General features: G+C 70.2%; 106 protein-coding genes and 1 pseudogene (1 of these 107 cut by a window edge). 35 read left to right on the forward strand and 72 right to left on the reverse strand.

Going from position 1 to position 112,390, the window contains the following annotated elements; translation table 11 throughout:
- Window positions 1–131: 131 nt before the first annotated feature.
- Window positions 132–1,088, reverse strand: a complete 957-nt coding sequence (locus ABT304_RS04570; protein ID WP_350713537.1) for a thiamine-phosphate kinase — start codon at window positions 1,086–1,088, stop codon at window positions 132–134.
- 189 nt (window positions 1,089–1,277) lie between these two features.
- Between ABT304_RS04570 and ABT304_RS04575 the strand changes: the two genes are divergently transcribed.
- Complete coding sequence (locus tag ABT304_RS04575) at window positions 1,278–1,514, forward strand: Lrp/AsnC family transcriptional regulator (RefSeq protein ID WP_091049571.1); 237 nt, start codon at window positions 1,278–1,280, stop codon at window positions 1,512–1,514.
- A 51-nt stretch (window positions 1,515–1,565) separates the two neighbouring features.
- Entirely contained in the window at window positions 1,566–2,522 is a 957-nt protein-coding gene (locus ABT304_RS04580) for a D-alanine--D-alanine ligase family protein (protein WP_350713538.1), read from the forward strand.
- A gap of 98 nt (window positions 2,523–2,620) precedes the next feature.
- Here the strand turns inward: ABT304_RS04580 and ABT304_RS04585 are convergent, their stop codons facing one another.
- From ABT304_RS04585 to ABT304_RS04595, 3 genes are read right to left on the reverse strand one after another with little or no spacing between them, the layout of a single operon-like run.
- Complete coding sequence (locus tag ABT304_RS04585) at window positions 2,621–3,736, reverse strand: D-alanine--D-alanine ligase family protein (RefSeq protein ID WP_160024544.1); 1,116 nt, start codon at window positions 3,734–3,736, stop codon at window positions 2,621–2,623.
- 19 nt (window positions 3,737–3,755) lie between these two features.
- Entirely contained in the window at window positions 3,756–5,246 is a 1,491-nt protein-coding gene (locus ABT304_RS04590) for a Mur ligase family protein (RefSeq protein WP_350713539.1), read from the reverse strand.
- Window positions 5,247–5,269: 23 nt separating this feature from the next.
- The gene (locus ABT304_RS04595) at window positions 5,270–6,007 is read right to left on the reverse strand and encodes an alpha/beta fold hydrolase (RefSeq protein ID WP_350713540.1); all 738 of its coding nucleotides are present in this window, start codon (window positions 6,005–6,007) and stop codon (window positions 5,270–5,272) included.
- An 87-nt stretch (window positions 6,008–6,094) separates the two neighbouring features.
- Between ABT304_RS04595 and ABT304_RS04600 the strand changes: the two genes are divergently transcribed.
- Window positions 6,095–7,162, forward strand: a complete 1,068-nt coding sequence (locus ABT304_RS04600; protein ID WP_350713541.1) for a trans-sulfuration enzyme family protein — start codon at window positions 6,095–6,097, stop codon at window positions 7,160–7,162.
- Here ABT304_RS04600 and ggt read toward each other — a convergent pair.
- Window positions 7,159–8,976, reverse strand: coding sequence for a gamma-glutamyltransferase (gene ggt, locus ABT304_RS04605; RefSeq protein ID WP_350713542.1), 1,818 nt, complete (start codon window positions 8,974–8,976; stop codon window positions 7,159–7,161). The genes ABT304_RS04600 and ggt overlap by 4 nt on opposite strands.
- 175 nt (window positions 8,977–9,151) lie before the next feature.
- Between ggt and ABT304_RS04610 the strand changes: the two genes are divergently transcribed.
- Window positions 9,152–10,792, forward strand: coding sequence for a glycosyl hydrolase family 18 protein (locus tag ABT304_RS04610; RefSeq protein ID WP_350713543.1), 1,641 nt, complete (start codon window positions 9,152–9,154; stop codon window positions 10,790–10,792).
- Between the two features lie 100 nt (window positions 10,793–10,892).
- Here the strand turns inward: ABT304_RS04610 and ABT304_RS04615 are convergent, their stop codons facing one another.
- Window positions 10,893–11,903 (reverse strand): NAD(P)H-dependent glycerol-3-phosphate dehydrogenase, encoded by a 1,011-nt coding sequence (locus ABT304_RS04615; RefSeq protein WP_160024550.1) that lies wholly within the window; start codon window positions 11,901–11,903, stop codon window positions 10,893–10,895.
- Window positions 11,900–12,664 carry a lysophospholipid acyltransferase family protein gene (locus ABT304_RS04620; RefSeq protein ID WP_160024551.1) on the reverse strand — a complete coding sequence of 255 codons (765 nt, stop codon included), beginning with the start codon at window positions 12,662–12,664 and terminating at the stop codon, window positions 11,900–11,902. The genes ABT304_RS04615 and ABT304_RS04620 overlap by 4 nt, the downstream gene beginning before the upstream one ends.
- A 61-nt stretch (window positions 12,665–12,725) precedes the next feature.
- On the opposite strand from ABT304_RS04620, the gene cofC reads away from it, so the two are divergent.
- Window positions 12,726–13,367, forward strand: a complete 642-nt coding sequence (cofC, locus tag ABT304_RS04625) for a 2-phospho-L-lactate guanylyltransferase (protein WP_350713544.1) — start codon at window positions 12,726–12,728, stop codon at window positions 13,365–13,367.
- Here cofC and ABT304_RS04630 read toward each other — a convergent pair.
- The gene (locus ABT304_RS04630; protein WP_350713545.1) at window positions 13,364–14,095 is read right to left on the reverse strand and encodes a hypothetical protein; all 732 of its coding nucleotides are present in this window, start codon (window positions 14,093–14,095) and stop codon (window positions 13,364–13,366) included. The two genes, cofC and ABT304_RS04630, sit on opposite strands and share 4 nt — an antisense overlap.
- Before the next feature lie 163 nt (window positions 14,096–14,258).
- Between ABT304_RS04630 and ABT304_RS04635 the strand changes: the two genes are divergently transcribed.
- Window positions 14,259–15,539 (forward strand): hypothetical protein, encoded by a 1,281-nt coding sequence (locus ABT304_RS04635; RefSeq protein ID WP_350713546.1) that lies wholly within the window; start codon window positions 14,259–14,261, stop codon window positions 15,537–15,539.
- A gap of 86 nt (window positions 15,540–15,625) precedes the next feature.
- Here ABT304_RS04635 and leuD read toward each other — a convergent pair whose 3' ends face one another.
- Together leuD and leuC are read right to left on the reverse strand one after the other, a co-directional pair.
- Window positions 15,626–16,231: a 3-isopropylmalate dehydratase small subunit gene (gene leuD, locus ABT304_RS04640; protein WP_350713547.1), complete on the reverse strand. Its 606-nt coding sequence runs from the start codon at window positions 16,229–16,231 to the stop codon at window positions 15,626–15,628.
- 5 nt (window positions 16,232–16,236) lie between these two features.
- Window positions 16,237–17,649, reverse strand: coding sequence for a 3-isopropylmalate dehydratase large subunit (gene leuC, locus ABT304_RS04645; RefSeq protein WP_350713548.1), 1,413 nt, complete (start codon window positions 17,647–17,649; stop codon window positions 16,237–16,239).
- Window positions 17,650–17,792: 143 nt separating this feature from the next.
- Between leuC and ABT304_RS04650 the strand changes: the two genes are divergently transcribed.
- A complete protein-coding gene (locus ABT304_RS04650) occupies window positions 17,793–18,515 on the forward strand; it encodes an IclR family transcriptional regulator (protein WP_008358359.1) in 723 nt (240 codons plus the stop codon).
- A gap of 36 nt (window positions 18,516–18,551) precedes the next feature.
- Here the strand turns inward: ABT304_RS04650 and ABT304_RS04655 are convergent, their stop codons facing one another.
- From ABT304_RS04655 to ABT304_RS04665, 3 genes are read right to left on the reverse strand one after another with little or no spacing between them, the layout of a single operon-like run.
- A complete protein-coding gene (locus ABT304_RS04655; protein ID WP_350713549.1) occupies window positions 18,552–18,992 on the reverse strand; it encodes a hypothetical protein in 441 nt (146 codons plus the stop codon).
- Window positions 18,992–19,471, reverse strand: a complete 480-nt coding sequence (locus ABT304_RS04660; protein WP_350713550.1) for a methylated-DNA--[protein]-cysteine S-methyltransferase — start codon at window positions 19,469–19,471, stop codon at window positions 18,992–18,994. Before ABT304_RS04660 ends, ABT304_RS04655 begins: the two co-directional genes overlap by 1 nt.
- Complete coding sequence (locus ABT304_RS04665) at window positions 19,471–20,958, reverse strand: DNA-3-methyladenine glycosylase 2 family protein (protein ID WP_160024558.1); 1,488 nt, start codon at window positions 20,956–20,958, stop codon at window positions 19,471–19,473. The genes ABT304_RS04660 and ABT304_RS04665 overlap by 1 nt, the downstream gene beginning before the upstream one ends.
- Before the next feature lie 175 nt (window positions 20,959–21,133).
- Between ABT304_RS04665 and ABT304_RS04670 the strand changes: the two genes are divergently transcribed.
- Genes ABT304_RS04670 through hutU form a run of 3 tightly spaced genes read left to right on the forward strand, consistent with a single transcriptional unit; the run spans window position 21,134 to window position 25,517 of the window.
- Window positions 21,134–22,288 carry an LCP family protein gene (locus ABT304_RS04670; RefSeq protein ID WP_350713551.1) on the forward strand — a complete coding sequence of 385 codons (1,155 nt, stop codon included), beginning with the start codon at window positions 21,134–21,136 and terminating at the stop codon, window positions 22,286–22,288.
- A gap of 17 nt (window positions 22,289–22,305) precedes the next feature.
- Complete coding sequence (gene hutH / locus ABT304_RS04675) at window positions 22,306–23,853, forward strand: histidine ammonia-lyase (RefSeq protein ID WP_502890292.1); 1,548 nt, start codon at window positions 22,306–22,308, stop codon at window positions 23,851–23,853.
- An 8-nt stretch (window positions 23,854–23,861) separates the two neighbouring features.
- Window positions 23,862–25,517 carry a urocanate hydratase gene (gene hutU, locus ABT304_RS04680; RefSeq protein ID WP_350713553.1) on the forward strand — a complete coding sequence of 552 codons (1,656 nt, stop codon included), beginning with the start codon at window positions 23,862–23,864 and terminating at the stop codon, window positions 25,515–25,517.
- A 211-nt stretch (window positions 25,518–25,728) separates the two neighbouring features.
- On the opposite strand, the gene ABT304_RS04685 is transcribed toward hutU, so the two are convergent.
- From ABT304_RS04685 to ABT304_RS04750, 14 genes are all read right to left on the reverse strand, one after another.
- Window positions 25,729–26,262: a DoxX family protein gene (locus tag ABT304_RS04685; protein WP_350713554.1), complete on the reverse strand. Its 534-nt coding sequence runs from the start codon at window positions 26,260–26,262 to the stop codon at window positions 25,729–25,731.
- Window positions 26,263–26,348: 86 nt separating this feature from the next.
- Window positions 26,349–26,909, reverse strand: coding sequence for an RNA 2',3'-cyclic phosphodiesterase (thpR, locus tag ABT304_RS04690; protein ID WP_350713555.1), 561 nt, complete (start codon window positions 26,907–26,909; stop codon window positions 26,349–26,351).
- Window positions 26,910–26,942: 33 nt separating this feature from the next.
- Window positions 26,943–27,677, reverse strand: a complete 735-nt coding sequence (locus ABT304_RS04695; RefSeq protein WP_350713556.1) for a VIT1/CCC1 transporter family protein — start codon at window positions 27,675–27,677, stop codon at window positions 26,943–26,945.
- Window positions 27,661–28,128, reverse strand: a complete 468-nt coding sequence (locus ABT304_RS04700; RefSeq protein WP_350713557.1) for a DUF8738 domain-containing protein — start codon at window positions 28,126–28,128, stop codon at window positions 27,661–27,663. The genes ABT304_RS04695 and ABT304_RS04700 overlap by 17 nt, the downstream gene beginning before the upstream one ends.
- A 41-nt stretch (window positions 28,129–28,169) precedes the next feature.
- A complete protein-coding gene (locus ABT304_RS04705) occupies window positions 28,170–29,408 on the reverse strand; it encodes an amidohydrolase (RefSeq protein ID WP_350713558.1) in 1,239 nt (412 codons plus the stop codon).
- A gap of 8 nt (window positions 29,409–29,416) precedes the next feature.
- Entirely contained in the window at window positions 29,417–30,577 is a 1,161-nt protein-coding gene (locus ABT304_RS04710; protein WP_350713559.1) for a M20 family metallopeptidase, read from the reverse strand.
- Window positions 30,574–31,782, reverse strand: a complete 1,209-nt coding sequence (locus ABT304_RS04715) for an aminotransferase-like domain-containing protein (RefSeq protein WP_350713560.1) — start codon at window positions 31,780–31,782, stop codon at window positions 30,574–30,576. Before ABT304_RS04715 ends, ABT304_RS04710 begins: the two co-directional genes overlap by 4 nt.
- Before the next feature lie 22 nt (window positions 31,783–31,804).
- Window positions 31,805–32,986 (reverse strand): M24 family metallopeptidase, encoded by a 1,182-nt coding sequence (locus ABT304_RS04720; RefSeq protein WP_350713561.1) that lies wholly within the window; start codon window positions 32,984–32,986, stop codon window positions 31,805–31,807.
- A gap of 112 nt (window positions 32,987–33,098) precedes the next feature.
- Window positions 33,099–33,425 carry a hypothetical protein gene (locus ABT304_RS04725; RefSeq protein WP_350713562.1) on the reverse strand — a complete coding sequence of 109 codons (327 nt, stop codon included), beginning with the start codon at window positions 33,423–33,425 and terminating at the stop codon, window positions 33,099–33,101.
- 127 nt (window positions 33,426–33,552) lie between these two features.
- Window positions 33,553–34,893, reverse strand: coding sequence for an MBL fold metallo-hydrolase (locus tag ABT304_RS04730; RefSeq protein WP_350713563.1), 1,341 nt, complete (start codon window positions 34,891–34,893; stop codon window positions 33,553–33,555).
- Window positions 34,894–35,223: 330 nt separating this feature from the next.
- Window positions 35,224–36,372 (reverse strand): acyl-CoA dehydrogenase family protein, encoded by a 1,149-nt coding sequence (locus ABT304_RS04735; protein WP_008354678.1) that lies wholly within the window; start codon window positions 36,370–36,372, stop codon window positions 35,224–35,226.
- A 61-nt stretch (window positions 36,373–36,433) separates the two neighbouring features.
- Window positions 36,434–37,879 carry an MDR family MFS transporter gene (locus ABT304_RS04740; protein ID WP_350713564.1) on the reverse strand — a complete coding sequence of 482 codons (1,446 nt, stop codon included), beginning with the start codon at window positions 37,877–37,879 and terminating at the stop codon, window positions 36,434–36,436.
- Window positions 37,880–37,922: 43 nt separating this feature from the next.
- Window positions 37,923–38,639, reverse strand: a complete 717-nt coding sequence (locus ABT304_RS04745) for a hypothetical protein (protein ID WP_350713565.1) — start codon at window positions 38,637–38,639, stop codon at window positions 37,923–37,925.
- Window positions 38,640–38,670: 31 nt separating this feature from the next.
- On the reverse strand, window positions 38,671–39,366 hold the full coding sequence (locus ABT304_RS04750) for an NAD-dependent deacylase (RefSeq protein ID WP_350713566.1): 696 nt from the start codon (window positions 39,364–39,366) through the stop codon (window positions 38,671–38,673).
- Window positions 39,367–39,550: 184 nt separating this feature from the next.
- On the opposite strand from ABT304_RS04750, the gene ABT304_RS04755 reads away from it, so the two are divergent.
- From ABT304_RS04755 to ABT304_RS04765, 3 genes are all read left to right on the forward strand, one after another.
- On the forward strand, window positions 39,551–40,714 hold the full coding sequence (locus ABT304_RS04755; RefSeq protein WP_350713567.1) for a beta-1,3-glucanase family protein: 1,164 nt from the start codon (window positions 39,551–39,553) through the stop codon (window positions 40,712–40,714).
- A gap of 79 nt (window positions 40,715–40,793) precedes the next feature.
- Window positions 40,794–41,204 carry a hypothetical protein gene (locus tag ABT304_RS04760; protein WP_350713568.1) on the forward strand — a complete coding sequence of 137 codons (411 nt, stop codon included), beginning with the start codon at window positions 40,794–40,796 and terminating at the stop codon, window positions 41,202–41,204.
- Between the two features lie 45 nt (window positions 41,205–41,249).
- The gene (locus ABT304_RS04765; RefSeq protein WP_350713569.1) at window positions 41,250–41,807 is read left to right on the forward strand and encodes a cytochrome c oxidase subunit II; all 558 of its coding nucleotides are present in this window, start codon (window positions 41,250–41,252) and stop codon (window positions 41,805–41,807) included.
- Window positions 41,808–41,820: 13 nt separating this feature from the next.
- On the opposite strand, the gene ABT304_RS04770 is transcribed toward ABT304_RS04765, so the two are convergent.
- From ABT304_RS04770 to ABT304_RS04800, 7 genes are all read right to left on the reverse strand, one after another.
- Window positions 41,821–42,882: a fatty acid desaturase family protein gene (locus ABT304_RS04770; RefSeq protein WP_350713570.1), complete on the reverse strand. Its 1,062-nt coding sequence runs from the start codon at window positions 42,880–42,882 to the stop codon at window positions 41,821–41,823.
- Window positions 42,883–42,887: 5 nt separating this feature from the next.
- Window positions 42,888–43,706, reverse strand: a complete 819-nt coding sequence (locus tag ABT304_RS04775) for an ABC transporter permease (RefSeq protein WP_350713571.1) — start codon at window positions 43,704–43,706, stop codon at window positions 42,888–42,890.
- Window positions 43,707–43,731: 25 nt separating this feature from the next.
- The gene (locus ABT304_RS04780; RefSeq protein ID WP_350713572.1) at window positions 43,732–44,472 is read right to left on the reverse strand and encodes an ABC transporter ATP-binding protein; all 741 of its coding nucleotides are present in this window, start codon (window positions 44,470–44,472) and stop codon (window positions 43,732–43,734) included.
- Entirely contained in the window at window positions 44,469–45,296 is an 828-nt protein-coding gene (locus ABT304_RS04785) for an alpha/beta hydrolase (RefSeq protein ID WP_350713573.1), read from the reverse strand. The genes ABT304_RS04780 and ABT304_RS04785 overlap by 4 nt, the downstream gene beginning before the upstream one ends.
- A 102-nt stretch (window positions 45,297–45,398) precedes the next feature.
- On the reverse strand, window positions 45,399–46,061 hold the full coding sequence (locus tag ABT304_RS04790) for a response regulator (RefSeq protein ID WP_350713574.1): 663 nt from the start codon (window positions 46,059–46,061) through the stop codon (window positions 45,399–45,401).
- Entirely contained in the window at window positions 46,058–47,248 is a 1,191-nt protein-coding gene (locus ABT304_RS04795; RefSeq protein WP_350713575.1) for a sensor histidine kinase, read from the reverse strand. Before ABT304_RS04795 ends, ABT304_RS04790 begins: the two co-directional genes overlap by 4 nt.
- Window positions 47,249–47,376: 128 nt before the next feature.
- Entirely contained in the window at window positions 47,377–47,841 is a 465-nt protein-coding gene (locus tag ABT304_RS04800; protein ID WP_350713576.1) for an SRPBCC family protein, read from the reverse strand.
- A gap of 96 nt (window positions 47,842–47,937) precedes the next feature.
- Between ABT304_RS04800 and ABT304_RS04805 the strand changes: the two genes are divergently transcribed.
- Window positions 47,938–48,408: a winged helix-turn-helix transcriptional regulator gene (locus tag ABT304_RS04805; RefSeq protein WP_350713577.1), complete on the forward strand. Its 471-nt coding sequence runs from the start codon at window positions 47,938–47,940 to the stop codon at window positions 48,406–48,408.
- Window positions 48,409–48,469: 61 nt separating this feature from the next.
- Here the strand turns inward: ABT304_RS04805 and ABT304_RS04810 are convergent, their stop codons facing one another.
- From ABT304_RS04810 to ABT304_RS04850, 9 genes are all read right to left on the reverse strand, one after another.
- Window positions 48,470–49,771: an MFS transporter gene (locus ABT304_RS04810; protein ID WP_160026481.1), complete on the reverse strand. Its 1,302-nt coding sequence runs from the start codon at window positions 49,769–49,771 to the stop codon at window positions 48,470–48,472.
- Window positions 49,772–49,863: 92 nt separating this feature from the next.
- Window positions 49,864–50,970, reverse strand: coding sequence for an NAD(P)-dependent alcohol dehydrogenase (locus tag ABT304_RS04815; protein WP_350713578.1), 1,107 nt, complete (start codon window positions 50,968–50,970; stop codon window positions 49,864–49,866).
- The gene (locus ABT304_RS04820; protein ID WP_350713579.1) at window positions 50,967–52,457 is read right to left on the reverse strand and encodes an aldehyde dehydrogenase family protein; all 1,491 of its coding nucleotides are present in this window, start codon (window positions 52,455–52,457) and stop codon (window positions 50,967–50,969) included. The genes ABT304_RS04815 and ABT304_RS04820 overlap by 4 nt, the downstream gene beginning before the upstream one ends.
- Window position 52,458: 1 nt before the next feature.
- Entirely contained in the window at window positions 52,459–52,602 is a 144-nt protein-coding gene (locus ABT304_RS04825) for a hypothetical protein (protein ID WP_350713580.1), read from the reverse strand.
- 118 nt (window positions 52,603–52,720) lie between these two features.
- Window positions 52,721–53,608, reverse strand: coding sequence for a 4-hydroxyphenyl-beta-ketoacyl-CoA hydrolase (couO, locus tag ABT304_RS04830; protein ID WP_350713581.1), 888 nt, complete (start codon window positions 53,606–53,608; stop codon window positions 52,721–52,723).
- The gene (locus ABT304_RS04835) at window positions 53,605–55,086 is read right to left on the reverse strand and encodes an acyl-CoA synthetase (RefSeq protein WP_350713582.1); all 1,482 of its coding nucleotides are present in this window, start codon (window positions 55,084–55,086) and stop codon (window positions 53,605–53,607) included. The genes couO and ABT304_RS04835 overlap by 4 nt, the downstream gene beginning before the upstream one ends.
- Before the next feature lie 70 nt (window positions 55,087–55,156).
- Entirely contained in the window at window positions 55,157–56,056 is a 900-nt protein-coding gene (locus ABT304_RS04840) for a 3-hydroxyacyl-CoA dehydrogenase NAD-binding domain-containing protein (protein ID WP_350713583.1), read from the reverse strand.
- Window positions 56,053–58,047 carry an acetoacetate--CoA ligase gene (locus ABT304_RS04845; protein ID WP_350713584.1) on the reverse strand — a complete coding sequence of 665 codons (1,995 nt, stop codon included), beginning with the start codon at window positions 58,045–58,047 and terminating at the stop codon, window positions 56,053–56,055. The genes ABT304_RS04840 and ABT304_RS04845 overlap by 4 nt, the downstream gene beginning before the upstream one ends.
- On the reverse strand, window positions 58,044–58,829 hold the full coding sequence (locus ABT304_RS04850; protein ID WP_350713585.1) for a crotonase/enoyl-CoA hydratase family protein: 786 nt from the start codon (window positions 58,827–58,829) through the stop codon (window positions 58,044–58,046). The genes ABT304_RS04845 and ABT304_RS04850 overlap by 4 nt, the downstream gene beginning before the upstream one ends.
- A gap of 84 nt (window positions 58,830–58,913) precedes the next feature.
- Here ABT304_RS04850 and ABT304_RS04855 point away from each other — a divergent pair, with 84 nt between their 5' ends.
- The 5 genes from ABT304_RS04855 to ABT304_RS04875 are packed head-to-tail and all read left to right on the forward strand — an operon-like array spanning window position 58,914 to window position 63,295.
- The gene (locus tag ABT304_RS04855) at window positions 58,914–59,333 is read left to right on the forward strand and encodes a MarR family winged helix-turn-helix transcriptional regulator (RefSeq protein WP_160026473.1); all 420 of its coding nucleotides are present in this window, start codon (window positions 58,914–58,916) and stop codon (window positions 59,331–59,333) included.
- Window positions 59,334–59,381: 48 nt separating this feature from the next.
- Entirely contained in the window at window positions 59,382–60,401 is a 1,020-nt protein-coding gene (locus ABT304_RS04860) for an ABC transporter substrate-binding protein (RefSeq protein WP_350713586.1), read from the forward strand.
- A gap of 19 nt (window positions 60,402–60,420) precedes the next feature.
- Entirely contained in the window at window positions 60,421–61,464 is a 1,044-nt protein-coding gene (locus ABT304_RS04865; RefSeq protein ID WP_350713587.1) for a FecCD family ABC transporter permease, read from the forward strand.
- Complete coding sequence (locus ABT304_RS04870; RefSeq protein ID WP_350713588.1) at window positions 61,461–62,504, forward strand: FecCD family ABC transporter permease; 1,044 nt, start codon at window positions 61,461–61,463, stop codon at window positions 62,502–62,504. The genes ABT304_RS04865 and ABT304_RS04870 overlap by 4 nt, the downstream gene beginning before the upstream one ends.
- Window positions 62,501–63,295, forward strand: a complete 795-nt coding sequence (locus tag ABT304_RS04875) for an ABC transporter ATP-binding protein (protein WP_350713589.1) — start codon at window positions 62,501–62,503, stop codon at window positions 63,293–63,295. The genes ABT304_RS04870 and ABT304_RS04875 overlap by 4 nt, the downstream gene beginning before the upstream one ends.
- Before the next feature lie 42 nt (window positions 63,296–63,337).
- Here ABT304_RS04875 and ABT304_RS04880 read toward each other — a convergent pair.
- Window positions 63,338–64,195, reverse strand: a pseudogene (locus ABT304_RS04880) (EamA family transporter); the annotation flags it as partial.
- Window positions 64,196–64,258: 63 nt separating this feature from the next.
- Here ABT304_RS04880 and ABT304_RS04885 point away from each other — a divergent pair.
- Window positions 64,259–64,723, forward strand: a complete 465-nt coding sequence (locus ABT304_RS04885) for an Lrp/AsnC family transcriptional regulator (protein WP_350713590.1) — start codon at window positions 64,259–64,261, stop codon at window positions 64,721–64,723.
- Window positions 64,724–64,833: 110 nt separating this feature from the next.
- On the forward strand, window positions 64,834–65,991 hold the full coding sequence (locus ABT304_RS04890) for a Fic family protein (protein ID WP_350713591.1): 1,158 nt from the start codon (window positions 64,834–64,836) through the stop codon (window positions 65,989–65,991).
- A 17-nt stretch (window positions 65,992–66,008) separates the two neighbouring features.
- On the opposite strand, the gene ABT304_RS04895 is transcribed toward ABT304_RS04890, so the two are convergent.
- Together ABT304_RS04895 and ABT304_RS04900 are read right to left on the reverse strand one after the other, a co-directional pair.
- Window positions 66,009–66,776, reverse strand: a complete 768-nt coding sequence (locus tag ABT304_RS04895; protein ID WP_350713592.1) for a crotonase/enoyl-CoA hydratase family protein — start codon at window positions 66,774–66,776, stop codon at window positions 66,009–66,011.
- On the reverse strand, window positions 66,773–68,416 hold the full coding sequence (locus tag ABT304_RS04900; RefSeq protein WP_350713593.1) for an acyl-CoA dehydrogenase family protein: 1,644 nt from the start codon (window positions 68,414–68,416) through the stop codon (window positions 66,773–66,775). Before ABT304_RS04900 ends, ABT304_RS04895 begins: the two co-directional genes overlap by 4 nt.
- A 92-nt stretch (window positions 68,417–68,508) precedes the next feature.
- Here ABT304_RS04900 and ABT304_RS04905 point away from each other — a divergent pair, with 92 nt between their 5' ends.
- Together ABT304_RS04905 and ABT304_RS04910 are read left to right on the forward strand one after the other, a co-directional pair.
- Window positions 68,509–69,234 carry a PaaX domain-containing protein, C- domain protein gene (locus ABT304_RS04905; RefSeq protein WP_350713594.1) on the forward strand — a complete coding sequence of 242 codons (726 nt, stop codon included), beginning with the start codon at window positions 68,509–68,511 and terminating at the stop codon, window positions 69,232–69,234.
- Window positions 69,235–69,368: 134 nt separating this feature from the next.
- Window positions 69,369–69,587 carry an amphi-Trp domain-containing protein gene (locus ABT304_RS04910; protein WP_160029359.1) on the forward strand — a complete coding sequence of 73 codons (219 nt, stop codon included), beginning with the start codon at window positions 69,369–69,371 and terminating at the stop codon, window positions 69,585–69,587.
- Between the two features lie 48 nt (window positions 69,588–69,635).
- On the opposite strand, the gene ABT304_RS04915 is transcribed toward ABT304_RS04910, so the two are convergent.
- The 3 genes from ABT304_RS04915 to ABT304_RS04925 form a co-directional block, all read right to left on the reverse strand.
- Complete coding sequence (locus ABT304_RS04915; RefSeq protein ID WP_350713595.1) at window positions 69,636–70,034, reverse strand: hypothetical protein; 399 nt, start codon at window positions 70,032–70,034, stop codon at window positions 69,636–69,638.
- Window positions 70,035–70,162: 128 nt separating this feature from the next.
- The gene (locus tag ABT304_RS04920; RefSeq protein ID WP_350713596.1) at window positions 70,163–71,581 is read right to left on the reverse strand and encodes a DUF2252 domain-containing protein; all 1,419 of its coding nucleotides are present in this window, start codon (window positions 71,579–71,581) and stop codon (window positions 70,163–70,165) included.
- Between the two features lie 96 nt (window positions 71,582–71,677).
- A complete protein-coding gene (locus tag ABT304_RS04925; protein ID WP_160026462.1) occupies window positions 71,678–72,625 on the reverse strand; it encodes a 1,4-dihydroxy-2-naphthoyl-CoA synthase in 948 nt (315 codons plus the stop codon).
- A 73-nt stretch (window positions 72,626–72,698) separates the two neighbouring features.
- Between ABT304_RS04925 and ABT304_RS04930 the strand changes: the two genes are divergently transcribed.
- From ABT304_RS04930 to ABT304_RS04945, 4 genes are all read left to right on the forward strand, one after another.
- A complete protein-coding gene (locus tag ABT304_RS04930; protein ID WP_160026461.1) occupies window positions 72,699–73,094 on the forward strand; it encodes a MerR family transcriptional regulator in 396 nt (131 codons plus the stop codon).
- On the forward strand, window positions 73,091–73,426 hold the full coding sequence (trxA, locus tag ABT304_RS04935; RefSeq protein WP_350713597.1) for a thioredoxin: 336 nt from the start codon (window positions 73,091–73,093) through the stop codon (window positions 73,424–73,426). Before ABT304_RS04930 ends, trxA begins: the two co-directional genes overlap by 4 nt.
- Before the next feature lie 45 nt (window positions 73,427–73,471).
- Complete coding sequence (locus ABT304_RS04940; protein ID WP_160026459.1) at window positions 73,472–73,921, forward strand: nitroreductase family deazaflavin-dependent oxidoreductase; 450 nt, start codon at window positions 73,472–73,474, stop codon at window positions 73,919–73,921.
- A 65-nt stretch (window positions 73,922–73,986) separates the two neighbouring features.
- Window positions 73,987–74,604 carry an ACT domain-containing protein gene (locus tag ABT304_RS04945; RefSeq protein WP_350713598.1) on the forward strand — a complete coding sequence of 206 codons (618 nt, stop codon included), beginning with the start codon at window positions 73,987–73,989 and terminating at the stop codon, window positions 74,602–74,604.
- A gap of 6 nt (window positions 74,605–74,610) precedes the next feature.
- Here the strand turns inward: ABT304_RS04945 and recD are convergent, their stop codons facing one another.
- The 4 genes from recD to ABT304_RS04965 all read right to left on the reverse strand — a co-directional run bounded on the left by recD (window position 74,611) and on the right by ABT304_RS04965 (window position 83,781).
- On the reverse strand, window positions 74,611–76,365 hold the full coding sequence (gene recD / locus ABT304_RS04950) for an exodeoxyribonuclease V subunit alpha (protein WP_350713599.1): 1,755 nt from the start codon (window positions 76,363–76,365) through the stop codon (window positions 74,611–74,613).
- Window positions 76,362–79,634 (reverse strand): UvrD-helicase domain-containing protein, encoded by a 3,273-nt coding sequence (locus ABT304_RS04955; RefSeq protein WP_350713600.1) that lies wholly within the window; start codon window positions 79,632–79,634, stop codon window positions 76,362–76,364. Before ABT304_RS04955 ends, recD begins: the two co-directional genes overlap by 4 nt.
- Window positions 79,634–82,999: an exodeoxyribonuclease V subunit gamma gene (gene recC / locus ABT304_RS04960; RefSeq protein WP_350713601.1), complete on the reverse strand. Its 3,366-nt coding sequence runs from the start codon at window positions 82,997–82,999 to the stop codon at window positions 79,634–79,636. The genes ABT304_RS04955 and recC overlap by 1 nt, the downstream gene beginning before the upstream one ends.
- Before the next feature lie 209 nt (window positions 83,000–83,208).
- Window positions 83,209–83,781 (reverse strand): hypothetical protein, encoded by a 573-nt coding sequence (locus ABT304_RS04965; protein WP_350713602.1) that lies wholly within the window; start codon window positions 83,779–83,781, stop codon window positions 83,209–83,211.
- Between the two features lie 107 nt (window positions 83,782–83,888).
- On the opposite strand from ABT304_RS04965, the gene ABT304_RS04970 reads away from it, so the two are divergent.
- The 3 genes from ABT304_RS04970 (at window position 83,889) to ABT304_RS04980 (ending at window position 87,753) form a co-directional block, all read left to right on the forward strand.
- Window positions 83,889–84,359 (forward strand): hypothetical protein, encoded by a 471-nt coding sequence (locus ABT304_RS04970; protein WP_350713603.1) that lies wholly within the window; start codon window positions 83,889–83,891, stop codon window positions 84,357–84,359.
- Window positions 84,356–85,753, forward strand: coding sequence for a hypothetical protein (locus tag ABT304_RS04975; RefSeq protein ID WP_350713604.1), 1,398 nt, complete (start codon window positions 84,356–84,358; stop codon window positions 85,751–85,753). The genes ABT304_RS04970 and ABT304_RS04975 overlap by 4 nt, the downstream gene beginning before the upstream one ends.
- Window positions 85,754–85,863: 110 nt before the next feature.
- Entirely contained in the window at window positions 85,864–87,753 is a 1,890-nt protein-coding gene (locus ABT304_RS04980) for a DUF5107 domain-containing protein (RefSeq protein WP_350713605.1), read from the forward strand.
- A 7-nt stretch (window positions 87,754–87,760) separates the two neighbouring features.
- Here the strand turns inward: ABT304_RS04980 and ABT304_RS04985 are convergent, their stop codons facing one another.
- From ABT304_RS04985 to ABT304_RS04995, 3 genes are all read right to left on the reverse strand, one after another.
- Window positions 87,761–88,258: a PGPGW domain-containing protein gene (locus ABT304_RS04985; RefSeq protein WP_160026449.1), complete on the reverse strand. Its 498-nt coding sequence runs from the start codon at window positions 88,256–88,258 to the stop codon at window positions 87,761–87,763.
- Between the two features lie 59 nt (window positions 88,259–88,317).
- Complete coding sequence (locus tag ABT304_RS04990; protein ID WP_350713606.1) at window positions 88,318–88,692, reverse strand: DUF805 domain-containing protein; 375 nt, start codon at window positions 88,690–88,692, stop codon at window positions 88,318–88,320.
- Window positions 88,693–88,859: 167 nt separating this feature from the next.
- Window positions 88,860–90,701 carry a phosphoenolpyruvate carboxykinase (GTP) gene (locus ABT304_RS04995; protein ID WP_350713607.1) on the reverse strand — a complete coding sequence of 614 codons (1,842 nt, stop codon included), beginning with the start codon at window positions 90,699–90,701 and terminating at the stop codon, window positions 88,860–88,862.
- 332 nt (window positions 90,702–91,033) lie between these two features.
- Here ABT304_RS04995 and ABT304_RS05000 point away from each other — a divergent pair, with 332 nt between their 5' ends.
- Both ABT304_RS05000 and argJ read left to right on the forward strand, forming a co-directional pair.
- The gene (locus ABT304_RS05000) at window positions 91,034–91,495 is read left to right on the forward strand and encodes a hypothetical protein (RefSeq protein WP_160026446.1); all 462 of its coding nucleotides are present in this window, start codon (window positions 91,034–91,036) and stop codon (window positions 91,493–91,495) included.
- Window positions 91,496–91,545: 50 nt separating this feature from the next.
- The gene (gene argJ, locus ABT304_RS05005; protein ID WP_350713608.1) at window positions 91,546–92,694 is read left to right on the forward strand and encodes a bifunctional glutamate N-acetyltransferase/amino-acid acetyltransferase ArgJ; all 1,149 of its coding nucleotides are present in this window, start codon (window positions 91,546–91,548) and stop codon (window positions 92,692–92,694) included.
- 133 nt (window positions 92,695–92,827) lie between these two features.
- On the opposite strand, the gene ABT304_RS05010 is transcribed toward argJ, so the two are convergent.
- The 10 genes from ABT304_RS05010 to ABT304_RS05055 all read right to left on the reverse strand — a co-directional run bounded on the left by ABT304_RS05010 (window position 92,828) and on the right by ABT304_RS05055 (window position 104,717).
- The gene (locus tag ABT304_RS05010; RefSeq protein WP_350713609.1) at window positions 92,828–93,502 is read right to left on the reverse strand and encodes a sirohydrochlorin chelatase; all 675 of its coding nucleotides are present in this window, start codon (window positions 93,500–93,502) and stop codon (window positions 92,828–92,830) included.
- On the reverse strand, window positions 93,499–94,614 hold the full coding sequence (locus ABT304_RS05015) for a uroporphyrinogen-III synthase (RefSeq protein ID WP_350713610.1): 1,116 nt from the start codon (window positions 94,612–94,614) through the stop codon (window positions 93,499–93,501). Before ABT304_RS05015 ends, ABT304_RS05010 begins: the two co-directional genes overlap by 4 nt.
- A 41-nt stretch (window positions 94,615–94,655) precedes the next feature.
- Window positions 94,656–95,000: a nitrite reductase small subunit NirD gene (gene nirD / locus ABT304_RS05020; protein WP_350713611.1), complete on the reverse strand. Its 345-nt coding sequence runs from the start codon at window positions 94,998–95,000 to the stop codon at window positions 94,656–94,658.
- Window positions 94,997–97,633 (reverse strand): nitrite reductase large subunit NirB, encoded by a 2,637-nt coding sequence (gene nirB / locus ABT304_RS05025; protein WP_350713612.1) that lies wholly within the window; start codon window positions 97,631–97,633, stop codon window positions 94,997–94,999. The genes nirD and nirB overlap by 4 nt, the downstream gene beginning before the upstream one ends.
- Window positions 97,633–99,075, reverse strand: a complete 1,443-nt coding sequence (locus tag ABT304_RS05030) for an FAD-dependent oxidoreductase (RefSeq protein WP_350713613.1) — start codon at window positions 99,073–99,075, stop codon at window positions 97,633–97,635. The genes nirB and ABT304_RS05030 overlap by 1 nt, the downstream gene beginning before the upstream one ends.
- Window positions 99,072–101,111 (reverse strand): molybdopterin oxidoreductase family protein, encoded by a 2,040-nt coding sequence (locus tag ABT304_RS05035; protein WP_350713614.1) that lies wholly within the window; start codon window positions 101,109–101,111, stop codon window positions 99,072–99,074. The genes ABT304_RS05030 and ABT304_RS05035 overlap by 4 nt, the downstream gene beginning before the upstream one ends.
- A 234-nt stretch (window positions 101,112–101,345) precedes the next feature.
- Window positions 101,346–102,083, reverse strand: a complete 738-nt coding sequence (locus ABT304_RS05040) for an ABC transporter permease (RefSeq protein ID WP_350713615.1) — start codon at window positions 102,081–102,083, stop codon at window positions 101,346–101,348.
- On the reverse strand, window positions 102,080–102,793 hold the full coding sequence (ccmA, locus tag ABT304_RS05045) for a heme ABC exporter ATP-binding protein CcmA (protein ID WP_350713616.1): 714 nt from the start codon (window positions 102,791–102,793) through the stop codon (window positions 102,080–102,082). Before ccmA ends, ABT304_RS05040 begins: the two co-directional genes overlap by 4 nt.
- A 44-nt stretch (window positions 102,794–102,837) precedes the next feature.
- Window positions 102,838–103,434 carry a TetR/AcrR family transcriptional regulator gene (locus ABT304_RS05050; protein ID WP_350713617.1) on the reverse strand — a complete coding sequence of 199 codons (597 nt, stop codon included), beginning with the start codon at window positions 103,432–103,434 and terminating at the stop codon, window positions 102,838–102,840.
- Between the two features lie 92 nt (window positions 103,435–103,526).
- Window positions 103,527–104,717, reverse strand: a complete 1,191-nt coding sequence (locus ABT304_RS05055) for a heparan-alpha-glucosaminide N-acetyltransferase domain-containing protein (RefSeq protein WP_350713618.1) — start codon at window positions 104,715–104,717, stop codon at window positions 103,527–103,529.
- A 74-nt stretch (window positions 104,718–104,791) separates the two neighbouring features.
- On the opposite strand from ABT304_RS05055, the gene ABT304_RS05060 reads away from it, so the two are divergent.
- Entirely contained in the window at window positions 104,792–105,997 is a 1,206-nt protein-coding gene (locus ABT304_RS05060) for an MFS transporter (protein ID WP_350713619.1), read from the forward strand.
- 142 nt (window positions 105,998–106,139) lie between these two features.
- On the opposite strand, the gene ABT304_RS05065 is transcribed toward ABT304_RS05060, so the two are convergent.
- Entirely contained in the window at window positions 106,140–106,910 is a 771-nt protein-coding gene (locus ABT304_RS05065; protein ID WP_160026433.1) for a sugar phosphate isomerase/epimerase family protein, read from the reverse strand.
- 10 nt (window positions 106,911–106,920) lie between these two features.
- Complete coding sequence (locus ABT304_RS05070; protein WP_350713620.1) at window positions 106,921–107,877, reverse strand: Ppx/GppA family phosphatase; 957 nt, start codon at window positions 107,875–107,877, stop codon at window positions 106,921–106,923.
- A 69-nt stretch (window positions 107,878–107,946) separates the two neighbouring features.
- On the opposite strand from ABT304_RS05070, the gene ABT304_RS05075 reads away from it, so the two are divergent.
- The gene (locus tag ABT304_RS05075; RefSeq protein ID WP_350713621.1) at window positions 107,947–108,531 is read left to right on the forward strand and encodes a uracil-DNA glycosylase family protein; all 585 of its coding nucleotides are present in this window, start codon (window positions 107,947–107,949) and stop codon (window positions 108,529–108,531) included.
- On the opposite strand, the gene ABT304_RS05080 is transcribed toward ABT304_RS05075, so the two are convergent.
- From ABT304_RS05080 to ABT304_RS05090, 3 genes are all read right to left on the reverse strand, one after another.
- Window positions 108,515–109,774 carry an MFS transporter gene (locus ABT304_RS05080; protein ID WP_350713622.1) on the reverse strand — a complete coding sequence of 420 codons (1,260 nt, stop codon included), beginning with the start codon at window positions 109,772–109,774 and terminating at the stop codon, window positions 108,515–108,517. The two genes, ABT304_RS05075 and ABT304_RS05080, sit on opposite strands and share 17 nt — an antisense overlap.
- Before the next feature lie 163 nt (window positions 109,775–109,937).
- The gene (locus ABT304_RS05085; protein ID WP_350713623.1) at window positions 109,938–110,369 is read right to left on the reverse strand and encodes a YybH family protein; all 432 of its coding nucleotides are present in this window, start codon (window positions 110,367–110,369) and stop codon (window positions 109,938–109,940) included.
- Complete coding sequence (locus tag ABT304_RS05090; RefSeq protein ID WP_350713624.1) at window positions 110,366–110,956, reverse strand: NADPH-dependent FMN reductase; 591 nt, start codon at window positions 110,954–110,956, stop codon at window positions 110,366–110,368. Before ABT304_RS05090 ends, ABT304_RS05085 begins: the two co-directional genes overlap by 4 nt.
- A gap of 136 nt (window positions 110,957–111,092) precedes the next feature.
- Here ABT304_RS05090 and sigJ point away from each other — a divergent pair, with 136 nt between their 5' ends.
- Window positions 111,093–111,977, forward strand: a complete 885-nt coding sequence (gene sigJ / locus ABT304_RS05095) for an RNA polymerase sigma factor SigJ (protein WP_350713625.1) — start codon at window positions 111,093–111,095, stop codon at window positions 111,975–111,977.
- 4 nt (window positions 111,978–111,981) lie between these two features.
- On the opposite strand, the gene ABT304_RS05100 is transcribed toward sigJ, so the two are convergent.
- Window positions 111,982–112,390 carry the 3' portion of a hypothetical protein gene (locus ABT304_RS05100; protein ID WP_350713626.1) on the reverse strand. 32 nt of this gene lie beyond the right edge of the window, so the window shows 409 of its 441 coding nt (coding positions 33–441); its start codon lies off the right edge, out of view; it ends in the stop codon at window positions 111,982–111,984.

The following is a 112,390-nucleotide window of genomic DNA, read 5'->3' on the forward strand; positions in this document are numbered from 1 at the left end:
GGGGGCGCGCCGGCGCCCCCCCCCCCCGCTGTGGCCCGCCCCTCCGCGAGCGAGGCGTGCGGTTGCGCCGACTCGGCGCAAACCCGACGCAAGCCAGACGGAGAATCAAACCCAGACACGGACGCCCAGCCTCAGAAGTGCGTCCACCCCGTCGACCCCTCATAGACCTCCCCGTCAACCGTGACCGCCTCCCCACCCGGCTCGCCGATCGTCCCGATCACGACCCACCCCTCCGGCAGCTCGACATCAGGCGGGAACGCGGCCAGCAGCGAGTGGTCCTCTCCCCCGCTCAGCACGAACGCGAGCGGGTCCGCACCGGTCGCCGAGGCGACCGCGTTGAGCTCGTCGGGGATGGTCAGCGCCGCGGTGTGCACGTCGATGGAGACCTCCGAGGCATCGGCGATGTGCCTGGCCTCGGACAGGAGCCCGTCGGAGACGTCGATCAGCGCCGAGGCACCGGCCGCCGCGGCGGCGGGGCCGGCTGCGTACGGCGGTTGTGGGCGGCGGTAGGCGTCGACCAGCACCCGTGGTGACCGGAACCCTCGCTTGAGGATCGCCAGTCCGGCCGCGGCCCATCCCTGACGACCACACAGCGCGAGTACGTCGCCGGGCTCCGCGCCCGAGCGCAGGACCGGTGCTTGGGCGACCGCGCCGATGGCGGTCACGGAGATGACGATCTGGTCGGCGCCGGTGATGTCGCCGCCGACGACGGAGGCCCCGACCAGCGAGCACTCCGCGGCGAACCCCTCCGCGAAGTCGACCGCCCACTCGGCCGGAAGGTCCGAGGGAAGGGCGAGCCCGAGAGTCATCGAGTGGGCGACGCCACCCATCGCGGCGATGTCGGCGAGGTTCTGACCCGCCGCCCGGTGGCCGATGTGGGACGCCTCGGCCCAGTCCCGCCGAAAGTGGCGGCCCTCGACGAGCAGGTCGGTCGAGACCACCACGTGCCCCTGCTTGACCCGCACCAGCGCGGCGTCGTCGCCGGGGCCGACCAGCACCTGCTCCCCCTGGGCGAAGTGCTTGGTCATCTCGGTGATCAGCCCGAACTCACCGATGTCGGCGAGCGTCGTGTCCCTCGGAAAAGCCATGGCTCCATCCAACCCTTCCCGCCACACGCGCAGATACCGGGACACGCATCACGCCGTCTCCGCGTTTCGTGCGGTGACTCACTCCGGTCGTCTTATCCTCAGGGTCGGTGTAGGTCGATCGATAGATAACGCGATAGGTTACTTGCCTGACGTTGTGCCAAGGAAGGCACGGAGAACAGGAGCAGCACCATGGTCGTACAGGCGTACATCCTCATCCAGACCGACGTCGGCAAGGCCGCGGAGGTCGCCACCGAGATCGGCAAGATCCAGGGCGTGACTCTGGCTGAGGACGTCACCGGTCCGTACGACGTGATCGTCCGCGCCGAGGCCCGCAACGTCGACGAGCTCGGCAAGCTGGTCGTGGCCCGCGTCCAGAGCCTCGAAGGCATCACCCGCACCCTGACCTGCCCGGTCGTCCACATCTGATGTACGGCTGCACCCGGCCGTCCGTTACAACACTGTGTTAGAACCATGGGCATGAGCACACCTCCTCTTTCCGGGCCTGTCGCCGTCATCGCCGGCGGGCTGAGCCACGAGCGCGACGTGTCGCTGGCCTCTGGCCGCAACCTCGTGCGCGAGCTGTCGGCGCTGGGCGTGGAGGTGGCTGCGTACGACTTCGACCGGGCGCTGCTGCACAACCTCGAGCGCGACAAGGCGGTCGTGGCGCTGCCGGCTCTGCACGGCCAGTTCGGTGAGGACGGCGAGATCCAGACGCTCCTGGAGCTGATCGGGATCCCGTACGTCGGCACCGTCTCCACCTCCTGCCGCGTCGCGTTCGACAAGACGGCTGCCCGTGAGCTCCTGCGCCGCGGGGGCATCCCCGTGCCGGACTCGGTCTCGCTGTCGTCCACGACGTTCCGCGACGTCGGGGCGCCGGTGCTGATGGAGCACGTCATCTCGCGGCTGGGTGAGCGGGTCGTGGTCAAGCCCTCGCGCGGCGGCTCGGCGCTCGGCGTCACCGGCGTCGACGGCCTCTCCGCCCTTCCCGCAGCCCTGGTCAAGACCTACGCCTACTGCGACGAGGCGCTCATCGAGCGCTTCTACGCCGGCATCGACGTCTCCGTGGTCGTCCACGAGACCGACGAGGGCGTCAAGCCGCTGACCCCGATCGCCATCGACTTCAGCAAGGGCCACGAGTTCGACTTCGCGGCGCGCTACACCGCTGAGTTCGTCGGCTTCGGCCGCCCCGACCTGCCCGCCGCGCTGCTCGCCGAGCTCGGCGAGACCGCCGTACGCGCCCACGAGCTGCTCGGCATGCGCGACATCTCCCGCACCGACTTCATGGTCACCCCCGACGGCAGCTTCGTCGTCCTCGAGGTCGCCATCACCCCTGGCGCCACCGAGACCAGCGTCTTCCCCTTCGCCGCCAAGCACGACGGCACCTCGATGGGCGAGGTCACCCTCGCCCTCCTGAAGCGCGCCCTCTCCCGCTGACCTCGAGTCGGCTCGTCCTGACGTAAAACCACGCCGAGTCGGCGCGTTAGAACGCGCCGACTCGGCGTGGTTTTCGGTCAGCTTGCGCCGACTCGGGCTCAGCTCAGGCCGGTGAGCTTGCCGGCGATGCCGCCGGCGGCCTTGAGGGCGACGCCCTCCTCGAAGTTACGGGTGACCTGAGGGATGTGCTTCTCGGCCTCGGCGATGGCGCTGGTGAGCACCTCGGAGGCAGGGGTGTCGGGCCACAGGTAGAGCGAGAGGGCGCCGGGGATGGAGTTGACCTCGTTGATGTAGACCTCGCCCTTGCCGTCGGAGAGGAAGTCGATGCGGAGGATGCCGGTCAGGCCGGTGAGCTCCACGACGCGTACGGCCAGGTCCTTGATCTGCTTGGTCACCGACTCCTCGACCTGGGCCGGGAACTCGCGCGGGGAGGAGGAGAGGCCGTCGGTGTGGACGTACTTGGCGGAGTAGTCGTACATCTTCGCCTCGCCCGAGCGCAGCGGACGCTCGACGTCGCTCACCGCGACCTCGGGCGCGGTGCGCACCGAGGCGTTGAGGTCGAAGAGGTCGGGACGGTACGGCTCGACGACCGCGCCCGCACGCAGGTGCGGAGAGGTGTTGAGGAGCGCCAGGCCGGTCTCGTAGTCGTCGACGACCTCGATGCCGATCGAGGAGCCGCCGAAGCGCGGCTTGACGATGTAGGGGCCCTCGAAGGACGGGGCGGCGTAGCGCGAGAGCAGCTCGCGCTGGAGCGACGGGAGGCCGGCGTTGAGCATGACCGCACCGAAGGCGAGCTTGTCCATGCCGAGCGCGGCCGCTGCCGGGGTCGCGCCGGTCGCCTTGAGGCCGGCGAGCTCGAAGAGCCACTGGATGCCGCCGGCCTCGCCCGCGCCGCCGTGGAAGGCGGAGAGGATCGGGCCGGTCTCGAGGCGCTTGCCGCCGCCGAAGCCACCGACGGTGTAGAACCCGTCGCCCTTCTCGGTGCCGAGGCGGAACTCGACGGCCTTGGAGCCCTTCGGCTCGCCGCCGAGGAAGTCACGCGCCTCCTGCTTGGCGGGCACCAGGAACCACTTGTCGGAGCGCGCCCAGTAGAGGCACGTCACCTCGACGCCGGCACCGGAGAGGACCCGCTCGGCCTGCAGGCCGGTGAGGATGCTGATGTCGTGCTCGGCGCTGGGACCGCCGAAGACGATGGTGGCCTTGGTTACGCTCATGGTGGAAGCTCCTGGGGTCCTACGCGTAGTGATCGGGGAGGTCGTTCTCGTACAGCACCACGTCGCCCTCCTTGGCCGCGGTCAGAGCATGATCCGCTGCCGCCTTACGGCTCTCGAACGCAGTGGTTCGCGCTGGCTCCCCCGAACGCAGCGCTTTTCGGTTGGTGCGACCGACGATGCACAGCCGCATCTTGTCGGAGGCCGTCGCAGCCTGCGCGAACTCGATGTTGCGCGCGGCCTGCTCGGTGCCCAGCTCGACCATACCGGGCGTGATGGTCCACACCGTGCCCGACTCCCCTGCCAGCCGCTTGGCCTTCGCGAGCGCCGCGGCGGCGCCGGTGGGGTTGGAGTTGAAGGTGTCGTCGATGACCCAGACGCCGCCGGGCGTCTTGTTGGCCTCGGCGCGGTGGGGGGTGCCGGGGATCGACGCCAGCCGCTGGGTGATCGTCTCGATCGGGACGTCGACCGCGAGGGCGAGGCCGACGGCGATCGCCACGTTGATCGGGTGCCCGACCTCGTCGGGCAGCTGGACGGCGTACGTCTCGCCGTTGATCTGGAGAGCAGAGTCGGTCACCACGACCTCGGCGGTGGTGCCCGGGACGGCGGAGCAGGCGATGACGCGCTTGCTGGCGCGGAGGTTCTCGGCGATGAGCGCGAGCTCGGGTACGTCGATGTTGAGCACCACGGTCGAGGCCTTCGGGAGGATCTCCGACTTGGCCTTCACGATCGTCTCGCGCGACTTCATCCGCTCGAGGTGGGCCTCGCCGATCGTGGTGATGGCGGCGACCTCGGGCGGGAAGATCTCGGTCAGCTCGGCGATCTCGCCGGGGCCGTAGGTGCCCATCTCGGCGACGAAGATGTCGGTGCCGGGCTGGAGCCGGTCGTTGACCGCGCGGGAGAGGCCCATCGCGTTGTTGAAGCTCGCCGGACTCGCGAGCGTGGACCAGCGGCCCTGCATGAGGTGGGTGGCGTAGTTCTTCGTCGAGGTCTTGCCGTAGGAGCCGGTGATCGCGACGATCCGCGGGTTGACCTTCTTGATCGTGGCGGCCGCCTGGACCTGCCACTTCTTCGCCATCGCCTTCTCGATCGGCCACATGATCGCCAGCGCGACCTCTGCCAGCGGGACGGCCAGGATCGGGAGCAGGCCGGCGGCGGCCGGCACGACCAGTGCGATCACCAGGGTGAGGATCGCGTGCAGCACGAAGAGCACACCGGCCAGGCGCTTGACGCGGTCCGTCCACACCAGCCGCTTGGCCCCGGTGAAGCTCATCCCCACCGGCCAGCCGATGAACAGCAGCGCGCCGACGAGCGCGCCGTAGGGCAGCACGAACGAGGCCAGGCAGACCACCACGACCGCGGCGAGCAGGATCGCCTCGACCGGGCGTGCCTTGACCCAGATCCACTCGATCGCGAACAGCCGCGTCGGCTCGTAGTGCTCACGCTGAGCGACCCGCAGCCAGCGGTAGTAGGAGACCAGGGTCAGCGCGGAGGTGACCAGGACGATCCACATGCTTCTTCTTCAGCCCCTCAGATTCAGTTCGTACGAAGTTCGTCGATGGCGCCTCGAAGGCTCTTGACCAGCCCCGCGTCGAGCAGGTGCGCGGACCCGGGGACGATCTCCAGGGTCGCGTTGTCCCCGAGGATCTCCATGGCCTCACCGGGCATCCAGACCGGTGCGGCGGTGTCGTTCTCACCCCAGATCAGGCGGACCGGAAGGTCCTTCGGGATGGCAGCCAGCTGGTCGCCGTAGGACTCGTTGACGACCTTGACGAAGATGTCGCGGATGATGCCCTTGGCGTTGCGGTAGTCGGTCGAGCCGTACTTCTCCCGCAGCGCCTCCATCCTGGCCTCGGGGATCAGCCCCTTGGAGTGGAGCCAGCGGCCGATCCGGTAGGCGAGCTTGGGCTTGTTGCCGGTCTTCGGGCGGAACAGCGGTACGCCGGTGAGGACGATGCCGCGGACGAGCTCCGGGCGGGTCGCGGCGAGCTGGACGGCCACCCGGCCGCCGAAGCTGTGGCCGACGAGCACCGGGCGGTCGAGACCCTCGAGGATCTGGGCCAGCCACTCGGCGTACTCCTTGCTCCCCCAGGCCTCATCGGGGGCCGGGGTCGCACCGAAGCCGGGCTGGTCGAGCGCGAGCGCGTCGAGGCCCTCGAGCGTCGAGCCCCAGTCGCTGCGGTTGCGGGCCCAGCCGTGCAGGGCCACGACGGTGGCAGCATCCTTGCCGTGCTTCTCACCGAAGGCACGTCCATCCAGCAGGGTCGTCAACACGGCCGCAACCTTATCCGGGACCATGCGCTGACCCGTAACCGCGCGGCGCGTGAGCCCGGTTGTCGAGCGGGCAATAGGGTCGAAGTCATGGATCACAAGCCCGCCACGATCGCCGTCCACGCCGGGCGGCCGGCCCACGAGCCCGACCAGCCGCTCAACGTACCGATCACGATGGCCTCGACCTATGTGGCCGGCGGGGACAAGGAGTACGGGCGCTACACCAACGACGCGTGGGTGGCGTTCGAGGAGGCGCTCGGGCAGCTCGAGGGCGGACGCGCGCTGTCGTTCGCCTCCGGGCTCGCGGCGATCGCGACACTGCTCGACCTGGTCAACGACTCGGTGGTCGTGGCGACAGAGCAGAGCTATCTGGGGACCATCGGCCAGCTGGCCGACCTCGAAGGGCGTGGCCGGCTGACCGCACGCCTCGCGGACTTCTCCGACACCGCCGCGGTCGTGAAGCTGCTCGAGAAGCTCGACGGCGAGGTCGCGCTGGTCTGGGTCGAGACGCCGACCAACCCGGGGATGCAGCTCGCCGACCTGCCGGCCGTCATCGCCGCCGCGCACAAGGCCGGAGCGCGGGTCGTGGTCGACAACACCTTCGCCACTCCCCTGCTCCAGCAGCCGCTCGCGCTCGGCGCGGACATCGTCATCCACTCGGCCACGAAGTTCATCGCCGGCCACTCCGACGTCGTCATGGGCGCGGTCGTGGTCTCCGACGACACGCTGTGGGACGTGCTCAAGGCCCGTCGCGACCTCCTCGGCGCGATCCCCGGCCCGTTCGAGGCGTGGCTTGCGCTTCGCGGCATCCGTACGCTGCACCTGCGCGTCGAGCGCTCCTCCGCCAACGCTGCAACCCTCGCCGAGCGGCTCTCAACGCACCCGGCGGTCGCGGAGGTCCGCTACCCCGGGTTCGGTGGCATGCTCGCGGCCGTCCTTCCCACGGCGGAGCAGGCCGACCTCCTGACCCACTCCACCTCGCTGTGGGTCCACGCGACCTCCCTCGGCGGCGTCGAGTCCACGTTCGAGCGCCGTCGCCGCTGGAAGACCGAGTCGGCGACGGTGCCCGAGGGGCTGGTGCGGATGTCGGTCGGGGTCGAGGACGTCGACGACCTCTGGGCCGACCTCCTCCAGGCGCTGGACCGCCTCAACAGCTAGTCGATCGGACTCACCACCAGCGCCGACCCGCCACCGCGTCGCCACGGCTCGGCGGTCGAGGTCAGCAGCCCGTCGGGGCCGATCTCGATCGCGGTGGCCGCGCCGAGCTCGGCGGTCGGGGCGAAGGTGTGTCCCAGCGATGTCAGCGGCCCGCCGTACGCCTCGATGAACGCCGGCTCGGCGCCCGTGTTCGCCCCGTTGCGCTGGGAGACCCGCGGCGCCGCCATGGCCTCGGGCAGGGTCCGGTCGCGCGCGTACCGCTCGACGAGGATCTGGAGCACCGTGGTGATGATCGTCGAGCCGCCCGGCGACCCGACCGCCAGCACGGGCCGGCCGTCGGAGAGGACGATCGTGGGTGACATCGAGCTGCGCGGGCGCTTGTTGGGCTCGATCCGGTTGGGGTCGTCGGCCCGGTAGGTCGTCGAGAAGTCTGTCAGCTCGTTGTTGAGGATGAAGCCGCGGCCGGGCACGGTGATGCCCGATCCTCCGGTCTGCTCGATGGTCAGGGTGTACTCGACGACGTTTCCCCAGCGGTCGACGACGGTCAGGTTGGTGGTCTCGAGGTTCTCGGTGTCCTTCGCGGTCTCGCCCGCGCCTTCCGCGCCGTCGCAGACCCCGTCGAAGTCGTACGCATCACCGGCCGCCACGGGCTTGGGCTGGGCCGCCGCGGGGTCGATGCCACAGGCCCGCTCGGCGGCGAAGGTGTCGTCGAGGAGCGCCTCGACGGGTACGTCGACGTGGTCGGGGTCGCCGAGGTAGGCACCTCGGTCGGCGAAGGCGATCGCGCTCGCCTCGAGCAGATGGTGGTAGGCCTCGGTGTTGGTCATCCCGGCCAGCTCGTAGCGCTCCAGGATGTTGAGCGCCTCGCCCACCGAGGTGCCGCCCGAGGACGGCGGGGCCATCCCGTAGACGTCCAGGTCGCGGTAGGTCGAGCGGGTCGGCTCGCGGTCGGGGGCGGTGTAGGCGGCGAGGTCCTCGGTGGTCACCCAGCCGGCCGGAACCGGGAGGTCGGTGTCGTCGCTCTTGGGCGGCTCGGCCACGGTCGCGGCGATCTCCGCGGCCAGCGGGCCACGGTAGAAGGCCTTCACGCCCTTGCGTGCGAGCAGGTCGTAGGTCGCGGCGATGTCGGGGTTGCGGAACCGGCTGCCGACCTCGGGCGCGGATCCTCCGGGAAGGAATAGTTCGGCCGTGGAATCGATCGCTGCAAAACGTTCCGCGTTGTCGACGGTCTGCTGGCGGAAGGTCTGGTCGACGACGAAGCCCCGGCGAGCCAGCCGCGCGGCCGGCTCGAGCGACTGGCCGAGCGAGCGGGTGCCCCACTTCCTCAGCGCCTTGTCCCAGGTCAGCGGGGTGCCAGGCACTCCGACCGAGGCGCCGCTGGTGACCATGTCCGGGAAGAACGGATACTCCTTCCCGGTCTCCGGGTCGATGAACGCATCGCGCGGCATCGCGGCCGGCGCCTTCTCCCGACCGTCGATCGTCTCGACCTCGCCGGTGCGCGCGGAGTAGTGCACGAAGAAGCCGCCCCCGCCGATACCGGCCGAGTAGGGCTCGGTCACGCCGAGCGCCGCGGCCGTCGCGACCGCGGCGTCGGTCGCGTTGCCACCCTTGCGAAGCACCTCGAGCCCGATCCGGCTCGCTTCGGCGTCGACGCTGGCCACCGCGCCTCCGTAACCGACCGCGGTGGGCACCTTCGGTGGTGGCGCCAGCCTCTCCTCCGGAGCGGCGGCCGCCCCGGCGTACGGGACCAGGGTGGCCAGCGCGAGCGCGCCTCCGGTCAGTGTGGCGACAACTGCAGAGCGGCGTCCGAGCATGGCGATCTCCCAGAGATTGGCGGCTCATCGAACGTACTACTTCGGCGCCGACCTCGAATTACGTTCTGAAATTCCTTAATTAGTAAGGGTTGCTTACAAACAAACCGGCTGCCACCATCGAATGGCGATTCGGGCGCCTGGTGCCCGAGCCAGCCATCACCTCGGAGGTGTCACCATGCATGTCGCCTTGCCCTCACGAAGATCACGCCGCACAGTCGGCCTTCTCATCGGCGCACTCGCCGGAGCGCTCGCCCTCACCGGCACGCTCGTCCTCACCAGCACCCCGTCCAGCGCATCGCTGACGACGGCCGCCGCACAGCCGACCGCGATCAACGGCTACCGCAACGTCGGCTACTTCGTGCAGTGGGGTGTCTACGGCCGAGCCTTCAAGCTCAAGCAACTGGAGACGTCCGGGGTCGCCGACGACCTCACCCACCTCAACTACGCCTTCGGCAACATCCACCACCAGACACTGACCTGCTTCGAGGCCAACAAGGCCCAGGGCGAGGGGCCCAACGGCTCAGACGGTGCCGGTGACGCCTACGCCGACTACGGGATGTCGTACGCAGCCGACGCCTCCGTCTCCGGCGCGGCCGACACCTGGGACCAGCCCCTGGCCGGCTCCTTCAACCAGCTCAAGCAGCTCAAGGCGAAGCACCCCGACCTGAAGGTCCTGCTCTCGCTGGGCGGCTGGACCTGGTCGAAGAACTTCTCCCTCGCGGCGGCGACGCCGGAGTCGCGACGCAAGCTCGTCTCCTCCTGCATCGACCTCTACATCAAGGGCAACCTGCCGGTCATCGACGGCCGCGGTGGCCCCGGAGCGGCGGCCGGCGTCTTCGACGGCTTCGACATCGACTGGGAGTGGCCGGGCTCGCCCAACGGCAACACCGGCAACCACGTCGACCCGGTCAACGACCGCGCCAACTTCAAGGCGCTGCTGGCCGAGTTCCGCTCCCAGCTGGACGCGCTCGGCTCGACCACGGGCAAGGACTACCAGCTCTCCGCGTTCCTCCCGGCCAATCCGCAGGACATCGAGGCGGGCGGCTGGAACGACCCGGCGATCTTCAACTCCCTCGACTTCGGCAACATCCAGGGCTACGACCTGTGGGGCGCCTGGGACCCGACGCTGACCGGCCACCAGGGCAACCTCTACGCCGACCCCGCCGACCCGCGCCCCGACGGCAAGCGGTTCAGCGTGGACGAGTCGGTCCGGGAGTACCTCGACGCCGGCATCTCACCCGCCCAGCTCGGGCTCGGCATGGCGGCGTACGGCCGTGGTTGGCAGGGAGCCAGCTCGGCCAACGCGTGGGGTCCGGCGACCGCCGCAGCCCCGGGAACGTACGAGGCGGGCAACGAGGACTACGACAAGCTCAAGTCCCGCGGCACCGACTACTACGACGCCGCGACCGGCGCCGGGTGGCGGTACGACGGCAACCAGTGGTGGAGCTACGACAACAAGCGCACGATCGCCCAGAAGGCGGCGTACGCCATCTCGAAGGGCCTCGGCGGAGGCATGTGGTGGGAGCTCTCCGGTGACCGCCAGGGCGAGCTGATCGGCACCTTCGCCGACGCCATGCGCAACGGCACCGGCGGCCCGGTCGAGGAGCCGGACCCGACCGACCCGCCCACCGAGGAGCCCACCGACCCGCCGACCGACCCGCCCGGCGGAGCGGCTGCATGGTCGGCGACCACGGTGTACGTCGCCGGTGACCGTGTCACCTACGGCGGTCACCTGTGGGAGGCCAAGTGGTGGACCCAGGGCAACACCCCGGGCACCGAGGAGTGGGGTCCGTGGAAGGACCTCGGAACGGCCTGAGTCGCTGATCCTCCATCAAGGTATACAGAGAAAGGCCCGCTTCCCGTGCGGAGTTCCGCGCGGGAAGCGGGCCTTCGGCTGCATACCTTGACGAAGGGACCTACTCGGTCTCGGCCTTCGTCGGCCGCTCGAGCATCTCGTCCATGATCTCGCTGACGGTCTTGGCGCCGGAGACGACGTCGTCCACGTACTGCGCCAGCGGCACGTCCACCCCGACCTTCGCCGCCAGTTCGCGCAGCGAGTGCGACGACTTGGCGCCCTCGGCGACCTGGTGGCTGGAGGCGAGGATGTCGGCGGTGGTCATGCCCTTGCCGAGCTTCTCCCCGAACGTACGGTTGCGGGAGAGCGGCGAGGAGCAGGTCGCGGCCAGGTCGCCCAGGCCGGCCAGACCCATGAGGGTCATCGGGTTGGCGCCGAGCTGCATCGCCAGGCGTGCGGTCTCGGCGAGACCGCGGGTGATGAGCGACGCCTGGGTGTTGTCGCCGAACCCCATCCCGGCGGCCATGCCGGTCGAGATCGCGACCACGTTCTTGTAGGCCCCACCGATCTCGCAGCCGACCACGTCGGTCGAGGTGTAGGGACGGAACGCGGGCGAGTGGACACGCGCCTGGATCGTCTTGGCGACCTCCTCGTCGGCACACGCCACCACACCGGCGGCAGGCTCGCGACGGATGATCTCCTTGGAGAGGTTGGGACCGCTGACGACCGCGATCCGCTCCGGCCCCGCACCGGTGACGTGGGCGATCACCTCGCTCATCCGCTCGAGGGTGCCGAGCTCGACACCCTTCATCAGCGAGACCAGCGGTACGTCCTGGGGCAGGAACGGCGCCCAGTCGGTGAGGTTGGCGCGCAGCGTCTGCGACGGCGCCGCGAGGACGACCAGATCGGCTCCGTGCGCTGCCTTCTCGATGTCGTGGGTGGCGCTGATGTTGTGCGGCAGCTCGGTGCCCGGGTGGTAGTCGGGGTTCTCGTGGGTGTCGTTGATCGCCGCCGCGACCTCCTCACGCCGCGCCCACATGGTCACGTCGTTGCCCGCGTCGGCGAGGATGACCGAGAAGGCGGTGCCCCATGAGCCCGCTCCGAAGACCGCTACCTTGCCAAGCTCGCTCAATTGTCGTCCTTCTTCTTCGTCTTGCGGGGGTCGCCGGTCGCGTTGACGCCGGCCTTCTTCGGGTCGAAGAGCTCGCTGGGCGGCTCCTCCTCCCGGATGTCGGCCACCAGGCCGACGATCGCCTTCATGATCCGGTCGGTCGCCTGGTTCACGACCGCCGGCGTGTGCTCCTGGACCTCGAGATCCTTCAGGTCCACCGGATCACCGATCTTCATCTGGATCATCTTGCGACCGATCAGGTGCGGCTTGAGAGAGTACGCCGGAAGCAGCTCCTGGGCTCCCCACTGTCCCACCGGGTAGACCGGGGCACCGGTCGCGAGCGCGATCCGCGCCGCACCGGACTTGCCGCGCATCGGCCAGCCGGTCGGGTCCTTGGTGATGGACCCCTCGACGTAGACGACCACGATGCTGCCCTCGTTGACGGCCTTCACCGCCGCATCGAACGCCGACGCGCCTGCGGTCCGGTCCACGGGGATCTGCCGGGCGGCCCGCAGGAACTTGCCCAACGGACCCTTGAACAACGCCGCCTTGGCCAGGTAGCTCGGCCTACGTCCGTAGTCCCACACGATGTGCGCGGCGGTGAACGGATCGATCTCGGAGACATGGTTGAGCGCGAACACCGCTCCCCCGCTCTCCGGGATCTTCTCGCCGCCCTCCCACTGGTGCTTGGTGGTGGCGAGGAGGACGGGCTTCACGATGCCGACAGCCACGACCCACGGCCAGCCGAGCTTGCCCTCCTGGAACTTCCGGTACTTTCCCACGCAGGGCAGGCTACCGGGCCGTCTCCGCGTGGTTGTGAGATACCTGTCAGGATCTACCTCGATGCCTGTACCTGCACCCGGTTACGTCGTACTGCTGCCCGTCAAGCCCCCGGCGCGCGGCAAGTCCCGGCTGGTCGGAATCGAGTCGCACGAACGGGCCGATCTCGCCCGCTCGTTCGCCCTCGACACCGCCGAGTCTTGTCTGGCCGCCAGCGGCGTCGGCGCCGTGCTGGTGATCACCGACGACTCCTACTTCGCCGCCGACGTCGCCCGTCTCGGCGCCGCCGTCATCCCCGACGGGGTCAGCGGCGACCTCAACGAGACCCTCGTGCAGGGAGCGCTCGAAGCCCGGCGCCGCTGGCCCGGGCTTCGCCCCGCTGCCCTCTGCGGCGACCTGCCCGCGCTCCGCTCCGCCGACCTAGACGCTGCGCTGCGCGCGGCGGAGGGGTTCGGGGCTGCGTACGTCGAGGACGCGGCAGGTGGGGGCACCACCCTCTACACCGCCACCCACGACCTGTTCCGGCCCGCGTTCGGGCCCGGGTCCGCCGCCGCCCATCGCGACGGCGGCGCCCATCCGCTGGAGAGCGACCTCCACTCGCTGCGCCACGACGTCGACACTCTCGAGGACCTCGAGACCGTACGCAGCCTGGGGCTCGGACCGCGTACGGCTCTCGCCTCCGTCCGCGTCGGGAGTCCTGGCTAGGAGTCGCCGGACGGCGTCTCGGTCCCGGTCGTCGGGCTCGTCGATGTTCCGCTCGCGGGTGCCTCCTTCGCCGCGGTCGTCTTCTTCGCCGCCGTCGTCTGCGCGGGAGCCTTCGTGGCCGTCGTCTTCTTGGCTGCGGTCTTCTTGGCCGTCGTCTTCTTCGCGGCTGTCGTCTTCTTCGCGGCCGTCGTCTTCTTCGCGGCTGTCGTCTTCTTCGCGGCCGTCGTCTTCGCCGGGGCGGCTGCGGCGGAGGTCTCCGTCGCCGGAGTCGCGGGGGTCGCCGCGCCTGCGGTGGTGGCCTTCTTCGCCGCGGGAGCCTTCTTGGCCGTGGTCTTCTTGGCGGTGGTCTTCTTGGCGGTGGTCTTCTTCGCCGCCGTGGACTTCGTGTCCGTCGTCTTCTTCGCCGCCGTGGACTTCGTCGCCGTCGTCTTCTTCGCCGCGGTCGTCGTCTTCTTCGCGGGGCTCTTCGTGTCCGTGGTCTTCTTGGCGGCGGTCTTCTTCGCCGGCGCGGTCTTCTCAGCCGCTTGGGCGACCGGGTCCGCAGCGGCCTCGACGGTGGGCTCGGGCTTCACCGGCTCGGCGACCCGCTTGGCGGGCGGCACGACCGGCTCAGCTGCCTTGGCCGGCGCCTTGCGCCCTGGCCGCGGCACCTTGACCTTCGGGACGGAGGGGACCTTGACCTTGCCGGACACCACGTCGGCGACCAGCTTCCCGGCCGTCTCCCGCACCGCGCCGACTACTCTTCCGGCCTGTTTGCCTGCATCAGCTACTCGTTTTCTCACCACGCGATCGACCTTAGGCCATCTCCGGGGCTTCCGGACATACCGACGGCATGTGAAAACGGATTGTTCACCTGATCGCTCCTGATTCCGACGCCTCCACGTGGTTACCGTGGAGAGACTCGGGGCACGTCCGCAGCACCGCTTCGACAGCGCAGCCTTCGGGAGACAGGACGAGGAAGGTACGACCATCACCGACGTGCACATCGACGAGGAGCAGCCCACCGTGGTGCTCGAGGAGCCGCAGACCACGGTGCGGCCCAGCCGCCGCGCCGGGATCCTGTTCTCGGCCTGCATCATCCTCGCCCTGATCGCCTCCGTGGCCTGGCTGGCCGTCCACACCACCCGGCTCGCCGAAGGTCGCACCGGCGCCAACGTACCGACGCCGGCGCCGCCCGCTCCGACGGTCCGCAACAGCGAGCCGGCCATCCCGGCGACGTACGCCGATCTGCCCGTCGGCCCCGCGACGACCCTGCCCTTCGTGGACCAGGCCGGCCGGCTCCAGCTCGGCGCGAAGCCGCAGAAGGTCTTCGGGTCGCAGATGAGCGTGGCCGGCTGGACGGTGCTGATGTACGAGCGCGCCGACAAGCCCGGTCCGGTGTGGATCGCGCGGCGCGGGTCGACCATCCAGGTCCCCGGCCTGTGGACCCAGCCGGTCCTGAGCAAGGACGGCAACCAGCTCTTCGCGCTCCAGCAGACCGGCGACGCCGTCTCCGCCCTCGTCGCGGTGGACACCACGACGGGCGAGGAGACCGACCGGCTCGTGCTCGAGGGCACGCCTGCCGCCACCGCGGTCCTCGGCACCGACCGCACCCGGGCCTACTTCCGCACCGGCATCGTGCCCGCCCCGCCGGCGGTGCCTGGCAACTACGGCGAGCTCACCGTCTCCCGGCCGCCGGTGACCGCCTGGGATCCGGGCGAGGCCACCCAGCGGATCTCGCTGCCGCTCGGCTACCAGCAGCTGATCCCGCTGCGGCGCGGCGTACTCCTTCACAACCCCGGCGAGTGGGAGGCCCGCTTCGCCGCCATCGAGGCCGACGGCAGCCTCACCCAGCCCGGCGTCCACGCGCCGCTGCCCGGGTCGGTCGCCGACTCCCCCGACGGCTCGATCGTCGCCATCGCCCGCAACCCCAGCGACCCCGGGATGATCAGCTACGGCGCCGAGCGCGGCATCGCGGTCAACATGAGCACCTCCGAGCACATCGACCTGCGCGTACCCGACTCCGTCGAGAAGGTCCGCGTCGCCGGCTTCGAGTCCGACCGCAGCGTCGTCCTCTACACCGCGACCGCCGCCGAGTCCTGGTACCTCCGCTGCTGGGTCGACACCGGCTCCTGCGACCGCATCACCGGCTCCCAGCGTGGCGCCGACGGCCGCCAGATCCGCCTCCCATAGCCAGCCGAGACGTCAGTTCCGTCGGCCGAAAACGCAGTTGTGGGCGACGAGAGTGCACTCTCGTCGCCCACAACCGACGATTCGGTCTAGGCGTGCAGGGTGACCGGCTTGAAGGAGGGCCGGGTCGCCTCGTACGTCGCGATGTCGTCCTCGTGGGACAGCGTGATACCGATGTCGTCGAGGCCCTCGAGGAGGCGCCAGCGGGTGTAGTCGTCGATGTCGAAGGAGTCCTCGATGGCGTCGGGGCCCTCGCCGGCGCGTACGGTGCGCGACTCCAGGTCGACGGTGATCTGGGCGCCCGGGTTGTCATCGAGGTAGTCCCACAGCTTCTGGACGACCTTCTCGTCGACCTTCGCCGCGAGCAGTCCGGCCTTGCCGGAGTTGCCGCGGAAGATGTCGCCGAAGCGGCTCGAGATGACGACGCGGAAGCCGTAGTCCATCAACGCCCAGACGGCGTGCTCACGCGAGGAGCCGGTGCCGAAGTCGGGGCCGGCGACGAGGACCGAGGCCCCGGCGTACGCCTCGTTGTTGAGGACGAACGTCGGGTCGTTGCGCCAGGCGGCGAAGAGCCCGTCCTCGAAGCCGGTGCGGGTCACGCGCTTGAGGTAGACCGCGGGGATGATCTGGTCGGTGTCGACGTTGCTGCGGCGCAGCGGCACGCCGGTGCCGGTGTGGGTGGTGAACTTGTCCATGGTTCTCAGGCCTCCACGAGGGTCAGGTCGGCGGGCGAGGAGAGGGTGCCGCGTACGGCGGTGGCGGCAGCCACCTCCGGCGAGACCAGGTGGGTGCGACCGCCCTTGCCCTGGCGACCCTCGAAGTTGCGGTTGGACGTGGAGGCCGAGCGCTCGCCGGGGGCGAGGGTGTCGGGGTTCATGCCCAGGCACATCGAGCAGCCCGCGCCGCGCCACTCGGCGCCGGCGTCGATGAAGATCTTGTGCAGACCCTCCTCCTCGGCCTGCAGACGCACCTTGGCGGAGCCGGGGACGACCAGGAATCGGGTGCTTTCGGCGACCTTGTGGCCCTGGATGATGTCGGCGGCCGTACGCAGGTCCTCCATGCGGCCGTTGGTGCAGGAGCCGAGGAAGACGGTGTCGATGTGCACCTCGCGCATCGGGGTGCCGGCCTCGAGACCCATGTAGGTCAGGGCCTTCTCGGCCGCGATCTTCTCGTCGGCGTCCTCGAAGTCGTCGGGGCTCGGGACGGCCGCGCCCAGCGGGACACCCTGGCCCGGGTTGGTGCCCCAGGTGACGAACGGGGTGACCTCGGCGGCGTCGAGGACGATCTCCTTGTCGAAGACTGCGTCCTCGTCGGTGACCAGCGACTTCCAGTGCGCGACGGCCTGGTCCCAGTCGGCGCCCTTCGGAGCCTCGGGCTTGTCCTTGATGTAGGCGAACGTCGTCTCGTCGGGAGCGATCATGCCGGCCTTGGCACCCCACTCGATCGACATGTTGCAGATCGTCATCCGAGCCTCCATGGAGAGCTCTCGGATGGCTTCGCCGCGATACTCCACGATGTAGCCCTGGCCACCGCCGGTGCCGGTCTTGGAGATCAGGGTGAGGATCAGGTCCTTGGCGCTGACGCCCTCGGGCAGCGTGCCGTTGACCGTGACAGCCATGGTCTTCGGCTTGTCCTGCATCAGCGTCTGGGTCGCGAGCACGTGCTCGACCTCGGAGGTGCCGATGCCGAACGCGATCGCGCCGAACGCGCCGTGCGTGGAGGTGTGCGAGTCACCGCAGACGATGGTCATTCCCGGCTGGGTGAGCCCCAGCTGCGGCCCGACCACGTGCACGATCCCCTGCTCGGCGTCGCCGAGCGGGTGGAGACGTACGCCGAACTCCTCGGCGTTCTTGCGCAGCGTCTCGACCTGGGTGCGGCTGACCGGGTCGGCGATCGGCTTGTCCCAGTCGAGGGTCGGGACGTTGTGGTCCTCGGTGGCGATGGTGAGGTCAGGGCGGCGTACCTTGCGGTTGGACAGACGCAGGCCCTCGAAGGCCTGCGGACTCGTCACCTCGTGGATGAGGTGAAGGTCGATGTAGAGGAGATCGGGCTCTCCCGCGGTCGACCGGACGACATGCTCGTCCCACACCTTCTCCGACAAGGTCCTGCCCATGACACGTTCTCCATCTGGCATCTTTGGTCTGTAGTGGCCGGTGGCGGTTCGAGCGTTGAATCGCAATGTCAGATCCGCCACTTCCAGTCTGCTTCTCCGAGCCTAACGTTGCATCTCAGGTTCTGAGAAGTTAGTCTTGCGATATGGACAGTTCCAGCGGTGTGGGCGTGCTCGACAAGGCCGCCCTTGTGCTCACAGCTCTCGAATCCGGCCCGGCGACCCTGGCCGGTCTGGTGGCCGGCACGGGTCTCGCCCGTCCGACCGCACACCGTCTGGCGGTCGCCCTCGAGCACCACCGTCTGGTCGCCCGCGACATGCAGGGCCGCTTCGTTCTCGGCCCGCGGCTGGCCGAGCTGTCCGCCGCCGCCGGTGAGGACCGGCTGCTGGCCACCGCCGGGCCCGTCCTGGCGCGGCTGCGCGACATCACCGGTGAGTCGGCGCAGCTGTGGCGGCGCCAGGGCGACTTCCGCGTCTGCGTCGCCGCCGCCGAGCGCCCCTCCGGTCTCCGCGACACCATCCCCGTCGGCTCGCAGCTGACGATGCGTGCCGGGTCGGCCGCTCAAATACTGATCGCGTGGGAGGACCCGGAGCGCCTCCACCGTGGTCTGCAGAACGCCGCCTTCTCCGCCGCCGCCCTCTCCGGCATCCGCCGCCGCGGCTGGGCGCAGTCGATCGGCGAGCGCGAGGCAGGCGTCGCCTCGGTGTCCGCTCCCGTCCGCTCCCCCGGCGGCAAGGTCATCGCCGCCGTCTCCGTCTCCGGCCCGCTCGAGCGCCTCACCCGCCAGCCGGGCAAGATGCACGCCCCTGCTGTCCTCGCTGCTGCCGACCGGCTCTCGGAGTCGCTGCGGCGCGCGGCTGCTGAGTAGGGCGCCGGATGCTCACCGAGGTAACTCGGTGAGCGTTCAGCCGCAGATCTCCCGCACCGCGTCGCGCACGGCCTTGAAGTCCTCCGTACGCGTCTGATCCTCGGCCGACGCGACGATCACCGCCACCCGGTAGTCGTCGAAGAGCCGGGGCTGGGCGTCCTCGAGGTCGCCGGTGACCAGCACGACGACCCCGGCTGCGGTGCTCTCGGCGAACCGCACCGACCAGGTCGGCTGCTGGAGCCCGCCGACGCGTTCGATCGTGTCCTTCGCCTGGTCGCTCGACACGTCCTGGTCACACCGCGCGCGGCCGTTGACCAGCACCTCGTTCTCGGCCTCGGCGCGGCCCTCGCTGGTCGCGGGCGCCGCGGGCTCGGTGGCCTCCTCCGCGCACGCGGCAAGAGTGGCGAGGAGAGCGGCAGCCGCCACCGACGTACGCCACAACTGCGGTCTCGGACGCCACAACTGCAGTCTCGGCATCAGAAGAGGGCACCGCTCTCCAGGCCCAGCAGGGTCGTCTTGCGGTCCAGGCCACCGGCGTAGCCGGTCAGGGAGCCGTCCGCGCCGACGACACGGTGGCACGGGATCACGATGGGGATGGGGTTTCGGCCGTTGGCGAGCCCGACGGCGCGGGCGCCGTGACCGGTCAGCGAGAGGCGGCCGGCGATCTGGCCGTAGGAGGCGGTCGTGCCGTACTCGATCTGCTGCAGCTGCTCCCAGACACGCGTCTGGAACGCAGTGCCCGCGGGCGCCAGCGGGAGGTCGAAGCTCGTCCGGTCACCCTTGAAGTACTCGGCGAGCTGCCGGGCACATTCCAGCAACAGCGGATCCGAGTCGGACCGGTCCCCGAGCACCCGGCCCTTGGCATAGTCGGCCGGCATGAAGTCGATCGCGGTGATCGCGCCGTCGTGCGCGACCAGCCGGAGCTCGCCGACGGGCGAGTCGATGAGAGTCCACATCACAGTTTCTCCAAGGCAGTCAGTGAGGTCCACAGGTAGAGCAGGGCGTACGAGCGCCACGGCCGCCAGGCGGCGACATCCGCCGCGGGCGCACCGAGCACTTCCAGCGCTCGTTTGATGCCGACATCGGTCGGCAGGAAGACATCGGGATGGCCGAGAGCACGCAGCGCGACGTAGTCGGCGGTCCAGGGACCGACCCCGGGCAGACTGATCAGCTGCTCGTGCACGACGTCGCGGTCGGTGCCGCGGTCCAGCTGGAGCTCGCCGGAGGCGAGCGCCGCGGCCAGGCCGGTGACCGCACGTCCACGCGAGCGCGGCATCGGCATGCCGGCCGGGTCGGCGGCGGCAAGGGCGTCCGCGGACGGGAACAGATGGGTGAGGCCGTCGATGTCGGTCGCGATCGGGCGGCCGTGCTCGGCGACGATCCCCGCCAGCACGGTGCGCGCGCCGGCGACCGAGACCTGCTGCCCCACGATCGTACGCAGCGCGAGCTCGCCCCCGTCGACGGTGCCCGGCACCCGCAGCCCCGGCAGGGCGAGGGCCAGTGGGCCGATCACCTCGTCCCCGGTGAAGACGTCGCCGACCGCACGCGGGTCGCAGTCGGCGTCGAGCAGCCGGCGGGCGCGCTCGACGGCGGCGGTGGTGTCCCGCAGGTCGGCGAGCTTGAAGGTCGCATGGACGAAGCCGGTCTCGCCCTCGGGGATGTCGGCGAGCTCCAGACGCAGCGTGCCCGGCCCGTTGGGCAGGTCGAGCGTGCGGGCGAACCAGCGCCGCCCGCCGTCGACCCCGGCGACCTCGACGCCCGGCACCATGTGGTCACGCAGGAAGGCGTGCAGGGCCCGGCCGGCGAACGGGGTGCGGACGGCGAGCCGCAGCGCGATCGTCCCGTCGGCCCGCCGCCGCGATCCGCGGCGTCCGCGGAGCTCGGTCGGCGAGGCCGCGTAGACCTCGCGGACGGTGTCGTTGAACTGACGTACGCTCGAGAAGCCGGCGGCGAAGGCGATGTCCGCGAAGCCGAGCTCGGTGGTCTCGACCAGCGTCCGGGCGGTCTGAGCTCGGCGCGCCCTGGCCAGCGCCAGCGGACCGGCGCCGAGCTCGGTGGTCAGCAGCCGGGTCAGGTGGCGCGGCGAGTAGCCGACCCGGCGAGCCAGCCCCTCGACGCCTTCCCGGTCGACGACGCCGTCGGCGATCAGCCGCATCGCGCGCCCGGCCAGGGTGGCGGCCACATCCCACTCCGGGCTGCCCGGCGTGGCATCGGGGCGGCAGCGTTTGCAGGCCCGGTAGCCGGCCGCCTGGGCCGCCGCAGCGGTCCGGTGGAAGGAGACGTTGACCAGCGCCGGGGTCCGGGCCGGGCACGAGGGCCTGCAGTAGATCCCGGTCGAGGCCACCGCGGTGTAGAAGATGCCGTCGAAGCGCCGGTCGCGCGAACGAACAGCGCGGTAGCACGATTCGAAGTCGAGTCCGTTCACGCTCGTCGTCCCATTCATGTCCACCATGTTGCCGCGTTCGCAAAGAAATTACGCGCGGTTTTCGGACAGTGCCTTCCTCATGGTTTCACAATGCCGTTACCTGAAGCAGCAACCTCTCGGCTCACTGGCGCGTAGAACCTGTGTGGGCTGCACACGCAGTCGGTCTGCTCACGCGGACCAGCGAGGGAGGGTGATGAGGACCGAAACGAGGTCGGGGACACGTACGGTCGTGCTCACCGTCGTGGTCACGATGCTGTTCCTGGCGGTCGGCACCGGGGTCGGCACCTGGGCGTTCTACGACCACCTCAACAGCAATCTCGGCTCCGGGGGCGACATCCACCACCTCGTCGACGAGCCGGAGAGCGAGGACGAGGGCCCGAAGCAGCCGCTCAACATCTTGATCCTCGGCACCGACGGACGTGACTGCGAGGGCTGCTCGATCGACGGCGAGGGCGGCTCCGGCGGCTCGGACAGCACGATCCTGCTGCACGTCTCCGCCGACCGGACCTCGGCCTACGGCGTCTCGATCCCCCGCGACGCGCTCGTGGACCGGCCGGAGTGCACCGCCCCGGACGGCACCACCATCCCCGAGGCGAGCGGCGTGATGTGGAACGAGGCCTACTCCCTGGGCGGCCCGATCTGCACCGCCCGCCAGACCGAGCTGCTCACCGGGATCCCGATCGACCACTACCTCGCGCTCGACTTCGCCGGGTTCCGCGGGATGGTCGACGCGGTCGGCGGCGTCACGATCTGCATCCCGGAGGCGATCGACGACGAGGAGCACAACATCTTCCTGCCCGCCGGCACCCACAACCTGCGCGGCAAGCAGGCCCTCGACTACGTACGCAACCGCTCCTCGACTCCCAACGCCGACCTGGGCCGGATGCGACGTCAGCAGTACTTCCTCACCGCCCTCGCCACCAAGGTCCTCTCCGCCGGCACCCTGACCCGCCCGCGTCGCCTGGCCAGGTTCGCGACCGAGCTCTCCAAGAGCATCACCACCGACATCGGCTCCGTCGCCGGGCTGGCCGATCTGGCCGGCGAGATGCGCGACCTGGATCCGTCGAGCATCGAGTTCGAGACCGTACCCAACCGCGCCTACCCTCAGGGAGACCCCAACTGGGGCCGTCTCGAGATCCTCCCGAAGGCTGACGAGCTGTGGGAGCGGATGCTCGAGGACCGTCCGCTCCAGGACGCGACGACGTCTGCCGCCCCGTCGCCCACGACCTCTGCCTCACCGGCGAATCCCGAGGTCAGCGCCTCACCGGACGAGGTTCCGGCCGACTCGGTGAGCCCCGAGGACCAGGAGAAGGACGCCGCCGACAACGGCCTGTGCTCACCCGCCTGAATGTGATGTGATCCACTCTGGTCATGACCTACACCACGGTTCCCGTCGGGGTCGGTGCCCTCACCTTCGATCAGGTAGTCGCCGTCGCCCGTCACAACACCCCCATCATCCTGACCGACGAGTCGCTGGCCGCGATGGCCACGAGCCGCGAGCTCATCGAGTCGCTGGCTCACGACACCCGGCCCCACTACGGCATCTCGACCGGTTTCGGCGCCCTCGCCAACACCTCGATCCCGCCCGAGCACCGCGCTCAGCTGCAGGCCTCGCTGGTCCGTTCGCACGCGGCCTCCTCGGGCGCCGAGATCGAGAAGGAGGTCGTACGCGGCCTCATGCTGCTGTGTCTCTCCACCCTCGCCACCGGGCGGACCGGCGTGCGCCCCGAGGTCGCCCAGACCTACGCCGCGCTCCTGAACGCCCAGATCACCCCGGTGATCGGCGAGTACGGCTCGCTCGGCTGCTCCGGCGACCTGGCCCCGCTGGCGCACTGCGCCCTCGCGGCGATGGGTGAGGGCGACGTACGCAACGCCGACGGCGACCTCGTCCCCGCCGCCGACGCGCTGGCGGCCGCCGGGGTGACCCCGGTGCAGCTGCGCGAGAAGGAGGGGCTGGCGCTGATCAACGGCACCGACGGGATGCTGGCGATGCTCGTCCTGGCGCTCGCCGACCTCGACGACCTGGTCGCCACCGCCGACATCGCCGGAGCGCTCAGCATCGAGGGCCTCCAGGGCACCGACAGCGTCTTCGCCGAGGACCTCCAGGCCCTGCGCCCGCACGCCGGCCAGGCGACCTCGGCGGCCAACATCCGTGCCGTCCTCGCGGGCAGCGGGATCGTCGCCGACCACCGCGGCACCGGGTTCACCCGGGTGCAGGACGCCTACTCGCTGCGCTGCGCGCCTCAGGTCCACGGCGCGGTGCGCGACACCATGGCCCACGCCGCCCGCGTGGCAGAGGTCGAGCTCGCCAGCGCGGTCGACAACCCGGTGGTCACCCTCGACGGCCGGGTCGAGTCCAACGGCAACTTCCACGGCGCGCCGATCGGCTACGTACTCGACTTCCTGGCCATCGCCACCGCCGACCTCGCCTCGATCTCCGAGCGCCGCACCGACCGCTTCCTCGACAAGTCGCGCAACCACGGGCTGCCCCCGTTCCTCGCTCACGACCCCGGCGTCGACTCCGGGCACATGATCGCGCAGTACACGCAGGCCGGGATCGTCTCCGACCTCAAGCGCCTCGCCGTCCCGGCATCGGTCGACTCCATCCCGACCTCCGCGATGCAGGAGGACCACGTCTCGATGGGCTGGAACGCCGCCCGCAAGCTCCGCCGCGCGATCACCGGGGCGCAGCAGGTCGTCGCCATCGAGATCCTCACCGCCGCCCGCGCCATCGACATGCGCGCCCCCGAGCGTCCCGGCCCCGTCGGCGCCGCGCTGGTGGAGGAGATCCGCAAGCTGGTCCCCGCGCCCGGCCCGGACCGGTTCCTGTCCCCGGACATCAAGGCGGTCGTCGGCCTCGTCGCCGACGGCACCCTTCTTTCCCGTGCGCGCTCGCTCACTTCAGTGATGTGATGAGCGACATGAGCGAACCACGCACTGTCCGCGCACCGCGCGGCCCCGAGATCACCGCCAAGAACTGGCAGACCGAGGCCGCCAAGCGCATGCTGATGAACAACCTCGACCCGGAGGTGGCCGAGCGTCCCGACGACCTGGTCGTCTACGGCGGCACCGGCCGCGCGGCGCGGTCCTGGGAGGCGTACGACGCGATCGTCCGCACCCTCGACGAGCTCGAGGCCGACGAGACCCTGCTGGTGCAGTCCGGCAAGCCGGTCGGCGTCTTCCGCACCCACGAGTGGGCACCCCGGGTCCTGATCGCCAACTCCAACCTCGTCGGCGACTGGGCGACCTGGCCGGAGTTCCGGCGGCTGGAGTCGCTCGGTCTGACCATGTACGGCCAGATGACCGCCGGATCGTGGATCTACATCGGCACCCAGGGCATCCTGCAGGGCACCTACGAGTGCTTCGCCGCCATCGCCCGCAAACGGTTCGGTGGCACGCTGGCCGGCACCGTGACCCTGACCGGCGGCGCCGGCGGCATGGGCGGCGCGCAGCCGCTCGCGGTCACGCTGAACGAGGGCGTCGTGATCGTCGTCGACGTCGACGCGGCGCGCCTCCAGCGCCGTGTCGACCACGGCTACATGGATACCGTCGCGTCGTCGCTCGATGACGCGCTCGCCCAGGCCGAGGAGGCCAAGAAGTCCCGTACGCCGCGCTCCATCGGCCTCGTCGGCAACTGTGCCGCGGTCTTCCCGGAGATCCTGGCGCGCGAGGTGGAGATCGACATCGTCACCGACCAGACCTCGGCGCACGACCCGCTCTCCTATCTCCCGCTCGAGTACACCGTCGAGGAGTGGGCCGCGCGGGCCGCTGACGATCCCGACGACTTCACCGAGAAGGCGCAGGCCTCGATGGCCAAGCACGTCGAGGCGATGGTCGGGTTCATGGACCGTGATGCCGAGGTGTTCGACTACGGCAACTCGCTGCGCGAGGGAGCCCGCCTGGGCGGGTTCGCGAACGCGTTCGCCTTCCCCGGCTTCGTCCCCGCCTATATCCGACCGCTCTTCGAGGAGGGTCTGGGCCCGTTCCGGTGGGCGGCGCTCTCGGGTGACCCCGAGGACATCGCCAAGACCGACCGGGCGATCGTCGACCTCTTCCCCGAGAACGAGGGCCTCAAGCGCTGGATCACCCAGGCGGGCGAGAAGGTGCACTTCGAGGGCCTGCCGGCGCGGATCTGCTGGCTGGGCTACAAGGAGCGCCACCTCGCCGGGTTGAAGTTCAACGAGATGGTCGCCTCCGGCGAGCTCTCGGCGCCGGTCGTGATCGGTCGCGACCACCTCGACTCCGGCTCCGTGGCCTCGCCCTACCGCGAGACCGAGGCGATGAAGGATGGGTCCGACGCGATCGCCGACTGGCCGCTGCTCAACGCGCTGCTCAACACCGCCTCCGGCGCGAGCTGGGTCAGCATCCACCACGGTGGCGGCGTCGGCATCGGCCGCTCCATCCACGCCGGCCAGGTCTGTGTCGCCGACGGCACTCCGCTCGCCGCGGAGAAGATCGAGCGAGTCTTGACCAACGACCCCGGCACCGGTGTCATGCGCCACGTCGACGCGGGCTACGAGCACGCGCGCGACGTCGCTCGTGAGCGAGGACTCAACGTCCCGATGCTCGACGCCTGACCCCGGTGGACGACTGTGTTGGTCTCGACACGCTCGGCCGTAGACGGCCTCGCGGCTCGACCGGCGGTGGCCTGTCCCCCGCTGGTCGAGCCGCCGGAGCCGCTAGGCGGAGGCGTGTCGAGACCAACACGGTCCCCTCTGCGCTCGATCGGACCGTGTTGGTCTCGACACGCCTCCGCCTAGCGGCTCCGGCGGCTCGACCAGCAAAGGGTCAGGCCTTGATGGTCACCTTCTCCTCGACGTACGGCGGTGCCTCGGCAGTCTCGGCTTCGGCTGCCTCGGCGGCACGGGCCCTGCGCTTGGCGGCGGCGGCCTTGAAGGGCCAGGTGATGAGCTGGTCGATGGTGATCCGGCCGGGGGCGACGAGACCGAGCACGAGGGCCGCGGCACCGAGCACGGCGGGGAGCTCCCAGCCGCCCTGGTCGACGAAGACCTCGGTGGTGCGGTGGGCGTACCAGATCGCTCCGGCCATCTGACCCGCCAGCAGCACGCCCGCGATCGGGGCGAACAGGCCGACCGCGAGCAGGGCGCCGCCGACGAGCTCGACGTAGGTCGCCACCTGAGCGGCGATCGCGGGCTCCGGGACCCCCAGGCCGCCCAGGAACTGCTCGGTGCCGGCGAAGCCCTGGTCGTACTTCTGCCAGCCGTGCGCGACGAAGATCCCACCGACCACCACACGGGCGGCAAGCAGCACGACATCGTTGAAAAGTCCGGTGTAGGCGTTGCGCCCCACTCGACGACTCATGTCCGGTTCTCCTCTGGGTCAGGTCAGAAACAGGCCGCACACGGTAGCGATCCGCCGCCCCGACCGGTACCGCCCGGGGCTTCCTCTCACCCGAACGGGAACTCTGCTATGACCTCGTAGGCCGGACGCTTCCTCGGCCCCTCGCCGAGTCGTGAGTGCACCAGCGCGAACGACGAGACGGTCCAGGTCGGGCCACGGTACGCATCGAGCAGCCGCACCCAGTTGCTGAGCTCCGTCGGCGACCCGGTCCGAGCGACCGTCAGATGCGGTCGGAAGCGGCCGCCGTCGACCTCGACCCCGGCCTTGACCAAGGCGTTCTTCGCCCCGGCGGCGGTCCGGTCGAGCTCCTCGGTGGCATCGGTCTCGACGCCCGCGTAGAGGACCTTGCCCTCGGCCACGTTGGGGAAGGCGCCGCCTCCGGTGACGGTCAGCTCGAAGGGCGTACGCCGCCCCGCGGCCGTCTCCAGCCGCTCGATCGCGTCATCGAGGGACCTGTCGGGGACGTGCTCGGCGAAGGCGAGCGTCAGATGGAGCTGGTCGGGCGCCGACCAGCGGAAGGCGGCCGCGTCGCGGCGTACGGACAAGAACTCGTCGAGATCCTCGATCACCGACTCCGGCGGGATCACCGCCACGAACATTCGATTCATCGATGTCCATTGTGCCCGGCGGCAGAGGCCGGGTCACCTGAGTTGTGTGCCGAGGAGATCGCCGACGAGATAGGTGACCAGCATCGCGAGCAGGCCGCCGGCGACGTTGCGCAGGGCTGCCCGGAAAGGTGGCGCGTAGCCGAGGCGCGCGCTCGTCCAGCCGGTGACGGCGAGCGCGCCGGTGACCGTGAGGACGGTGCCCCAGATGCGGGCGCTGTCCGGGAGGAGCATGATCGACAGCAGAGGCAGCAACGCGCCGAGGGTGAACGACAGCATCGACGCCCAGGCCGCGGACCACGGCGAGGTGAGATCGTCCACGTCGATACCGAGCTCGAGGACGGCGTGGGCACGCAATGCGTCGCGATCCGTGAGCTGCTCGGCGACCTCGGCCGCGGTCTCGGGCTCCAGCCCCCGCTCGCGCAGGAACCCCTCCAGCTCGCGCAGCTCCTCCTCGGGCATGTCCCGCAGCTCGCGACGCTCCTTGGCGATCAGCGACTTCTCGGTGTCGCGCTGGGTCGAGACGGAGACGTACTCCCCCGCCGCCATGCTGATCGCGCCTGCCACCAGAGCGGCCACACCGGCGATGAGGATCGAGGTGTCGTCGGTGGTCGCGCCGGCGACGCCCATCACCACACCGGCGGTGGAGACGATGCCGTCGTTGGCGCCGAGGACGCCCGCACGCAGCCAGTTGAGCCGATTCTTCAGGCCGTCGGCCCGCTCCTCGGCGTCCCCGTGGCCCGCGTGGGCACCCTCACTGGGGAGCGTCACTGCTCGCCTCACCGGGGACGGGCTCCTGCGGGTTCTCGCAGAAACGGACCGGGCCGCTCTCGCCGCCGTGGTACTCGTAGGTCTTGCCCGCGGCCTCGAGCACCACGCGTACGCCGTCGGTCAGCACCATCGTGTACATCTTCCCGGGCTCGGGGCAGCCGAGGCTGCCGTCGCGCCAGGTCACCTTGTCGTTGGAGACCACGGTGATCTCCTCGCTCTTCACCCCCTGACGCTTGGCCAGGTCGGCGATCGCGGCTGCGACCTTCGGGTCCTCGGCGGGCGTCGGGCTGGACGTTGTGGGCACGTCAGACACGTTAGCGCCTGGGTCGGTCGCCTCGGAGCCACATCCGGCCATCGCCGGTGCCAGCGCCAGCGCCAGAACGGGCAGCAGGTACGCCGCGGGGCGGATCTTGCGCTTGCTCTTGTCGGTGCTGATCTCGGTGGGGGTCATACCCATGGGTACGTCAGCGGATCGGGGTTCGTTGCGCACGATCAGATCCCGAACCGCGTCACACGCTCTCGCGTACGCCCGGCTCCGCGCCCCGCGTCGGCCTCGCCGTCCCAGGTGTAGACCTCGGTCCCGGTGATGAAGACGCGCTCGGCGCGGTGGTCGGTGTCGAGGGGGTCTCCGGACCAGATGACCACGTCGCCGTCGAGGCCGGGGGCGATCGCGCCGACGCGGTCGTCGAGACCGAGGAAGCTCGCCGGGTTGGTGGTGATCGCGGCCAGGGCCGTGTCGCGCGGCAGGCCGTCACGTACGGCGAAGGAGGCCTGGTGGACCAGGAAGTTGATCGGGATCACCGGGTGGTCCGTGGTGATCGCGACCCGCACGCCCGCGGCAGCCATCGCGGCGATGTTGCGGTTGGCCCGGTTGCGTACCTCCACCTTCGAGCGGCTCACGAACATCGGGCCGTAGATGACCGGGATGTCCTTCTCGGCGAGGACGTCGGCGAGCAGGTGGCCCTCGGTGCCGTGGTTGACCACGAGGCGGTAGCCGAACTCCTCGCTGAGCCTGATCGCGGTGGCGATGTCGTCGGCGCGGTGGGTGTGCTGGTCCCAGGCGAGCTCGCCGGCGAGGACGCGGGCGAGGGTCTCCTTGCCGAGGTCGCGATCGAAGGGCTCACCCTTCTCCTCGGCGGCTGCCCTCTTGGCGGCGTAGTTCTGGGCCTCGACGAAGGCCTTCCGGATGATGTTGGCGACACCGAGGCGGGTCGAGGGAGTCTTCTTCTGATCGCCGTAGACGCGCTTGGGGTTCTCGCCGAGAGCGCTCTTGACCGAGACCGAGTCGGAGACGACCTGCTCGTCGATGGTCCGCCCGCCCCAGGTCTTGATCGCCACCGTCTGGCCGCCGATCGGGTTGCCGGACCCGGGCTTGATCACCGCCGTGGTCACCCCACCGGCGAGGGCGTCGCGGAAGCCCTCGTCCTCGATGTTAATGGCGTCGATCGCCCGCAGGCCCGCGCCGTCGGGGTCGGTCATCTCGTTGGTGTCTTCGCCGGCCCAGCCCTCGCCCTCCTCGTGGGTGCCGATATGGCCGTGGCCCTCGACGAACCCCGGGAGCAGCCACTTGCCTTCCGCGTCGATGATCTCGATGCCCTCGGGGATGGCGACGTCCGCTCCGACGGCGGTGACCACGCCGTCCTCGATCACGACGGTGCCGTTCTCGATCGGCTCCGCCGAGACCGGGACCACGTACGCATGGGTGATGGCGACAGAGGAACGCTGAGTCATGGCCGTCATCATGCCGGGCTCGGACGGACGATGTGCTGGAAGAGGGAGGCGTAGGTCTTGGCGGCGGTCACCAGCTCCGTGACCGCGACGCTCTCGTCGGGTCGGTGGGCATGCTCGGCGACGGAGCCGGGGCCGAGCACGACGACCGGGATGCCCGCGCTCGCGACGAAGCCACCGTCGCAGGCGGCGGTCCAGCCGGTCGGGGCAGCTGCGGGTGCTCCGGCTGCGGCCAGTGCGGCGGCGACGTTGTCGACAATCGGATCGTCGACCGGGGTCTCGAAACCGGGCATGTCCATGGTCATCCGGACGTCGACGGCGAGGCCGCGTCCGGCGAGGTCCAGGGCGGCCAGTCGGCTCTCGACGTCCGTCCGTACGTCGCTCGCGGACTCGCCCGGGAGCAGGCGCCGGTCCGCGGTGATCCGGCAGTGCGCGGCGACGGTCGAGGTCGCCTGGCCACCTTCGATGGTGCCGACGCTCCAGGTCGCCGGGCCGCACAGCGGGTGGGGGCGCGCGGCCAGCTCGTCGTGCCAGCGCTCGATCTCGGCGACCACCTGGGCCATGCCGTGGATCGCGTTGCGGCCGTCGGACGGGTTGCCGGAGTGCGCGGCCCGGCCGGTGAGGTCGATCTCGAGGTAGGCGTCGCCGCGGGCCGCGATCACCGGCTGCAGGCTGGTCGGCTCGATGACCAGGCAGGCGATGTGATGATTTGTCGACAATCTGCGAACGAAGTGGCGGATGCCGAGGCCGAGCTCTTCCTCGTCGACGAGCACGGCGAGGGTGATCGGCGGCTGGTCGGCGGTGTTGTCGACTGTGGACAATGCGACGATCGCCGCCGCCAGGCCGCCCTTGGTGTCCGCGCTGCCTCGCCCGTGCAGTCGCCCGTCGCGTACGTCACCGGAGAACGGGTCTCCGCTCCAGCCGTCGCCGGGCGGCACCACGTCGGAGTGGCTCACGATCAGGAGCCCCGGCCCGGGACCGCCGCCGACCCGGGCGATCAGGTTCGCGCGCCCGGGCGCGACCTCGTCGAGGGTCACCTCGAACCCGCGCCGACGGCACTCCTCGGCGAGCACCGCGACCGTCGCGGCCTCCTCCCCCGGCGGGTTCTGACCGCGGGCGCGCACCAGCCGCTGGGCGAGCGCGACGACCTCGTTGGCATCGACCGAGGTCACCGGCGCTCCCGGACGAGACGGTCGACCGCTCGCCGGAGCCGGGCGATGCCCTCGGCGATCCGCTCGGGTGGGGTGGAGGCGAAGCAGAGGCGCATCGCGTGCGGGAAGAGCCCGCCTGGCGAGAACGCGTTGCCCGGGATCAGTGCGACGCCCTCGGCGAGGGCGACCTCGAACAGTGCGGTGGTGTCGACCGGCGGGTCGAAGGTGACCCAGAGGAAGAAGCCGCCGTCGGGGTCGGTCCACGTCGCCCGGCCGTCGAAGTGCTCGGTCAACGCGGCACGCATCGCCGCTTTCCGCTCCTTGTAGACAATCCGCTGATCGGCCACATGGGCGTCGAACCCGCCCGAGTCGAGGAACCCGGCGAGCTGACGCTGCGCAGGCAGGTTGGTGCAGGTGTCCATCGCCTGCTTGGCGTTGATCAGCAGCTGACCCAGCGCTGGGTCAGCGTCGACCCAGCCCACCCGCAGCCCCGGCGCGACGGTCTTGGAGAAGGTGCGCACCGAGATGACCAGCGGGTCCCCCTCGGCCAGCTCGTGCAGCGTCGGCAGCGGGTCGCCGGCGAACCGCAGCAGCCCGTAAGGGTCGTCGTCGATGAGGATCGAGCCCCACGCGCGGGCGAGCTCGATGAGCCGGATCCGGCGCTCCAGCGACAGGGTCGCCCCCGACGGGTTCTGGAAGGTCGGGATGGCGTAGATCGACTTCGGGCGGCGGCCGGTGCGGCGTACCTCTGCCTCCAGCCGCTCGACGTCGAGGCCCTCCTCGTCGACCGGGATCTCGAGGAGCTCGGCCGAGTACGAGAGCGCGGTCGCGCTGCCGTTGGTGTAGGTCGGTGCCTCGACGACGACCAGGTCGCCGGGGTCGGTGAAGAGCTTGTGGACGAGATCGAGACCCTGCATCCCGCCGGAGGTGATGGTGAGCCGGTCGGAGGTGGTCTCGTCGCTGGTGCCGGCCAGCTGGGCCAGTAGCGCCTCACGCAGCGCCGGATCCCCCTCGGTGGCGGCGTAGTCGAAGGCGTGCGGCTCCAGCGGGACTGCGGCCAGCGCGGCGGCCGGAATCGCATCCTGGGCCGGGCTGCCCATGGCGAGGCGGACGATGTCGTGGGTCTGTTCGGCCAGCAGCGACGTACTGGAGTCGATCACCGAGCCCACGAGGTGCTCGCTGCGTGCTGCCAGTGGCAGCCGGATGTCCGTGCGGATTGTCGACATTCGACATTCCCTCCTTGGTGGACTACTCGTTGACGATCAGCTGACGCGGCATCGAGGTCAGCGGCTCGGGCAGGTGCTCGGTGACCAGGACCGACTCGGAGAGCTCATAGGCCCAGCCGTCCATCCACATCCCGAGGATCACATGGAAGGCCATCCCGGGCTCGAGAACCGTCTCCTCGCCGGCCCGGAGGCTGACCGTCCGCTCGCCCCAGTCGGGCGGGAAGCCGATGCCGATCGAGTACCCGATCCGGGAGTCCTTGCTGAGCCCGTGGGCGGCGATCACCCGGGTGAAGGCGGCATGTACGTCGGCACCGGCCGCCCCCGGTTTCATCGAGCCGAGCGCAGCGTCCATGCCCTCGGCGGTCGCCGCGGCGCAGTCGAGGAGCTTGGCCGACGGCGGCCCGAGGCAGACGGTCCGGGCGAGCGGGGCGTGGTAGCGGTTGCGTACGCCGGCGAGCTCGATCGTGGTCGCCTCACCCCGCCGCAGGACCCTGTCGGTCCAGGTCAGATGGGGCGTGTCGGCGCTGACGCCGGTCGGCAGCAGTGGCACCAGCGCCGGGTAGTCACCGCCGACCCCGCCGACGCTGACCGTCTGCGCCGCCTGGATGTCGGCCACGACGTCGCACTCGCGCCTCCCCGACCGCACCCCCGCGAGGGCCGCCGTCATCGCCCGCTCGGCGACCACGCCCGCGGCTCGCATCTCGTCCTGCTCGGCCGGCGACTTCACCAGGCGCACCCAGTTGACCAGCTCCTCGCTGTCGACGATCCGCGCGTGCGGCAGGGCTCGCTGCACGGCCAGGAAGCCGCGTACCGGCAGATAGTGGGCGTCGAGCTCCATGGCGACGACCGCGTCAGGACTGTCGACAAATAGATTTAGCTCCCGCGCCCGCGCGGCGATGTGGTCGTAGGGATGGACGTCGGGCCGGTGGACCAGCTCCTCCGGGTAGGCGTGGATCCGCTCCTCCGGCAGCACCGCCGTGTGCCGGGCACCGTGGGCGTCCATCGCCCGCAGGAACAGATGTGGCTCACCACGAGCCGGCACCACCGCACACTGCGGCACGTAGAACGACCAGGCGTTGTAGCCGGTGAGGTAGTAGAGGTTCGCCGGGTCCGCGACCACCAGCGCCGCCCAGCCCCGCTCCGCCATCCGCCGCTGGACCCTCTCCAGCCGCTCCGCGAACTCCACGGAGCCGAAGACGCTCACCACACCCACACCGTCCCTGCCACTCGGCCATCGTGACGGAGCGCGCTGATTGTTGACAATAGACAACCCGAAGATTCGACCGTCCGAACCTCGGTAGGCGAAGCGTGAGTCCTCACCGCAAGGATGACGACGATCTCGTCCACCGGTGTGCGAGGTAGCGCATCACGAGCACGACTGCCGCCGTGGTGAACAGGCTGGACAGAAGCACCTCGTCACGAGACAACCCGTCGACGTTGGGCTGAAGGTCCTCTTCGGTCGCCCACCCGAAGAGCCACTCGCTGGTGAGCAGCCCGACGCCGAAGCATGCGACCGTACAGATCGCGGTCGCCCACAGCCGGTGCACCCAGCCGTTGCCTGCGAGCAGCCCAGCGACCACACCGAAGCCGAGCGACATGGCACCAAGCACGGCCAGCCCTTGAAGTCCCAGGTCCCACTGCATGGCAGTGCCTCCTTTCCAGGGTCCATCTCGTTCCACTGTGGCCTGGTGCCGTCGAAGCAGTGAGAGCCGAAGGCCCCGTGTGGGCGGGCCGTGAGTACTGCATCCGCCACGACCCGATCGGCTCAGGTCACAGCAGGCGCTCCTCGGAGTCCGGGGTCCTTCTCGGTGCGTGGGCGCTCGGCGCCCCGGCGACGTCGTCGACGCGGTGCGGGGTGTCCGGCCCCGTGAGGGGGTGGCCGTGGCCCGGGCCGAGCACCCGCGGGTGCAGGGCGGCGAGGTGCTGGATGGATGCGCCGGCCGCAGCAGGGTTCCAGGTGGAGTACCAAGGCGGGCCAGTCAGCCCCGGCTGCTGCAGCAGGAGACCACGGACGCTGTTGAGGCGAAGGTTGACCAACGCATCGCCGGAGATCAGGACGCGGTCGGCGGTTCGAAACAGCGAGACATGACCCGGGGTGTGGCCGGGTGTCGCCACGACCTCCCAGCCGGGTAGCCCCGGCACGGGCGCTCCGGGGTAGAGCGTGCGGGCAGCCTCGCCCAAGGCATTGCGTGCCAGCACCGCCTCTCTCCTGTGGCGACCCATGGCGCGCATCACCGGGAGCACGGCCCATCGGTCCAGCGGTGAGGCAGTCCTCCGCATGACGTCGAATTCTCCGTTGGCGATCGGCAGTTCGGCGGGGTGCAGGTACACCGGACATGTCCAGCGACCGGCCAGCTCGCGGGCGGCGCCCGAGTGATCGGGATGCACGTGGGTCAGCAGGATCGCCTCCGGTTGCCGGCCGGGCCCGAGCGCCCCCTTCGTGGCAGCGTCGATCCGGTCGGCGTCACCGGCCCAGCCGGCGTCGACGAGCAGCCAGCCGGTCGCCGTGCGGACGAGGTAGACGTTGGTCTGCGTTCGTCCCCCCAAGCCCACGCAGAGCACTCCAGGAGCGATCTCCCGAACCCGGAGGTCACCGGCACCTGGTGCGGCGTCGGCGATGCGGAAGACGGGGTAGCGCGGCGCCAGGTCCGCGAGGCGTTCCGGAGTCGGCAGTCCCTCCAGCCCGAAGTACCACCGAGCCTGCTCCCTGGCGGCAGCCTCGCCGCTGCGCCGGCGCCCGGCCTCGAGGTACGCCGCGAGCACCGGGGCCCGCTCCGGCACCGGCAGCTCGACCAGCCGGACCTTACGGGTGCCTCTTCGACGCAGCACCGCCGCCCCACCGGCCGCCCTGACGTTGCGAACCCACTGCGACTCTCCGGCAAGAGCGACCAGGTAGTCCGCGCCCTCGTGCCGGGTCACCAGGATCGGGATGCGCCGCGGCCGGCCCGAACGCCGGCCCCGCACCTCCAGGGTCACCGCGTCCCGAGGGGCCAGCCCCCACGTGGTCAACGGCACCCCGATCGGGTTCAGCCTCCGGTACCACCGCGCCGGAGGTCGGTACGACGCCACTCCGGAGTAGTCCTGCGGGTGCAACCACCGGCGAGCTGTCACGGCGTCGTCCCCGGGTCCGTTCGGGGAGGTAGCCACCCGAACACCAGCAGGCCACGGCCCGGTCGCTCGTTCGTGATCTCGCCCTGGCTCGTCGTCACGTCGATCTCCCATGCACTGCGCAGTCGGCCCGTTCCACCAGGAGACCCGTCGGCCGCGCACGGGGGCAGAGGCCTTCGGCCAGGGTTCGATGGACCTGCGTCCCGCGCGTTCAACTACGCGCTAGACGTCCGTGACTTTCCGCGTGACGCCGAGCCGGCCGGGTCGACATCATCGGAGATGAACACAAGGAGCGGCCCCGATACCGGGGCCGCTCCTTGGACGTGGTGTGACTCAGAAGCCGAGGTCGCGGCCGATGAGCTCCTTCATGATCTCGTTCGAACCGGCCCAGATCTTGGTGACGCGGGCATCGCGCCAGGCGCGAGCGACGCGGTACTCGTTCATGAAGCCGTAGCCGCCGTGGATCTGGACGCAGTGGTCGAGAACCTCGGACTGCGCCTGCGAGGACCACCACTTGGCCTTGGAGGCCTCGACCGGGGTGAGCTCACCGCGGGCGTGGGCGGCGACGCACTTGTCGACGTACGCCTCGGCGACCTCGATCTGGGTGACCAGCTCGGCGAGCAGGAACTTGTTGTGCTGGAAGGCACCGATGGACTGGCCGAAGGCCTTGCGGTCCTTGGCGTACTGCACCGTCTCGAGCAGGATCTGCTTGGCCTGCGCGATGTTGGCGACGGCACACGAGACGCGCTCCTGCGGGAGTTCCTCCATCATGTGGATGAAGCCGCGGTTGAGCTCGCCGATGATCTCGGCGTCGGTGACGCGTACGTTCTCGAAGAAGAGCTCGGCGGTGTCGGACTCCTCCATGCCGACCTTGTCGAGCTTACGGCCGCGCGAGAAGCCCTCCTTGGTCGCCTCGATCGCGAAGAGGGTGATGCCCTTGGCGCCCTTCTCCGGGTCGGTGCGGACCGCGGTGATGACCAGGTCGCAGGAGTAGCCGTTGGTGATGAAGGTCTTGGAGCCGTTGATGACCCACTCGTCGCCATCGCGGACCGCGGTGGTCTTCAGCGCGGCCAGGTCGGAGCCGCCGGACGGCTCGGTCATGCCGATGGCGAGCAGGATCTCACCGGAGGCCACGCCCGGGAGCCAGCGCTGCTTCTGCTCCTCGGTGCCGAGGCGGACCAGGTAGGGCGCGGTGATGTCGGAGTGGATGCCGACGCAGGTCGGGTAGGCCGCGCCGATCTTGGCGAGCTCCTCGGCGAGAACCGCGTTGAAGCGGAAGTCGTCGGCGCCGGCGCCGCCGTACTCCTCCGGGATCGCGAGACCGAGGAAGCCGTTCTCGCCAGCCTCCAGCCAGAACTCGCGGGGCAGCGCCTTGTCGGCGATGTGCTTGTCGGTGTGGGGCTTGACCGAACGCTCCAGCCACTGCTGGACGGAGGCTCGGAAGTCCTCGTGGTCTTCCTCATAGTGGTCGCGCTTCAGCATGCGTCGGAGTCTACGCGCACTGGTTACCCAGCGGTAACCACCGTTTCAAAAAGCGGCAGAGTCACCTGGTGATCCGGACCGGCGTACGCCAGGCCACCACCAGCAGCGGAACCGAGACGACCAGGCCGACGACGAAGACGACGTGCAGCGCCGGCGCGAGGACATCAGCAGGCAGGGCCTCGAGCGGGGGCACCTCTCCCCCGGCGTACTCACGCCTGACCAGGCCGTTGGCGACTGCCCCGAAGAGCGCGACGCCCAGCGCCGAGCCGACCGAGCGGGCGAACATGTTGGACCCGGTCGCCACCCCACGCACCTCCCAGTCGACCGCCGACCCGGCCGCGACGACGCCCGGGTTGACCGACCAGCCGAAGCCGAGGCCGAGCACGAAGCACGGGATCGCCAGGTGCCAGATCGATGAGTTCTCGCCGACCGTGACCAGCACCAGTCCGCCGACGATGACCAGCAGCGCACCGAGCCCGACTGCAGTCCGAAAACCCCGAGACAGGTAGATCCGGCCGGCCGTGGCGGCGGCGATCGGCCAGCCGATGCTCATCCCGGCGAGCGCGAACCCGGCCACCAGCGCCGAGTGACCGAGCACGCTCTGGGCATAGAGCGGGACGTACGTCGTCAGCCCGAGCATCACCACGCCGACGATCAGGCTGGCGGCGTTGGCCGGCGCGAGGACGCGGTGGCTGAGGACCCACGGCGGCAGGACCGGGTCGGCGGCACGGCGCTCGACGAACCCGAAGGCGACCAGGGCCGCGACGCCGGCCGCGAAGATCAGGTACGACGGCCAGGAGGCCCACGCCCAGGCGTGCCCGCCCTCGAGCAGACCGAGCAGCAGCGCGATGCCGCCGACCGTCAGCAGTCCCGCACCTGCCCAGTCGATGGCCTGACCGTCGACGGCAGCCGGACGGTCCTCGCGGAAGTGCCGCAGCAGCCACAGCGCGACCGCCCCGACCGGCAGGTTGATCAGGAAGATCAGCCGCCAGTCGAGGTAGTCGGCGAAGAGGCCGCCGAGCGTCGGCCCGACGATGGCGGCGGTGGCCCAGACCGAGGCGACGTACGACGTCGCGACCGCGCGCTCCTCCAGCGTGTAGATGTCGGAGACGATCGTCATCGCCATCGGCTGGATCGCCCCGGCACCAATGCCCTGGATCGCCCGGAAGACGATCAGCGCGGTCAGCGACCACGCCAGCCCGCAGAGCAGCGACCCGACCAGGAAGGCCACGATCCCGGCGATCATCACCGGCTTGCGCCCGAGCCGGTCGGCGACCTTGGCATAGAGCGGCGTCGTCACCGCGGTGGCCAGCACGTAGATCGAGAAGAGCCACGGGAACTGCTCGAACCCGCCGAGGTCCTTCACCACGCTCGGCACCGCCGTCGCCAGGATCGTCATGTCGATCGCGACCAGGCTGAGCGACACCATCACGGCGAGCAGGATCGGCCCGCGCTCGCTACGAAGTCCTACCGAGCTGCGCGTTGGTCTGGTCGTCGAGGTGGGCACATTACTGAGCAATCCTCACGACCGCCCGTTCATTCCGAGAGGTTCAGTCCTCCAGCTCGGCGAGGTCGAAGACCTCGTCGGCGGCGGGCTCCTCGACCTGGAACTCCTTGTCGAAGTCGGAGAAGGTGAGCTCGCCGGAGCTGCCCTGGGTCCACTTCACGATCCGGTGGGGCTCGGAGGCCAGGACGTACGTCCGGCTCTCGGTCCCGCCGTGGGTGACGTCGAGACGCACGGCGGGGCCGTCGGCGGCCATCGCCGGGCCGATCGACTGGGCCTCGGCCTCGGCCGGGACCATCTGGGCGGTGAGGCTGTCGATGCTGCAGAACGCACGCAGGCTGGCCAGCTCGCCCTCGAGCTCGACCCACTTCTTTCCGACGCGCTTGGCGATGCGCTCGCCCTCGCCCTTGGCCGGCGCGATCGCCTTCCAGAACGCCTTGTCGCCCTGATACCAGGCCGAGCCGTCGATGGAGCGCAGCGAGATCTGGCCGTCGCCGATGCTGACCTTGCCGACGCAGGCGTCGTCGGCGGAGACATCGAGGTCGACGGTGATCTTGGTGCCCTCCGAGTCGAGGACGTCACCCTCGACGTGCACGGTCTTGATGTCGTGCATCGCGGTGCGGGCGTCCTCGGCGATCTGGTTGCCGGGCTCCTTCGCGTAGTCACGCGCCTGGGACAGCGATCCCTCCTCGTCCCCACAGCCGGCGAGAGCGCTGGTCAGCGCGACGATGAGGGCGGTCGTGAGCACGGCATGGCGAAACACGCGGCCTATCGTGACAGAGTTTACGAACGGGTCAACGCGCAAGGGCCTGTACGTCGGCAACCCACTCGGGCACCAGCTTGCCGGCGGGCCCGTGACGGGCGTCGTCGAAGAGGTGCGAGGTCTCGGACGGGTCCAGGTTGAGCTCGAGGGTCTTGGCCCCGGAGCGGGCCGCCAGGCGTACGAAACCGGCGGCCGGATAGACCGCGCCGCTGGTGCCGATCGCGACGAAGAGATCAGCCTGGGCGAGGGCCCGCTCGACAAGGTCGAGGTCGTAGGGCATCTCGCCGAACCAGACCACGTCGGGCCTCAGGGTGTCGTTGCCGCACCCCGGGCAGGCGGGGGCGTCGGCGAGGTCGTCGTCCCAGGCGAACCGGCCCTGGCAGGAGTCACAGAGGGCCGAGAGCAGCTCGCCGTGCATGTGCACCACCCTGCGGGAGCCGGCGCGTTCGTGCAGGTCATCGACGTTCTGGGTGACCACCAGCAGCTCGTCGCCGAGGACCTGCTCGAGCCTGGCCAGCGCGATGTGGGCCGGGTTGGGCACCACCGCACGCAGCTCCCGGCGGCGGTCGTCGTAGAACCGATGGACCGTCGCGGGATCACGATGGAACGCCTCGGGTGTCGCCACGTTGTCGACGTGGTGACCCTGCCAGAGCCCATCGGCATCGCGGAAGGTCGCGAGACCGCTCTCGGCGGAGATCCCGGCTCCGGTGAGCACGACAACTTTCACAAGGATTCAGGCTAGCGACGTTGACGAAGCATCCGCTGCCCCCAGACCGCGGTTTTGGTCACCCGATCGGTATTTGTGATCGAACCGAGGCCGTGCCGACGCCGGCCGGCAAGGGTATGGACTTTTACTGTAAAGGCCCCTTACTGTAATCCGGGTTCCTACAGTTCCCCACTCGGGAGGTCCCATGCTGACCAGACGATCTGTACTCGCCGCCACCTCTGCCGCCTTCGCCGTCCCCCTTCTCGGCGGGACGAGCTGGCAGGCCGCGCAGGCCATGCGCCCGCAACGGATCGGAGCCCAGGCCACGATCCAGCTGCGCTTCGTCAACCGCACCGGCGCGTACGACAACGCCTCCATCCACTTCTACATCGTCGGCACCAACCTGGCGACGGGCGAGCAGTCCCGGGTCACGCCGGAGGGCACGCTCGTGCCCGTCTCGCTCGCCGACAACGGCGCCGACGGGTACGCCGACTACGCGATCCCGTTCTCCGGGAGCGGGGACACCCTCTCCCAGATCCCCGCCGACATGTCGGGACGGATCTACTTCTCGCTCGGCGACAAGCTGAAGTTCAAGGTCAACGAGGGCAACGCGCTCGCCTACCCGGCGGCGTGGGTCGAGTCCGACCCGAGCTACGGCGTGCTCCACGACTGCGTCGAGTTCACGTACAAGAGCGGCCGGATCTACTGCAACACGACCATGGTCGACATGTTCAGCGTCCCGCTCTCGATCGCGCTGACCGGCGAACAGTCGCCGACCACCGGCACCCTCGTCGAGGGCGGCCGGGCGAAGATCTTCTCCGCCGTCTCGGCCTCACCCGACTTCGGCTCCCTCGTCGTCGACGACCGCCGGATCATCGCGCCGGGGCACGGGCTGGACGCCGGGAGGTTCTCCTCGACGTTCTTCGACTCCTACATCGACCAGGTGTGGTCGAAGTACGCCGGCGAGGACATGGTCGTCAACGCCAACAACACCACCTTCCGAGGAAGGGTCAGCGGCGACCAGTTCGTCTTCGACGGCGGGGTCAAGGCGTTCAGCCGGCCCTCGACCCGGGACGTGCTCTTCTGCGACGGCGCGCTGGCCGCTCCCAACGACGGGATCACCGGTCCGGTTGCGGCCGTGCTCGGCGCGGGCTTCAACCGGACCACCCTGCTCGCCTCCGCCGACCAGCCCACCGGCGACCCCGGCGGCTTCTACCGGGGCGATCTGGTCCATGCGTACTGCAAGGCGATGCACGACAACACGGTCGACGGGAAGGCCTACGGGTTCGCCTTCGACGACGTCGGCGGCTTCGCGTCGTACGTCGAGGACAACGCCTCCGAGATGGCGGTGACTCTGACTCCGTTCTGAGCCCGGGCGCAGATCCCCTCTATCGGGGAGCGCCGGCTCGACTCCACCACCGCGCCACGAGGGCCCGTACGGTCGCACCATGTCGTACGTCGTCCTCGTGGCGTGGCTCGTCCAGGCAGCGGTCGGAGTCCTGCTGCTGACGGGCTGGTTCCGGCATGGCCGCGTCCGGTCGCCGGTCGTGCTCACCCACGTCGGGCTCTCCGTCCTGGGAGTCGCTTGCTGGACGACGTACGTCCTGGTCGACCAGGTCCTCTGGGCGTGGGCAGCGCTCCTGCTCATCACGATCGGCAACGGCTTCGGCGACAACATGCTGCTGTGGCGTACCCGGCGGATGGGCGGCAGCCACCTCTCCACGGTCAACGCCTACAAGGTCGCCCTCCGCTCGATGTTCAAGGGCCGGCTGCCGCTGCGGGTCAGCTTCCACGCCCTGTTCGCCGGCGTCGTCTACTTCTCCACCCTGGCCGTCTGCGTCGTCGCGACCGTCTCCTAGACCGTTCGGGCGTGCGGAGCACCGTGCGGGCGGGATACTGAGGCCATGGGTGCGGGTGGGGCGGTTCTGATCATCGTCGTCGGGGCTGTCCTGCTGTTCATCGTGGCGATCGGGGTGATCCTGCTCGTGGCCGCCGGGGCGGTACGACTGTCGGGCAACAACCCGAAGCCGCTGGCCTGGTCCGGCGTCGGCGTGCTCGCGGTGCCGGTGCTCTTCATCGCCACGCTCGTCGTGTGGGCCCAGGTCACCCGCGACCCCGACACCATCGAGCTCGACCTGCGCGAGCCGATCCAGCTCTCCAGCCTGCCCGAGGACAACGAGGAGTTCCCGGGGATGCGCGACTACGACAGCGACCGGATCGACCTCGTGCTGCCCGACGGCGACCGCTTCGAGGCCGAGGTCGACGGGGTGCTGGTCTGGTCCGACGACGGGTACGTCACCCGGGTCACCTTCGACCGGCGAGCCCGCGAGGAGGGCGAGGCCGAGTCCCTCACCCAGGAGTGGGAGAGGGAGCTCGGCGGCGCGGGCACCGTGGAGGCCGATGCGGACTACTCCGATCACGGGCGGGTCCGGGCAGCGGTGCTCGCCGATCCGGCCCCGTAGGCCCGCCGCCCGGTCAGCCCGTCCTGTTGACCACGACGAACGGGCAGGCGAAGGGGTCGCGGTCGCCGAGGCCGACGCGGTTGAGATGGCGGACGACGATGGCGTACGACTCCAGGAGACCGGCCTCGGTGTAGGGGACGCCGTGCTCGGCGCAGTAGGCACGGACCAGCGGCTGGGCGCGGCGGAGGCTGCTGCTCGGCATGCTGGGGAAGAGGTGGTGCTCGATCTGCAGGTTGAGGCCGCCCATGAGCCAGTCGACCCAGCGGCCGCCGCGGATGTTGCGGGAGGTCAGGACCTGGCGGGAGAGGAAGTCGATCCGGGTATCGCGCGGCACCAGCGGCATGCCCTTGTGATTGGGGGCGAAGCTGGCGCCCATGTAGACGCCGAAGACGGCCAACTGCACGCCCAGGAACGCCGCCCCGAGGCCGATGCCCAGCACCGAGCAGACCAGCACCGGCCAGCCGATGAGCCGCAACGCCAGGAGCACTGCCTCCGTACGCCGATGCTTGAGGTCTCGGTCGCCGATCACGGTGCGGACGGCGCCGACATGGAGGTTGATGCCCTCGAGGGTCAGCAGCGGGAAGAACAGCCATCCCTGGCGGGCGGTGAGCCACCGCTTGAGACCTGTACGTCGCTCGACGTCCTCGGGCGTGAACAGCAGCACCGAGGGGCGGATGTCCTCGTCCGCGTCGACCTTGTTCGGGTTGGCGTGGTGGCGGGTGTGCTTGCGCATCCACCAGCCGTAGCTCAGCCCGACGACCAGGTTGCCGAGGATGCGCGAGGCCCATTCGTTCTTCGGGCCCGAGGCGAAGATCTGGCGGTGGGCGCCGTCGTGGGAGAGGAACGCCGTCTGGGTGAACAGGACCCCGAAGGCCGCCGCGACCAGCAGCTGCCACCAGGTCTGTCCGAGGGTGAGCAGGGCGATCAGCGCGAGCGCGAAGCCGGTGCCGAGGAGGACGACCCGCCGGGCGTACGTCCTCGGCCTACGCTCCAGGAGACCCTCCTGCCGGACGCGACTCATCAGCTCGGTGTAGGCGTTGACCTGACGATGTGCCTGGGTTGGGAGCGTGGTCATCGCGGTCACCGCCCCAGGCGGCGCAGCCGCGCCATGGCCAGCGGCAGGCAGACCGCGATGATGGCGACCGGCCAGAGGACGGCCATGGTCAGGGCGTGCTCGCCGACCCAGGTCGTGGCGGCGCCGGCCGTGTTGCCGAACAGCTCGCGGGTGGCGATGACCGTGGAGGAGAGCGGGTTCCACTCGGCGGGAAGGGCGAGCCAGCCCGGCATCAGGTCGGTCGGCACGATCGTGTCGGCGACCATGGCGAGCGGGAAGACGAGGGCGAAGTACTTCATCGCCGCCTCGGGACCGCTGACCAGCAGGCCGAGCAGGATGCCGACCCAGGAGAAGGCCATCCTGAGGAGGACCAGGAGCCCGAGCGCGGCGATCACCCCACCGGTCCCGAGATGGGCCTGCCAGCCGAACAGGGTCCCGAGCGCCAGCAGGATCGACAGCTCGACCACGGCCAGGATCACGTCGGCCAGGGCGCGCCCGGCCAGCACCGCGACCGGCGACATGGGGAGGGATCGCATCCGGTCCAGCACCCCGCCGCGTACGTCCTCGGCGACGGAGATCGTCGTGTTGCCGATGCCGAACGCCATGGTGAGCGCGAAGAGGCCGGGGAGCAGGAACTCGCGGTACTCCGCGCCCGGCACGTCCATCGCGACCCCGAAGGCCTCGCCGAAGACGAAGCCGAACATGGCCACGGCCATCACCGGGATCATCAGCGTGCCGAGGAGCTCGTCGGGGCGGCGTACGAGATGGAGGAGGTGGCGCTTGGCCACCACCCAGGTATCGACCATCGCCCACGTGATGCGTGATCCGTGGACGGTTTCGGTCATACCCCCATCAATGGACACAGTCATCTCAAGCCCCCTCGGTGATCAGCAGGAACGCCTCGTCGAGGTCGCGGCCGCCGACGCTGGACTTGAGCTCGGCGGGCGTCCCCTCGGCGACGACCCTGCCGCGGTCGACCATCGTGATGCGTGAACACAACCGGTCGGCCTCCTCCAGGTACTGGGTGGTCAGCAGCACGGTCGTGCCGGAGTCGGCCAACTCGCGGACCGCGTCCCAGACCTCGAGCCGGCTGCGCGGGTCGAGGCCGGTGGTGGGCTCGTCGAGGAAGAGCACCCGAGGACTGCGGATGAGGCTGACCGCCAGGTCGAGCCGCCTGCGCATGCCTCCGGAGTAACCCCGGACCGGGCGGCCGGCGGCCTCGACGAGGTCGAAGCGCTCGAGCAGCTCATCGGCGCGGACTCGCGCCTCCCTGGCCCGCATCCGGTACAGGCGGGCGAACATCTCCAGGTTCTGCCGACCGCTCAGGATCCCGTCGACAGCGGCGTACTGTCCGGCGATGCCGATGCGTGCTCGCACGCCCGCCCGGTCACGGGCGACGTTGCGGCCGGCGACCCAGGCCTGGCCCGAGTCGAAGCTCGCGAGGGTGGCCAGGATGCGTACGGTCGTGGTCTTGCCGGCGCCGTTGGGGCCGAGCAGGCCGTGGACGGTGCCGGCGGGTACGGCGAGGTCGATGCCGTCCAGGGCGGCGCCGCGGCCGGGGTAGCTCTTGCGGAGCCCCTGGGTCCAGATGGCGGGTTCGTCGGTGATCATGCTGCTGCCTCCATGTCCTTGGCGGGAGTGCGTCGGGCGGTCCAGCGTTCGGTGGTCGAGCTTGTCGAGACCACGCCGGCCGGGGTCACCTCGTCGTGGCGGCCCAGCGAGATCCGGGCGATGTTGAGCAGCGACTCGCTGCCCTCGGCGTAGTAGCCGCAGTGGCCGGGGATGTCGCCGGTGCCGAAGCGGGTCGCGCCGAGCTCGAGCGGCCCGCGCCCGAGACCGAGGCGACCGACCCGCACCCGCGGGACCAGCCGGATCCGGTCCGTCTCGCCGTACGCGGCCCAGAGCCGGGTGCCGGTGCCCAGCTCGGAGCGCCGCACCGCCCCCATCCCCGCGCTGCCCAGCGCCACGTAGTCCTCCGCGCGGGCGGAGGGCAGGGCGAGGCCGGCGACGGTCGAGCCGTAGCTGTGACCGACCAGGGTGAGGTGGGCGGCACGCGGCAGGTAGTGGGTCAGGTTCGCCAGGTCCTGCGCACCGGCGTAGGCCGGGGTATTGGTGATCGCGTTGTACCACTCCGGCGGCGAGTGGTAGCCCAGCCAGACCACGACGGCCGACCGGCTCTCGGGCGCGATCTCCTGCATCGTACGCAGCAGCAGCTGCCCACGGGAGCGCGGACTGTGGGCCTCGGTGCTGGTGAAGTAGTTGCCGAGGTGGTGGCCGTTGCCGGGCACGACGACCGCGATGTGGTCGGCGGTCGCGGCGTCCCCGAAGACCTCCACGACCCGCGCCCCTCCGGGCGGGTCGCAGGCGAGCAGGCGGGGTCCGATGGATCCGTCGGCCTCGTTGAGGCCGTATCTGAGCGGCGTCACAACTGTCATGGCCGTGACGGTAGGAATCAGGTGTGCCGCCGCACGTCACTCCCGGGAGCCATTCGACCCCCTACCGGGGTAGTGCGGGATGTCCCTGAGGGCTCACCTGGGCTAGACGTGTGGCGCGACCAAGCCGCTCTCATAGGCGAACACGACGGCCTGGGCGCGGTCGCGCAGGCCGAGCTTGCCGAGGATGCGGCTGACGTGGGTCTTCACGGTCTGCTCGGCCAGGAAGAGCTCGGCGGCGATCTCGCTGTTGGAGCTGCCGCGGGCGATGTTCTCGAGCACCTCGCGCTCGCGCTCGGTGAGCTGCTTGAGGCGCGGGTCGGCCTTCCGGCGTCGCGGGGCGCGGGCGAACTGGGCGATCACCTGCCGGGTCACCGACGGCGAGAGCAGGGCCTCGCCGGCGTGGACGACGCGGATCGCAGAGGCGAGCTCGTCGGGCGAGGCGTCCTTGAGAAGGAAGCCGCTGGCGCCGAGGCGCAGCGACTCGTGGACGTACTCGTCGGCGTCGAAGGTGGTCAGCATGACCACCTTGGTCTGCGCGGTGGCCGGGTTCTCGGAGAGCTGCCGGAGCGCCTCGATCCCGTCCATCACCGGCATCCGGACGTCCATCAGCACCACGTCGGGATGCGTACGCCGCACCACCTGCAGCGCCTCGGCTCCGTCGGCCGCGGTGCCGACCACCTCGATGTCGGGCTGGGTGCTGAGCAGCGCCACGAAACCCGAGCGCACCATCGCCTGGTCGTCGACGACCACGATCTTCACCGTCACGGGGTCTTCCTACCGCGTTTGGCCGGTGTGCGCACCGCGGTTTGGGCCGGGAGCCGAGCCTCGACGACGAACTCGCCGTCGGCTGCTCCCGCAGTGAGGCTGCCGCCCACCGCGCTCGCGCGCTCGCGCATCCCGATCAGCCCATGACCACCTCCGGTGGCCTCGGTGGCGGGGGCGGCACCGTCGAGCGGGTTGACGACCCGGATCTCGAGGTCCTCCTCCCCCAACGCCAGGTCGACGCCGACCGCCTGGCTGGGAGCGTGGCGGCGGGCGTTGCTGAGCGCCTCCTGCACGATCCGGTACGCCGCGGTGCCGACCTCCGGGGCGACGTCGGTGAGCTCCGGAAGGGCACCGCGCACCTCGACCCGTTGCCCGGTCCCGCGCGCAGACTCGAAGAGATCGGCCAGTCCGTCGATGCCCGGCACCGGGACCCGGCCGGACTGCCCCTCCTCGGTACGCAGCACGTCGAGCACCCCGCGCATCTGCCGCAGCGCCGAGGCCGCCAGGTCGGCGATCTCGGCGAACTCGGCCTCGGCCGCCGGGCTGACGTCGTCGACCCGGTGTGGCGCCGATCTGGCCTGGACGGTGATCAGCGACATGTTGTGGGCGATCACGTCGTGCAGCTCACGGGCGATGCGCGCCTTCTCCTCGACCACCGAGCGGCGCTCGTGCTCCTCGCGCAACGCGCTGCGCGACTCGGAGAGCCGTCGAGCGACGGTCGCCAGGGCACCCAGCAGCAGCGCGAGCGAGGCGTAGTTGGCCACCTCGATGAGTGACGGGACGAGGTCGTTCCAGGCCATCCCGACCACCGACAGGACCACCCCGATGGCGACCTGGATGCCGAGGGTGATCGCCGCCAGCCGCCAGCCGGCGACCAGGGTCAGCACCACCAGCACCAACAGCTGGGTCAGCGTCGGCGGCGGGATCATCCACGGCCACCCCTCCTCGCCCAACCTCGCGACCGCCAGCGCGGCCACGGTCACCGCGACCAAGGAGAGCCCCGCCGCCTCCACCGGACGCCGGAGCGCCAGCGGGATCGAGGCGGCGTGCGTGACCCCGATGAGCAGAGCGACCCCGCCCGCGACTTCGTAGGGGTCGGTGGTCAGGACCGCGGCCTCCACGATCCCGAGCACGGTCGCGGCGACGTACAACGCCAGACGACCGCGACCGGGCCAGGTCTTCAACATGTTCAAGTAATACCAGGCACGAGAGCACGACCGGCGGCGCATCGACCGCTCGAGAAGTGGTCACTATGGGCCCTCTCTAGGGCCTCCGGAGAGCCCACATCGACCACTCCTCACCAGCGGATGAGACGTCACCGGCCCACGGCGGCCTTGTCCTCGTCCTGCGTCCGGATCGTGCCCTCACCGGACTCGATCCGGCCCTTCAGGCTGACGGTGATGTAGTGGGTCCAGGCGTCGTAGCAGACGTCGAAGCACTCGTCGCCGCGCGCGAGTCCCTCGTGGGTGAAGGTCACGCGGGTCTGGTCACCCTCGCGGGCGATGTCGAAGCGTCCGGTCGTGCCGATCCACTCCTTCTTGTCCGCGATGAAGTCGAGGTAGCCGTCGGTGAACTCCCACACCACGCGCTCCCCCGGGACGAGCTCGGCCACGCGCTGCTTGGAGAAGTGGATGTCCGGCACCAGGTAGAACCACTCGGCACCGACCTCGTCGGTGGGTCCGGCGATGTGGTGCCCCCACCAGGAACGTACGTCGTTGATGGCCTCGTACGCCTCCTGAGGAGTGGCGTCGACGGTGAAGGTTGCGGTCAGGTCGCTCATGGCTGTCCCCTTGGAATCGATGTGACTTGCATCATGCAAGTTCCACCGTAGACACAGACACTTTCATCATGCAAGTGATTTGCTAGGGTCGTCCTCGTGCTCGGAAAGACGTACGACGGCCAGATCTGCTCCATCGCCCGCTCCCTCGAGATCGTGGGCGAGCGCTGGACCCTGCTGATCCTGCGGGACGCGATCTTCGCCGGGGTCACGCGCTACGGCGACTTCCAGCACAACCTCGGCATCTCCACGAACATCCTGAAGACACGCCTCGCGACCCTCGTCGAGGCCGGCCTGATGACGCGCGACGACGGCGGCGACTACCGGCCGACGGCGATGGCCCAGGGGCTGCGGCCGGCGCTGATCGCGCTCACGGAGTGGGGCGACACGTGGTTCGCGCCCGACGGACGACCCATCGACTACCTGCACGCCGACTGCGGTGAGCCCGTCCACGTCGAGACCCGGTGCGAGCAGCACGGAGACGTCCCGCCCGACCAGGTCGTGGTGCGACCCGGGCCGGGCATGCCCGCCGAGTACCTGGCGGCCCGGCGACCGATCCGAGAACGATGACCACCCCATGGCACAGCAGAGCCCGCCGCGAATCGTACGGCGGGCTCTGCTGCATGGGGTCTCAGGCGTCGACGAGCTCTCGGTCGCTGGTCTCGCCGAGGCGGACCAGGGAGAACACGCTCAGCAGACAGAACGCCGCAATGACGGTGGAGAGCATGACGGTGCTGGCGCCGGCCTTCTGCAGCGAGGCGAAGAGGAGCGGCGAGAGGCCCGCGCCCATGCCGGCGAGCTGGTAGCCGAGCGAGGCTCCGGTATAGCGCGACGAGGTCTTGAAGACCTCGCTCATCAGCGCCGCGAGCGGGCCGTAGAAGGCGGCATGGATGACCGACTGGCCGAGCACGACCGCCAGGACGAGCAGCGCGACCGACCCGCTGTCGAGCATCGGGAAGAGCAGGTAGGCGAAGACCGCGGTCGCCACGGCGGCGGTGAGGACCACCGGCCGGCGGCCGACCCGGTCGGTGAGCGCAGACCAGCCGATGATGCCGATGACCGCGCCGGCCGAGGAGACCGTGAGCGCGTTGAGCACCGTCGGGCGCTCGAAGCCCGCCCCGAGGGCGTAGCTGATCAGGAAGGTGGTCAGCGTCCCCTGCACGACGAAGGCACCGAGCCCGATGCCGACGGCCAGCAGGAGCGTACGCGGGTGGTTGCGGAGGACGTCGAGCAGCGGCGTACGCGCCTCTGCCTTCTTCTCCTTCATCGCCTCGAAGGCGGGCGACTCGGTCACGCTGAGGCGGATCCACAGGCCGACCGCGAGCAGGACGATGCTCAGCAGGAACGGCACCCGCCAGCCCCACGCGGTGAACTGCTCGGGCGTGGTGACCGTGGCCATCAGCGCCATCACCGCGGTCGAGAGGACCATGCCGGCCGGGGCGCCGGCGTTGGTGAACGAGGCCCACAGCCCGCGGCGGGAGGTGGCGTGCTCGGCGGTGATCAGCACCGCGCCGCCCCACTCGCCGCCGATCGCGACACCCTGGATGACGCGGAGCAGGACGAGGAGAACCGGCGCGGCCGCACCGATCTGGCCGTACGTCGGCAGGCACCCGATCAGGAAGCTGACGACACCCATGATCAGCATCGTCAGAACCAGCATCTTCTTCCGGCCCAGCCGGTCGCCGAAGTGGCCGAAGACCACGCCGCCCAGCGGGCGCGCCAGATAGCCGGCGGCGAAGGTGCCGAAGGACGCGATCGTGCCGGTCACGGGGTCGAGGTTGGAGAAGAAGACCTCGTTGAAGACCACGGCCGAGGCGGTGGAGTAGAGCAGGAAGTCGTAGTACTCGATCAAGCTGCCCGTGAAGCTGCTGGCGACGATCCGGCCCATCTGCGTACGTGGACCGGTCGTGCTACCACCGGAGGTGAGGGTCATGTGGGGGCTCCATTCAGGATTCCTGTTTATCAGGATTCCTGTCGATTCTGGGTGATGTACGTCACGCCTGTCAAGGAGCCCCCACGACCGGGCTAGAAGGTGAGCACAGGTTTCACCGTGGCGCCCGAGACCATGTCGGCGACGGCCGTCTGGATCTCCTCGAACGGGTAGCGCCGGACCAACCGGTCCAGCGGCATCCGCCCGTCGGCGACCAGGCGCGCGAGTGCGGGGATGAGCGTGCGGGTCTCGGCGTCGCCAAGGGTCAGGCCCGTCACCCGCTTGCCGGGCAGCATCGCGTTCACGTCGAGCCCCACCTCGGTGCCGAACGGCGGTGCGCCGACGATGACCGCGGTGCCCCGGGCTCGCAGGGCGTCGACGCCCTGGCGGAGCACGCCGGTGTTGCCGGTCGTCTCCACGACGCCGTCCGCACCACCTCCGGTCAGCTCCATCAGCGCGGCGGTCAGGTCGTCGACCTGGCCGGCGTCGATGACGTCGGTCGCCCCCAGCTCGCGGGCCAGCCCGAGCCGCTCGGCCACCCGGTCCACCGCGATGATCCGGGTGGCCGGAGTCAGGCGTGCGGCCATCACCGCGGACAGCCCGACCGCACCCGCGCCGAGGACCACCACCGAGGCCCCTGGGCGCGGGGCGAGCACGTTCCAGACCGCGCCGACACCGGTCTGCACGCCGCACCCGAGCGGGGCGAGCAGGGACAGGTCCGCCTCGGGATCGACGCGTACGGCACTGCGCTCGTCGACGACCGCGAGCCGGGAGAAGGAGGACTGCCCGAAGAAGTGGCCGCCGATCGCCTTCCCGCCCCTGCTCACCGGGGAGGCGCCGTCCAGGCGCGCACCTCCGATGAGGTTGGCGGGAAGCCAGACGTCGCAGTACGCCGGATGGCCGTCACGGCACTGGGCGCAGGTCCCGCAGGAGCTGAACGACAGCAGCACCTGGTCGCCGGGCGCGAGGCTGCGTACGCCGGATCCGACCTCCTCGACGACACCGGCGCCCTCGTGCCCGAGAACGCCCGGGAGCGGGAACGGCAGTCCGCCGCTCGCCACGCCGAGGTCGGTGTGACAGAGCCCGGCGGCGACCATCCGGACCAGGATCTCGTCGGGGCGGAGCGCGTCGAGCTCGACGTCTCCGATGGTGAACGGGGCGCCGGCGGACTCGACCACCGCCGCCTGGGTCGTGATGCTCATGACTGCTCCCCGGTCGCGGTCGTGGGCGGCAGCGAGATGACGACGGATCGGACCTTCGTGTACGCCTCGAGCGCCTCCGGGCCGTACTCGCGGCCGAAGCCGGACTGCTTGACGCCGCCGAACGGCACCGCCGGATCGAGCATCGCCCAGTCGTTGACCCAGACGATCCCGGCGTCGAGCCTGCCCGCGACCCGGTGCGCCCGCGTGAGATCCCGGGTGTGCAGCCCCGCCGCCAGCCCGTACGCCGTGGAGTTGGCGAGCGCCACGGCCTCGTCCTCGTCCGCGAACGACTGCACCGTGAGGACCGGCCCGAAGACCTCCTCGTTGACCACGCGTGAGTCCGCGGGCAGGCCGGTGATCACCGTCGGCGCGTAGTAGAACCCGTCGGCGAGGTCGCCTCCGAGCGCCGGACGCTCGCCGCCGGTGACGATCTGGCCGCCCTCCTGGCGCGCCAGGGCGACGTACTCCTCGACCTTCTTGCGGTGCTGGTCGCCGGCCATCGGGCCGATGACCGTCGCCGGGTCGCGCGGGTCACCGAGAGGTACGCCCGGGACGGCGTGCCGGAGGATGCCGACCACCGTGTCGTGGATCTCCGCGGCGACGAGCAGCCGCGGCCCGGCCATGCAGAACTGACCGGTGTTGAAGACGAAGGCCTTGATCACGGCGCCCACGGCGATCTCGATGTCGGCGTCGGCGAAGACCAGGTGCGCGCCGTTTCCGCCGAGCTCCATGGTGACCGGCTTCAGGTGCTCGCCCGCGACGCTCGCAGCCCGGCGGCCCACGGCCGTCGACCCGGTGAACGCGATCTTGTCGACTCCGGGATGGCGCAACAATGCGTCGCCGGCCTCCGGGCCGGTCCCGGTCACCACGTTGAGCACGCCGTCGGGAACCCCGGCATCGGCAAGGAGCCGAGCCATGAACAGCGCACTGAGCGGCGTGTCGTCGGCCGGCTTGTGCACGACGGTGTTGCCCGCCGCCAGCGCGGCCGCGATCTTGGTGCTCGACAGGATGAGCGGGAAGTTGAACGGCGTGATGGCTCCGACCACGCCCAACGGCTCGCGCCGGGTGTAGGCGAGGGCCGGGATGGGCGTGTCCCGTACGGACCCGTCGAGGGTCTGCGCCAGCGCAGAGCAGTACTCGTACTGCTGGGCGACTGTCTCGACATCGACGTGCCGGGCCAGGGTCACGGGCTTCCCGACGTCTCGGCTCTCGACCTCGACCAGCTCGTCGGCCCGCTCGCGGATCAGGTCCGCGACACGGTGCAGGACGCGGCCGCGGTCACGCCCGCTCATCCGGGGCCAGGGCCCGGTGTCGAAGGCCTCCCGGGCGGCGGCCACCGCGCCGGCGACGTCGGCGGCGTCGCCCGCGGGCACGCTCGTCAGCACCTTGCCCGTGCTGGGATCGGTCACGTCCATCCGGCGGCCGCTCACCGAGTCTGTCGGCCGGCCACCGATGAAGAACTGCTGGTCCTCGTACGTGGCGGGCATGTCAGAGCCCCTTGCCGCGATGTGTCCCGACCGCCGGCCGAGGGTCGTAGACGGGCCTGGGGCGGCCGGTGGGGGTGCTGGCGAGGATCCGGCCCATGTGCGTCCGTGGGCCGGTCGGGCATCTGCCGTCGGGAATGAGGGTCATTGCGGGCTCCGTTCAGGATTCCTGTTTATCAGGATTCCTGTCAATGCTGCGTGATGCCCGCCACCCCGTCAATAGATGCGACGGTCAAAACCCTGGTTGGCCCGGACGTGGCCCGGGCTCAGGCGAGTCCGAGCAGGCGGATCGCGTTCTCCTTCAACAGCAGCGGACGGACCTCGTCCTTGATCTCGAGCTTCTCGAGGTCGCTGAACCAGCGGTCGGGGGTGATCACCGGAAAGTCGGAGCCGAACAACACCTTGCGGCGCAGCGGACCGTTGAGCTGCTTGACCAGCTGCGGCGGGAAGTACTTCGGCGACCACCCGGACAGATCGATGTGGACGTTGGCCTTGTGGGTCGCGATCGAGATCTGCACGTCGACCCAGGGGACGGCGGGGTGCGCCATCACGATCTGCAACTCCGGGAAGTCGGCGGCGACGTCGTCGAGGAGCAGCGGGTCGGAGTAGCGGAGCCGGATCCCGCGACCGCCGGGGAGGCCGGCACCGATCCCGGTCTGGCCGGTGTGGAAGAGCGCGACCACGCCGAGCTCCTCCAGGGTCGCCCACAGCGGGCGGAGCTCGGGGTCGGCCGGGGAGAAGGCCTGCAGGCCGGGATGGAACTTGAAGCCGCGTACGCCGTAGTCCTCGGCGAGACGACGGGCCTGCTTCACCGCGGCCTCGCCCTTGCGGGGGTCGACGGAGCCGAACGGGATCAGTACGTCGGCGTGCTCGGTCGCGCGCTCGGCGATCTCCTCGCTCGACAGCGGCGGATGGTCGAGGCCGGTCGAGGCGTCGACGGTGAAGATCACTGCCGCCATGTCGCGCTCGCGGTAGTAGGCGGCGAGGTCGTCGACGGTCGGGGTGCGTGGGTGGTCACCGCGGAAGTAGGCCGCCGAGGCGTCCATCAGCTCCTGGTCGAGGGAGAGGTGACCGTGATGGTCGGCCTCGACGTGGGTGTGCATGTCGAGGGCTCGGATCGAGGCGGTGTCGATGCGGGGCTCGTAGCGGGTCATCGGGTGGTTCCTTCCGGGGTGCCGTACAGCTCGCGGACCCGGGACTTCAGCAGCTTCCCGGAGGCGTTGTGCGGGATCTCGTCGACGAAGACGACGGCCTTGGGGATCTTGTAGCGAGCGAGCCGTCCGTCGAGGTGTTCGAGCAGGTCGGACTCGGTGAGGGCGGAGCCGGGGCGGCGTACGACGACGGCACGGCCGACCTCGCCCCAGCGCTCGTCGGGGACGCCGATGACAGCGGCCTCGGCAACGTTCGGATGGGTGTAGATCGCCTGCTCGACCTCTGCCGGGTAGACGTTCTCGCCGCCACTGATGAACATGTCCTTCACCCGGTCGACCACATAGAGGAAGCCGTCGTCGTCGAGCACCGCGACATCGCCCGTACGCAGCCAGGGCCCGTCGAAGGCAGCCTCCGTCGCTGCTCCGTTGTGCCAGTAGCCGGGAGTCACGTTGGGGCCGCTGACGTGCACCTCACCCGCCTGGCCGGGCGTCGCCTCCTCGTTGCCGGGTGCCACGACGCGTACGTCGGTGAAGAAGCACGGGGTGCCGGCCGAGCCGAGCTTGTCGAGGCCGTCGCCGGCGCGCAGCATGGTCGTGCCCGGGGAGGCTTCGGTCAGGCCGTAGCCCTGGATGATGTGCAGACCGCGGCTCTGCCAGGTGTCGAGGAGCGTGCGCGGGATCGGCGCACCGCCGCTCAGGGCCGAGCGGAGGCTGTCGAGGTCGGCGGTCGCCCAGGTCGGCTCCTGGGCGAGCGCCTGGTACATCGAGGTGACCCCGAAGAGCAGGGTGACCCGCTCCCGCTCGATGGTGGCGATCGCGGCGGCCGGGTCGAAGCGGGCCGCAATGAGCGACGTACCGCCCTTGAGGAAGGTCGGGAGCAGCAACTGGTTGAGCGCAGCGGTGTGGAACAGCGGCGCGGTGACCAGGGCGATCTCGTCGGAGCGGATGTCGACGTCGACGAGCAGGTTGAAGGCGTTCCACGCGATGTTGCCGTGCGTCAACATCACGCCCTTGGGGCGTCCGCTGGTGCCGGAGGTGTACTGGATCATGAAGACGTCGTCCAGCCCGACCTCGACGTCGATCCGCTCCTTCCGCGGCACCGCGAGCGCGTCCAGCCCGTGACCGCCCGCGGCCGTGAACCGGTGGCTCGGCAGCCCGAGGGCCGCGACCGCCTCGGCTGCGACCGCGTCGTCGAAGTCGTCGGCGTGGACCAGCAGCGCCGGTTCGGCGTCGGAGAGGATCCAGGCCAGCTCGGGCGGCGCGAGCCGGGTGTTGAGCGGCAGGAAGACCGCCCCCAGCCGGGCGGTGGCGAAGAGCGTGACCGCGAGCTCGATCGAGTTCAGGCCGAGGAAGGCGACCCTGTCCCCCGGAGCCACTCCGCGGGCACGGAGTCCGTGGGCGACCGCATCCACGAGGCGGTCGACTTCGGCGTACGTCACCACCGCGTCGTCCTGCACGAACGCCCGCGCGCCAGGGGTCATCCGGGCCCGCCTGGCGGGCCATGATCCGATGCCGCTGTCCAACATGTCGATCCTCGTTCGTCTCGTGGGCTCAGCTGAGCCCGAGGTCGGTCTTGATCTCCAGCAGTCGCCGCAGCGCCTGGTCGCGGCGCCCGACGAGGTCCTCGGCAGAGGTGCCGTCGAGCTCCTCGTCGACCCCGTCGACCAGCTTCTCGACCAGCCCTGCGGTGAGCTCCGGATGACCGAGGTCGTCCCACCATTCGACCATCGGCGGGCCGAGATGCTCGAGCACGTGCCCGAGCCCGCCCGGGCCGCCGGAGAGGTGCTGGGTGGCGAAGGGGCCGAGCAGGGACCAGCGCAGCCCGGGGCCGTCGGCGATCGCGGTGTCGATGTCGGCGACCGAGACGATGCCCTGGTCGACGAGGTGGTACGCCTCGCGCCACAGCGCCGCCTGGAGCCGGTTGGCCACGTGCCCGGGGACCTCGCGGCGGATGTGGATGGGACGTTTGCCCAGGTGGCGCAGGGTATCCAGGGCCGCCTCGACGGCCTCCGCCGACGTCGCCGATCCACCCACGACCTCGACCAGCGGCACCAGGTGCGGCGGGTTGAACGGGTGCGCCACCAGCACCCGCTCCCGGTGGTGGGTGCACGCGTCCTGGAACGTGCTCGGCATCAGCCCCGAGGAGCTGCTGGTCAGCAGTACGTCGGGGGCGGCCGCCGCGTCGAGCGCGGCGAAGATCTCGCGCTTGACGTCCAGCCGCTCGGGTCCGCTCTCGAGCACCAGGTCGGCGGCCGCGCCGACCTCCGCGAGGCTGTTCGCGAACCGCAGCGATCCCTCGGGGATCTGCGCCCGCAGCCGCTCCTCGGCGCCTTCGGCCGGATCCCAGGCGACCACGTCGAGCCCGTGCTCGAGCCCGAGCACCACCCAGCTGACCCCGATCGCGCCGGTGCCGACGACCCCGAGCGTACGAACGTCCTCTCCGCTCCTCATGCGGTCCTCCTGCTCAGCGCGCCCGAGGTCGCCAGCGCGACGAACGGGTCCAGGGACGCCGGGTCGGCGAGCGCGTCCCGGCTGGCGACGTCCTCAGGACGTACGCCCTGCAGGATGCGCTTGGCCGGCAGCTCGAGCTTCTTGCCGGTGAGATTGCGTGGCACCGCAGGCACCTCGATCACCTGGTCGGGGATGTGCCGCGGGGAGAGCGCCGACCGCAGCGCGCGGACCAGTCGGGTCCGGAGCGGGTCGTCGAGGCGGGTGCCCTGGTCGGTGACCACGAAGAGCAGGAGCTCGCCGTTGCCCCCGTCGGGGTCCTCGAGGTGGACGACCAGCGAGTCGGCGACACCGTCCACCTCCTCGGCGACGCGGTAGAACTCGGCGGTGCCGAGGCGTACGCCGCCGCGGTTGAGGGTGGCGTCGGAGCGGCCGGCGACGTGGCAGCTGCCGTTGTCGTGGAAGAGGATCCAGTCGCCGTGGCGCCACACGCCCGGATAGTGGTCGAAGTAGGCGCTCCGATAGCGGGAGCCGTCCTCGTCGCCCCAGAAGCCGACCGGCATCGAGGGCATCGGCGAGGTGATGACGAGCTCGCCGAGCACGCCTGTGACCGGCGAGCCGGACTCGTCGTAGGCGTGGGCGTCGACGCCGAGGCAGCGGCCGGAGATCTCGCCGGCGTAGACCGGGAGCAGCGGGTTGTTCTGCACGATGCCGGAGCAGACGTCGGTGCCGCCGCTGCCGACGTTGATCTGCGCCCCCGGAAGCTGGTCCCGCAGCCAGGCGTAGCCCTCGGGCGGGAGCGGCGCCCCGGCCGAGCCGAGGACGCGAATCCGCAGGTCACCGAGGTCCTTCAGGTCTACGTCGGCCTTGCGGCAGGCCATCACGAAGCCCGGGCTGGCGCCCATCACCGTCGCCTCCGTCGACGCCGCGAGCCGCCACTGCCAGGTCAGGTCGGGGTGCATCGGGTTGCCGTCGACCATGACGATCGAGGAGCGGACCAGGAGCGAGGAGACCAGCGCGTTCCACATCATCCAGGCGGTGGTCGAGAACCAGAGCATCCGGTCCTCGGGCCCCATGTCCCACGAGAGCGCATGGTTCTTGAGGTGCTCGAGCAGGATGCCGCCGTGGCCGTGGACGATCGCCTTCGGCCGGCCGGTCGTGCCGGAGGAGAAGAGCACGACCAGCGGGTGGTCGAACGGCACCGGCTCGAAGACGAGCTCCGCCCCGGGCTCCGAGTCGAGCAGGGAGGTCCAGGAGAGCGCGTCCTCGACGCAATGCGGGCCGTACTCGACGTCGACCACATGGCGCACCGACGGCAGCTCGGCCCGGATCTCAGCCACCTGCGAGCGCCGGTCGATGTCCTTGGCGCCGTAGCGGTAGCCGCCGGCGACCAGCAGCACGACCGGCTCGATCTGGGCGAAGCGGTCGATCACGCTGCGCGGCCCGAACTCGCTGGCGCAGCTCGCCCAGGTCGCGCCCAGGCTGGCGGTGGCGAGATAGGCGACCAGTGCCTCGGGGATGTTGGGCAGGTAGCCGGCGACGCGGTCGCCGCGGCGTACGCCCAGGCGCTCCAAGGCGGCGCGCGCCCGGGCCACCTGGTCACGCAGGTCGCCGAAGGTCAGCTCGACGTCGTCACGCGTCTGCGACCGACCGAGCACCGCGACCCGGTCGAGATCCTCCTCGGTGCCGAGCGCGTGCTCGGCATAGTTGAGCAGCGTTCCCGGGAACCAGCGCGCTCCGGGCATCTCGCGCGAGGCGAGAACGGTGTCGTACGGAGCGTGCGACCGCACCTCGAAGAACTCCCACACCGCCGACCAGAAGCCATCGAGGTCGGTCACCGACCAACGCCACAGCTCCTCGTGGGTGGTCATCTCCAGGTCGCGCTCGCGGGCGAGCCAGGCCAGGAACTCACCGACGCGGGAGGTGGAGAGCACGTCCGCCGGAGGCGTCCAGACGATGTCGCCCTGCTCGATCTGCTGCTGGGTCGCGCTCACTGGTCCGTCACCTTCCTGGCCCGGCCGTCGAGGAAGTCCTGCATCCGCCCCTTCGCATCGTTGGTCCCCTGGGCGATCGCGGCCATCAGCGACTCCATCAGGAAGCCGTCGCGCGGGTTGGCCTCGGCGATACGCGGCAGCGCCTGCACGACGGCGAAGTTGGTCTGCGGTGCGTTCTGGGCGATCCGGCCGGCCAGCTCGAGGGCGGTCTTGCGGCCGGTGCCGTCGGCGACCGCGTACTGGCTCAGGCCCAGCCCCAGCCCCTCCTGCGCGTCGTAGCGCCGGCCGGTCAGCATCATGTCGGCCATCCGGGAGACCCCGATGAGCCGTGGGACGCGCACCGAGGCGCCGCCGCCGACGAAGAGCCCGCGCTGGCCCTCGGGCAGGGCGTAGAAGGTGGACTCCTCCGCGACCCGGATGTGCGCGGCGGCGGCGAGCTCGAGCCCGCCCCCGACCACGGCGCCCTTCAGCGCCGCCACGACCGGGGCCGGCCCGAACTCGATCTTCTCGAAGACCCGGTGCCACATCCGCGAGTGACTGACCCCGGCGAGGGTGTCCCGCTCGGTCATCTCGGACAGGTCGAGCCCGGCGCAGAAGTGGTCGCCATCCGCGTCGATGACGACGGCGCGTACGTCCGGCTCGAGGCCATCGAAGAACCGCTCGATCCCGAGCACCGCCTCGTCGCTGAGCGCGTTCCGCTTCGCGGGCCGGGCGAGCGTGAGCACCGCGATGTCGTCGATGCGCTCTGCCCGCAGGGCATCGGGCAGGGGGGTTCCGAGCATGATGAACTCCTCATGATTGACAGGAATCCTGATAATCTCAGAAGTGGACGCCTCCCGCAAGCGAAGCGATGCTTGAATGACCGCATGACCGACGCACCCCTGCTGCTCTACGTCGTCAAGCAGCTCGAGCTCGCGACCCGAGCCCGCCTCGACGCCGTCCTGAAGGAATCAGGGGTCACGGCCCTGCAGTACACCGCCCTCTCGGTGCTCGAGCGCCGCCCCACGATGAGCGCCGCCGACCTGGCTCGCGCCTCGTTCGTACGCGCCCAGTCCGCCGCCGATCTCATCGGCGCCCTCGAGCGCCGTGGCCTCATCGAGCGCCGCATCGACCCCGACAACCGGCGCCGGATGCTGATCAGCCTCACCACCGAAGGCCGCGCCTTCCTCGACGCGTACGACCCGCGCGTCGAGGAGCTCGAGGAGCAGATGCTGGCCGAGCTCGGACCTGAGGACCGTGAGTCGTTCCGTACGTTCCTCGACACCGCACGTCGGGCGCTCTCCTAGTCGACGATCTCCATCCCACCCGAGGTGAAATTAGGTTAGCCTCACCTCATGAGACCCCACCTCGTCGCCGCCACGGCCGCCGCCCTGGCCCTGGCTCTGTCCGCCTGCTCCTCCGACATCGCCGACGACGATGGCGCGAAACCGGCCTCGGGTGCGTCCTCGGTTCCCGACGGCCCGTGGAGCTTCACCGACGGCTCGGGCGAGGTCGTGAAGCTCGACGAGGCACCGACCCGGATCATCGCGCACGCACCGGCGGCCGCCGCGCTGATCTCCTACGGCATCCGCCCTGTCGGCATCTACGCCGACGAGCCGGTCGAGACCGACCCGAACCTGGACGGCGTGGACCTGACCGACATCGAGGTGCTCGGCGAGGAGTGGGGCTCGATCGACGTCGCCAAGGCGTCGACGCTGAGCCCGGACCTGATCGTCGCCGACTGGTGGCCGGCGGAGAAGGCCCACTCGGGGCTGGAGAACGGCACCAAGGCGAAGAGCAAGAAGCTCGCCGAGCTGGCTCCGGTGGTCGGCCCGTCCCAGGGTGGCTCGATCCTCAACCTCGCCGAGGGCTACGAGGACCTCGCCGAGAGCCTCGGCGCCGACGTCGAGAACTCCCAGGGCGCCAAGGACAAGGCGGCCTTCGAGAAAGCCCGCGACGGCTTCATCGCCGAGATGAAGGACAAGGACCTGACCGCGCTCGCGGTCTCCCCCGCCGACGACCTGCTCTACGCCGCCAACCCGGAGTACGCCCCGGAGCTGCTGGACTTCACCGAGTGGGGCCTGCAGGTGATCACGCCGGACTCGCCGGACCCGGACTTCCCCTACTGGGAGAACCTGAGCTGGGAGAACGCCGACAAGTACCAGCCCGACGTCCTGCTGATCGACAGCCGCACCTTCGTCGACGCCAAGAAGACCGCCGAGGGCCAGCCGACCTGGACGTCGATCCGCGCGGCCGAGGCCGGCCAGGTCATCGAGTGGCCCGCGTTCTGGCTGCACACCTACGGCGACTACGCCGAGGCCCTGACCAAGCTGACCGCCGACCTGGCCGACGTCGACGACACCATCGGCGACTGACTCCGGCGGAGACCATCCGGTGACCAGTTCTGTCGCCACCGCGACACCCGCACCGGCACGACGGCGAGCCTCCGGGCTCGCCGTCGGCCTGCTGCTGCTCGTCGCGCTCGTGCCCGTCCTCGCCTTCCTCAGCGTGACCCTCGGGTCGCGCGACATCGCACTGAGCCAGGTCCTCGACGCCTTCCGCCACTTCACGAGCTCGTCGATCGAGGACACCGTGACCGTACGTCTGCGGGTGCCCCGGACCGTGCTCGGACTCCTCGCGGGCGCGGCTCTCGGGCTCGCCGGCACCCTGCTGCAGGGCCTGACCCGCAACGCCATCGCCGACCCGGGGATCATGGGTGTCAACGCCGGGGCGGCCTTCGCCGTGGTCGGCTCGATCACCCTGCTCGGCATCGGCTCGCTCGGGTTCCACGTCGTCGCGGCATTCGCCGGAGCGCTCGCGGCGACCGTGCTCGTCTACTCGGTGGGCTCGCTCGGACGCGACGGCGCGACGCCGGTGAAGATGGCCCTCGCCGGGGCCGCGATCACGGCCGGGCTGACCGCGGTGACGACCGGGCTGCTGCTCACCGACCTCGACGCCCAGCAGCAGTACCGCTTCTGGCAGGTCGGCTCGCTGGCCGGCCGCTATGCCCCGATCGTGACGGGCGTGGCTCCGTTCCTGCTGGTCGGCATCGTCCTGGCGCTGCTGTGCGGCCGCTGGCTCAACGCGCTGGCCCTGGGCGACGACGCCGCGCGCGGGCTGGGCGTCTCCCTGACACGTACGCGCATCCTGTCGTTCCTGGTGGTGGGGCTGCTCTGCGGCGCAGCGACCGCTGCGTGCGGCCCCATCGTCTTCGTCGGTCTGGTGGTGCCGCACGTGGCGCGGTTCCTGTGCGGTCCGGACTATCGCTGGGTCCTGCCCTACTCGATGGTGCTGGGTGCGCTGCTGCTGCTCGGCGCGGACGTCCTCGGTCGCGTCCTGGGCGGCACCGGAGAGCTCCAGGTCGGCGTGGTCCTCGGCATCATCGGCGCCCCGTTCTTCGTGCTCCTCGTCCGCTACGCCCGGCTGGCGGATCTATGAGCGTCACGCCCCAGACCGTCACGGCCCTGCGGCGTACGCGGCGCAGCCGTCGGATCCGCGCGGGCGTCGTACCTGTCGTCCTGCTCGTCGTCGCCGCCGTCCTGGCCCTGCTCACGCTCTGCTTCGGCTCGGTCCAGCTCAGCCTCGACCAGGTGCTGGCCTCGCTGCTGCACCTGCGCGACCACGCCGCGGTCGACTTCATCGTCCGCGACCTGACCGGGCCACAGGTCAAGGCGGCAGTATGCGTCGGGCTGGCGCTCGGCGCCGCCGGCACGATCTTCCAGCAGCTGCTGCGCAACCCGCTGGCCTCGCCCGACTTCGTCGGCATCTCCGCGGGCGCAAGCGTCGCGGCCGTCGCCGGCATCGCGGTGCCTGCCCTCGGCGGGGTGAGCATTCCGCTGCTGGCCTTCGGCGGCGGCCTGGTCACGGCCGCCGTGATGTACGTCCTGGCCTGGCGCGACGGCATCACCGGCTTTCGCTTCGTGCTGATCGGGATCGGCACCGCGGCGTTCTGCACCGGCGTCACCGGCTATCTCCTCACCCGCACCTCGCTCACCGAGGCCCGGGCCGCGCTGCACTGGCTGACCGGATCGATCGGGCAGGCCGGCGACGCGGAGAACAACGCGCTGCTGATCGCCATCGTCGTCCTCGTTCCGCTGGTGCCGCTGCTCCAGCGGCTGCTCCGCGCCGTCGAGCTGGGCGACGACACCGCCCGCGGTCTGGGCGTACGCATCGAGGCGACCCGGCTCGCCCTGCTCGCGACCGGCGTCCTGCTGACCTCCTTGGCAACCGCGGTCGCCGGCCCGATCGCGTTCGTCGCCCTCGTGGCCGGGCCGATCGCCGACCGGCTGCTCGGCAGCGCCCGCGGCGGCATCGTCGCCGCCAGTGCGGTCGGGGCGATCGTCTGCCTGGTCGCCGACTACGTCGCGATGAACCTGCTGCCGGTCGAGGTCCCGACCGGTGTCGTCACCGGCGCCGTCGGCGCGCCGTACCTGCTGTGGCTCATCGCCACCACCAACCGGAGAGGGATGGGCGGATGACCGACACCATCAGGCCGCGGCTCGCGGCGCGCGAGCTCACGCTGGGCTACGACGACCGGGTGGTCGTCGACCGGCTCGACCTCGACGTCCTCGACGGGCGGGTGACGGCGATCGTCGGCGCCAACGCCTGCGGCAAGTCGACGCTGATGCGGGGTCTCGCCAGGCTGCTGCGTCCGTCCGCCGGCGAGGTGCTGCTCGACGGGACCCCGATCCTCGACCGCGGCTCCCGCGAGGTCGCCCGGATCCTCGGCCTGCTCCCGCAGAGCCCGGTCGCCCCGGACGGAATCACCGTCGGCGACCTGGTCTCGCGCGGCCGCCACCCGCACCAGGGCTGGTTCCGTCACTGGAGCGCGCGCGACGAGGAGGCGGTCGCCGAGGCCCTCGCGGCGACGGACACCGGCGAGCTCGTCGACCGCCCGCTGCGCGCGCTCTCCGGGGGCCAGCGTCAGCGGGTGTGGATCGCGATGGCCCTCGCCCAGCAGACCGATCTACTGCTGCTCGACGAGCCGACGACCTACCTCGACATCAGTCATCAGGTCGACCTGCTCCGGCTGCTGCGTACGCTCAACCGGGAGACCGGGCGCACCATCGTCACGGTGCTGCACGACCTCAACCTGGCCTGCCGCTACAGCGATCACCTCGTGGTCATGGCCGACGGCCGGATCCTCGCCGAGGGGCCACCGGCCGAGGTGGTCACCGCGGAAGTCGTCGACAAGGCGTTCGGACTGCCGTGCGTCGTCGTGCCCGACCCGGTCGCCGGTACGCCGATGGTCGTTCCGGCGGGCGACTGAACCGCCGGCCCGGCCGGAGGAGACCCGGTTGAAGGTGGCGACGCCGGCCACGATGAGAGCCAGAGCGACGGCGAGGCCGACACCGATGCGCTCCCCGAAGATCGGCACGGCGACGACGGCGGTCAGCACCGGGCTCACCGCGCCACCGACCGACGCCCGTCCGCTGCCCAGCGCCTTGACGGAGAAGGCGTAGCAGAGCGTCGACATCAGACCGGTCCCGATGCCCTGGAGAACGGTGAGGAGCAGCACGTCGTCGAGCTCAGCGGTGCCCGCGAGCAGGTGCGACGGCATCGCGCCGAACGATGTCAGGACGAGCGCCGCCAGGCTCGAGACGGTGCACACGGTCAGCACCATCTGCAGGAGCGTCAGGCTCGTACGCTGCAGGCCCGTCGTGAACACCGCCCAGGCGAACCCGCCGACGAGCAGCAACCCGACCCCGCCCAGCGAGGCGCCGCCGCGGACCAGGAAGCCACTCACCGCCACACCTGCCGTGATGAGTCCCAGCGCGACCACCCGCCGTGGCGACATCGAGGCCCGGCCACGCGCCAGCGCGAGCAGCGTGACGAAGAGCGGCACCGTGCCCGGGACCAGCATCCCGGTGAGCGCGGCGCTGGTCAGCTGGGCGCCGAACGCGAACACGAGGAAGTGCGGGAGCCCGCCCACGAGCAGCAGCGCGAGGACGTACGGCCGCTCGCGGCGGACAGCCCTGAACGTGCTCGGCAGCAGCGGAGCCAGCAGGACCACCGGCGTCGCGAACCGGAGGAACGCGGCATCGGCGACGGTCAGGCTCGACCCACCGATGCCGCGCGTGCTCAGTGCGAACGACGACCACAGCACCACCGTCATCCCCAGCGCCGACCACCCCAGATACTTACCCATGTCGCGCCACGATAGGGACATGACCACGGCAAGTGATTGCCAGATCTGCCGCGATCACATCACTCAGTGGCAGAATCTTCCACCATGCGCACCCTCGACGAGACCGACAAGCACATCCTCTGGGAGCTGCAGCAGAACGGCCGCCTGACCAACCAGGAGCTCGCCGACCGCGTCGGCCTCTCCCCCTCGCCGTGCCTGCGCCGCGTACGAGCCCTGGAGGACGCCGGAGTGATCAGCGGCTACCGCGCCGTCGTCGACCCGCACACCGTCGGCATGAACATCACCGCGTTCGTACGCATCAAGATGGCCACCCACACGACCGACGCGGTCGAGACCGTCGAGGAGCACCTCCGCGCCATCCCCGAGGTCACCGAGGCGTACGTCCTGGCCGGCGACCACGACTACCTGCTGAAGGTCGTCACGCCGTCCTTCGAGACCTACGAGAGGTTCCTGCGCGACAACCTCCGCACCATGCCGGCGCTCGCCTCGATCGAGACGACCTTCGCCTTCGGCAACACCAAGGAGAGCTCCCCGCTCCCCCTCGGCTGACAGGCCAGGGCCGTGCGTTCCGCAGACCGGCAGCAGACCCGTTGTCTCTTATTAAGTGACAAAGCGACACGTCGAGCCGTATTCTGGCACTTAATAAAGGACATACGGACATGATTTCACTCTTCGGCACGCCAGACCCCGATCTCGAGGACCAGCAGGTCATCGAAGAGATCCACCACGTCCGCGCCTCCCTCGCGGACTTCCTACGCGCGCCCAAGCGCTGGAACGGACTGCTGCGACGCACCTCGACGGCGCGCGCGATCCAGGGTTCAAACACCATCGAGGGTTACACCGTCAGCCAGGAAGATGCCGTCGCCGCGGTCGACGACGAGCCTCCACTCAGCGCAGACGAGGAGACCTGGCTGGAGATCCTCGCGTATCGCCGCGTACTCACGTACGTGCTCAACGTGGCGACCGAACCGGGCTTCGTCATCGACGACTCGGTTCTGCGGTCGATGCATTTCATGCTCCTCGACCACGATCTCTCCAAGGCGCCGGGCCGATACCGCACCAAGGAGGTGTTCGTCCGCGACGACAGCAGGGGCGTCAACGTGTACGAGGGCCCTGACAGCGAGTCGGTGCCCCACCTCATGCGGGCCTTGTCGGAGTCATTGTCGACACCGCAACCGGATGATCCTCTCGTACGAGGGGCGATGGCTCACCTGAACCTCGTCATGATCCACCCGTTCCGCGACGGGAACGGGCGCATGGCGCGCGCCTTGCAGACGATGGTGCTGGCTCAGGACCAAGTTGTGGAGCCGACCTTCTCGAGTATCGAGGAATGGCTCGGCCACAACACCCAGGACTACTACGACGTCCTCGCTGCGACCGGTCATGGCGCATGGAATCCCGGAAACGACGCGACGCTGTGGGTGAAGTTCAACCTGCGGGCACACCACATGCAGGCTCAGACCATGCGGAGGCGATTCAACGAGGCCGAGATCCAGTGGCAACGGATCGACGAGCTCATCGCGAACCACCGATTGAGCGAACGGGTCGGCGCCGCCCTCTTCGACGCATTGATCGGACTTCGGGTGACCCGTCCGTCCTACGTGAAGCTCACCGAACTCGATGAGCGCACTGCGACTCGAGATCTCGTCAACGCCGCCAACTTGGGACTGCTGGAGGCCCGCGGCGAGCGGCGTGGCCGTCACTACGTCGCCGGCCATCCTCTACGCGAGGTCCAGGCACAGCTGCGTGCCGAGCGCAAGCCTCTCGAAGATCCGTACCCGACCCTCACGGCCGAGATCCGCCGCGCACTGCCGTAGCCGGCCGATGAGCGAGTTCAGTCGGCCTCGAAGGAGCCGTGACGTCCGGCTCCACCGGCGAACCGGGTCGCGCCCGCGACGGTGTCCGCGGTCACCGAGACGACACCGTGGGCGTACTCCGCGGCCAGGGCGTCCTGCTCGCTGAGACCCTCCTGCTCCAGCACCGAGAGCCGGTCGTGGCGCATGCAGGTCTGCGGGAAGGCGGCGAGCTGGCGGGCCAGGTCCTGCGCGGCCGCGAGGGCCTGGCCGGGTGGGACGACACGGTTGGCCAGTCCCATCCGCAGGGCCTCCTCCGCACCGACGGGACGGCCGGTGAGGATCAGGTCCATGGCGTTGCTCGCGCCGATCAGCCGCGGCAGCCGGACCGTTCCGCCGTCGATCAGCGGTACGCCCCAGCGCCGGCAGAAGACGCCGAAGACCGCGTCCTCCTCCATGACCCGCAGGTCGGCCCAGATCGCCAGCTCCAGGCCTCCGGCGACGGCGTGGCCGGCGACAGCGGCGATGACGGGCTTGCCCAGCCGCATCCGCGTGGGACCCATCGGACCGTCCCCGTCGGGCTCGAACCGGTTGGGGTCACCAGCGGCGACCGCCTTCAGGTCGGCGCCGGCGCAGAAGTTGCCGCCGGCGCCGTGCAGCACCGCGACGGCAGCATCGGGATCGGCGTCGAACTCCTCGAACGCTGCCACCAGGGCCTCCGCCGTCGCCCGGTCGACGGCGTTGCGTACCTCCGGACGGTTGATCACGACCGTGGTGACCGGACCGTCCTTGGCTACCTCGACCGTCATGCCGGGAGCGCCCGCTCGAGGATCGCATCCAGGTCGCCGCGGGGCGACAGCGTGCCGAACGCGCCGCCCCAGTCGCGGCCGAGGCGCGAGGAGCAGAACGCGTCGGCGACCGGAGCCGGTGCGTGCCGGACGAGCTGTGAGCCCTGGAAGACCAGGGCCATCTGCTCGACGATCCGCCGGGCGCAGAGCTCGAGGTCGTCGAAGGAGGTGAACTCCTTCTTCAACCGGTCCAGTGCGGCGTCGTAGCGGGTGTCGGCGCCGGAGGCGAGCTCGGCCTCCGCCACGAACGCGTCCAGGGTGTGCGGCTCCTTCGCCAGCGCTCGCAGGGCGTCGAGCGCCGCCACGTTGCCCGATCCCTCCCAGATCGAGAGGAGCGGCATCTCACGGTAGATGCGCGCGACGTCGAAGTCCTCGATGTAGCCGTTGCCGCCCAGGCACTCCAGGGCCTCGTTGACCATGAACGGCGCCCGCTTGCAGACGTAGTACTTCGTGACCGCAAGCGCGATCCGGCGCAGCGCGGCCTCGCCCTCGTCGCCGCGGATCGCCCGGTCGTTGGCACCTGCCAGCCTCAGCATCGCGGTCGTCGCAGCCTCGGACTCGACCTGCAGGTCCGCGAGTACGTTGCGCATCGCCGGCTGCTCGATCAGCGGCTTGCCGAAGGCGCTCCGGTGACGGGCGTGGTGGGCAGCCATGGTCAGCGCGGTGCGCATGCCGGCGGAGGAGCCGATCACGCAGTCGAGGCGGGTCATGTTGACCATCTCGACGATGGTGCGGACCCCGCGGCCCTCCTCGCCGACGAGCCAGCCGGTCGCGGCGTCGTACTCGATCTCGGAGGAGGCGTTCGACCTGTTCCCGAGCTTGTCCTTGAGCCGCATGAAGCGCATCGCGTTGCGCTCACCACCGGGCAGCACGCGCGGGACGAGGAAGCAGGAGACGCCGGCCTCGGTCTGGGCCAGGGTGAGGAACAGGTCGCTCATCGGGGCGCTGGTGAACCACTTGTGGCCGCGCAGGACATAGGTGCCGTCGGTCTGCGGCGTGGCGGTGGTCGTGTTCGCGCGTACGTCGGAGCCGCCCTGCTTCTCGGTCATCGACATCCCGGCGATCAGACCGCGCTTGGTCTCGGGGTCGCGCAGCCCGAAGTCGTACTCCCGATTGGTCAGCAGCGGCTCGAACCTCGTCGCCAGGTCCGGGTTGGCCCGCAGCGCCGGGACCACCGCGTAGGTCATCGAGATCGGGCAGCCGTGGCCGGCGTCGACGTTCCAGGCGTAGAACTTGGCGGCCCTCGCAACGTGGGCGCCGGGCCGGTCGTCTGCCCAGGGCGCGGCGTGCAGACCGTGCTCGACCGCGGTCTGCATGAGCTGGTGGTACGCCGGGACGTACTCGACCTCGTCGACGCGGTGGCCGTAGCGATCATGGGTGTGCAGACGCGGGGGAACCCGCTCGGCGAGGCGGCCCCAGTCCTGCGCCTCGGCGGTGCCGGCGAGGCGGCCCAGCTCGTCGATCTCCGGGAGCGCCCACGCAGCGCCCTCGCGCTCGAGACCCTCCCGCAGGACCGGGTCACCGGCCGTGTTGTGGCCCACCAACGGCGGGACCTGGTTGGTGACCACATGGGTGGAGTGGGCCTCGTGCGTGCTGGTCATGCGTTACCCCTTGCTGATGGAGGGTGATCCATCACGATGTTACATATTCAGACACAGTCGTGTCGAGATATGTTGCATGAGAGGATGTCCGCGTGGCTTCCGTGCGCGATGAACTGGCTCCGCTCTCCGCCCGCTCCACCATCCTGAGCCTGATGCTCGGCGCCCACCCGAACCCGCTGACCCCCGCCGACCTCACCCGCGCCGGCCAGTTCTTCGGCATCGCACCCGCGACCGTGCGGGTCGCGGCCACCCGCGCCGTCAGCGACGGCGACCTGCGCAGGACGGAGGCCGGCTACCGGCTCGGCGAGCGGCTGGTCCAGCGGCAGGCTCATCAGGACGAAGCGGTGCACACGGCGGACAGGCCATGGGACGGCTCCTGGGAGATGGCCATCGTCGTCACTGCCGGCCGCCCCGGCCCCGAGCGCGCCGTGCTGCGCGATGCGCTCAAGGCGCACCGGCTCGCCGAGCTTCGCGAAGGGGTCTGGACCCGGCCGGCCAACCTTCGGCGTCCGCGCTTCTCGGATCCGGTCCTCCAGACCTTCACGGCGACACCGGAGCAGGATCCGGCCGAGCTCGCCGCCTCGTTGTGGGATCTCGGCGGCTGGGCACGCGAAGGCGAGCGTCTGCTCGAGCTCCTCTCATCCACGCCCCAGCCCGCGCTCCGTCTCGCCACAGCCGCCGCGATCGTGCGCCACCTCAGCGGCGACCCGCTCCTCCCCGTGGAGCTCCGTCCCTCGGACTGGCCGGCGGCGGACCTGCGCGAGACCTACCGCGCCTACCAGCGCGAGCTGAGCGAGCTCGCCGCGCTGCCGCGTTGAGCGGGATTCACGCGTTCCGCATGACGCTGGTCTCCCCGTCGATTGGATAGGTTGCGATCGTGCCATCTGTCGAGCTGGCACGAATCGCGCTCGGCCGAGATCAGCGGCCTCAACGCCACATCAAGGAGATCGAGATGGACCTGCTGGAAGTCACGGAACGAGCGAAGCTGCGTCGTGAGGACGCCGCGGCTCGCCTGCATGCCCTGGCCGACGCGCTCGCCCGCAACAACGAGATCGAGTTCGAAAGAGAAGGGCTGCGCTTCAAGGTGCGCGTACCCGACGAGGTCGACTTCAAGCTGGAGGTCGAGATCGGGGACGACGAGCGCGAGCTCGAGGTCGAGCTGAAGTGGTGACAGGCTCACCCAGCTGAACGGCGCGCTCGATCGGCGAGACCTGGGTGCTCAGCAGGTTTCCTGGACGTCCGTGATGAGAGTCCGTACGTCGCTACCGAACGTGGAAAGTGCGGTCGCGGCGGCGCTCAGCGTGGCGGCGGAAACGCTCGCCTTGGCCGCGTCGACGCTCGCCGACAGCGCGTCGTAGCTGGCCTGGACGGTGTCGATCTGGCTGGAGAACTCGGCCTTCGCGTCGGACTTGACCTCGGACAGATCCGACCCGACGGCCTCGAGTCCGCTCTCCAGCTCGCCCAACGCACCCGAGGAGGTCACGTCGATGTCCCGCACGTCCTCGACCGACGCCTCGAGGTCGTCGACGGAGCTGCACACAGCAGGTTGGTCCTCACCGCAGCCGGTCAGCGGTGTGGCCAACGCCAGTGTCATGACAGCGACGGGGATGAGCTTCATGGAGACTCCTTCGATGGTTGCCGGCTGATGGGGATCTGGGCGCGGCCCCCGAACGACGTGGGGCCCATCATTCGCGGGAAAGGGTCCACGGTCGTCACACAGAAGACGTGAACGTCTTCCACCGGCCTTCAGCCACTCTGGGCAACGACCCTCCCGTCCTCGACCGCACGACGCAGTGCTGCGTAGTCCCGCTCGTTCTGGTCGGCGTAGGCCTCGGCGAACGTCGAGATGGCCCGATCGAACCGATCACCAGAGCCGAGGTAGCTCGCGATGGCGACCGGGTCGCCGGAGCGTGCGTGGGCTCTCGCCAGCGTCCACCCGCACAGCCGGGCGTACCCGGTCATGGCAGTGGGATTCATCGCCTCCACGATCGCCGAACCCTTGCCATCCCACAGCTGCCGGACGAAGAAGTCTCGCTCGACGCCGTCGAAGCCGCTCGCGGTCACCCAGCCGAGCATCACGTCGCTCGCGGACTGCATCAGTCGCTGCCCCTCGACGACCCGCTGACCGTGGCTGGTGTAGGCGCTCGTGCCGAGGAAGGGCTCCAGGACGGATGCCTGGGCCTCCTTGGCCTGGAGGAAGAGCGGATCCTGGTCGTCGTTGCCGACCAGCAGCACGATCCAGGAGCGGGTGCCCACACTGCCCACCCCGACCACCTTGCGTGCGGCGTCGGTGAAGCGAAACCCCTCGAGCAGGTGCCGGTGGTCGCCCTGCAGGGTCCGGCGGTAGATGTGCAGGATGGCATGGAGCGTGTCCTCGACCTCGTGGAACTCCTTGTCGGGCATCAGCTCCTGGATCCTGGCGATCACCGGAGGATCGTGGATCAGGCGCGGACGTCCATCCACGATCTCCACGAGCTTGGAGAAGGCCTTCAAGCTGTTCGTCGACCGGGCCTTGGCCATGTTCTTGCGGAAGCGCTTGACCTGCTTGGCCGTGAACTGCGAGCCCAGCAGGGCCTCCAGTTCGTCGACATCCAAGCGGGCGTACCACACGTCGAGCTTGCGCATCCGCGCCAGATCCCGCATCGCCTGTCGGTAGGACGAGGCCGCGGTCAGGTTGATGGTCCTGCGCTCGGCATCGTCGAACTCACGGTCACGCCCCGCGACCGCGAAGCTGGCCACCATGCGCTTGACATCCCATTCGAAGGGGCCGGGCAAGGTCTCGTCGAAGTCGTTGAGGTCGAAGACCAGACGCCGGTCCGGTGCCGCGAACGACCCGAAGTTCGACAGGTGCGCGTCGCCGCACAGCTGGACCATCAGGTCCGTGCGCGGCGCACTCGCCAGATCTGCCGCCATCAGGTAGGCGGAACCACGGTAGAAGGTGAACGGGTTCGCCAGCATCCGGCCGTAGCGGAGCGGCACGAGCTCCTGCAACCGACTGCTTCCCTGCTCCTCGAGGAGGCCGACAGGGTCGGCCCGGTCGGTGGCCGGATGCCACTCGCCGTGCACCGAACGCGGGACCTTCGCTCGTGCTCCTCGGCCCGACGACGCCCGCTCCGCCAGGGTGAGGTGGTGGGGCCGACGTACCTGGGTCTCGATCGAGCTCATCGGTCCATGTGACCTCACGTGCCCGTCTTTGGCATCACGCAGCTTGTGTGACGCGTCGGAGGTCGGCCGGCGGGTGGCGCCGGGTGGTTGCGCGGATCAGTAGTACCAGGGGTAGGGCGACCAGTCGGGCTCGCGCTTCTCCAGGAACTGGTCGCGGCCCTCCTGGGCCTCGTCGGTCATGTACGCCAGGCGGGTGGTCTCGCCGGCGAACATCTGCTGGCCGACGAGGCCGTCGTCGAGGAGGTTGAAGGCGTACTTCAGCATCCGCTGGGCCGTGGGCGACTTCCCGTTGATCTTGCGGCCCCACTCGAGCGCGACGTCCTCGAGCTCGGCGTGCGGGACGGCGCGGTTGACGGTGCCCATGCGTACGCCGTCCTCGGCGGAGTACTCCTCGGCGAGGAAGAAGATCTCGCGGGCGAACTTCTGGCCGACCTGGCGGGCGAGGTAGGCGGAGCCGTAGCCGCCGTCGAAGGAGCCGACGTCGGCGTCGGTCTGCTTGAAGCGCCCGTGCTCGGCGCTCGCGAGCGTCAGGTCGCAGACCACGTGGAGGGAGTGGCCGCCGCCGGCGGTCCAGCCGGGGACGACGCAGATGACGACCTTGGGCATGAAGCGGATCAGTCGCTGGCACTCGAGGATGTGCAGCCGGGCGAGCTTGGCCTTGTCGATCGGGGTGGGCTCCTCCGCGCCGGTCCGGCCGGCGGCGTACGCCTCGGTCTCCTCGTACTGGTAGCCGGCCTTGCCGCGGATGCGCTGGTCGCCGCCGGTGCAGAACGAGTGCTTGCCGTTCTTCTCGGAAGGCCCGTTGCCGGTCAGGAGCACGCAGCCGACGTCGGCGGAGGTCCGGGCGTGCTCCAGCACGCGGAGGAGCTCGTCGACGGTGTGCGGGCGGAAGGCGTTGAGTACGTCGGGGCGGTCGAAGGCGATGCGTACGGTGCCGTGCTCCTTGGCCCGGTGATAGGTCAGGTCGGTCAGATCCTCGAAGCCCTTCACCGCGTCCCAACGGGTCGGGTCGAACGTGTCGGAGACTCCCTCGATGGCGCTCATGGCCCTGAGGTTATCCGGCCCGCTGATCACAGGCTTGACCTTGCCCCCAGGGTCAAGGTCTACGGTCGTACGCGTGCAGATCAAGGAGCTCGCGGATCAGGCCGGCGTGACGGTGAAAGCCGTGCGCTACTACGAGTCGCGTGGACTGCTCACGCCACGACGAGCGGGTAACGGATATCGCGACTATGCCGAGGTAGACGTGCAGGTGGTGCGGGAGATCCGCGCCTTGCTGTCGCTCGGCCTCACCGCCGAGGAGACGCTTCCCTTCGTCGACTGTCTGCGCGCCGGCAACGACCGTGCCGACCTGTGCCCGGCCTCGCTCGAGGCCTATCGGCAGCGCATCGCCGAGATCGACCGGCGGGTGACCGAGCTGACCGCCCTGCGCGGCGAGCTCGCCGGCCTGCTGCACGAAGCCGAGTCCTATCGACCGAACCCGGATCGACCGAACCCTGAAGGAGAGAAGCGATGAGTCAGACCGCCGTGATCGAGGACATCACCGATGCCCGGTTCGCCGAGGACGTACTCATGTCCGAGACGCCGGTGCTGGTGGAGATCTGGGCCGAGTGGTGCCCGCCGTGCCGCCAGCTGGCACCGATCCTCGAGCAGATCGCCGCGGAGCGGGTCGGGAGCCTGCGGGTGGTGAAGCTCAACCAGGACGAGAATCCGGCCACCTCCGCCGACTACCGGGTCATGGCGGTGCCGACGATGCTGCTCTTCCAGGGTGGCGAGCTCGTGCTCCAGCTCGTCGGGGCGCGGCCGAAGTCGCATCTCGACCGCGAGATCGACAAGGCGCTCGCCTGATCCGGCCTCTCGGAATAGGCGCCGCCGTGGCGTGTTGTAGTGGGCATGACCGAACTGCAAGGTGAATACGTCCCGAGCACGGCCGACTGGGTACGCGAGCAGGTCGCCGCGTTCGAAGCCTCCAACGGCGCCGAGGCCAACGTCCTCGAGCGCGACGGCAAGCCGATCATCCTGATCACCAACCGCGGCGCCAAGACCGGCGCGATCCGCAAGACCCCGCTGATGCGCGTCGAGCGCGACGGCCGCTACCTCGCGGTCGCCTCGATGGGCGGCAGCGACAAGAACCCCGCCTGGGTGGCCAACTTCCGCAAGTACCCCGACATGGTGCTCCAGGACGGCGGCACCAAGAAGGCGTACGTCGCTCGCGAGCTCTCCGGCGCCGAGCGCGACGAGTGGTGGGACTACGCCGTGAAGACCTGGCCGACGTACGGCGAATACCAGCCCAACACGTCCCGGATCTTCCCGCTCTTCCTGCTGGAGCCGGCAGGGGTTTAGCTCGCCAATTGACGGGTGCGTAACCGAGACAGTGCCACGACTGTCGGTTCGCGACGCTAGGGTCTATGGCCATGCCGTTCCTGCTACGCGTCGAGCTGCCCGATGTCCCGGGTTCCCTCGGTCGCCTCGCCTCTGCCATCGGTGAAGCCGGTGGCGACATCGAGGCGATCGAGATCGTCGAGAAGAACAAGGTCGAGGGCCGAGCCGTCGACGATGTGCTCCTCGAGACCCAACCGGGAACGATGCCGGACTCCATCGTGTCGGCGTGCAACGAGCTCGACGGCGTGCACGTCGTCTGGATCTCCCGCTACGCCGCCGGCGGCAACCTCTTCCTCGACCTCGAGGCCGTCGAGGACCTCACCGAGAACGCCCTCGAGGCGCTCGACCGGCTCGTGGACGTGCTGCCCCTGACCTTCCGCGCCGATTGGGCCATCCGCGTCCACCGCGTCAAGGGCATCAGCCGAGCCACCGACGGCTCGCCCGAGAACGTCCCCTTCATCGAGCTCGACCGCCCCGAGCGGATCGAGGTCGAGGGTGAGGACGAGAACATGTTCGCCGGCGCCCGCATCGACGGCAACGAGATCGTCATCATCGGCCGCCGCGGCGGCCCCGACTTCCTCGACTCCGAGCTCGCCCGCCTCGGCCACCTCGCCTCTCTCGCCACCTCCATCGCGCGGTCCTGACGCAGCTCAGTTCCCGAGGCGTTGGCGGAGGCCGGAGGCGCGCTGGGCTCGGCGGGTGATCGCGGCGGTGACGGCGTCGGGGGTGCCGACGATGCGTACGCGCTCCTGGGCCCGGGTCACCGCGGTGTAGAAGAGCTCGCGGGTGAGCAAGGGGGAGTCGTCGGGTGGGAGCAGGACGGTGACGGACCTGGCCTGGCTGCCCTGAGACTTGTGGACGGTCATCGCATGCAGGGTCTCGATGTCGCCGAGCCGTGAGGGTGCGTACGTCGCACCGCCCGCGATCGCGACGCGGAGGTCGCCGCCGGCGTCGGTGTAGGTGACTCCGGTGTCGCCGTTGAAGAGGCCGAGGCCGTAGTCGTTGGCGGTGACGAGGACCGGCCGGCCCGGATACCACTCGTGACCCCAGCCGATGCCGAGCGGCTCACCGGTGGTCTCGGCGAGGCCGCGCTCGACCTGCCGGTTCCAGTGGGCGACGCCCCACGGCCCGTCGCGGTGGGCGCAGAGGAGGCGCGACTCGTCGAGCATCTGTACGCAGCGCTCCGCGTCGCCCGCGAGCGCGGCCTCGTGAAGAGCGGCGGCGTGGGCGACCAGGCCACGCTCGACCTCCGCCACCCGGGCCTCGTCGGCCGGGTCGACGAGCTCGACCGCGGGGTCGCCGGACTTCAGCACGTCGAGCGCCGCATCGGCGTCGCCGACCCGCAGCGCCTCGGCCAGGGCGCCGATCGCGCCACCGAAGCGATGGGTGATGCGGAGGGCGGCGACGGCGTCGGGCGAGCGCACGGCGAGCCCGGCGACGAGGTCGGAGAGCACCGCGCCCGCCTCGACGCTCGCGAGCTGGTCGGGGTCGCCGACGAGGATCAGCCGGGCCTCCGGGCGTACCGCCTCGAGGAGCCGGGCCATCATCGTCAGCGAGACCATGCTCGTCTCGTCGACGACGATCACGTCGTGCGGCAGCCGGTTGGTGCGGTGGTGCTTGAACCGCGTCGACGAGCCGGGCCGCCAGCCGAGCAGGCGGTGAAGGGTCGACGCGGTGAGACCTGCGAGGCGGCCGCGGTCGTCGGCGGTGAACTGAGGCGCCCGCTGGGCACCCTCGACGGCCTCCTGAAGCCGCGCGGCCGCCTTGCCCGTCGGGGCGGTCAGTGCGACCCGCAACGGGGTCGAGGACTGCTCGGTGAGCAGCGCCAGCAGCCCGGCCACGGTCGTCGTCTTGCCGGTGCCGGGGCCGCCGGTGAGCACCGTCGTCGACTGCCGGGCGGCGGCGAGCGCGGCGGCACGTTGCTCGGCGTAGCCCTCGCCCGGGAAGAGCCGGGCCGCGGTCGCCTCCAGCAGGGCCTCGTCGGCCACGGGACGCGGCGAGGCCAGGCGGGCGAGCAGGTCGTCGCGTACCTGTCCCTCTTCGCGGTGATAGCGGTCCAGGTAGAGCAGGCCGTCCTCGACCTGCACCAGGGACTGTGCCGCCAGCGGGCTGTCGGCGACGGCGTCCAGCCAGCCTTCAGCGGCGGGCCAGGGCAGCGTCTCCTCGGTCTCCCGCAGCGTGGCCAGGTCGACGCAGACCGACCCTTGCCGGACCGCGCGGACCGCCAGCGCCACCGCCAGTCGCACCTCGTCGCGCTCCTCTCCGGCGAGCGCGGCGGCCCGAGTCGCGACGTGTACGTCGGCGGCGGTCAGCACACCCTCGCGGTTGAACGACGCGAGCAGGCCGGTGGCGGACCTGGCCAGCCGTGCGTCGAAGGGGTCCTCGGACTCCCAGCGCTCGATCATGCGGTTGCTCCGTCCAGCAGGTCGGACAGCGCGATCGCGAGGGACGCGGGCGGCTGCCAGGTGAAGACGCCGGTCGGGATGCCGTCGACGACGGGCGTGTCCGGGCCGAGCATCCCGCGCACGTAGAGGTAGAGCACGCCACCGAGATGCTTCTCGGGGTCGTACCCGGGCAGGCGCCAGCGCAGGAAGCGGTGCACCACCGCGGAGTAGAGCAGCGCCTGCAGCGGGTAGTGGGAGTGCAGCATCGCCTCGGCGAGCTTCGGCTGGGTGTAGTCCATCGCCTCCACGCCCAGGAAGTTGGTCTTGTAGTCGACCACCACGAACCGTCCGCTCGGCAGCCGCAGCACCACGTCCACCGAACCGGTCAGGTAGCCCCGCAGCGACTGGTCCCCCAGCGGCGGAGCCTCCAGCCGGTCGGCGTACGTCACCATCGGGTCGTCCGCCGGAAGGTGAGCGCGCAGGAGCGGCGCGAGGTCACGGAGGCACACGTCGGGATCGTCCGGCCCGCGGGTGTCACCGCCCCCGAGCGGGATCTCGAAGTCGAGCTCGCGCAGCCGGTCGCGTAGCGGGATCTCGGCCAGCGTCAGCCCATCGGCGAGCGGGCCGAGAGAGGTCAGGTTGAGCGGCAGGATCGCGGTCGCGAGGTCCTCGGCCGAGGCCGGCACCGGCCACCAGCGGAGCTGCTCGCGGGTCCTCGTCAGCAGCTCTTCGCCGAGGTCGGGGGCCTGCGGGTCGGTGTGCTCCAGGACCGCGTGGACCAGCGACCCGAAGCCGGCGCCCTTGGGCAGCTCGGCCATCGGCGAGAGGTGCTCCTCCTCCGCGGGAGGCTCGATGAGATCGACGTCCTCGGCGATGGGCTCGTCGTCCTTCCCCTCGACCTCCGGCTCCGAGGTCGCCGCGACGCCCTCGTCGACCCGGATGAGCCCTGAATAGGACGTACGCCGCCACTCGGCGTCGACCTCACGGGTGAACGGCCGCGCGGCCAGCACGCCGGGCGGCGCTTCTCGCACCGTCGGTGCTGCCGTCACCGGCACCGCTTCCTCGGCCACCGGACCGCCGTGGCGCGCGACGTTGCTCAGCAGGCTCGCCGCGTCCTCGTCACTCGGCACGGCGACGCTGTCAGGAACCACCGCTTGACCGGGACCTCGCCCGAACAGCAGCCGGTGCAGTCCGCCGGTGGCCGTGTTGGCCGTCGGCGCCCACCACGCGACGACCTGGGACTGCGCCCGGGTCAGCGCGACGTACAGATCTCGAAGCTCCTCCCCGAGCTCCTCGGCCTGGTGTCGGGCCAGGTGCTCGGCCCACTGCGCGCCGGTCCGGGCGACGTCGATCGTCCGCTGCCCCGAGGCGTCGTGGAAGCGGGCGACCTCCGGGTCGCGGACGAAGAAGTCGTAGGCGAAGGGCAGGTAGACGATCGGGTACTGCAGCCCCTTGGACCCGTGCACCGTGACGATCTGCACCGCCGCGGCGTCCGAGTCGAGCCGCCGCGGCCGCTCGGCGGCGGCGGAACGCCGCCGCTCGTCACGGAACCAGGCGAGCAGCGCAGGCAGTCCGAGCGAGTCGCGCACGGAGATGTCATGGAGCAGCTGCCCCAGATGACGTACGTCGGTGAGCAGCCGGTCCCCGTCGGTGCGCCGCAGCACGCGCGCGGTGAGCCCGCGCTCCTCCGCCGCCTCGATCAGGGCGGCGACGCCTCGGCCGCGCAGCAGCAGCGCCCAGCCGCGCAGCGTGTCGGCGATGCGCGAGGTCAGCGCCTCGCCGCCCGCGTCGAGCTCGGTCGCGGTGTAGCCGAAGAACACGCTCAGCCCGGCTGCCCGCACCAGCGGCGTTCGGTGGGGCGAGTCGAGCGCCTGCAGCAGCGCGAGCCAGTCCTCGCCGGCGGGGGTCAGGAAGACGTCACCGCCGCCGGCCATCACCGCCGGGATGCCGTGCTCCTGCAGCACCCGCTGGACGAGCAGCCCGTGGGAGCGCACCGCGACGATGACCGCGACGTCCCCTGCCTGGACCGGGGCATCGCACCAGGTGGCCCCGGAGCCGAGCAGCTCGGCGATGTCTCCGGCGAGGTCCCGGGCGATGTGGGTGCGGGCGTCACCGGCGGTGATCATCCGGCCGCGGGTGAGCTTGAAGCCGCTGCGACCGACCCGGCGGATCCGGAACGGCGCCGGATGCGGGGCACCCGCCAGCCTTGACCCCGCGTGGTGAGCCTTGACGTCATGGACGACGATCTCGGGCGAGCCCAGAGCTGCGCCGCGCAGGACCACCTGGAGCCGCTCGACCAGCGGGGCGTCGCTGCGCCAGTTGGTGTCGAGCGTCGCCTGCGTCTCGGCCGCTCGGGCGGCGGTCAGGTAGGTGAAGACGTCGCCGCCGCGGAAGGCGTAGATCGCCTGCTTCGGATCACCGATGAGCACGAGGGTGGCGTGGCCCTCGAAGGCCCGGGAGAGCACCTGCCACTGCACCGGGTCGGTGTCCTGGAACTCGTCGACCAGGACGATCCGCCACCGCTGGCGCATCCGTGCCCGGGCCGGCGCCGAGGTGTCCTCGAGCGCGACCGCGAGGCGGGAGAGCAGGTCGTCGTAGGACAGGACGCCGCGCATCTGCTTGCGTCGGTCGACCTCGTCCCGGACCGCCTCGGCGAACCGCACCCGCGCACCCGCGACCGGGTCCTCGGCCGGCGCCGGGGCGAGCACCGACTGCGGGTCCTCGACCGCAGTGCGCGCCAGCCCCAGCGCGTCGTCGCGGTCGAACGGCGGTCGCTCCCGAGCCTCGCCGAACCACTTCAGATAGAGGTCGTCGACGACCTCCACGACCAGCTCGTCGAGCGACTCGACCAGCTCGGCGCCGGCGTCGGTGTCGCCGGCCACCCCCAGCGAGCGCAGCACGAGCTGGCAGAACTGGTGGGTCGTCGCGATCGTGGCCCCGTCGAAGGAGGCGAGCGCGTCGCGCACGCGCTCGTGGCGTACCCGGATCTCGTCGTCGGACACCTCCAGCAGCAGCTCGAGGTGGGCGTCGAGCGGGGTCGGACGCTGCCCGGCGACAGCGGCTGCGAAGGCTCGCTCCGCCTCGACCAGGTGGGAGCGCACGCGGTCGCGCAGCTCCTGGGAGGCGGCGCGGCCGAAGGTGATCGCCAGGATCTCGTCGAGGGTCGCCTCGCCCTCGACGACGTAGCGGGTGACCAGGGCGCCGATGGTGAAGGTCTTCCCGGTGCCGGCCGAGGCCTCGATCAGGGTGGTGCCGGTCGGGAGGGGACCGGTCAGGTTGAATCCGTCCATCACCAGCTCCCCTGCTCGGCGGTGAGCAACGGCGACCACACCCGCATCGCGAGCGCGCCGAAGCGGGTCGTCTCCCCGTCGAACTCCTCGCCGGCCTCCGGCGGGATACCCAGACCAGGGATCCCGGACCCCTTGCCCCAGGCCCTCACCTGCTCCACATCGGACTCCTCGCCCTCGAACCGTCCGTCGTTCCACTCCCAGCCGGCCTTGTAGAGCGCGTCGTCCACCCCGGCCTGGGTCCGCCGCTGGCGGGCGTAGGCGAGCGAGGTCTTCAGCGGCAGCGGCAGCGGCGCGGACAGCCCGCGGTCGCGCAACCGCACCAGGTCACGCAGCACATCGACCGCGGTGTGGTCGAGCGGCCCGAGCTGGGAGAGCCCGAACGGCGTACGCGACCGGGAGTTGCCCGGCCGACCCAGCGTCCACGCGCTCCAGGCCCGGTCCTCGTCGGAGGCGGCCAGCGCGACCAGCTGCACCCACGACTCGATCCGCTGCTTGGCGCCCAGGCGGGAGTACGTCACCGGAGCGAGCCGGTCGCCGTAGACCTGTGGGACGGTGCCGGTCAGGCGCCGACCGTCACCGAGGTCGACCTCGACGTCGACGGCCCGCGCCTGCCCCGTGGAGATGCCCGCCTGCCGCACCCGCAGGGCCTCGGCCGCGATCGGCTTCGCCTTGGTGATCACGTCGGTGAGGATGCGCCAGCCCAGCCATTTCGGAGGCAGTACGCCGCGGCGCCACTCCTGCTGCGTCGCCTGTTCCTCCGACATCCCGGCGAGCAGGTCGTGGAGCAGCCGGTCGCCCACCGACCACTGCCCCAGGCCGTCGAGCTCGACCGGCAGACCGTCGGAGAGCGGGTCGTCATCACGCGGCAACGCCAGGTCCAGCCGGTCGCGGAAGAACGCGCGCACCGGCGCGCGGTAGAAGGCCAGCAGCTCCTCGAGCGTCAGGTCTCCGGTGGCGGCCGGCGCCAGCGGGCCGGGCAGGAACTCCGGCGGCTCGACACGGTCGGACACCGCGGCGAGGGCGCCGGCCTCGGCGGCCTTGTCGAAGGAGAACGAGTGTCCGGGCACCAGCGCGCCGGGCGTCAGGTTGCGCGGGTCGAATGGCTGCAGCGGGTGCCGGGTCGTCACGACCTCCTTGACCGGCCTGCCATCCGCGGAGACGGCGGTCGCGTCCAGCGTGTCCAGCAGCTCCCCCAGCGGCACCGCGGGCGGCCGCGGCTGGCCCGAGTACTCGTTGGCACCCGTGTAGGTCACCACCAGCGTCTCGGTCGCCGCCAGCAGTGCGTCGAGGAACAGCTGCCGGTCCTCGCTGCGCAGGTCGCGCTCCCCGGTCTGCGGGTTGCGGGCCAGCAGGTCGTCGCCGTCGGTGATCCCGACCCTCGGGAACACCCCGTCGTCCATGCCGAGCAGGCAGACCACACGATGGGGCACGGACCGCATCGGCACCAGCGTGGACACGGTCAGCGTGCCGGTGCGGAAGTTGGCACGCGTCGCCCGGCCGGCCAACCGTGCGCCGAGGAGCGCGCGCACGTCCGGCAGACGCAGCTCGTCGACCTCCTGCCCCGCGGCGGCGTCCCGCACCCGGGACAACTCCCTGGTCACCTGGCCCGACTGCCACTCGTCGTTGCTCGAGACCGACGTCAGCGCGGCGACGCCCTCCTCGATCACCTTCAGCCAGTGCTTCAGCGGATGTACGCCGGCCAGCTCGTCGGTCACCTGCTCGAGCCGATCGACGAGCTCGGCGAACTTCCCGGCCAGCTCGACGCTTCCGCTCCCCACGTCGTCCAACGGCAGCGTCGTATCCAGCCAGGTCGCCGAGTCCTCGGACATCGCGACCCCGGTGAGGATCCGGTCCATCCCGAAGCGCCAGGTGTTGGCGACGTACGTCTCCAGCCCGAAGGGCTCGCGGTGCTCCGCGTCGAAGCCCCACCTGATCCCGGCGTCCTTGGCCCAGTCCTCGAGCTGCTCCAGGGCGTCGTCGTTGAGCCCGAACCGGCGCCGCACCGGGTCGAGATGAGCGAGATCGAGTACGTCACTCACCCCCGCCCGGCCGCCGGCGAGGTCGAGCAGCCTGGTGGCCACGTCCAGGAGCGGGTTCGTACGCGTCAACGACCGGTCCGCCAGCTTCACCCGCAGCCGGTGAGCGGGGTGTCCGGTCTCGCCGGTCATCTCCCCCAGCCCGAACCCGGCCTCGATCAGCGGCGCGAAGGTCTCGATGTCGGGGCACATCACCAGGACGTCCCGCGGCTCCAGCGTCGGATCGTCCTCGAGCAGCCCCAGCAGCACCTCGCGCAGCACCTCCACCTGCCGCGCCTCGCCGTGGCAGGCGTGCACCTGGATCGAGCGGTCCTTCGGCTCCAACACCCGGTTCGCGCGATCGCCGAGCGTGTTGTGCCGGATGTCCTCCTGCAGCCACCCGAGCAGCCGGCCGTCTGTGTCGAAGGTGCCATCGGCGATCGACGCCCCAGAGAACCCGTTCAGGCAACGCTGCAGCTCTCGCGTGTCCCGCCCTAGTGTGGCCAGCAGCGGATGCCCGACTTTGTCGTGCGACCGGTCGGCCGTACGCGCCACCTTCCCGTCCATCCCAGCGAGCGCCTGCCACAGGGCCTCGGAAGGGTGCGGCAACCACAGATGCACGTCGCGGTGCTCGCCGAGCGCCGCGACCAGCTCGATGTCGGTCGCCGAGAGCCGAGTGTGCCCGAACAACGAGACCCGCCCCGGCAGCTCGAACGCGTCCGGTGCCTCCTTCAGCCGCGCGACCGTCGCCTCCTGCCGCTCGACCGGCGTCGGCCCGCCGACCAGCCCGGCGACGGCCCGCCACAGCGGTGGCTGCCACGCCAGATCCTCGGCGATCTTCGCCCCGAGGCCGTCCGTGTCCAGCCCTGCACTCCAGTCGGCGACCACAGCCGGCCGCTGGTCCGCGTACCCAGCGAACAACCGCGCCAGCCTCCGGGCCAGCGCCAGCCGCCGCCCCCGCCGACGTACGCCTTCTTCTGTCGTATCCCCGTGCCCCAGATGCTGCGCGAGCGGCGTGGCCCAGGGCTCGTCCAGCGATGCGTCGATCGCCGCCAGCACCGGCCAGGTCAGCGACTCCGGCGCCCAGGGATCCTCATCCCCCGTGCCCGCGACCTCCGCGAACAGCGACCAGGGAGACCGGAAGTCGACCCCCGCACAGATCCCGTCCGCACGCCCCTCAGCAGCCCCCAGCCGATGCGAGAGCCGCTGCGACAACCACCGCTCCACCCCCCGCGCCGGCACCACCACGACCTCCGTCGCGAACGGATCCTCCAACGGCACCGACAACAGCTCGCCGAGCGAGTCGGCGAGCAGATCGGTCCGCGGCGCGCGGTGCAGATGTACGACCACAGACCGCAACCTATCGGTGACCGCCGACAGCGGTCCTGAGCGCTAGGGCACATCTCCCACGCTCAGGCCGACCCTCAGCCCAGGTCCGACCGCCACCAGGCGAAAGCTGGTCGCCGGTACCAGCGTGGCATTCCCCTCTGACCCAACCCGCGGCGTCGCGGCCTGCACGCCACCTGCTGGGCCGGTCGGCCCACGAGAAGGTTGTGGACTCAACCTTTGAACTTGAAAGTCGACATGGCCTGGTTGATCAAAGCATCCCTCTGCTTCGCGTCGGCCAAGTCGTTGATAAAGGTCCACGCCACCGTGACCTCGGAGTCCTCGATGACGGTCCCATAAGTGTCGTACGTGTTTGTGTCGTTGCTTCGCCTGATGTGGAAGAACGTCACGCCGCCAAACTTGACGTCAGCGAGTCGCTTAGCATCAGATGCGGTGTCCGTCGCCGCTGTTGCCAGCTCTTCGGTGTTATCGGCAAGTGTGACGTCGGCGTTGAGGATGCCGAATCCTGGCGAGTAGTCGAGCTCATCGTCCGGAGCCGACACGATGGGGCTGCCGTCTTCCACTTCGACGGTCCAGCCAGATGGCGGCTGGAGCTGCGCGCCGTTGATCTCCGCTACTTCGCCCGTGCCCGGCTCAACCGAAGACTCTGACGCAGTTGGGCTGCTCGACGCACCTGCGGTGTCAGGATCGGAGGGTTCTCCAGAACCACCGCCGCAGGATGTCAGAGTCAGCACGCCTGCGGCAACAGCGACGGCAACGAGACAAGTTGTCCGAGATCGGGTCATGCCGCAGAGGATAGTGGGTTCCTGGCGATCGTTATTGCTGCTGACGCCGTCATGAGCCGTGTTTAGACTTCACTCCAAGCGAACGGATACTCGGGGAGAGGCTCTTCATGGCAGGTTCAGGCTCGACCGGGGTCGACAAGGCTCTGGTCGCGAAGATGACGCAGGTCCTCATGGACTCGAAGGTCGATATCGACAAGGTCAATGTCGACAAACCGGCCGGTGGGACCATGGGCGGCAGCAAGACCGCGGGCAATCTCAGCAGTCTGGTGGATCTCGCCACCGACCGGATCAACTCGGCTCTCTCGGAGACGTCTAACGCGCTGATCGACTTCGTCGATGGTCTCCACGCCGCCGAGCGCGCGATCACCGACTCCGACGAAGAAGCAAAGATCGCCTTCAACAACAAGATGACTTCAGCCGTGAGCGCGATCAACCAGCCGTTCTTCGAGAACCTGTTCAAAGATGACCGCCCTGACATCCCGGGATTCCAGATCCCGTTCCTCCCGCTCACTCCAGATCAGCTGCAAGAGATTGTGTCTCGTTCTGAGTTCGGTCAGGACCAGGAGGACCAGAAGTGAATGCACCTGCAGTTGGCGGCGGGGTCGTCAAAGGCCCGATGATGGTCATCCTCAAGCAGTACGTCGCCCTCGCTGAGCCGGACGAGGTTGAGACGCGGCTGAAAGACTGGGAGCAGGCCCGCGACAGGATGCGACAGACTGCCCGCGACCTCGAACTGGCAAGCAGTAAGCTGCCGGAGGCATTCGAGGAGACTTCTCTCACCACCGATTCGGCCCGTCGGGCTTTCCAACAGGCGGCGACGGAGCTCCATGACAAGGCCGATCAGCTCGACGCGGCGGTAAAGGCCCTCGGCGCCACAGTGACAATCACTCGCCAAGCGAAGCAGATCGAGGCCCAGCTCGCTGCCTCCCTTCCCTCCAACCATGGCCCTGCGCCCGATCCCTCAGATCCGAAGTATGCGCAGACCGGCACGGGGGTAGACAGCGCACAGGCGAGCCAGAACCAGAAAGCGCTGCAAGCTGACCGAGCCGCCCACGCGGCCGCCGAGCAGGCCATCGCGGACGCCGAACGGGAGGCAGCCGAACAGATCAAGTTGATCGACAACGCGAACTACACGGCCATACCGCCGGTCCGCGCCATTACTGACGAGCCCAACAGTGACGGACCCAGCGACGGCCCGACAGCACCGTCCTCGTCAGGTTCCTACAGCGACATCCAGGCCGCCCGAGCCCGGGCCGCAAGTTACAGTTCCGGCGTCATGTATCCGGGTGGCTGGGGTCAGGATCTGAAGGCAGCCGAGATGGAGAGCATCAAGGCGTACGAGGCCGAGAACAAGCCTGAGTGGAACGGCACCCAATGGGTCAACGCCGACGGGTCGCCGGCGCCCTCGACGTCGTACGCCATGGTCGAGACGGCTGACGGGCTGGCCCCGCTTGGGGGCGGGACGAGTGGCATGGCCGCGCTCGCGATCGGTGGCGGCGGAGCTCTGCTCGGTGCTGGTGTGGCCAAGGCGCTTGCCAACAAGTTCGCGGCCGGAGCGTCTGCCAAGGCAGCGACGGCAAGCGCGACATCGAGGTCTGCAACAGCCAGGGCCGGCGCCGCCGGTGCCCGCGCGGGCGGCGGAGCCGGCGCCGGAGCTCGCGGCGCAGGTGCCGGGGCTGGCGCACGCGGCGCGGGTGCCGGGGCAGGTGCCCGCGGCGCTGGTGGTCGTGGCGGCCGCGGCGGCCCGACGGGTGCGGGCAGCCGTGCAGGAGCCGGCGGTGCCGGCGGCCGCGGCGGCAAGAAGGACGACAAGAGGAACGGTCAGGACCAGGACTGGCAGGCTGACTACACCGACGACTGGACCGAGACGGCGAGCGACGTCCTGGATCCCAATGCGTCCCGGGGCTGGACTCCGAACGCACCGCAGGACGACGCCTCCAGCGCTGACAAGAACGGCCGCAAGCCCTCGTAGGAACGACGCTCACTGAATCGCCGGCCGCTTCCACGGCCCACAACCGTGGAGGAGGCCGGCGGTTCGCATTGTCCGGGTGGCAGCGTCCTCAGCCTGGTTGGATGGTCGCGATGACCACGCTGAGGATCGACCGGCTCTCGATCGAGGGCGCTGAGGACCCGATCGACGGGCCGCTGCCGTTGCTGCACGGCGTGCCCCGGCCAGGGTTCGAGCCCGGCGCCGCGCCTTATCCGGACATGGCAGCCAACCTCGAGTACGGCCGGCCGAGCACGCTGCTGCCGTACACGGCTCAGGACTCCTATACGCGCCGACGCGGCATGCGCGATCTGCCGAGCCTGGTGCTGGAGAACGAGCTGCTCTCTGCCACCTTCCTGCCCGGCTACGGTGGACGGCTGTGGTCGCTGGTGCACCGGCCGTCGGGCCGGGAGCTGCTGCACCGCAACCCCCTCCTGCAGCCCGCCAACCTGGCACTGCGCGACGCCTGGCTGGCCGGCGGGGTGGAGTGGAATCTCGGGGCCACGGGGCACTGGCCACTCACCTGCTCCCCGCTGCACGCCGTGAGCCTGACCGCGCCGGACGGCACCCCGGTCCTGCGGATGTTCGAGTTCGAGCGGATGCGGCGGGTCCTGGTCACGATCGATGCCTGGCTGCCAGCAGGATCCCCGGTGCTGCTGGTGCACGTCTCGCTCCACAACCCGGCGCCGAACCCGACACCGGTCTACTGGTGGACGAACATCGCGGTGCCCCAGAGCCCGGACGTACGTGTCGTCGCGCCGGCCGAGCGGGCGTTCCACTTCGACTACGCGGAGCAGCTGAGGCTGATCGACTTTCCGCAGACGGCGGGCAGCGACCAGAGCTATCCGGCGAGGTTCCCGCAGGCGGCCGACTTCTTCATGGACGTACCGGGCGACGAGCGCCGCTGGATCGCCGCGCTCGACGGCGACGGCCGCGGGCTCGTCCAGACCTCCACCGACCGACTCATCGGCCGCAAGCTCTTCCAGTGGGGCACCGGCGCCGGCGGACAGCGGTGGCAGGAGTGGCTGTCCGGGCCGGGCGCTGCCTACATCGAGATCCAGGCGGGCCTGGCGCGTACGCAGCTCGAGCACCTCGCGTTGCCCGGCGGCGAGACCTGGGATTGGGCCGAGGCGTTCGGCCTGCTCGAGGTCGACCCCGAGCAGGTGCACGGCTCGTGGGACTCGGCCCGTGCGGCCGTGAACGAGGCGGTCGAGATACTCGTCCCGCGGGCCGAGCTGGAAGACGCCCTCGGCGAGGCAGGACGCTTCGCACCGCCCGCAGACCTGCTCGCCCGCGGGTCCGGGTGGGGCGCGCTCGAGGTCGCGGCCGGCGCTGTGCCGGCGGACCCGCTGCGCCCGTTCGGGGCCTGCGGCGACGATCAGAAGCCCTGGCTGGATCTGCTGCAGCACGGTCGGCTGCCGATCAGCGATCCACCCGCGGCTCCGGTCCTCGGTACGCACTGGCGCGAGCTGCTGGAGGCCTCGGCCGACGACTGGCACGCCTGGTACCACCTCGGCCTGCTCCTGCTGGCCGACGACGACCGCCGCGGAGCGCGCGAAGTCCTGGAGCGGTCGGTCGCCGACCGTCCCAACCCCTGGGCCCTGCGTGCCCTCGCGCACCTCGCCGAACCGGCGGACCCGTCTGCTGCGGACCTCCTGCTCGAGGCCCACCGCCTCCGTCCCGACCTGCGCGAGCTCACCATCGAGCTGCTCCAATCGCTGATCGCCGCCGGCCGCCCCGCTGAAGCGCTCGAAGTGGTCGCCGCCCTTTCCGGCGCGGACCGTGAGCATGGTCGGATCCGACTGTGCACCGCACAAGCGGCGCTCGCCCTGGGCGACCTCGACCGGGTTCGCAGACTTCTCGACGAGGGCATCACGGTCGACAACCTCCGCGAGGGCGAGGCGGCCTTGGACACGCTCTGGCTCGCCGTTCATCCCGGAGAGCCGGTGCCACCTGCGTACGACTTCCGGATGACGTCCGGCTGACGGCCCGCTAGGCGACCTTGTTCATCTCACCCGTGTGCTCGATGTCCTCGTCGAGCTGGTGACGGGCGTCGGGGTGACCGTGGAACCGGCGGTAGGAGTAGCCCAGGATGGCGAGGGCGATGATGCACGACCCCAACAGGGTGACACCGGTCCAGTCGCCGCCGAGGAGCCAGAAGGACGCCTCGAGGGGCCACCAGTGGGGCGCAGGCGGGTTGATCAGGAAGACGACGCCGACGGCACCGATGGAGAGCGCCCCGAGGGTCGAGGCCACGATCCGCGGCCAGGTCTCGACGCCCTCGGCAGCCCCGCGCAGGGCGCGGAGGCGGACCGGCTCGACGTAGCGGCGAGCCCAGGCGTACTGGCGAGAGAGCACAGCCAGCCCACCGAAGAGCATCAACAGCCCCGGCCCCGGCAACACCATCGCGGCGATACCGGCGACCACGAGCAGCCACCCAACGGTCTCGTAGGCGAGCCGCTTCGCTGCGGCTCCTGCGAGGGACTTCATGCCAATAGCCTGCCATTCCGGGACAACCCCGAGAACAACTAGGGGAATCTTACGTCCGCTCATGCGGCCAGGTCGTACTTGACGCCCTCGGGGCTCGGGAAGGTCAACCAGAGCACTGCGAGGACGATGTCACCGACCACGGGTACGACCAGGATCAGCTGCCACCACCCGGAGCGGTTGATGTCGTGCAGCCGCCGCGCACCGAGCGCGATGGTCGGCACGAACGCCACCAGTCCGTAGAGACCGATCACGAGGCTCACCACCTCGTCCCGCGCCAGTACGAGGACGATGAGCATCAGAAGGTTCACGAGCATCGGCCAGAGCAGCTCGGTGCGGCTGGCGCGACCCGAGAATGTCGCGTACTTCTTCCAGAACCGCGCGTACGCCTCGGTGATCGAGGCCGCCCGAAGCGGCTGGCTCAAGGGGATCGTCACGGGCAGGAACCTTAGGTGGGGGACATCGGCTACGTAAATGTCTGGCCGGGCATCTGTTCCAGATACGAACAAAGTTCATCTTCCCGTAGGAAACGGAAGCAGACGGAAACAACGGGGGCGGCGTACGGAAAGAAGATTCCGTACGCCGCCCCCGGCTGTGGTCTCGATCAGGCCTGAGCGGCCTCGTCGATGGCAGCAGCGACGCGCTTGTGCGCCTCCCAGATCTCCTCGGGCAGCTTGAACTGCTTGAGGTGCTCCTCGCGGAAGCCCATCTCCTGCTTCCAGCGGTCCAGGTCGAGGGAGAGGATCCGGTCGAGGTCCCTCTGCGGCAGGTCGAGGCCGCGCAGGTCGAGCTCGTCCTCGGTCGGGATGACGCCGACGGGGCTCTGCTGGCCCTTGACCTCACCCTTCTTGAACTGCAGCAGCCACAGCAGCGCGCGCACGTTCTCGCGGTAGCCGGGCCACAGGAAGTGGCCGTCCTCGGAGTCACGCTGGAACCAGTTGACGTGGGCGAAGACCGGCTTGTCGGTGGCCTCGCCGATGATCTTCAGCCAGTGGCGGGCGTAGTCGCCCTCCTCGTAGGCGAGGAACGGACGCATCGACATCGGGTCGTAGCGCAGCACGCCCTCGAGGCCGTCGGCCGCGGCGGTCGCCTCGGCACCGAGGGTGAGGCCGTCGTAGACGCCCTCGGCCACGTCGGTGATCGCGCGGATCAGCGGCTCGCGGTCACGGGTGCGGCCACCGAAGATGATCGCGTCGACCGGCACGCCGGCGGGGCTGTCGAAGTCGGGGGCCGCGTTGGGGACCTGCGAGATCGGCGTGGTGAAGCGGGAGTTGGGGTGGGCCCAGGGGTCGCCCAGCTCGTCGTCGATCCGGTCGGCGATGCGCTCGCCCTTCCAGTCGATCCAGCCGTCGAGGTCGTCCGGGTGGTGCTTGGTGAGCCCCTCCCACCAGACCTCCTGGGTCTTCTCGTTGTAGGCGACGTTGGTGAAGATCGCACCCGAGCCCGGCAGGATCGCCTGGATGGCGCCCGGGTTGGTCTTTTCGTTGGTGTCCTTGGCGACGCCGAAGACGCCGTTCTCCGGGTTGAAGGCGTAGAGCTTGCCGTCCTCGCCGACCCAGATCCAGGCGATGTCGTCGCCGTAGAAGGTGACCTCGTAACGCTCACCGAGGGCGTCGGGCGAGAGCGTCATCGAGAGGTTGGTCTTGCCGGAGGCGGACGGGAAGCCACCGACGACGTGGAACTCCTCACCGGTCTCCTTGTCCTTGATGCCCAGCAGCAGGAACTGCTCGGCCAGGAACTTGCCGGAGGCGCGGCCGTCGTAGCAGGCCTGGCGCAGGCCGTGGGCGATCTTGCCCAGCAGCGCGTTGCCACCGTAGGAGGAGCCGAAGTGGAGGATCGTACGCTGGTCGGCGACCGTCGCGAAGAGCCGCTGGTCCTTGTCGGTCCCCTGCCCGAGGTTGGGCAGGTCGCCGGTCACGTGCACGGCACGGACGAAGGAGTTCGGGTCGGCGAGGTTGTTGATGTAGTCGATGCCGACGCGGGCCATCCGGATCATCTGCTGCACGACCGGGCGGCTGTCGGTGAGCTCGACACCCGCGGCGTACGCCTCCAGGGGCGAGCCGGCCGGCGCCATCAGGTAGGGGATGACGTACATCGTCTTGCCCGCCGAGGCGCCGGTCATCCGCTCGGTGAGCGTCTTGACGGTCTCGTCAGCCGGCTTCCAGTTGTTGTAGACGCCCTTGTCCTCCGGGTTGGAGGTGGCGACCACGGTGCGCTCCTCGGAGCGCGCGGTGTCCTTGCTGTAGGAACGGCTGTAGTAGCGGCCGCCCGTCACCGGGAGAAGCTCGCCCGCTGCCAGGGACTCCTGGAGGAGCCGCTCGTCGTCGGCTGCGCTGACAACCTCGATCTGCTCGGCTCCGGTCACCCCTGCCCAGTAGGAGACATACTCCCGCACATGAGGATTCGTCAGCCCCGCCTCATCGAGGACCTTGTCCACGTCAACCATTCCGACACCCTTCAAAAGTTTCGCCGATTGCAGGCACGTTACCCCAGTTGAAGAGGCCTCCAACCGGGGTACCGTGCACCAGAGTGGGTCATCGATCACGGGCCTGGACAATTGATCGATCCAACTGCAGGCGATGTTCCGATAGCCGGTCCTGAGACCCCTGTGACCCCCATGTTTAAGTGAGAATCGCCTCATTTCGGCGAGTGGTCCGTAATGTGGATGTGACGCCGATGTCGCACTGTGGCACGAATTACATCTAAGGTTTCGCGGGTGATCCCCCAACACACAGACGTTGAACTGTTTCAATTCCCGAACGGTCCAGAGGTCGCCTGATGGACCTCATTCTCGGGACCTTCGCCGCCTCCTTCGCCGGAGGGCTCTTCCCCGTCATCAACTTCGAGACCTACCTCGCGGTGGCCGCCTCGAACCTGACCTTCTCCGCCCTGGTGCTCGCGCTGGTGGCGGGAATCGGCCAGACCAGCTCCAAGGTCGTCTGGTACTACGCCGGCCACGGCACCACCTCGCTCCCCTTCGTCCGCAAGAAGATGGCGTGCGAGAAGTGGCAGCAGCGGATGGAGAAGTGGGAGCGACGTACGCAGGGCCGGCCCGCCTACGCCGGCGGGCTGCTCGCGGTCGCCGCGCTCAGCGGGCTTCCGCCGCTGGCGATCCTGGCGGTGGTCTACGGCACGCTCAAGGCCAACCTGATGCTCTTCGTCGCGATCACGTTCGTGGGCCGCGTACTTCGGTCCTGGATGATCCTGGAAGCCGCCGCGTTCGCGTGGTTGCGGACATAGGGCGCAAGACGCTCTGACCCCAAGGATCGAACACAGCCTAGGCTGTCCGCATGCCTCAACCAGCCGGATTCGTCGGAGTCACCGCCAACCTCGGTCTCAAGGAGGGCGCTGACGACTTCGCCGTCGTCGCCGCCCCCTCGGGCCCGGTCACGAGCGCCGCGGTCTTCACCCGATCCCGATTCGCCGGCGCCTCGGTGCTGCTCTCCCGAGCTTCCGACCTCTCCGCGTTCCGCGGGATGGTCACCATCTCGAAGAACGCCAACGTCGCGACCGGGCCGACGGGCGATGCCAACGCCCTGGAAGTACGCCGTCTGGCGGCCGAGGTCGTCGGCGTGCGCCCCGAGGAGCTGCTGGTCGCCTCGACGGGCGTGATCGGCGTGCAGTACCCGATGGACGTGCTCACGCCCGCGCTCGAGAAGCTCGCCGGGACCGCCGGCGACGCCGACTTCGACGCCGCCGCGGCGGCGATCATGACGACCGACACGATCGCCAAGATCGAGACCCGGACCGTCGGCGACGCGACGATCACCGGGATCGCGAAGGGCGTCGGGATGCTCGAGCCCGACATGGCCACGATGCTGACCTACTTCTTCACCGACGCCGCGGTGCCCGCCGCCGAGCTCGACGCCGCCTTCCGCCGGGTCGTCGACCGCACCTACAACGCCGTCTCGATCGACACCGACACCTCGACCTCGGACACGGCCGCGATCTTCGCCTCCGGCACGGCCGGAGCGGTCGACCTGGGCGAGTTCGAGGCAGCGCTCTACGACGCCGCGCTCGCGCTGGTGAAGAAGATCGCCTCCGACGGGGAGGGCGCCTCCAAGCTGATCACCGTCTCGGTCGGCGGCGCTCGCGACGACGCCCAGGCCAAGCGGGTCGGCAAGGCCATCGTGAACTCGCCGCTGGTCAAGACCGCCGTCCACGGCGCAGACCCCAACTGGGGCCGCGTCGCGATGGCCATCGGCAAGCTCCGCGAGGAGACCGACATCTCCCCCGAGAACGTACGCATCGCCTTCGGCGGCACCGAGACCTACCCCGCTCAGGTCTCGGCAAATCTATTGGCGGATTTGTCGACTTATCTGTCTGGCGATGAAGTCTCCATCGAGGTCGACCTCGGCATCGCCGAGGGTGAGTTCACCGTCTACGGCTGCGACCTCACCGACGGCTACATCCGCATCAACGCCGACTACACCACCTGAGCCGCCGTCGGTCGAGCCGCGAGGCCGCCTGCGGCCGAGCGCGTCGAGACCAACACAGTGCCATCGAACGCCGATGGGACCGTGTTGGTCTCGACACGCCTCCGCCTAGCGGCTCCGGCGGCTCGACCAGCGGTTAACCGGCCTGCGCGGACCGCTCCTTCGCGAGGAGCGCCGCGGCGCGGTGTACGACCAGCTCGATCACGTCCGGGTGCGGGCCGATGACGTCGGCGACGGTCTCCGCACCCGCCGCCGAGGAGCGCGAGCGGACGAGGTCGGAGAAGAAGCCGGGAGCGAGCAGGTAGGGAGAGACGGCGTCGCCGGGGCGTACGACCTGGTCGATGGGCGGGGCGCCCGAGCCGGAGACGGTGGCGACCCTGACCGGACCACCCCAGGCCTTCTCCAGCATCTGACCGGCCGCTGCGATGTCGGCTCGGGCGGACGGGTCGTTGGAGCCGGCGGCGACCAGGACGACGGGCCGGCCGGGGACCGCGCCCGCGGCGACCAGCCGGGAGACCTGCGCGGAGGCGAGCAGCGGGTCCGGTCCGAGCGCGCGGCCCATCGCCACCGGCAGCCCTTCGGCGGCCCGCGGCAGGTCGACCTTGATGTGGTAGCCGGTCGAGAGCAGCAGCGGGACCACGACCGACGGCTGGCCGTCGGCCAGGACGTCGGTGAGCAGCGGCTCGCAGAGCTCGACGTACGCAGCCTTCGACTCCATCCCCAGCACGCGGCCGGCGCGCTTGGCGATGATCGAGGCGACCGCGTTGCCGAGCAGCTGCCGGGTGCCGTGGGCGACGACGACGAGCCTCATGAGTCCACCGCCAGCCGGTAGCCGCGCTTCACGACGGTCTGGATGGTCTTGGTGCCGAGCGCCGAGCGGAGCCGGGCGACCGCCATCTCGACCGCGTGCTCGGAGCCGGCGGTGCCCGAGGGGAGCATGGCGAGCAGGGCTTGCCGGGAGACGACGATGCCGGGGTTGGCGACGAGAGCACCCAGGACGGCGGCGGGCGCCGGCGAGAGCTTCACCTCGGCGCCGTCGAGGATCACCGCGTCGCCGTGGAGCAGCAGCTGATGACCGCCGGCAAGCTCGATGAGCAGGCCCTCGCGCCGCAGCGGCAGCTCGGTCTCGAGCATCTTGACCATGGCCGCGGTGCGCGAGCGGTCGGGGATCATGGTGGGTACGCCCCACATCTCGAAGGCGGCGGCGGTCACCGGACCGACGCAGGCCGCGACCACATCGGCCTGGAACGCCGCCACGACCTCGTCGCGCAGGCCGACCGACCCGGCGGCCTGCATGAACGCGGCCACGGCGGGAGCGGAGGTGAAGGTGACCGCGTCCAGCTCGCCGTCGGCCAGCGCCTCGACCAGCCGGAACATCGGCTCGGGGTCGGCGGCCGACTCGACCCGGTAGACGACCACGTTGATGACCTCGGCACCCTGCCGGGTCAGCGCATGTACGACCATCGACAGCGACTGCCCGTGCTCCTGCACCACGATCCGCTTGCCGCTCAGGTCGCGGCCGCGCAGGTGCTCCAGGACGTCGTCGAACTCCTCCGACTCCGGCGCCCACAGCTCCCGCAGCCCGCGCCGCCGGATCGCACCGACCGACTTCGGGCCGCGGGCCAGGATCTCGGCGCCGCGAAGCGTCTCCAGGAGCCGGTCGAGCAGTCCCCACTCCTCCGCGGCGTCGAACCACGTGCGGGTCCCGATACCGGTCGTCGCCAGGAACATGTCGATCTTCTGGCCGATGATCTGCTCCGTCACGGCACGCAGCGCGCCGGCGTCGACCCGGTTGGGGTCGACAGAGAGCGCGGGGGCCCACACCACGTGTGCTCCCCGCCTCTCGAGCAGGTTGATCTGCTCCTCGGCCTTCCGCGCCGCGGTCACGCCGACGCGGAAGCCGCTCAGCGCGCCACTGTCCACATCGGAATCGTAGGTCCCCTGGATCATTTGTGCCGCGTTCGTCATCGCCGGGCGCCGACCCGGATCTCTCCGTCGACGACGTCGACCTCGTAGGTCGCGACCGACACCGATGGGTCGTCGAGGCACTGGCCGCTCTCCAGCGAGAACGGCTGCTTGAGCAGCGGCGAGGCCACGAACGGCACCTCACCACGCGTCCCGACGATCCCGCGGGCGAGCACCGAGGCGTGGCCGTACGGGTCGAAGTTCGACAGCGCGAAGACCCGGTCGTCGAGGGTCCGGAAGACGGCGACGGCCTCCCCGCGCACCAGCGCGGCGATGCCCGTCTCGGGGTCGATGTCGTCGAGGCGACAGACGGCGATGTGGGTCACGGTCTGGGTCTGGGTCATCGCGACTCCTCCATGGTGGGCATTCCGACAGGGATCGAGGCACCGAGCGAGACCGGGCCGACAGCGGCCGGCTCCTCGCCGACCTCCGGGACGATCTGGCCGCGCGTGGATCCGAAGGAGATGTTGGGGTCCGGGATGTCGGGGGCGTTGACGAAGGAGACGAACCGGCGCAGCTTCTCCGGGTCCTCGAGCGTGGCCTTCCACTCGTCGAAGTACGTCTCGGTGTGCCGCGCCATCGCCGCCTCGAGCTCGGTACCCAGGCCGAGGACGTCGTCGACCACGACCTCACGGACCCGGTCCAGGCCGCCGTCGAGGGAGTCGATCCAGGTCGAGGTGCGCTGGAGGCGGTCGGCGGTGCGTACGTAGTACATGAGGAAGCGGTCGAGGTAGCGGACCAGCTCCTCGGTGCTCAGGTCACCGGCGAGCAGCTGGGCGTGGGCCGGGATCGCGCCACCGTTGCCCCCGACGTACAGGTTCCAGCCCTTCTCGGTGGCGATGACACCGAAGTCCTTGCCGCGGGCCTCCGCGCACTCGCGGGCGCACCCGGAGACGCCACCCTTGAGCTTGTGCGGCGAGCGCAGCCCGCGGTAGCGGGTCTCGAGCATGATCGCGAGGCCGACGGAGTCCTGGACGCCGTAGCGGCACCAGGTCGAGCCGACGCAGGACTTCACGGTTCTGAGCGACTTCCCATAGGCATGGCCGGACTCGAACCCGGCGTCGACCAGCCGCTTCCAGATCGCGGGCAGGTCCTCCATCCGGGCACCGAACATGTCGATGCGCTGGCCGCCGGTGATCTTGGTGTAGAGGCCGAACTCCTTGGCCACCTCACCGATCACGATCAGGCCCTCCGGGGTGATCTCACCGCCGGGGATGCGCGGGACGACGGAGTAGGAGCCGTTCTTCTGGAGGTTGGCCAGGTAGGCGTCGTTGGTGTCCTGGAGCTTGCGGTTCTCCTTGGCCAGCACGTGCCCGTTGAGCTGGCTCGCCAGGATGCTCGCGACGGCGGGCTTGCACAGGTCGCAGCCGCGGCCGGTGCCGTGGGCCTCGATGATCTGGTCGAAGGTCTTGTAGCCGTGGATCAGGACCACGTCGAAGAGCTCGGCGCGGGTCATCTTGAAGTGCTCGCACAGGCTCGTGTCGACGGTCTTGCCCTGGGCGGTGAAGTAGTCCTCGACGATCTTCTTCACCTGCACCTTGCAGGAACCACAGGTCGACCCGGCCTTGGTCTCCTTGGTGACGTCCGCCGCGCTCTCGCAGCCGTTATCGACGGCCGCCTCGATGTCACCGCGGGTGACGTTGTTGCAGGAGCAGATCTGCGCCTCGGGCGGAAGCTGAATTCCTCCCCCACCGCCACTGGACTGGGGGAGGATCAGCTCCTCCGGGTTCTCCGGAAGCGTCATGCCTGAGGCGACCATGGGCCGGAGCAGGCCGTACGCCGAGGCGTCTCCGACCAGCACGCCGCCGAGCAGGCGGGTGCCGTCCTCGCTGATCACGAGCTTCTTGTAGACACCGGCGACGGCGTCGGAGTAGGTCAGCTCGAGGCACTCGTCGGTCGTGCCGTGCGCGTCACCGAAGCTCGCGACGTCGACACCGAGCAGCTTGAGCTTCGTCGACATGTCGGCGCCGGTGAACGTACCGGCACCGCCGAGCAGCGCGTCGGCGACGACCTCGGCCATGTCGTAGCCGGGGGCCACCAGGCCGTACATCTTCCCGCCGGGCGCGGCGCACTCGCCGACCGCCCACACGTGCGGGTCCGAGGACCGGCACTGCTCGTCGACCAGTACGCCGCCGCGCTCGGCCAGGTCCAGGCCGGCGGCGCGGGCGAGCGCGTCGCGCGGCCGGATACCGGCCGAGAAGACGATCATGTCGACCGGCAGCGGCTCCTCGACGTCCTTGAACTTCAGCGCGCTGACCTTGCCGTCGAGCACGCCGCTCTCGTCCTCGTCCACGACCGAGATCTCGGCGACGGAACCGGTCGAGTCCGGTGAGATCGACTCGGTCATCACCCCGGTGTGCACCGTGAGGCCGAGCTTCTCGATGTGGCGCTTGAGCGTGTTGCCGCCGGCGTCGTCGACCTGCACGGCCATCAGCCGCGGCGCGAGCTCGACCACGTGGGTCTTGACGCCGAGCTGGTGCAGCGCGTTGGCGGCCTCCAGCCCGAGCAGACCACCGCCGATCACGGCCCCGGTCGTGGCGGTCTTCGCGGCCTCGCGGATCGCCTCGAGGTCCTCGATCGTCCGGTAGACGAAGACGTTCCCGAGCTCCGAACCCGGCACTGGCGGCACGAACGGCGCCGCTCCGGTGGCGAGCACCAGCTCGTCGTACGCCATCTCCTCGCCGTCGGCGAGCATCACCGTCTGAGCGGCGATGTCGATCTCGACGACGCTCGTGCTGGTGCGCAGGGTGACCCGCGGGTCCTCGTAGACGCCGGAGGGGAGGAAGGAGAGTGCCTCGGCGCCGACCTCGAAGAAGCTGGTGAGGGCGACCCGGTCGTACGCCGGGCGCGGCTCCTCACCGAAGACCACGATGTCGTGGGTCTCGGTGAGTCCGCGCTCGATGGCGGCGGTCACGAAGCGGTGACCGACCATGCCGTGGCCGACGACGACGACCTTCTTGCGGAGGTGAGGGCTCATCACGTAGTTCCTTCCAGGCTGAGCTGCGTTTCATTGAGCTGGGTGCCGCTGGGCCGGGTGGCCAGAAGCTGACGTACGGTCGGCGCGCAGCCACCGCATCCGGTGGTGGCACGGGTGGTGTCGCGTACGTCCTCGAGAGACCGGCACGCGCGGATCCGGCCGGCGCTGACGCCGGCGCAGGCGCACACCTCCGCGTCGTCGGGGAGCTCCGGACGCGGACTGTTGGACGGCTCGGGCAGCAGCAGCTGACCGGCCTCGTGCTCGCCGAGCACCGTCTGCCGGTCGAAGGCCTGGGTGATCAGGCCGACCCGGCTCAGGTCACCGACGAGGGCGCCGGCGACGATGCGGCCGTCGCGTACGACCAGCTTGCGGTGGGTGCCCTTGACCGGGTTGGCGATCTCGACGACCTCCCCCGTCTCGTTCTCGGGCTCGCCGAGTACGCAGACGTCGAGGTCGGTGGCGCGCAGGCGGGCGACGACGCGGTGTCCCTGATAGGTCGCGGGACCGCCGGCCAGGACGTCGGCGAGGACGCCGGCCTGCTCCCAGGCGGGTGAGACGAATCCGGTCACGGTCGCGTTGTGCTCGGCGCAGTCGCCGATCGCGTACACGTCCGGGTCGTCGACGCTGCGCAGCTGGTCGTCGACGACGATGCCCCGGTTGACGGTGAGCTCGGCGCGGCGGGCCAGGTTGGCGCGCGGCCGGCCGCCGGCGGTGAGCACCACCAGGTCGGTCTCGAGGGTGTAGCCGTTGTCGAGCTTGAGCCCCTCGTCGGTCAGCCTGGTCGCGCGGGCGCCGAGGTAGACCTGGGTGCCGAGCTTGGCCATCGACCGCTTGAGCACCTTGCCCGCCGACGCGTCGACCTGGCTGCTGAGCAGGTGGTCGCGGCCCTCGACGATCTCGGTCTCGATGCCGCGGACCGCCAACGCGCGGGCGACCTGAAGACCGAGCAGGCCACCGCCGACGATCACCGCGCTGCGCGGGTGGTCATGAAGAGTGTCGAGCAGCCGCGCGCAGTCGTCGAGGCTGCGGAAGGCCTGCACCCGCGGGTCCAGCGAGCCGTCCATCCGCACCACGCCGCGGATCGGCGGCAGGGTCGGGATGGCCCCGGTGGCCAGCACGACGGCGTCGTAGGGAACCGTCGTCCGGTCGGCGAGCTCGACCTCGTGGCGGTCACGGTGGATGTCCACGACGAGGCTGTTCAGGCGGAGGTCGACTCCCCGGTCGGCGTACCACTGCTTCTCGCGGAGTGCGAGCGCCCCGGGACGGTGAGTGCCCTCGAGCACGGCGGAGAGAAGGATCCGGTTGTACGGAGCGTGCCGCTCCTCGGCGAGCACGGTCGTCTGCGGGCCGAGGCCGCGCGCGACCAGTCCCTCGACCAGCCGCGCCGCGGCCATGCCGCCACCGATGATGACGATCCGCTTCTCACTCACGGGCTCGCTCATGCGCTCACCGCCGCGGCACAGACCTTGAACTCCGGCATCCGGCTGGACGGGTCGAGGGCGTCGTTGGTGAGCTTGTTGGCGCCGACCCAGTGGAACGGGACGAAGACGGTGTCCGGGCGGATCGTGGTGACGATCCGCGCGGGCGCCTTCATCTCGCCGCGCGGGGTGCGTACGACGACCGGGTCGCCGTCGTGGGCGCCGACCCGGTCGGCCAGCAGCGGGTGGAGCTCGACGAACGCGCCATCCTCGGGGAGGTCCTTGATCCGTCGCGTCTGGGCACCCGACTGGTACTGCGCGAGCACCCGGCCGGTGGTCAGGTGAAGCGGGTAGTCGGCGGTCGGCTGCTCGGCCGGGCCACGGTGGGCGACGTCGATGAAGCGGGCCCGGCCGTCGGCGTGGAAGAAGGAGTCGGCGAAGAGGCGCGGGGTGCCCTGACTGTCCTCCGGGCAGGGCCAGAAGACGCCGTCCTCGTCGCGGATGCGGTCGTAGGTGATGCCGCTGTAGTCGGCCTTACCGCCCTTCGAGGCGGCGCGGAGCTCCTCGAAGATCTCCTCGGGATCGGTCGACCAGGTCGAGGCGGCACCGAGGCGGGTGGCGAGTCCGGTGATGATGTCGAGGTCGTTCTTGACTCCGTCAGGGGCGCTGATCGCCTGGTTGCGCAGGATGACCCGGCCCTCGAGGTTGGTCATGGTGCCGGTCTCCTCGGCCCACTGGGTAACCGGCAGGACCACGTCCGCCAGCGCGGCGGTCTCGCTCATCACCATGTCGGCGACGACCAGGAGATCGAGGTCCGCCAGTCGCGACGTGACGTGGGTGGCGTTGGGGGCGGAGACGACGATGTTGGAGCCGAACACGAGCAGGCTCTTGGGGCCCTCGGGGGTGCCGAGCGCGTCGAGGAGCTCGTAGGCGGAGCGGCCCTTGCCGGGGATGGTCTCGGGGGCGATGCCCCAGACCGCGGCGACGTGCGCCCGGGCGGCGGGGTCGTCGATCATCCGGTAGCCGGGAAGCTGGTCGGCCTTCTGGCCGTGCTCGCGGCCACCCTGGCCGTTGCCCTGGCCGGTCAGGCAGCCGTAGCCGGCGTACGCCTTTCCGGGCATGCCGAGCGCGAGCGCCACGTTGAGCCAGGCCAGGACGGTGGCGGTGCCCTGGGCGTGCTGCTCTGCGCCGCGCGCGGTCAGGACCATCACCTTCTCCGCGTTCGCCAGCAGGGACGCGAGCTCGCGCAGCTGCGCGGCCTCGACCCCACTGACCCGCTCGACCATCTCCGGCCACCAGGCGGCCACGGAGCGGCGTACGTCATCGAAGCCCGTGGTCCGCTCGGCGATGTAGTCCTCGTCCACCGCGCCGGCGGCGTCGAGCAGGTGCAGGACGCCGAGCGCGAGCGGCAGGTCGGTGCCGGGGACCGGCTGGAGGAAGAGGTCGGCGCGCTCGCCGGTCGGGGTCAGCCGCGGGTCGATGACGACGACCTTGCCGCCGTTCTCGCGCAGCCGGTCGAGGTGGCGGGCGGCCGGCGGCATCGTCTCGGCGAGGTTCGAGCCGACCAGCACGCAGACGTCGGTCTTCTCGATGTCGGCCAGCGGGAACGGCAGACCGCGGTCGACGCCGAAGGCCTGGTTGCCGGCCGAGGCCGCCGAGGACATGCACCAGCGGCCGTTGTAGTCGATCTGGGAGGTGCCGAGCGCGACCCGGGCGAACTTCCCGAGCTGGTACGCCTTCTCGTTGGTCAGCCCGCCGCCACCGAAGACGGCGTTGGCGTCGGCGCCGTGCGTCTCCCGAAGGTCGGCGAGCTTCGAGGCGACCAGGTCGAGGGCCTCGTCCCACGTCGCCGCGCTCCACTCCCCCGTCGCCCGGTCCCGCACCATCGGGGTGGTGAGCCGCTCACGGCTTCCGCGCAGCCCCGCCGCCGTCCACCCCTTGCGGCAGAGCGCACCCTCGTTCACCGGGAACGATCTCGCACTGACCTCCAGCCGGGGCCCTTTGCGTGAAAGGGTCATCCCGCACTGCAAGCTGCAGTAAGGGCAGTGGGTGTCGGTCACGCGTACTCACACCGTTTCGGGTCGGGGACTGGCGACCTCTACTCTCCGGTGTCAAGGTTTCGCGCCGATCCGCTCTCCGTACCCCTTCCGTCAACTTCCGCTCACCACCTCACAACCCGCCGAGACGTCAGCCCCGTCGACCGAGACGTCACCCGCGTCGGCCGAACTGACATCGCGGTGCCAACTCGGCCAGCGGGAGTGACGCCTCGGCCGACGCGGGTGACGGCTCGGCAGTCAGGGAGTACGCCGCCGTAGCGTCGCCGACCCGAGGGCGAGACCGGCGACGACGAACCCGGCGACGACCGCCAGGTCGGTCCAGACCTCGCCGGTGTCGGCGGAGGTGACCAGGTGGGTCATCGCGTCGACGGCGTAGGAGAGCGGGAGTACGTCGGAGATGGCCTCCAGGACGGTCGGCAGCGACTCGCGCGGTACGAGCAGGCCGCAGAGCAGGATCTGCGGGACCACGATCGCCGGCATGAACTGCACGGCCTGGAACTCGGTGGTGGCGAAGGCGGAGACGAGCAGCCCGAGCGCGGTGCCGAGGACGGCGTCGACGATCGCGACGACCACGAGCAGAGCGACCGAGCCGGTGATCTCCAGCCCGAGCAGACCCACGCTGACCCCGACGGCCACGCCGGACTGGATCGCGGCGAGCAGCCCGAACGCCAGCGCATAGCCGAGCAGGAAGTCTCCCTTGCCCAGCGGCATCGCCAGCAGTCGTTCGAGCGTCCCCGAGGAGCGTTCGCGCAGCGTGGTCACCGAGGTGACCAGAAACATCACGATGAACGGGAAGATCGCCAGCAGCGCCGGACCGATCCGGTCGAAGATCGGGACCGGCGACTCCTCGTACATCCACCACAGCAGCGTCATCAGCAGCGTCGGCAGGACGACCAGCATCACCAAGGTGCGGTGGTCGCGCCGGATCTGGGCGAGGACCCGTCCGGCCACGGCCAGGGTTCGTCGTAGGCTCATCGCGCCGCCTCCTTCACCAGCGTCAGGAAAGCGTGCTCGATGTCGTCCGCGTTCGCCTTCTGCTTGATCTCGGCCGGACTGCCGTCGGCGAGGAAAGCACCGTCGCGCATCAGCAGCAGCCGGTCGCAGCGCTCGGCCTCGTCCATCACATGGCTGGAGACGATGACCGCCGCACCTGCGGCGGCCAGGTCCCGGAAGGTGCCCCACAGCTGCTCGCGGAGCACCGGATCGAGTCCGACGGTCGGCTCGTCGAGCACCAGCAGGTCCGGTGAGCCGAGCAGCGCGGCGGCGAGCCCGACCCGCGAGCGCTGACCACCGGAGAGATCGCGCACGACCTGGTCCTTGCAGTCGGTCAGATCGACCGTCGCGATGGCGTCCGAGACCGACGACCGCGGCGCCCCCAGCACACGCGTGAAGAACTTCAGATTCTCGGTGACCGTCAGGTCTTCGTAGACGCTGGCCTCCTGCGTGACGTAGCCGATCCTCGGGCGCAGCACCGCCGAGCCCGCCGGGCGGCCGAGGACGGTGAGGGTCCCGGTGACCTTCGCCTGCACGCCGACCAGGGCCCGCATCAGCGTCGTCTTGCCGCACCCGGACGGCCCGAGCAGGCCGGTGACCTCACCTGCCCGGATCGAGAAGTCGAGGCCATGGAGCACCTCGTTCTTCCCGCGCACGACTCGGAGACCGGACGCCTCCACCACGTTATTCATCACATGATGAAATGTGGCACGACGGGGCGCCGCACGCAAGAGGACTACGGCAAAGGCCCGGTCAGATAGCCCTGGACCACCGGTGCGTACGTCGCCACCAGCGTGTCCACCGGAGCCGACGCGAGCGGCTCGATCCGGGCGATGTAGCGCAGCGCGACGAGCCCGACCAGCTGCGAGGCCACCAACGTGATCCGCCGCTCGGGTTCATCGAGCTCGAGTGCCTCGCCGACCGGCGCCAGGATCAGCCGGCCGAAGGCATCCGGCACCAGGGCCTTCCCCTCCGGCTCGAAAGCGCTGCGCATCAACGCCATCAACGGGAGCCGGGACTCCTCGTCGTCCCAGATGCTCAGGAGCATGCGGATGAGCCGCTCCCCCACCCCGTCGCGGCCCCCGGCGGCGATCACGGGAACGACGTCTCGTGGATCGACCCGCAGCTCCAGCGACGCGACGAAGAGGTCCTCCTTGGTGCCGAAGTAGTGGTGCACCAGGGCAGAGTCGACCCCGGCGGCGGTCGCGATCCCGCGGACGGAGGTCGCGGCGTACCCCTGCTGCGCGAAGCGCTGCCGAGCCGCCGTCAGGATCGCCGCCCGGGTGTCCGGCGAGCCGGGCCTGCGCCCTCGCCGCGGTGCCGTCGTGCTCATGCGACCACATCCGTAGCGCAAGCGCGAGTATACGGACGCGGTCGCATGACGTCCTGACGGTTCACTCGCTGACGCTCGCTCACGCGACCACGCTAACCCGACGACGACAGCTCGGGGCGAGGCTCCGTCCGACGCAACCAGGCCGCGGGACGGCCGACGAGCCATTCGAGCGGACCCGGACGACCCCACGCGGTGACGAGCGCACCGATCGCCATCACGACGAGCACATGGAAGACGTACGTGTCGGGCGTTTCCCGCGGCCAGACCGCATCGGTCTTCATCACCACGTGCAGCGTGTAGAGGGTGAGGGTCATCGTGCCGGCGCCGAACAGCACCGCCATCCCGGCGCGCCACCGGTCCGGCAGCCGCAGCGCGATCATCTGGCAGGCGCCGATGACGAACATCGAGGTGCCGATCGTCTGCGCCAGGTCGAACGGCGTGGACGAGTGCGGCGCGACGACCAGCAGCCACTGCCAGCCGCCGTCGACCGGCGTCTGCCCGTAGAGACCGTGGCTCATCGCGGTCAGCGCCCCGTCGATGTCGGTCTCGGGATAGGTGCGCAGCAGCTCCGCGGCCACCGACGGCATCCGGGTCAGCCTCCCCGAGAGCCAGGTGGCCGAGACGGAGATGATGATGCCGCTGGTCCAGATCATGTCGACCACGAGCCGGTTGCGCAGATCGACCCGGCCGATGGCCATCCCGATCAGCACATAGGCCAGCCACGGAACGGCCGGGTAGTAGCCGGTGAAGAGCAGCTCGGCGAGCAGCCGGCCCGGCTCCAGCAGCTGCGACGGCTCCGGGCTGGAGAACTGCCGCGGCGGCAGCATCGGCCGGATGACCTGCGACAACATCGGACCGATGACGACCCAGAGCACACCGAGCAGCCACAACCACCGTGCCCTCAGCCCGAGGAACGGGATGGCGATCAGGAACAGGACCCCGTAGTAGGTCAGGATGATCGCGATGTTGGTGCCGAGCGACCCGAGCACCAGCCCGAGCGCGGCGATCAGCACGGCCCGTGCGACCAGTCCCAGCGACCGGGACGCGAGCACCCGCCCCTTCACCGGCGCCTGACGTCCGGTCATCAGCGCCAGGCTGACCCCGGCGAGCACGGCGAAGAGCGCCGCGGACCGGCCGCCGGCGACGGCCTGGATCCTGGTCAGCTCCCCGGAGGCGTCGACCGGGTCGAGCACGTGCGTCGCCATCATCCCCAGCAACGCCAGGCACCGCGCCACGTCGACGCCGACGAGACGCGTGGAGAGTCGATCGGAGAGCGCTGACATCGCCCCCAGAGTAGAGATATCTCACGTACGCCGCGGCTTCACCCATCCACAACACCTGCTTTACCGTGAGAACGATGTCCGTCGATGCCTCCCTGACCCGCCCCTGGGTCGGGCACGATGCCGGCAGCAGCGGCTACCGCCGGATCCTGATCGGCCTCTTCGCCGCCGGGATCGCGACCTTCGGGCAGATGTACTCCACCCAGGGCATCCTCCCCACCGTCGCGCACGCGCTCGAGGTCAACGAGGCCTCGGCCGCGCTCACCGTCTCGACCGCGACCCTCGGGCTGGCGGTCAGCGTCCTCGGCTGGTCGTGGGTCGCGGACCGCATCGGCCGGGCACCGGCGATGAAGATCGCGCTCTCGATCTCGCTCGTCCTCGGTCTGCTCACCCCGCTCGCCCCCGGCTTCACCACGCTCCTTGTCCTGCGCAGCCTCGAAGGTCTCGCGCTCGGCGGCGTACCCGCCCTCGCGGTCGCCTATCTGGCCGAGGAGATCCACGTACGCCACGTCAGCCTCGCCGCGGCCATCTACATCTCCGGCACCACCGTCGGCGGCCTCCTCGGCCGGGTCATCACCGGGCCGTTCGCCGACCTCGGCGGCTGGCGCCTGGGCGTGACCGCCGGCGGCGTCCTCTCGGCGATCGCCGCGATCATCGCGATCACCCTGATCCCGCGCGCGCAGGGCTGGGTCCGCCCGGTCGGCAGGCCGACCACATCGGTACGCGAAGGGGTGCTCGCCAATCTCCGCGACCCGGGCATGCTCGTCCTCTACGGGCAGGCAGCACTGCTGATGGGCGGGTTCGTGGCGACGTACAACTATCTGGGGTTCCGCCTCGAACGCGAGCCCTTCGGGCTGCCTGTGGCGATCTCGAGCCAGATCTTCTTCGCCTATCTCGGCGGCACCGTCTCCTCGTCGGTCGCGGGCCGGCTGGCGGCCACCCACGGGCGGCGAAAGGTCATGCTGACCTGCGTCGTCATCACGATCATCGGCGTCGCGATGACCTTCCCCGACAACCTCGCGATGGTGCTGACCGGCCTGTTCGTCCTCACCACCGGCTTCTTCGGCGCCCACGGCGTCGCTTCGGGCTGGGTCGGCGCCCGCGCGCGGGTCGGAAAGGCCCAGGCCAGCGCCCTCTACAACCTCTTCTACTACGGCGGCTCGAGCCTCTTCGGCTGGCTGCTCGGCTATGCGTACGTCGTCGGCTGGTGGGGCGTCGCCACCGCCGTCCTCCTCCTCGCCCTGACCTCGCTCACCTGGTCCTGGCTCGCCGCCCACGACTGACCGCCACAACCGCTGGTCGAGCCGGATTCGTGAGGCACGAACGAATCCGTGTCGAGACCAACACAGTCCCCTCGGCGCTCGATGGCACCGTGTTGGTCTCGACACCGCTCGCTGGCGCTCGCGGGCTCGACCAGCGGATGGGTCAGGCCTGGAAGTGCTTCCGCGCGAACTCGAGCGACTCGCGGAGATCGGCGACGCGCTCGGCGCGCGACCGGGCCCGGCGGGTGTTGATCTCGAGGACGATCTCGCCGTCGAACCCCGAGGCGGCCAGGTGGCGCAGGAAGCGGTCGGCGCCCATGTGGCCCCGCCCGGGGACGAGATGCTCGTCCTTGGCCGAGCCGGTGCCGTCGGTGAGGTGGATGTGCCGCAGCCGTGGCCCGAGCCGCTTCGCCATCTCGATCACGTCGTCGTCGGCGATCGCGGCGTGGGAGAGGTCGATGGTGGTGTTGGCGTAGTCCTCGGTCGAGGGGTCCCAGTGGGGCAGGTACATCGGCGTCGAGCGCTTGGCCGCGCGCCACGGATACATGTTCTCCACCGCGAACTTCAGCCCGGTCGAGCGCTCCAGCGTGGCGATCCCCTCCACGAACCCGGCCGCGTACTCGCGCTGCCAGCGGAACGGCGGATGTACGACGACCACTCCCGCGCCGACCTCGGCGGCCATCTCGGCCGACCGCTCGAGCTTCCCCCAGGGCTCGAAGCCCCAGACCTGCTGGGTGAACAGCAGCGTCGGCGCGTGGATCGCGACGATCGGGATGCCGTGGTGCTCGGCGAGCTGCTTGACCGCGTGGGTCTGCTGGGAGAGCGCGTCGATGCCGACCATCACCTCGACCCCGTCGTACCCCACCTCGGCCGCATAGGCGAAGCCGCGGGCGGTCGACTCGGGGTACGTCGAGGACGTCGACAACGAGATCATCGCGGGCCTCCTAGCCGGACCTTCCAAGATCGGAACTGTCGATGAAGGACAGGTGGTCGAGACGGTCGAGGATCAGACCCTCCCGCAGAGCCCACGGACAGATCTCGAAGGCGGGCACGTCGAAGATGTCGAGGCACGCCTCGGCGACCAGCGCACCGGGCACGATCTGATGGGCCCGTGACGGGCTGACCCCGGGCAGATCGGAGAGCTCCTCGAGCGACATCTCCAGCAGCTTGGGGATCCAGTCGCGCAGCTCGGTCAGCGGCAGCTGGCGGCGCACCCGCAGCCCCTCGCCGCTCGGTGCGGCACCGCAGATGCGTGCCAGCGAGCGGAACGTCTTCGAGGTGGCCACCGCCATGTCCGGCTGGCCGTCGCGCAGGATCTTGCCCGCGTCCTCGGCGATCGCAGCGCGGATCGACCGGCGCAGCTCCCGCAGCTCCTCCTCCGTCGGGCGGTCACCGAAGTAGCTGCGCGCGAGCCGGCCGGCGCCCAGCGGCAGCGACCAGGCGACGTTCGGCTGCTCGTCCAGTCCGGCCGCGATCTCCAGCGAACCGCCGCCGATGTCGAAGACGGCGAGCCGTCCGGCGGACCAGCCGAACCAGCGGCGTACCGCCAAGAAGGTCAGCCGCGCCTCGTCGTCGCCGGGAAGGACCTCGATCTCGACCCCGGTCTCGGCATGTACGCGGTCGAGCACCTGCTGCGAGTTGCCGGCATCGCGCACCGCCGAGGTCGCGAACGCCAGCATCTCCGAGACGCCCTTCTCCTCCCCCACCGCCACCGACTCACGGGTGAAGGCGGTCAGCGCCTCGATCCCGGCCTCGGTCACATCGCCGGCCTCATCGAGGTGCTCGGCCAGCCGCAGCGGCTGCTTGAACGAGTACGCCGGTAACGGGGCCGCCCCGCCGTGGGCGTCGACCACGAGCAGGTGTCCCGTGTTCGATCCGATGTCGAGTACGCCCAGACGCATAGGCTCGACTTTAGTGGCTCGCCGTTCCCCGAGCGGAACTCCGCTGGAGATGAGGGCGAAGATGACCTCGTGGAGGAACTCGACAGCATCCGCCGAGACATCACGACCCACCCGAGCAACGCGTGGGCCGTCGCGGCAGGGTTCGAGCCCGTCTACGTGGCTCATCAGGATGCTCGGTGCCTGATCATCGGCCAGGCCCCGGGCATCAAGGCTCAGCAGAGCGGCATCCCGTGGAACGACGCGAGCGGGCGACGCCTCATCGAGTGGCTCGGCGTCGACGAGGCCACCTTCCGCGATCCGACGGCGTTCGCGATCCTGCCGATGGACTTCTACTACCCGGGCAAGGCCACGACCGGCGACCTGCCGCCGCGGGCCGACTTCGCGCCGAGGTGGCACCCTCCTCTGCTCGAGCTGATGCCACGGATCAGCCTCACCCTGGTCGTCGGCGACTACGCGCAGCGCCACTATCTCGGCGGGAAGAGCTCGCTGACCGAGCGGGTACGCAGCTTCCGCGACTATCTCCCGGAGCGGTTCCCGCTCGTCCACCCCTCACCGCTGAACTTCCGCTGGCAGTCCCGCAACCCGTGGTTCGCGTCCGACGTCCTGCCCGAGCTGCGGCGCCGCGTCGACGAGGTGCTCAGCGGCCGGCGGTAGCCGCCTCGCGATCCGGACTGGCGACGACGGTGACGGACGGTTCTCCGATCCGGGCGTTGACCGCACCGGCGACCACGACCACGAGCGCGGCAGCGGCGGGCAGCAGGAGTGCCGCGTCGGTGCCCCAGCGCTCGGCGATGCCTCCGGTGACCGCGGAGGCCAGGGACTGGCCGAGGATCACCGCGGAGCCGAGCATGGTCATCACGGTGGCCGACCGGCCGACCGGGCTGCGGCGGGCACCGAGGCCGTACTGGGTGACCAGCGTCGGGCCGATGCCGAGACCGATGACGAGCAACGCCACGACCATCCCCGTCACCGACGACACCGCCGGCAGCGCGAGGGCGCCGGCGAGCATCAGCCCGCCGAAGACCAGCCAGCGCGCGGCCGAGGTGAAGCCGACCGGGAAGGCGGCGACGCCCAGCGCCAGCGCGGCCGATCCGACGCCCATCGCGGCGTAGACCAGGCCGGCCTCCTCGGGACGCCCGTGGTCGGCCATGAACGCGGTCAGCGAAGTGAGCATCGAGCCGAAGAAGAGCCCGACACCGAGGATGCCGACCACGATGACGACCACGCGCGGACGAGCGAGCTCGCGCACGGAGCCGGCAGCGGGCGTACGGCCGGACGAGGCCTGTGCGGTCGCGGCGCTCGGGTGGAGGGCGAAGGCGGAGACGAAGATCAGGGTGAGTACCGCGGCGGCGACGACCGGCGCCCAGGGGTCGATCGTGACGGCGAGGACGCCCGCGACGACAGGACCGACGATGAAGACGATCTCGTCGGCCGCCGACTCGTAGGCCATGGTCGAGTTGATCACCCGCACGCGACGTCCCGGGACGATGCACGTGGAGATGATCGCCATCAGCCGGGACCGCGACAGCGGTGCGATCTGCGGGGCGGTCGCACCGACCAGGAACGCCACCGCCAGCACGGCCGCGTCGGGCAGCGGGCTGTAGACGACCCAGGCCATCGCGGCCAGCATCGCGCTGCTCGCGGCGCCGACGACCAGCAGCACGCGCCGCTGGCCGAACCGGTCGACCGCGGCGCCGAGGAGCGGGCCGCACGACGCGGCTCCGATCCCCACCATCGCCGAGTTCAGACCGCCGAGCGCCAGCGAGTCGCGGCCCGCGACGACCAGCGTCAGCACACCGACGACCATCATCGCGTACGGCATCCGCGCGACCAGCGCGAGTGGGAAGTACGTCCCTCCGACCGAGCGCACCAGACTCTGCTCGCTCTGCACTGACATCTCTCTCGAACCTCCCGCTGCGAACCGCGGCTCTGTGCCGCCTTGGTCCGCCGGCGGGGCCAGCGCGAGGTGATACACACAATGGAAACGGAGCGGTGGCTCCGTACCTACAAGAATACGCCGCCCACCCCGGCCATCCGGAATCCCCGAAACGTCATCTCCGTCACGGTTCGAGGTCGGTCACGCCGTTGCCGCTGAGGATGTCGAACGGCACCGAGACCTGGTCGTGGGCGATCCTCCAGGTGCCGTCGATCCTGCGCAGCCCGTAGGTGACCCGCACCCACATGCCTGCAGTGGCGACCCCGTTCTTCATCGTCCCGCTAAGGCGGCCGAAGGCGTGCCCGAACGCGACGTCGTCACCGATGGTGAGGGTCAAGTCCCGGAGCTCGTAGTCGACGGTCTCGAAGACCTGGAAGACCCGCTCCCAGTTGGCGAGCTTCGCCTCGATCCCGACGTGCTGGAGCGGCGGCTCGACGTCGAAGGACACGACGTCGGAGGCGTACGGCTCTCGCAGGGCCTCGAGGTCCTTGGCACGCAGTCCGTCGATGACCTTCTCGATCTGGCCGCGGATCGCGGTCTCCTCCGCCGCGCTCATGACGCGCCTCCCTCGGCCCCGACGAGGCTGCCCTCGCGCAGCGGCGCGAGGGCGGTGCTCCAGGAGATGACCTGGTCGAGCATGGCGGTCAGCGCGACGGTGTGCCGGTCCGCCGGCACGAACGTGGCGTGGTTCTCGAAGTCGGTGAAGAGCGAGAGCTCCACCGGACGGCTCACGTCGGCCATGCCCAGCGCCCCGCAGACCGTACGCAGCTGGGCGACCGCCCGGGCGCCGCCGCTGACACCGTACGAGACGAACCCGACCGCCTTGTTCGTCCACTCCGCGCAGGCGTGGTCGATGGCGTTCTTCAGAACTCCGGGCATGCCGCCGTTGTACTCCGGCGTCACGATCACGAAGCCGTCGAACGGCGCGATCCGCTCCGCCCAGTCTCGGGTGTGCTGGTTGGCCGAGGGCCCGAACATCGGCGGCACGGGCTCGTCCAGGTGCGGGAGCGGGTGGTCGCGCAGATCGACGAGCTCGAAGGTCGCGTCGTCGCGGTGCGAGGCCTGGTCGTGGACCCATCCGGCGACCTGTGGGCCGACACGGTTGGGGCGGGTGCTGCCGAGGATGATGCCGATGCTGATCATGTTCCGGACTCCTTTGAAGCTGTCGTGGGTCTGCTGTCCCTCCGACGAAGGAGACGTACGGAATGTCAGGCGGTCTCACAGATCGGGTCGCTGTTTCGTCGGATCGGTTGTAGACAGGAAGACCGAAGGAGCCGCCATGTCCGACCCCCACCTCGCCGAGGTGATCAGCGAACGCCGCCAGCTGATCAATCTCGCCTACCGCCTGCTCGGCTCGCTCGCCGAGGCAGAGGACGTGGCACAGGAGACCTACACCCGCTGGTACGCCCTGCCCGAGAAGCAGCGGGAGACGATCGAAAATCCCGGCGCCTGGATGACGACGGTCGCCAGCCGGATCTGCCTGGATCTGCTCGGCTCCGCACGGGCCCGGCGGGAGCACTACGTGGGCGACTGGATCCCGGAGCCGGTGCCCGGCGGCTGGCTCGACGGCACCGAGTCGGCGCCTGCCGACCCCGCCGACCGGGTCACCCTCGACGAGTCGATCAGCATGGCCTTCCTGGTGGTGCTGGACTCCATGACACCCGCCGAGCGGGTCTCCTTCGTCCTGCACGACATCTTCCGCTACACCTTCGTCGAGATCGCCGACGTCGTCGGCCGCACCCCCGCTGCCTGCCGCCAGCTCGCCTCCAGCGCACGCCGCCGCATCGACACCTCACAGGACCCGTCGACCACCGAGCGCGCCGACCTGGTCCGGGGCTTCAAACAGGCGTGGGAGTCCCGCGACATCGAGGCCCTCGTCGGCCTCCTCGACCCGTCGGCGGTCGCGACCGCTGACGGTGGCGGCCTGGCCCTTGCCTTCCTCGAACCGATCAGCGGCGCCGACCAGATCGCCCGCGCCTGGATCGACATCGCCACCCGCGCCCCCGAGGTGACCCTGCGGGAATGCGTGGTCAACGGCCAGCCCGGCCTGGTCGGAGAGCTCGACGGCGCCACCGTCTCGGTCTACGCCTTCGACATCGCCGACGGTCGCATCACCCGCATCTGGGCCGTACGCAACCCCGAGAAGCTCGGTCCGTGGGCTTAACACGTCAGGAGTCAGCCGAGCGTTCGTGCATCAGTCTGAAGACGTCTTGGGCACTGACAGCAGCCTCAAATGGCCCGAAGTACCGCTGAAACACCTCGCGCCGGCGAACGAAGTCCGCAAGCAACTCCTCAACCAACGTGCCGTCTTCGACGCTGAAGCGCCTCTTCCCCGTGGGGTCGAAGATCTTCGCCGTGCCCACACGGGCCAAGGCGTCGAACAGTTGACTGATCTCGGAGACAACATCAGCTGGGTTGGTGAACGACACTCGTATCCCAACCGAGGGGGCAGGCATGTCGACCTCCAGGTCGATCCAATGGCGCCGCCCTCGCAGCACCAGGTAACGCTCTCCTCGCCTCTCAGCACCGATGTCCAGCAGAGCTGAGACGTATGCATCAGAGGTTCCGGCGGCAGGA

The sequence above is a fragment of the Nocardioides sp. NPDC000445 genome (assembly GCF_040300245.1).
Taxonomy (GTDB): Bacteria; Actinomycetota; Actinomycetes; order Propionibacteriales; family Nocardioidaceae; genus Nocardioides.

Coding starts and splice junctions, on each gene's coding strand:
- ABT304_RS05050 (WP_350713617.1), bottom strand. CDS start 103,434: ATGAGCACGACGGCACCGCGGCGAGGGCGCAGGCCCGGCTCGCCGGAC.
- ggt (WP_350713542.1), bottom strand. CDS start 8,976: ATGCTCGGACGCCGCTCTGCAGTTGTCGCCACACTGACCGGAGGCGCG.
- ABT304_RS04600 (WP_350713541.1), top strand. CDS start 6,095: ATGGATCACAAGCCCGCCACGATCGCCGTCCACGCCGGGCGGCCGGCC.
- ABT304_RS04895 (WP_350713592.1), bottom strand. CDS start 66,776: ATGACGGTCGAGGTAGCCAAGGACGGTCCGGTCACCACGGTCGTGATC.
- ABT304_RS04855 (WP_160026473.1), top strand. CDS start 58,914: ATGACCGACGCACCCCTGCTGCTCTACGTCGTCAAGCAGCTCGAGCTC.
- ABT304_RS04870 (WP_350713588.1), top strand. CDS start 61,461: ATGAGCGTCACGCCCCAGACCGTCACGGCCCTGCGGCGTACGCGGCGC.
- ABT304_RS04755 (WP_350713567.1), top strand. CDS start 39,551: ATGCTGACCAGACGATCTGTACTCGCCGCCACCTCTGCCGCCTTCGCC.
- ABT304_RS05055 (WP_350713618.1), bottom strand. CDS start 104,717: ATGTCAGCGCTCTCCGATCGACTCTCCACGCGTCTCGTCGGCGTCGAC.
- ABT304_RS04795 (WP_350713575.1), bottom strand. CDS start 47,248: ATGTTGAAGACCTGGCCCGGTCGCGGTCGTCTGGCGTTGTACGTCGCC.
- ABT304_RS04665 (WP_160024558.1), bottom strand. CDS start 20,958: ATGAATGGGACGACGAGCGTGAACGGACTCGACTTCGAATCGTGCTAC.
- ABT304_RS05085 (WP_350713623.1), bottom strand. CDS start 110,369: ATGAGCGCGGCGGAGGAGACCGCGATCCGCGGCCAGATCGAGAAGGTC.
- ABT304_RS04650 (WP_008358359.1), top strand. CDS start 17,793: ATGGACAGTTCCAGCGGTGTGGGCGTGCTCGACAAGGCCGCCCTTGTG.
- ABT304_RS04890 (WP_350713591.1), top strand. CDS start 64,834: ATGATTTCACTCTTCGGCACGCCAGACCCCGATCTCGAGGACCAGCAG.
- hutU (WP_350713553.1), top strand. CDS start 23,862: ATGAGCGAACCACGCACTGTCCGCGCACCGCGCGGCCCCGAGATCACC.
- recD (WP_350713599.1), bottom strand. CDS start 76,365: ATGATCGAGCGCTGGGAGTCCGAGGACCCCTTCGACGCACGGCTGGCC.
- ABT304_RS04700 (WP_350713557.1), bottom strand. CDS start 28,128: ATGACCCCCACCGAGATCAGCACCGACAAGAGCAAGCGCAAGATCCGC.
- ABT304_RS04760 (WP_350713568.1), top strand. CDS start 40,794: ATGTCGTACGTCGTCCTCGTGGCGTGGCTCGTCCAGGCAGCGGTCGGA.
- cofC (WP_350713544.1), top strand. CDS start 12,726: ATGCCTGTACCTGCACCCGGTTACGTCGTACTGCTGCCCGTCAAGCCC.
- ABT304_RS04810 (WP_160026481.1), bottom strand. CDS start 49,771: ATGACCCTCACCTCCGGTGGTAGCACGACCGGTCCACGTACGCAGATG.
- ABT304_RS05040 (WP_350713615.1), bottom strand. CDS start 102,083: ATGAGCCTACGACGAACCCTGGCCGTGGCCGGACGGGTCCTCGCCCAG.
- thpR (WP_350713555.1), bottom strand. CDS start 26,909: ATGAATCGAATGTTCGTGGCGGTGATCCCGCCGGAGTCGGTGATCGAG.
- ABT304_RS04840 (WP_350713583.1), bottom strand. CDS start 56,056: ATGAGGAGCGGAGAGGACGTTCGTACGCTCGGGGTCGTCGGCACCGGC.
- ABT304_RS04970 (WP_350713603.1), top strand. CDS start 83,889: ATGGCAGGTTCAGGCTCGACCGGGGTCGACAAGGCTCTGGTCGCGAAG.
- ABT304_RS04590 (WP_350713539.1), bottom strand. CDS start 5,246: ATGTGGATCGTCCTGGTCACCTCCGCGCTGACCCTGGTCTCCTACTAC.
- ABT304_RS05030 (WP_350713613.1), bottom strand. CDS start 99,075: ATGAGCGAGCCCGTGAGTGAGAAGCGGATCGTCATCATCGGTGGCGGC.
- ABT304_RS04715 (WP_350713560.1), bottom strand. CDS start 31,782: ATGTCGACAATCCGCACGGACATCCGGCTGCCACTGGCAGCACGCAGC.
- ABT304_RS04575 (WP_091049571.1), top strand. CDS start 1,278: ATGGTCGTACAGGCGTACATCCTCATCCAGACCGACGTCGGCAAGGCC.
- ABT304_RS04920 (WP_350713596.1), bottom strand. CDS start 71,581: ATGAGCTCGATCGAGACCCAGGTACGTCGGCCCCACCACCTCACCCTG.
- ABT304_RS05090 (WP_350713624.1), bottom strand. CDS start 110,956: ATGATCAGCATCGGCATCATCCTCGGCAGCACCCGCCCCAACCGTGTC.
- ABT304_RS04825 (WP_350713580.1), bottom strand. CDS start 52,602: ATGACCCTCATTCCCGACGGCAGATGCCCGACCGGCCCACGGACGCAC.
- ABT304_RS05070 (WP_350713620.1), bottom strand. CDS start 107,877: ATGCGTCTGGGCGTACTCGACATCGGATCGAACACGGGACACCTGCTC.
- nirB (WP_350713612.1), bottom strand. CDS start 97,633: ATGAGCCCTCACCTCCGCAAGAAGGTCGTCGTCGTCGGCCACGGCATG.
- ABT304_RS04735 (WP_008354678.1), bottom strand. CDS start 36,372: ATGCTGAAGCGCGACCACTATGAGGAAGACCACGAGGACTTCCGAGCC.
- ABT304_RS04775 (WP_350713571.1), bottom strand. CDS start 43,706: ATGACCGAAACCGTCCACGGATCACGCATCACGTGGGCGATGGTCGAT.
- ccmA (WP_350713616.1), bottom strand. CDS start 102,793: ATGAATAACGTGGTGGAGGCGTCCGGTCTCCGAGTCGTGCGCGGGAAG.
- ABT304_RS04815 (WP_350713578.1), bottom strand. CDS start 50,970: ATGAGCATCACGACCCAGGCGGCGGTGGTCGAGTCCGCCGGCGCCCCG.
- ABT304_RS04660 (WP_350713550.1), bottom strand. CDS start 19,471: ATGTGGACTCTCATCGACTCGCCCGTCGGCGAGCTCCGGCTGGTCGCG.
- ABT304_RS04995 (WP_350713607.1), bottom strand. CDS start 90,701: ATGGTTGACGTGGACAAGGTCCTCGATGAGGCGGGGCTGACGAATCCT.
- ABT304_RS04770 (WP_350713570.1), bottom strand. CDS start 42,882: ATGACCACGCTCCCAACCCAGGCACATCGTCAGGTCAACGCCTACACC.
- ABT304_RS04570 (WP_350713537.1), bottom strand. CDS start 1,088: ATGGCTTTTCCGAGGGACACGACGCTCGCCGACATCGGTGAGTTCGGG.
- leuD (WP_350713547.1), bottom strand. CDS start 16,231: ATGGACAAGTTCACCACCCACACCGGCACCGGCGTGCCGCTGCGCCGC.
- ABT304_RS04850 (WP_350713585.1), bottom strand. CDS start 58,829: ATGCTCGGAACCCCCCTGCCCGATGCCCTGCGGGCAGAGCGCATCGAC.
- ABT304_RS04580 (WP_350713538.1), top strand. CDS start 1,566: ATGAGCACACCTCCTCTTTCCGGGCCTGTCGCCGTCATCGCCGGCGGG.
- ABT304_RS04835 (WP_350713582.1), bottom strand. CDS start 55,086: ATGACCCCTGGCGCGCGGGCGTTCGTGCAGGACGACGCGGTGGTGACG.
- ABT304_RS04800 (WP_350713576.1), bottom strand. CDS start 47,841: ATGAGCGACCTGACCGCAACCTTCACCGTCGACGCCACTCCTCAGGAG.
- ABT304_RS04900 (WP_350713593.1), bottom strand. CDS start 68,416: ATGACCAGCACGCACGAGGCCCACTCCACCCATGTGGTCACCAACCAG.
- ABT304_RS05080 (WP_350713622.1), bottom strand. CDS start 109,774: ATGTCAGTGCAGAGCGAGCAGAGTCTGGTGCGCTCGGTCGGAGGGACG.
- ABT304_RS04705 (WP_350713558.1), bottom strand. CDS start 29,408: ATGACTCAGCGTTCCTCTGTCGCCATCACCCATGCGTACGTGGTCCCG.
- ABT304_RS04875 (WP_350713589.1), top strand. CDS start 62,501: ATGACCGACACCATCAGGCCGCGGCTCGCGGCGCGCGAGCTCACGCTG.
- ABT304_RS04655 (WP_350713549.1), bottom strand. CDS start 18,992: ATGCCGAGACTGCAGTTGTGGCGTCCGAGACCGCAGTTGTGGCGTACG.
- ABT304_RS04985 (WP_160026449.1), bottom strand. CDS start 88,258: ATGAAGTCCCTCGCAGGAGCCGCAGCGAAGCGGCTCGCCTACGAGACC.
- ABT304_RS04915 (WP_350713595.1), bottom strand. CDS start 70,034: ATGAAGCTCATCCCCGTCGCTGTCATGACACTGGCGTTGGCCACACCG.
- argJ (WP_350713608.1), top strand. CDS start 91,546: ATGCCTCAACCAGCCGGATTCGTCGGAGTCACCGCCAACCTCGGTCTC.
- leuC (WP_350713548.1), bottom strand. CDS start 17,649: ATGGGCAGGACCTTGTCGGAGAAGGTGTGGGACGAGCATGTCGTCCGG.
- ABT304_RS04885 (WP_350713590.1), top strand. CDS start 64,259: ATGCGCACCCTCGACGAGACCGACAAGCACATCCTCTGGGAGCTGCAG.
- ABT304_RS04765 (WP_350713569.1), top strand. CDS start 41,250: ATGGGTGCGGGTGGGGCGGTTCTGATCATCGTCGTCGGGGCTGTCCTG.
- ABT304_RS04860 (WP_350713586.1), top strand. CDS start 59,382: ATGAGACCCCACCTCGTCGCCGCCACGGCCGCCGCCCTGGCCCTGGCT.
- ABT304_RS04940 (WP_160026459.1), top strand. CDS start 73,472: ATGACCGAACTGCAAGGTGAATACGTCCCGAGCACGGCCGACTGGGTA.
- ABT304_RS05010 (WP_350713609.1), bottom strand. CDS start 93,502: ATGAGGCTCGTCGTCGTCGCCCACGGCACCCGGCAGCTGCTCGGCAAC.
- ABT304_RS04965 (WP_350713602.1), bottom strand. CDS start 83,781: ATGACCCGATCTCGGACAACTTGTCTCGTTGCCGTCGCTGTTGCCGCA.
- ABT304_RS04910 (WP_160029359.1), top strand. CDS start 69,369: ATGGACCTGCTGGAAGTCACGGAACGAGCGAAGCTGCGTCGTGAGGAC.
- ABT304_RS04670 (WP_350713551.1), top strand. CDS start 21,134: ATGAGGACCGAAACGAGGTCGGGGACACGTACGGTCGTGCTCACCGTC.
- couO (WP_350713581.1), bottom strand. CDS start 53,608: ATGACCCGCTACGAGCCCCGCATCGACACCGCCTCGATCCGAGCCCTC.
- ABT304_RS04780 (WP_350713572.1), bottom strand. CDS start 44,472: ATGATCACCGACGAACCCGCCATCTGGACCCAGGGGCTCCGCAAGAGC.
- ABT304_RS05060 (WP_350713619.1), top strand. CDS start 104,792: ATGTCCGTCGATGCCTCCCTGACCCGCCCCTGGGTCGGGCACGATGCC.
- ABT304_RS05000 (WP_160026446.1), top strand. CDS start 91,034: ATGGACCTCATTCTCGGGACCTTCGCCGCCTCCTTCGCCGGAGGGCTC.
- ABT304_RS04685 (WP_350713554.1), bottom strand. CDS start 26,262: ATGAGTCGTCGAGTGGGGCGCAACGCCTACACCGGACTTTTCAACGAT.
- ABT304_RS04955 (WP_350713600.1), bottom strand. CDS start 79,634: ATGGACGGATTCAACCTGACCGGTCCCCTCCCGACCGGCACCACCCTG.
- ABT304_RS04925 (WP_160026462.1), bottom strand. CDS start 72,625: ATGAGCGCCATCGAGGGAGTCTCCGACACGTTCGACCCGACCCGTTGG.
- nirD (WP_350713611.1), bottom strand. CDS start 95,000: ATGACCCAGACCCAGACCGTGACCCACATCGCCGTCTGTCGCCTCGAC.
- sigJ (WP_350713625.1), top strand. CDS start 111,093: ATGTCCGACCCCCACCTCGCCGAGGTGATCAGCGAACGCCGCCAGCTG.
- ABT304_RS04945 (WP_350713598.1), top strand. CDS start 73,987: ATGGCCATGCCGTTCCTGCTACGCGTCGAGCTGCCCGATGTCCCGGGT.
- ABT304_RS04785 (WP_350713573.1), bottom strand. CDS start 45,296: ATGACAGTTGTGACGCCGCTCAGATACGGCCTCAACGAGGCCGACGGA.
- ABT304_RS04725 (WP_350713562.1), bottom strand. CDS start 33,425: ATGCAGTGGGACCTGGGACTTCAAGGGCTGGCCGTGCTTGGTGCCATG.
- trxA (WP_350713597.1), top strand. CDS start 73,091: ATGAGTCAGACCGCCGTGATCGAGGACATCACCGATGCCCGGTTCGCC.
- ABT304_RS04980 (WP_350713605.1), top strand. CDS start 85,864: ATGACCACGCTGAGGATCGACCGGCTCTCGATCGAGGGCGCTGAGGAC.
- ABT304_RS04585 (WP_160024544.1), bottom strand. CDS start 3,736: ATGAGCGTAACCAAGGCCACCATCGTCTTCGGCGGTCCCAGCGCCGAG.
- ABT304_RS04610 (WP_350713543.1), top strand. CDS start 9,152: ATGCATGTCGCCTTGCCCTCACGAAGATCACGCCGCACAGTCGGCCTT.
- ABT304_RS04820 (WP_350713579.1), bottom strand. CDS start 52,457: ATGCCCGCCACGTACGAGGACCAGCAGTTCTTCATCGGTGGCCGGCCG.
- ABT304_RS05065 (WP_160026433.1), bottom strand. CDS start 106,910: ATGATCTCGTTGTCGACGTCCTCGACGTACCCCGAGTCGACCGCCCGC.